Annotated in this window: 97 protein-coding genes, 1 tRNA gene, 1 pseudogene and 1 riboswitch (2 of these 100 cut by a window edge); of the genes and pseudogenes, 41 read left to right on the forward strand and 58 right to left on the reverse strand. The window is 52.4% G+C overall.

The window, feature by feature from the left end; translation table 11 throughout:
- From GJJ30_RS19830 to GJJ30_RS19845, 4 genes are all read right to left on the reverse strand, one after another.
- Nucleotides 1-20, reverse strand: the 5' portion of a protein-coding gene (locus tag GJJ30_RS19830; RefSeq protein ID WP_154176906.1) for a GlsB/YeaQ/YmgE family stress response membrane protein. 241 nt of this gene lie to the left of the window's left edge; only the first 20 of its 261 coding nucleotides appear in the window; the start codon lies at nucleotides 18-20; its stop codon lies off the left edge, out of view.
- A 185-nt stretch (nucleotides 21-205) separates the two neighbouring features.
- A complete protein-coding gene (locus GJJ30_RS19835) occupies nucleotides 206-958 on the reverse strand; it encodes a succinate dehydrogenase/fumarate reductase iron-sulfur subunit (protein WP_154176907.1) in 753 nt (250 codons plus the stop codon).
- Nucleotides 959-1,020: 62 nt separating this feature from the next.
- Nucleotides 1,021-2,958, reverse strand: coding sequence for a fumarate reductase/succinate dehydrogenase flavoprotein subunit (locus tag GJJ30_RS19840; RefSeq protein ID WP_310588344.1), 1,938 nt, complete (start codon nucleotides 2,956-2,958; stop codon nucleotides 1,021-1,023).
- A gap of 77 nt (nucleotides 2,959-3,035) precedes the next feature.
- On the reverse strand, nucleotides 3,036-3,770 hold the full coding sequence (locus GJJ30_RS19845) for a succinate dehydrogenase cytochrome b subunit (RefSeq protein ID WP_154176909.1): 735 nt from the start codon (nucleotides 3,768-3,770) through the stop codon (nucleotides 3,036-3,038).
- Nucleotides 3,771-3,995: 225 nt separating this feature from the next.
- Here GJJ30_RS19845 and GJJ30_RS19850 point away from each other — a divergent pair, with 225 nt between their 5' ends.
- The 3 genes from GJJ30_RS19850 (at nucleotide 3,996) to GJJ30_RS19860 (ending at nucleotide 5,641) form a co-directional block, all read left to right on the forward strand.
- A complete protein-coding gene (locus tag GJJ30_RS19850) occupies nucleotides 3,996-4,388 on the forward strand; it encodes a thiol-disulfide oxidoreductase DCC family protein (RefSeq protein ID WP_154176910.1) in 393 nt (130 codons plus the stop codon).
- Nucleotides 4,389-4,523: 135 nt separating this feature from the next.
- Complete coding sequence (gene fabD / locus GJJ30_RS19855) at nucleotides 4,524-5,438, forward strand: ACP S-malonyltransferase (protein ID WP_154176911.1); 915 nt, start codon at nucleotides 4,524-4,526, stop codon at nucleotides 5,436-5,438.
- A gap of 132 nt (nucleotides 5,439-5,570) precedes the next feature.
- Nucleotides 5,571-5,641: transfer RNA gene (locus GJJ30_RS19860), tRNA-Gln, on the forward strand.
- 119 nt (nucleotides 5,642-5,760) lie between these two features.
- Here GJJ30_RS19860 and GJJ30_RS19865 read toward each other — a convergent pair.
- From GJJ30_RS19865 to GJJ30_RS19900, 8 genes are all read right to left on the reverse strand, one after another.
- Nucleotides 5,761-6,744, reverse strand: a complete 984-nt coding sequence (locus tag GJJ30_RS19865; RefSeq protein WP_154176912.1) for a 3-hydroxyacyl-CoA dehydrogenase family protein — start codon at nucleotides 6,742-6,744, stop codon at nucleotides 5,761-5,763.
- A gap of 26 nt (nucleotides 6,745-6,770) precedes the next feature.
- Nucleotides 6,771-7,853, reverse strand: a complete 1,083-nt coding sequence (locus GJJ30_RS19870; RefSeq protein ID WP_154176913.1) for a Gfo/Idh/MocA family protein — start codon at nucleotides 7,851-7,853, stop codon at nucleotides 6,771-6,773.
- A gap of 264 nt (nucleotides 7,854-8,117) precedes the next feature.
- Nucleotides 8,118-8,918, reverse strand: coding sequence for a 3-keto-disaccharide hydrolase (locus tag GJJ30_RS19875; protein ID WP_154176914.1), 801 nt, complete (start codon nucleotides 8,916-8,918; stop codon nucleotides 8,118-8,120).
- A 180-nt stretch (nucleotides 8,919-9,098) separates the two neighbouring features.
- Nucleotides 9,099-12,254: a PVC-type heme-binding CxxCH protein gene (locus GJJ30_RS19880; RefSeq protein WP_154176915.1), complete on the reverse strand. Its 3,156-nt coding sequence runs from the start codon at nucleotides 12,252-12,254 to the stop codon at nucleotides 9,099-9,101.
- A gap of 50 nt (nucleotides 12,255-12,304) precedes the next feature.
- Entirely contained in the window at nucleotides 12,305-13,759 is a 1,455-nt protein-coding gene (locus GJJ30_RS19885; protein ID WP_154176916.1) for a RagB/SusD family nutrient uptake outer membrane protein, read from the reverse strand.
- A 7-nt stretch (nucleotides 13,760-13,766) separates the two neighbouring features.
- On the reverse strand, nucleotides 13,767-17,060 hold the full coding sequence (locus tag GJJ30_RS19890) for a SusC/RagA family TonB-linked outer membrane protein (protein ID WP_154176917.1): 3,294 nt from the start codon (nucleotides 17,058-17,060) through the stop codon (nucleotides 13,767-13,769).
- 98 nt (nucleotides 17,061-17,158) lie between these two features.
- A complete protein-coding gene (locus GJJ30_RS19895) occupies nucleotides 17,159-18,178 on the reverse strand; it encodes a FecR family protein (RefSeq protein ID WP_154176918.1) in 1,020 nt (339 codons plus the stop codon).
- 148 nt (nucleotides 18,179-18,326) lie between these two features.
- Nucleotides 18,327-18,890, reverse strand: a complete 564-nt coding sequence (locus tag GJJ30_RS19900; protein ID WP_154176919.1) for an RNA polymerase sigma-70 factor — start codon at nucleotides 18,888-18,890, stop codon at nucleotides 18,327-18,329.
- 150 nt (nucleotides 18,891-19,040) lie between these two features.
- Here GJJ30_RS19900 and GJJ30_RS19905 point away from each other — a divergent pair, with 150 nt between their 5' ends.
- The 3 genes from GJJ30_RS19905 to GJJ30_RS19915 all read left to right on the forward strand — a co-directional run bounded on the left by GJJ30_RS19905 (nucleotide 19,041) and on the right by GJJ30_RS19915 (nucleotide 23,017).
- A complete protein-coding gene (locus GJJ30_RS19905) occupies nucleotides 19,041-20,150 on the forward strand; it encodes an alpha/beta hydrolase (RefSeq protein ID WP_229313269.1) in 1,110 nt (369 codons plus the stop codon).
- A 28-nt stretch (nucleotides 20,151-20,178) separates the two neighbouring features.
- Nucleotides 20,179-21,669, forward strand: coding sequence for a leucyl aminopeptidase family protein (locus GJJ30_RS19910; RefSeq protein WP_154176921.1), 1,491 nt, complete (start codon nucleotides 20,179-20,181; stop codon nucleotides 21,667-21,669).
- A gap of 133 nt (nucleotides 21,670-21,802) precedes the next feature.
- The gene (locus GJJ30_RS19915) at nucleotides 21,803-23,017 is read left to right on the forward strand and encodes an ATP-grasp domain-containing protein (protein ID WP_154176922.1); all 1,215 of its coding nucleotides are present in this window, start codon (nucleotides 21,803-21,805) and stop codon (nucleotides 23,015-23,017) included.
- Here GJJ30_RS19915 and GJJ30_RS19920 read toward each other — a convergent pair.
- From GJJ30_RS19920 to gldB, 4 genes are read right to left on the reverse strand one after another with little or no spacing between them, the layout of a single operon-like run.
- Nucleotides 23,014-24,822, reverse strand: a complete 1,809-nt coding sequence (locus GJJ30_RS19920; RefSeq protein WP_154176923.1) for a MutS-related protein — start codon at nucleotides 24,820-24,822, stop codon at nucleotides 23,014-23,016. The two genes, GJJ30_RS19915 and GJJ30_RS19920, sit on opposite strands and share 4 nt — an antisense overlap.
- Nucleotides 24,822-25,253 (reverse strand): Fur family transcriptional regulator, encoded by a 432-nt coding sequence (locus tag GJJ30_RS19925; RefSeq protein WP_154176924.1) that lies wholly within the window; start codon nucleotides 25,251-25,253, stop codon nucleotides 24,822-24,824. Before GJJ30_RS19925 ends, GJJ30_RS19920 begins: the two co-directional genes overlap by 1 nt.
- A gap of 24 nt (nucleotides 25,254-25,277) precedes the next feature.
- Nucleotides 25,278-27,092, reverse strand: coding sequence for an ABC transporter ATP-binding protein (locus tag GJJ30_RS19930; protein ID WP_154176925.1), 1,815 nt, complete (start codon nucleotides 27,090-27,092; stop codon nucleotides 25,278-25,280).
- Nucleotides 27,093-27,137: 45 nt separating this feature from the next.
- The gene (gene gldB / locus GJJ30_RS19935; protein ID WP_154176926.1) at nucleotides 27,138-28,112 is read right to left on the reverse strand and encodes a gliding motility lipoprotein GldB; all 975 of its coding nucleotides are present in this window, start codon (nucleotides 28,110-28,112) and stop codon (nucleotides 27,138-27,140) included.
- 38 nt (nucleotides 28,113-28,150) lie between these two features.
- Here gldB and GJJ30_RS19940 point away from each other — a divergent pair, with 38 nt between their 5' ends.
- Entirely contained in the window at nucleotides 28,151-29,044 is an 894-nt protein-coding gene (locus GJJ30_RS19940) for an outer membrane beta-barrel protein (protein ID WP_154176927.1), read from the forward strand.
- Here GJJ30_RS19940 and GJJ30_RS19945 read toward each other — a convergent pair.
- The 5 genes from GJJ30_RS19945 to GJJ30_RS19965 all read right to left on the reverse strand — a co-directional run bounded on the left by GJJ30_RS19945 (nucleotide 29,041) and on the right by GJJ30_RS19965 (nucleotide 32,110).
- Nucleotides 29,041-29,718 (reverse strand): SCO family protein, encoded by a 678-nt coding sequence (locus GJJ30_RS19945; RefSeq protein ID WP_154176928.1) that lies wholly within the window; start codon nucleotides 29,716-29,718, stop codon nucleotides 29,041-29,043. The two genes, GJJ30_RS19940 and GJJ30_RS19945, sit on opposite strands and share 4 nt — an antisense overlap.
- Nucleotides 29,648-30,250: a toxin-antitoxin system YwqK family antitoxin gene (locus tag GJJ30_RS19950; protein WP_154176929.1), complete on the reverse strand. Its 603-nt coding sequence runs from the start codon at nucleotides 30,248-30,250 to the stop codon at nucleotides 29,648-29,650. Before GJJ30_RS19950 ends, GJJ30_RS19945 begins: the two co-directional genes overlap by 71 nt.
- The gene (locus tag GJJ30_RS19955; protein ID WP_154176930.1) at nucleotides 30,222-30,986 is read right to left on the reverse strand and encodes a YHYH protein; all 765 of its coding nucleotides are present in this window, start codon (nucleotides 30,984-30,986) and stop codon (nucleotides 30,222-30,224) included. The genes GJJ30_RS19950 and GJJ30_RS19955 overlap by 29 nt, the downstream gene beginning before the upstream one ends.
- 129 nt (nucleotides 30,987-31,115) lie before the next feature.
- Nucleotides 31,116-31,787 carry an ATP-binding cassette domain-containing protein gene (locus GJJ30_RS19960; protein ID WP_154176931.1) on the reverse strand — a complete coding sequence of 224 codons (672 nt, stop codon included), beginning with the start codon at nucleotides 31,785-31,787 and terminating at the stop codon, nucleotides 31,116-31,118.
- Complete coding sequence (locus GJJ30_RS19965; protein ID WP_154176932.1) at nucleotides 31,784-32,110, reverse strand: hypothetical protein; 327 nt, start codon at nucleotides 32,108-32,110, stop codon at nucleotides 31,784-31,786. Before GJJ30_RS19965 ends, GJJ30_RS19960 begins: the two co-directional genes overlap by 4 nt.
- A gap of 203 nt (nucleotides 32,111-32,313) precedes the next feature.
- Here GJJ30_RS19965 and GJJ30_RS19970 point away from each other — a divergent pair, with 203 nt between their 5' ends.
- The gene (locus GJJ30_RS19970) at nucleotides 32,314-33,777 is read left to right on the forward strand and encodes an energy transducer TonB (RefSeq protein ID WP_154176933.1); all 1,464 of its coding nucleotides are present in this window, start codon (nucleotides 32,314-32,316) and stop codon (nucleotides 33,775-33,777) included.
- A 117-nt stretch (nucleotides 33,778-33,894) separates the two neighbouring features.
- Complete coding sequence (locus GJJ30_RS19975) at nucleotides 33,895-35,340, forward strand: TonB family protein (RefSeq protein WP_154176934.1); 1,446 nt, start codon at nucleotides 33,895-33,897, stop codon at nucleotides 35,338-35,340.
- Between the two features lie 57 nt (nucleotides 35,341-35,397).
- Here the strand turns inward: GJJ30_RS19975 and serS are convergent, their stop codons facing one another.
- From serS to pdhA, 7 genes are all read right to left on the reverse strand, one after another.
- Nucleotides 35,398-36,669 (reverse strand): serine--tRNA ligase, encoded by a 1,272-nt coding sequence (serS, locus tag GJJ30_RS19980; protein WP_154176935.1) that lies wholly within the window; start codon nucleotides 36,667-36,669, stop codon nucleotides 35,398-35,400.
- A gap of 1 nt (nucleotide 36,670) precedes the next feature.
- On the reverse strand, nucleotides 36,671-37,060 hold the full coding sequence (locus GJJ30_RS19985; protein ID WP_154176936.1) for a HEPN domain-containing protein: 390 nt from the start codon (nucleotides 37,058-37,060) through the stop codon (nucleotides 36,671-36,673).
- Nucleotides 37,057-37,374: a nucleotidyltransferase domain-containing protein gene (locus GJJ30_RS19990; RefSeq protein WP_154176937.1), complete on the reverse strand. Its 318-nt coding sequence runs from the start codon at nucleotides 37,372-37,374 to the stop codon at nucleotides 37,057-37,059. Before GJJ30_RS19990 ends, GJJ30_RS19985 begins: the two co-directional genes overlap by 4 nt.
- 81 nt (nucleotides 37,375-37,455) lie before the next feature.
- Nucleotides 37,456-38,790 carry an aspartate kinase gene (locus GJJ30_RS19995; RefSeq protein WP_154176938.1) on the reverse strand — a complete coding sequence of 445 codons (1,335 nt, stop codon included), beginning with the start codon at nucleotides 38,788-38,790 and terminating at the stop codon, nucleotides 37,456-37,458.
- Between the two features lie 95 nt (nucleotides 38,791-38,885).
- Nucleotides 38,886-39,386 carry a 6,7-dimethyl-8-ribityllumazine synthase gene (gene ribH / locus GJJ30_RS20000; RefSeq protein WP_154176939.1) on the reverse strand — a complete coding sequence of 167 codons (501 nt, stop codon included), beginning with the start codon at nucleotides 39,384-39,386 and terminating at the stop codon, nucleotides 38,886-38,888.
- A gap of 188 nt (nucleotides 39,387-39,574) precedes the next feature.
- Entirely contained in the window at nucleotides 39,575-40,276 is a 702-nt protein-coding gene (locus GJJ30_RS20005; protein ID WP_154176940.1) for a tetratricopeptide repeat protein, read from the reverse strand.
- 186 nt (nucleotides 40,277-40,462) lie between these two features.
- Nucleotides 40,463-41,521, reverse strand: coding sequence for a pyruvate dehydrogenase (acetyl-transferring) E1 component subunit alpha (gene pdhA, locus GJJ30_RS20010; protein ID WP_154176941.1), 1,059 nt, complete (start codon nucleotides 41,519-41,521; stop codon nucleotides 40,463-40,465).
- 169 nt (nucleotides 41,522-41,690) lie between these two features.
- On the opposite strand from pdhA, the gene recF reads away from it, so the two are divergent.
- A complete protein-coding gene (recF, locus tag GJJ30_RS20015) occupies nucleotides 41,691-42,776 on the forward strand; it encodes a DNA replication/repair protein RecF (RefSeq protein WP_154176942.1) in 1,086 nt (361 codons plus the stop codon).
- 45 nt (nucleotides 42,777-42,821) lie between these two features.
- Here recF and GJJ30_RS20020 read toward each other — a convergent pair whose 3' ends face one another.
- Nucleotides 42,822-44,363, reverse strand: a complete 1,542-nt coding sequence (locus GJJ30_RS20020; RefSeq protein WP_154176943.1) for a YifB family Mg chelatase-like AAA ATPase — start codon at nucleotides 44,361-44,363, stop codon at nucleotides 42,822-42,824.
- Nucleotides 44,364-44,588: 225 nt separating this feature from the next.
- Here GJJ30_RS20020 and GJJ30_RS20025 point away from each other — a divergent pair, with 225 nt between their 5' ends.
- From GJJ30_RS20025 to GJJ30_RS20035, 3 genes are read left to right on the forward strand one after another with little or no spacing between them, the layout of a single operon-like run.
- Complete coding sequence (locus GJJ30_RS20025) at nucleotides 44,589-45,764, forward strand: galactokinase (protein ID WP_154176944.1); 1,176 nt, start codon at nucleotides 44,589-44,591, stop codon at nucleotides 45,762-45,764.
- A 58-nt stretch (nucleotides 45,765-45,822) separates the two neighbouring features.
- The gene (locus GJJ30_RS20030; RefSeq protein WP_154176945.1) at nucleotides 45,823-46,029 is read left to right on the forward strand and encodes a hypothetical protein; all 207 of its coding nucleotides are present in this window, start codon (nucleotides 45,823-45,825) and stop codon (nucleotides 46,027-46,029) included.
- Entirely contained in the window at nucleotides 46,026-46,478 is a 453-nt protein-coding gene (locus GJJ30_RS20035; protein ID WP_154176946.1) for a PIN domain-containing protein, read from the forward strand. Before GJJ30_RS20030 ends, GJJ30_RS20035 begins: the two co-directional genes overlap by 4 nt.
- A 42-nt stretch (nucleotides 46,479-46,520) precedes the next feature.
- Here GJJ30_RS20035 and GJJ30_RS20040 read toward each other — a convergent pair whose 3' ends face one another.
- Together GJJ30_RS20040 and GJJ30_RS20045 are read right to left on the reverse strand one after the other, a co-directional pair.
- Nucleotides 46,521-47,969, reverse strand: coding sequence for a Gfo/Idh/MocA family protein (locus tag GJJ30_RS20040; protein WP_154176947.1), 1,449 nt, complete (start codon nucleotides 47,967-47,969; stop codon nucleotides 46,521-46,523).
- Between the two features lie 213 nt (nucleotides 47,970-48,182).
- A complete protein-coding gene (locus tag GJJ30_RS20045) occupies nucleotides 48,183-49,691 on the reverse strand; it encodes a M20/M25/M40 family metallo-hydrolase (RefSeq protein WP_154176948.1) in 1,509 nt (502 codons plus the stop codon).
- A gap of 159 nt (nucleotides 49,692-49,850) precedes the next feature.
- Here GJJ30_RS20045 and GJJ30_RS20050 point away from each other — a divergent pair, with 159 nt between their 5' ends.
- Both GJJ30_RS20050 and GJJ30_RS20055 read left to right on the forward strand, forming a co-directional pair.
- Complete coding sequence (locus GJJ30_RS20050) at nucleotides 49,851-51,923, forward strand: S9 family peptidase (RefSeq protein WP_154176949.1); 2,073 nt, start codon at nucleotides 49,851-49,853, stop codon at nucleotides 51,921-51,923.
- A gap of 103 nt (nucleotides 51,924-52,026) precedes the next feature.
- Complete coding sequence (locus tag GJJ30_RS20055) at nucleotides 52,027-52,854, forward strand: M23 family metallopeptidase (protein WP_154176950.1); 828 nt, start codon at nucleotides 52,027-52,029, stop codon at nucleotides 52,852-52,854.
- A gap of 88 nt (nucleotides 52,855-52,942) precedes the next feature.
- Here the strand turns inward: GJJ30_RS20055 and GJJ30_RS20060 are convergent, their stop codons facing one another.
- On the reverse strand, nucleotides 52,943-54,973 hold the full coding sequence (locus GJJ30_RS20060) for a serine hydrolase (RefSeq protein WP_154176951.1): 2,031 nt from the start codon (nucleotides 54,971-54,973) through the stop codon (nucleotides 52,943-52,945).
- Nucleotides 54,974-55,187: 214 nt separating this feature from the next.
- Complete coding sequence (locus GJJ30_RS20065; RefSeq protein WP_154176952.1) at nucleotides 55,188-55,499, reverse strand: BrnT family toxin; 312 nt, start codon at nucleotides 55,497-55,499, stop codon at nucleotides 55,188-55,190.
- A gap of 145 nt (nucleotides 55,500-55,644) precedes the next feature.
- Between GJJ30_RS20065 and GJJ30_RS20070 the strand changes: the two genes are divergently transcribed.
- The gene (locus GJJ30_RS20070) at nucleotides 55,645-57,123 is read left to right on the forward strand and encodes a xylulokinase (protein ID WP_154176953.1); all 1,479 of its coding nucleotides are present in this window, start codon (nucleotides 55,645-55,647) and stop codon (nucleotides 57,121-57,123) included.
- 94 nt (nucleotides 57,124-57,217) lie between these two features.
- Here the strand turns inward: GJJ30_RS20070 and GJJ30_RS20075 are convergent, their stop codons facing one another.
- The 6 genes from GJJ30_RS20075 to lipB all read right to left on the reverse strand — a co-directional run bounded on the left by GJJ30_RS20075 (nucleotide 57,218) and on the right by lipB (nucleotide 62,675).
- On the reverse strand, nucleotides 57,218-57,787 hold the full coding sequence (locus tag GJJ30_RS20075) for an NADPH-dependent FMN reductase (protein WP_154176954.1): 570 nt from the start codon (nucleotides 57,785-57,787) through the stop codon (nucleotides 57,218-57,220).
- 32 nt (nucleotides 57,788-57,819) lie between these two features.
- Nucleotides 57,820-58,257 carry a nucleoside deaminase gene (locus GJJ30_RS20080; RefSeq protein WP_038119844.1) on the reverse strand — a complete coding sequence of 146 codons (438 nt, stop codon included), beginning with the start codon at nucleotides 58,255-58,257 and terminating at the stop codon, nucleotides 57,820-57,822.
- A 57-nt stretch (nucleotides 58,258-58,314) separates the two neighbouring features.
- Nucleotides 58,315-60,675 carry a ribonuclease R gene (gene rnr, locus GJJ30_RS20085; RefSeq protein WP_154176955.1) on the reverse strand — a complete coding sequence of 787 codons (2,361 nt, stop codon included), beginning with the start codon at nucleotides 60,673-60,675 and terminating at the stop codon, nucleotides 58,315-58,317.
- 88 nt (nucleotides 60,676-60,763) lie between these two features.
- A complete protein-coding gene (locus GJJ30_RS20090) occupies nucleotides 60,764-61,495 on the reverse strand; it encodes a ribonuclease H-like domain-containing protein (protein ID WP_154176956.1) in 732 nt (243 codons plus the stop codon).
- A gap of 30 nt (nucleotides 61,496-61,525) precedes the next feature.
- Nucleotides 61,526-61,939, reverse strand: a complete 414-nt coding sequence (locus GJJ30_RS20095; protein WP_154176957.1) for a hypothetical protein — start codon at nucleotides 61,937-61,939, stop codon at nucleotides 61,526-61,528.
- A 1-nt stretch (nucleotide 61,940) separates the two neighbouring features.
- Nucleotides 61,941-62,675, reverse strand: a complete 735-nt coding sequence (gene lipB, locus GJJ30_RS20100; protein ID WP_154176958.1) for a lipoyl(octanoyl) transferase LipB — start codon at nucleotides 62,673-62,675, stop codon at nucleotides 61,941-61,943.
- A gap of 92 nt (nucleotides 62,676-62,767) precedes the next feature.
- Between lipB and GJJ30_RS20105 the strand changes: the two genes are divergently transcribed.
- From GJJ30_RS20105 to GJJ30_RS32380, 4 genes are all read left to right on the forward strand, one after another.
- Nucleotides 62,768-63,121 carry a YraN family protein gene (locus GJJ30_RS20105; RefSeq protein ID WP_154176959.1) on the forward strand — a complete coding sequence of 118 codons (354 nt, stop codon included), beginning with the start codon at nucleotides 62,768-62,770 and terminating at the stop codon, nucleotides 63,119-63,121.
- Between the two features lie 66 nt (nucleotides 63,122-63,187).
- Entirely contained in the window at nucleotides 63,188-64,714 is a 1,527-nt protein-coding gene (locus tag GJJ30_RS20110) for a S41 family peptidase (protein ID WP_154176960.1), read from the forward strand.
- Between the two features lie 86 nt (nucleotides 64,715-64,800).
- Nucleotides 64,801-65,277 (forward strand): hypothetical protein, encoded by a 477-nt coding sequence (locus GJJ30_RS20115; RefSeq protein WP_154176961.1) that lies wholly within the window; start codon nucleotides 64,801-64,803, stop codon nucleotides 65,275-65,277.
- A gap of 59 nt (nucleotides 65,278-65,336) precedes the next feature.
- A complete protein-coding gene (locus tag GJJ30_RS32380; protein WP_229313271.1) occupies nucleotides 65,337-65,660 on the forward strand; it encodes a hypothetical protein in 324 nt (107 codons plus the stop codon).
- Between the two features lie 96 nt (nucleotides 65,661-65,756).
- Here GJJ30_RS32380 and atpC read toward each other — a convergent pair whose 3' ends face one another.
- Together atpC and atpD are read right to left on the reverse strand one after the other, a co-directional pair.
- Entirely contained in the window at nucleotides 65,757-66,005 is a 249-nt protein-coding gene (gene atpC, locus GJJ30_RS20125; RefSeq protein ID WP_154176962.1) for an ATP synthase F1 subunit epsilon, read from the reverse strand.
- Nucleotides 66,006-66,115: 110 nt separating this feature from the next.
- Nucleotides 66,116-67,639, reverse strand: a complete 1,524-nt coding sequence (gene atpD, locus GJJ30_RS20130; RefSeq protein ID WP_154176963.1) for a F0F1 ATP synthase subunit beta — start codon at nucleotides 67,637-67,639, stop codon at nucleotides 66,116-66,118.
- 399 nt (nucleotides 67,640-68,038) lie between these two features.
- On the opposite strand from atpD, the gene GJJ30_RS20135 reads away from it, so the two are divergent.
- From GJJ30_RS20135 to GJJ30_RS20160, 6 genes are all read left to right on the forward strand, one after another.
- Nucleotides 68,039-71,068 carry a hypothetical protein gene (locus GJJ30_RS20135; protein ID WP_154176964.1) on the forward strand — a complete coding sequence of 1,010 codons (3,030 nt, stop codon included), beginning with the start codon at nucleotides 68,039-68,041 and terminating at the stop codon, nucleotides 71,066-71,068.
- 41 nt (nucleotides 71,069-71,109) lie between these two features.
- Nucleotides 71,110-71,610 (forward strand): hypothetical protein, encoded by a 501-nt coding sequence (locus GJJ30_RS20140; RefSeq protein WP_154176965.1) that lies wholly within the window; start codon nucleotides 71,110-71,112, stop codon nucleotides 71,608-71,610.
- A gap of 47 nt (nucleotides 71,611-71,657) precedes the next feature.
- Complete coding sequence (locus GJJ30_RS20145) at nucleotides 71,658-72,392, forward strand: ABC transporter ATP-binding protein (RefSeq protein ID WP_154176966.1); 735 nt, start codon at nucleotides 71,658-71,660, stop codon at nucleotides 72,390-72,392.
- A 123-nt stretch (nucleotides 72,393-72,515) separates the two neighbouring features.
- On the forward strand, nucleotides 72,516-73,280 hold the full coding sequence (locus GJJ30_RS20150) for a carboxypeptidase-like regulatory domain-containing protein (RefSeq protein WP_154176967.1): 765 nt from the start codon (nucleotides 72,516-72,518) through the stop codon (nucleotides 73,278-73,280).
- A gap of 95 nt (nucleotides 73,281-73,375) precedes the next feature.
- On the forward strand, nucleotides 73,376-73,732 hold the full coding sequence (locus GJJ30_RS20155) for a DUF6152 family protein (RefSeq protein ID WP_154176968.1): 357 nt from the start codon (nucleotides 73,376-73,378) through the stop codon (nucleotides 73,730-73,732).
- A gap of 2 nt (nucleotides 73,733-73,734) precedes the next feature.
- Entirely contained in the window at nucleotides 73,735-74,217 is a 483-nt protein-coding gene (locus GJJ30_RS20160) for a DUF6644 family protein (protein ID WP_154176969.1), read from the forward strand.
- 146 nt (nucleotides 74,218-74,363) lie between these two features.
- Nucleotides 74,364-74,480, reverse strand: a riboswitch (SAM riboswitch).
- Nucleotides 74,481-74,672: 192 nt separating this feature from the next.
- On the opposite strand, the gene GJJ30_RS20165 is transcribed toward GJJ30_RS20160, so the two are convergent.
- Nucleotides 74,673-76,316, reverse strand: a complete 1,644-nt coding sequence (locus tag GJJ30_RS20165; RefSeq protein ID WP_170299237.1) for a CehA/McbA family metallohydrolase — start codon at nucleotides 76,314-76,316, stop codon at nucleotides 74,673-74,675.
- Between the two features lie 138 nt (nucleotides 76,317-76,454).
- Here GJJ30_RS20165 and GJJ30_RS20170 point away from each other — a divergent pair, with 138 nt between their 5' ends.
- Both GJJ30_RS20170 and GJJ30_RS20175 read left to right on the forward strand, forming a co-directional pair.
- Complete coding sequence (locus tag GJJ30_RS20170) at nucleotides 76,455-76,997, forward strand: hypothetical protein (RefSeq protein WP_154176970.1); 543 nt, start codon at nucleotides 76,455-76,457, stop codon at nucleotides 76,995-76,997.
- Nucleotides 76,994-77,815: a hypothetical protein gene (locus tag GJJ30_RS20175; RefSeq protein WP_154176971.1), complete on the forward strand. Its 822-nt coding sequence runs from the start codon at nucleotides 76,994-76,996 to the stop codon at nucleotides 77,813-77,815. Before GJJ30_RS20170 ends, GJJ30_RS20175 begins: the two co-directional genes overlap by 4 nt.
- Here GJJ30_RS20175 and GJJ30_RS20180 read toward each other — a convergent pair.
- The 5 genes from GJJ30_RS20180 to GJJ30_RS20200 form a co-directional block, all read right to left on the reverse strand.
- Nucleotides 77,808-80,174 (reverse strand): hypothetical protein, encoded by a 2,367-nt coding sequence (locus GJJ30_RS20180; RefSeq protein WP_154176972.1) that lies wholly within the window; start codon nucleotides 80,172-80,174, stop codon nucleotides 77,808-77,810. The genes GJJ30_RS20175 and GJJ30_RS20180 overlap by 8 nt on opposite strands.
- 128 nt (nucleotides 80,175-80,302) lie before the next feature.
- A complete protein-coding gene (locus GJJ30_RS20185; protein ID WP_154176973.1) occupies nucleotides 80,303-81,457 on the reverse strand; it encodes a DUF4249 domain-containing protein in 1,155 nt (384 codons plus the stop codon).
- Between the two features lie 27 nt (nucleotides 81,458-81,484).
- Nucleotides 81,485-82,627, reverse strand: a complete 1,143-nt coding sequence (locus GJJ30_RS20190; RefSeq protein ID WP_154176974.1) for a DUF4249 domain-containing protein — start codon at nucleotides 82,625-82,627, stop codon at nucleotides 81,485-81,487.
- A 5-nt stretch (nucleotides 82,628-82,632) separates the two neighbouring features.
- On the reverse strand, nucleotides 82,633-85,407 hold the full coding sequence (locus GJJ30_RS20195; protein ID WP_154176975.1) for a TonB-dependent receptor: 2,775 nt from the start codon (nucleotides 85,405-85,407) through the stop codon (nucleotides 82,633-82,635).
- A complete protein-coding gene (locus GJJ30_RS20200; protein WP_154176976.1) occupies nucleotides 85,404-86,141 on the reverse strand; it encodes a hypothetical protein in 738 nt (245 codons plus the stop codon). Before GJJ30_RS20200 ends, GJJ30_RS20195 begins: the two co-directional genes overlap by 4 nt.
- Before the next feature lie 136 nt (nucleotides 86,142-86,277).
- On the opposite strand from GJJ30_RS20200, the gene GJJ30_RS20205 reads away from it, so the two are divergent.
- The 6 genes from GJJ30_RS20205 to GJJ30_RS20230 all read left to right on the forward strand — a co-directional run bounded on the left by GJJ30_RS20205 (nucleotide 86,278) and on the right by GJJ30_RS20230 (nucleotide 91,888).
- The gene (locus tag GJJ30_RS20205) at nucleotides 86,278-87,177 is read left to right on the forward strand and encodes a PDDEXK family nuclease (RefSeq protein WP_154176977.1); all 900 of its coding nucleotides are present in this window, start codon (nucleotides 86,278-86,280) and stop codon (nucleotides 87,175-87,177) included.
- 111 nt (nucleotides 87,178-87,288) lie between these two features.
- Complete coding sequence (gene miaA, locus GJJ30_RS20210) at nucleotides 87,289-88,212, forward strand: tRNA (adenosine(37)-N6)-dimethylallyltransferase MiaA (protein ID WP_154176978.1); 924 nt, start codon at nucleotides 87,289-87,291, stop codon at nucleotides 88,210-88,212.
- A gap of 77 nt (nucleotides 88,213-88,289) precedes the next feature.
- Nucleotides 88,290-89,273, forward strand: coding sequence for a polyprenyl synthetase family protein (locus GJJ30_RS20215; protein WP_154176979.1), 984 nt, complete (start codon nucleotides 88,290-88,292; stop codon nucleotides 89,271-89,273).
- A 38-nt stretch (nucleotides 89,274-89,311) separates the two neighbouring features.
- Nucleotides 89,312-89,932, forward strand: a complete 621-nt coding sequence (locus GJJ30_RS20220) for a rhomboid family intramembrane serine protease (protein ID WP_154176980.1) — start codon at nucleotides 89,312-89,314, stop codon at nucleotides 89,930-89,932.
- 149 nt (nucleotides 89,933-90,081) lie between these two features.
- On the forward strand, nucleotides 90,082-90,993 hold the full coding sequence (locus tag GJJ30_RS20225) for a LytR/AlgR family response regulator transcription factor (RefSeq protein WP_154176981.1): 912 nt from the start codon (nucleotides 90,082-90,084) through the stop codon (nucleotides 90,991-90,993).
- A 151-nt stretch (nucleotides 90,994-91,144) separates the two neighbouring features.
- On the forward strand, nucleotides 91,145-91,888 hold the full coding sequence (locus GJJ30_RS20230; RefSeq protein ID WP_154176982.1) for a DUF2306 domain-containing protein: 744 nt from the start codon (nucleotides 91,145-91,147) through the stop codon (nucleotides 91,886-91,888).
- Here GJJ30_RS20230 and GJJ30_RS20235 read toward each other — a convergent pair.
- The 3 genes from GJJ30_RS20235 to GJJ30_RS20245 form a co-directional block, all read right to left on the reverse strand.
- Nucleotides 91,881-92,654 carry a tetratricopeptide repeat protein gene (locus tag GJJ30_RS20235; RefSeq protein WP_154176983.1) on the reverse strand — a complete coding sequence of 258 codons (774 nt, stop codon included), beginning with the start codon at nucleotides 92,652-92,654 and terminating at the stop codon, nucleotides 91,881-91,883. The genes GJJ30_RS20230 and GJJ30_RS20235 overlap by 8 nt on opposite strands.
- Nucleotides 92,655-92,724: 70 nt before the next feature.
- Nucleotides 92,725-94,122, reverse strand: a complete 1,398-nt coding sequence (locus GJJ30_RS20240) for a DEAD/DEAH box helicase (protein ID WP_310588345.1) — start codon at nucleotides 94,120-94,122, stop codon at nucleotides 92,725-92,727.
- Between the two features lie 115 nt (nucleotides 94,123-94,237).
- Nucleotides 94,238-95,116 carry a fructosamine kinase family protein gene (locus GJJ30_RS20245; protein WP_154176984.1) on the reverse strand — a complete coding sequence of 293 codons (879 nt, stop codon included), beginning with the start codon at nucleotides 95,114-95,116 and terminating at the stop codon, nucleotides 94,238-94,240.
- Between the two features lie 91 nt (nucleotides 95,117-95,207).
- Between GJJ30_RS20245 and GJJ30_RS20250 the strand changes: the two genes are divergently transcribed.
- From GJJ30_RS20250 to GJJ30_RS20260, 3 genes are all read left to right on the forward strand, one after another.
- Entirely contained in the window at nucleotides 95,208-96,404 is a 1,197-nt protein-coding gene (locus tag GJJ30_RS20250) for an anhydro-N-acetylmuramic acid kinase (RefSeq protein WP_154176985.1), read from the forward strand.
- Between the two features lie 93 nt (nucleotides 96,405-96,497).
- Nucleotides 96,498-97,694, forward strand: a complete 1,197-nt coding sequence (lhgD, locus tag GJJ30_RS20255) for an L-2-hydroxyglutarate dehydrogenase (protein ID WP_154176986.1) — start codon at nucleotides 96,498-96,500, stop codon at nucleotides 97,692-97,694.
- Between the two features lie 132 nt (nucleotides 97,695-97,826).
- The gene (locus GJJ30_RS20260; RefSeq protein ID WP_154176987.1) at nucleotides 97,827-98,666 is read left to right on the forward strand and encodes an OmpA/MotB family protein; all 840 of its coding nucleotides are present in this window, start codon (nucleotides 97,827-97,829) and stop codon (nucleotides 98,664-98,666) included.
- A 107-nt stretch (nucleotides 98,667-98,773) separates the two neighbouring features.
- On the opposite strand, the gene GJJ30_RS20265 is transcribed toward GJJ30_RS20260, so the two are convergent.
- Nucleotides 98,774-99,640: an aldose 1-epimerase family protein gene (locus tag GJJ30_RS20265; RefSeq protein ID WP_154176988.1), complete on the reverse strand. Its 867-nt coding sequence runs from the start codon at nucleotides 99,638-99,640 to the stop codon at nucleotides 98,774-98,776.
- Nucleotides 99,641-99,707: 67 nt separating this feature from the next.
- Between GJJ30_RS20265 and GJJ30_RS20270 the strand changes: the two are divergent.
- The 3 genes and pseudogenes from GJJ30_RS20270 to GJJ30_RS20280 all read left to right on the forward strand — a co-directional run.
- Nucleotides 99,708-100,964 (forward strand): annotated as a pseudogene (locus GJJ30_RS20270) (TCR/Tet family MFS transporter); the annotation flags it as partial.
- Nucleotides 100,965-100,968: 4 nt separating this feature from the next.
- Nucleotides 100,969-101,496 (forward strand): hypothetical protein, encoded by a 528-nt coding sequence (locus GJJ30_RS20275; RefSeq protein WP_154176990.1) that lies wholly within the window; start codon nucleotides 100,969-100,971, stop codon nucleotides 101,494-101,496.
- Between the two features lie 238 nt (nucleotides 101,497-101,734).
- Entirely contained in the window at nucleotides 101,735-102,427 is a 693-nt protein-coding gene (locus GJJ30_RS20280; RefSeq protein ID WP_154176991.1) for a class I SAM-dependent methyltransferase, read from the forward strand.
- Between the two features lie 116 nt (nucleotides 102,428-102,543).
- Here GJJ30_RS20280 and GJJ30_RS20285 read toward each other — a convergent pair whose 3' ends face one another.
- The 7 genes from GJJ30_RS20285 to GJJ30_RS20315 all read right to left on the reverse strand — a co-directional run bounded on the left by GJJ30_RS20285 (nucleotide 102,544) and on the right by GJJ30_RS20315 (nucleotide 112,537).
- On the reverse strand, nucleotides 102,544-103,830 hold the full coding sequence (locus GJJ30_RS20285) for a glycoside hydrolase family 99 protein (protein WP_154176992.1): 1,287 nt from the start codon (nucleotides 103,828-103,830) through the stop codon (nucleotides 102,544-102,546).
- Between the two features lie 93 nt (nucleotides 103,831-103,923).
- Nucleotides 103,924-106,164 carry a DUF7133 domain-containing protein gene (locus GJJ30_RS20290; RefSeq protein ID WP_154176993.1) on the reverse strand — a complete coding sequence of 747 codons (2,241 nt, stop codon included), beginning with the start codon at nucleotides 106,162-106,164 and terminating at the stop codon, nucleotides 103,924-103,926.
- 27 nt (nucleotides 106,165-106,191) lie between these two features.
- Complete coding sequence (locus GJJ30_RS20295) at nucleotides 106,192-108,666, reverse strand: glycoside hydrolase family 95 protein (RefSeq protein WP_154176994.1); 2,475 nt, start codon at nucleotides 108,664-108,666, stop codon at nucleotides 106,192-106,194.
- A gap of 110 nt (nucleotides 108,667-108,776) precedes the next feature.
- Nucleotides 108,777-109,211 (reverse strand): rRNA adenine methyltransferase, encoded by a 435-nt coding sequence (locus GJJ30_RS20300; protein WP_154176995.1) that lies wholly within the window; start codon nucleotides 109,209-109,211, stop codon nucleotides 108,777-108,779.
- An 82-nt stretch (nucleotides 109,212-109,293) separates the two neighbouring features.
- Nucleotides 109,294-109,494, reverse strand: coding sequence for a hypothetical protein (locus GJJ30_RS20305; RefSeq protein WP_205880588.1), 201 nt, complete (start codon nucleotides 109,492-109,494; stop codon nucleotides 109,294-109,296).
- A gap of 67 nt (nucleotides 109,495-109,561) precedes the next feature.
- On the reverse strand, nucleotides 109,562-109,729 hold the full coding sequence (locus GJJ30_RS20310; protein ID WP_154176996.1) for a hypothetical protein: 168 nt from the start codon (nucleotides 109,727-109,729) through the stop codon (nucleotides 109,562-109,564).
- 156 nt (nucleotides 109,730-109,885) lie between these two features.
- On the reverse strand, nucleotides 109,886-112,537 hold the full coding sequence (locus tag GJJ30_RS20315) for a Kelch repeat-containing protein (RefSeq protein ID WP_154176997.1): 2,652 nt from the start codon (nucleotides 112,535-112,537) through the stop codon (nucleotides 109,886-109,888).
- Nucleotides 112,538-112,783: 246 nt separating this feature from the next.
- On the opposite strand from GJJ30_RS20315, the gene GJJ30_RS20320 reads away from it, so the two are divergent.
- Nucleotides 112,784-115,343: the 5' portion of a SusC/RagA family TonB-linked outer membrane protein gene (locus tag GJJ30_RS20320; protein WP_170299238.1), read on the forward strand. It continues 716 nt past the right edge of the window; only the first 2,560 of its 3,276 coding nucleotides appear in the window; it begins with the start codon at nucleotides 112,784-112,786; its stop codon lies beyond the right edge, outside the window.

The raw sequence follows: 115,343 nt of genomic DNA on the forward strand, positions 1-115,343 counted from the left end.
ATGGTAACAAGAATTCCCATGACTTCCGAGATTTTTAAAATGGATAAAATGAACGCACTTTACGTCAATCGATTAGAATGATTGTTTTATCCAGACGCGGAATCCGCTTCGAAGTCACACTTGATGTTCTATTTTTCTAGAAATGGTAACAAAAAACGCCCGACCATGCTGGACGGGCGTTCTAAGAGTAAACCCGAGGGACTGTTTATGCGTTGTTCGATGCCAATTTTGCACCCAGGTATTCGCGGTTCAACCGGGCGATGTGATCCAGCGAAATGGATTTTGGACATTCCACTGAACAGGCGCCCGTGAACGAGCAGGCTCCGAAACCTTCGGCGTCCATCTGAGCCACCATGCGTTCGGCCCGTAGCTGGTGTTCGGCGTGACCTTGCGGCAAAACCGCCAGCTGAGAAATCTTGGCAGCCGTAAAAAGCATCGCTGACGCGTTTTTACAGGCGGCAACGCAGGCTCCACAACCGATACATTGGGCCGCATCCATCGCTTCATCCGCAATTTCGCGCGGAATCAGGATGTCGTTGGCATCCGGTGCCGAACCCGTGTTCACCGAAACATACCCACCGGCCTGAATAATCCGATCGAACGCTTCACGATCAACCACCAAATCCTTGATCACCGGAAAGGCCCGTGCCCGCCAGGGTTCCACCACGATGGTATCGCCATCGTTGAAACTCCGCATGTGCAGCTGGCAGGTGGTCGTACCGGTTTCCGGACCGTGGGGCCGGCCATTGATGTACATCGAGCACATGCCGCAGATTCCTTCGCGACAGTCGTGATCAAACGCCACCGGTTCTTCCCCTTTGTGGGATAATTCTTCGTTCAAAACGTCGAACATTTCCAGAAAAGACATATCCGGCGAAACATCCGACAGTTTATAATCCACCATTTTGCCTGGTGTTTGGCTATTTTTTTGTCTCCAGACTTTTAAGGCAATATTCATTTTGTATGACGTCTGAGCCTAAGGTTTAAACCGTTACTTGTTAAACCTTAAACGTTTAACCCTTATTTATAACTCCGCTGTGTCAGTTTAACGGTCTCAAACTTCAGCATTTCCTTGTGCAGCTTTTCGGGCTGATTCGGGCCTTTGTATTCCCAGGCCGCCACGTAGGTATAATGCTCGTCGTCGCGTTTGGCCTCACCGTCTTCGGTCGAATATTCCTCCCGGAAGTGGCCTCCACAGGATTCATTCCGGTTCAGTGCGTCGTCGACCATCAGTTCGCCCAGTTCGAGGAAGTCAGCCACGCGGGATGCCTGTTCCAGCGCCGGATTCAGTTCCATGTCGCTGCCGGTCAACCGCAGGTTGGTCCAGAATTCCTTGCGCAGGTCCTGAATCATCTTCTTGGCTTTCGCCAGTCCTTCCGCGTTCCGCGCCATTCCGCAATATTCCCACATGATGTGGCCCAACTGCCGGTGGAATTCTTCAGCGGTTTTGTCGCCTTTGATCGACAGCATGCGCGAAATCGTGTCATTCACGGTTTGCTCGGCATCTTTGAAAGCCGGGTGCGTCGTCGGGATTTTATCGGCCGGGCCGATCGTCGCCAGGTAGTCGCCCAGCGTATACGGAATGACGAAATAACCGTCGGCCAGCCCCTGCATCAGCGCCGAAGCACCCAGCCGGTTGGCTCCGTGATCGGAGAAGTTGGCTTCGCCCAGCGCATACAGACCCGGAACGTTCGTCATCAGGTTGTAATCGACCCACAAACCGCCCATCGTGTAGTGAACGGCGGGGTAAATTTTCATCGGCGTTTCGTACGGATCTTCGTCCACGATTTTCTCGTACATCTCAAAAAGGTTGCCGTATTTGGCTTCAATCACCTTTTTGCTGTCGCGTTTAATCGCATCGGCAAAGTCGAGGTAAACCGCCAGACCCGAGGCCGCAACGCCCCGGCCTTCGTCGCAGACGTTTTTCGCGTTTCGCGAAGCCACGTCGCGCGGCACCAGGTTCCCGAACGACGGATACCGGCGTTCCAGGAAATAATCGCGGTCTTCTTCCTTGATATCTTTCGCCTTGATTTCGCCTTTCTGGACTTTCTCGGCTATTTCTTTCGTTTTCGGTACCCAAACCCGGCCGTCGTTCCGCAGCGACTCCGACATCAGCGTCAGCTTCGACTGGTATTTTCCTTTGACCGGGATACAGGTCGGGTGGATTTGCGTGAAGCACGGATTGCCAAACAACGCCCCTTTTTTGTGGGCCCGCCAGGCCGCCGTTACGTTGGAACCCATCGCGTTGGTCGACAGGTAAAAAACGTTGCCGTAACCGCCCGTACACAGCAAAACCGCATGTCCCGAGTGGGATTCGATTTTACCGGTAACCAGGTTGCGGGTGATGATACCGCGCGCTTTCCCCCCTTCAATAACGAGGTCGAGCATTTCGGTGCGCGGGAACAATTTCACTTTCCCGTTGGCGACCTGACGGCTCAGCGCACTGTAAGCCCCCAGCAGCAACTGCTGACCGGTCTGGCCCCGCGCGTAGAACGTCCGCGATACCTGCGAACCACCGAAAGACCGGTTGGCCAGCGCTCCGCCGTATTCACGGGCAAACGGAACGCCCTGCGCCACGCACTGGTCGATGATGTTGACACTGACTTCGGCCAGCCGGTGAACGTTGCTTTCACGCGCCCGGTAGTCACCCCCTTTGATGGTGTCGTAGAACAGCCGGAAAACGCTGTCGCCGTCGTTCTGGTAATTTTTAGCCGCGTTGATACCGCCCTGAGCCGCAATACTGTGCGCCCGGCGCGGGCTGTCCTGAAAGCAGAACGCCTTGACGTTGTAGCCCAGTTCGCCCAATGCAGCCGCAGCCGACGCCCCGGCCAGACCGGTTCCGACAACGATAATCTCGTATTTCCGTTTGTTGGCCGGGTTGACCAGCTTCAGGTTAAATTTATGTTTCGCCCACTTTTCAGCTAAGGGGCCTTCCGGAGCCTTTGAGTCCAGCTTGATTCCGGTTTCTTGCTCTTCTAGTACGTCGATCATAGACAGATACGGTTCAATTCTACTTCAATAAAACCCTGTGCTGATTAAAAAAGAATGTGGTGCACTTTCAGGTAAATGAAAACCGGCATGGCGGCAAACAGGGCCGGAATGACGACTCCAAATCCGTAGGTACCCAAAAACTCGATAAGCGGAGAGTACTTTTTATGGCGCAGCCCCAATGTCTGGAAACCGCTTTGAAAACCGTGTACGAGGTGAAATGACAAGGCCACCATCGACACCACATACAGCACCACATACCAGAGGTACGAGAACGCAAAGGTCGTTACGGCATACAGGTTTTTGATCGGTTCGCCGTCGTACGTTACTTCCGGAATCGATCCCGCCGTGACCGTCTCACCGTTCAGAACGACCGGTCCGAAGTGCATCGTATACCAGAACGTCCGCATGTGAATGACGATGAAAATCAGAATGATAGTTCCCAGAATCCCCATGTTCCGCGACGTCCAGTGGCTGTTGGCTTCCGGTTTCTGGTAAGCATATTTAACGGGACGCGAAGCCTGATTGTGCCGTGTCAGCACCAGCGCCATCACGGCATGAACGATAATGGATGTGTACAGCAGGTAAGAAATGGTTTTAATGACCGGATTGTGCGTCATAAAGTAGCTGTACTCATTGAAGGACTGGCCCTCATCGCCTTTGAACAATTGCAGGTTCCCAACCAGGTGAACAATCAGGAACGAGCACAAAAACAGCCCCGTCAGCGACATGACAACTTTGCGACCGAGGGAGCTGGAAAGTGTTGTTGTTACCCAAGACATATAGCGAAATCAAAAAAAAATGTGTAGTAAACCGGCTTGAAAATTAACCGATTCGTAGAGGTCAAAACTACAGCACAAAGCAATTCGAACCAAAAAAACCCCGTTTTTTTACGCTTATTTGGAATCAATAAAAGGTTGCTAACTTCCTCTATTGGGTAACATATGAATCTCTAATTCTGTTCTCCCGTTATCGAATAAGAATAGGATTATTTTAAGCAACTCAGCATGGAGATTATTGCCTTTGATGGCGTCTGCAATTTATGCAATGGTGCCGTCAATTTCATTATTGACCACGACCCGAAAAACCGCTTCCGGTTTGTGGCCCTGCAATCCGAAACCGGTCGGGAGTTGCTAAACCGCTACCCGCCCGCGAATAGTCCCGTAGACAGTATCGTACTGATCCGAAACGGGCAGTCGCTCGTCAAGTCCGATGCCGCCCTGGCGATTGCCCGGCACCTGAGCGGAGCCTGGCCGGTTTTAACCGTTTTCAGAATCATCCCCCGGTTTTTGCGCGATGCGGCTTACGATCTGATTGCCCGAAACCGCTACCGGTTTTTCGGTAAACTGGATGCCTGCCGCCTGCCCACTCCGGAGTTAAAGGCGCGTTTTTTGGAATAATTACCGGAAGCCTGTTACTTTGTCTGAACTGGGATTACGCGGATTAAAGGATTAATTGGGATATAAAAGATTTCAGTAGGCAATCCTCTTAATCCTTTAATCCGCGTAATCCCAGTTCTAGACACTATTTAGACTATGAAAAAAGCCTATATTTTCCCCGGTCAGGGAGCGCAGTTTACCGGCATGGGACTGGGATTGTACCAGCAATCCGAAAAAGCGAAGTACCTGTTCGAGCAGGCCAATCACATTCTTGGCTTTGAAATCACGAAGGTGATGTTCGAAGGCACCGAGGAGGAGTTGAAACAGACGAATGTGACGCAACCCGCCATTTTTCTGCATTCTGTTATTCTGGCCCAAACCGTGGAGGACTTTGCGCCCGATCGGTTCGACGTTTCGATGGTGGCCGGGCATTCGCTGGGTGAATTTTCGGCCCTGGTAGCGGCTGGTGGTTTGTCGTTCGAAGACGGTTTGCGGCTGGTGGCACAGCGGGCCAGCGCTATGCAGAAAGCCTGTGAGCTCAATCCGTCGACGATGGCGGCCGTGTTGGGCCTCGACGATGCGACCATTGAGCGGATCTGTCTGGAAGTAGCCACCGAATCGAAATTTACCGAAGTGGTGATTCCGGCCAACTACAATTGCCCCGGTCAGGTGGTGATTTCCGGGTCGCTGGAGGGTGTCCGGCTGGCAGGTGAAAAACTGAAAGCGGCCGGTGCCAAACGGGTGCTGCCCCTGCAGGTGGGCGGAGCCTTTCACTCCCCCCTGATGGAACCGGCCCGCGAAGAACTGGCGCACGCCATCCAGACGACGCCGTTCAGCCAGCCGCGCTGCCCGATTTACCAGAACGTGAACGCCAAACCGGCCACCGATGTCGAAGTCATCAAAACAAATCTGATCGCCCAACTCACCGCTCCGGTTCGCTGGACCCAGTCTGTGGAAGTGATGGGCGCTGATGGCGCTACGGTTTTTGTCGAATGTGGACCGGGTAAAGTTCTTCAGGGACTCGTCAAAAAAATACTTCCAACCGCCGAAACGCAGGGCGTAATTAGTTAAGAGTTAGGAGTTAAAAGTGAAGAGTTAGCTAACGCGAGCTGAAAATTCATAACTCTTCACTCTTCACTCCTAACTTTTTTATTGGTCTACTTGCTTTTTTTAGTGCAGAAACGCTATCTTTGCACTCGCAATTGCCGGGTCGTCTAAGGGTAGGACGACAGATTTTGGTTCTGTTTGTGAGGGTTCGAATCCTTCCCCGGCAACTGACAAAAAATAAAAACCGCTAACTCGTTAAGAATTAGCGGTTTTATTATTTTTAAGCTGACCATTTGATCGAAGAAGAGCAGACCACACTTCTGATTCTCAGTGCATTGATTCCACCTTATTCTTGCTCTTTCAGCTTTTTCTTCACATAATCGGCCGGATATTGCAGGGCGATCTCGCGGATTTTGAAACTGAACTCTGTAAAAGTTTCCTCCCAAAGCCGGGCTTCTTCCGGCGTGTATTCGTAAAAACCGTGCGCGTTGGCTACTCCCCTGCCGCCACTTTTGACAATGTCATCAATCAGTTTGGGGACTTCCGTGCTGTTGTTGAGCGTCGGCAGCAGGTCTTTCATCACGGTATGATAAGCCGGAACGCCCGTTAGATCCATCCAGCGGAAAACGCCCACCAGCGTCATGAAATAGCCCGCGTTGTTGCGGCACGAACGGTCCACATCCTCCACCGTCGCGTAACCATTTTCGACCAGACTGATCGCTTCCCGGTACATGGCGTACATCAGGCGGTTGGTGATAAAACCGGCAATGTCTTTCCGGACCAGAATCGGTTCTTTCCGCCAAAAATGAGCCAGCTCGTACAGATACTCGCCCTGCGAAACCGCGCTGTCGTCTCCGCATATGATTTCCAGAAATCGGGTCGTGTGGGCAGGTTCGGCCCAGTGCAGGCCAAAAAACCGCTTCGGATGCTGCGTCAGTTTCTGCAACACGCTGATCGGAATGGCCGACGTATTGCTCGCCAGCAGCGCGTCGGGCGCAATCACCCGCTCCACTTTCTGGTACACCGACTCCTTGATCGCCCGGTTTTCGATGGTACACTCGATCACCAGCTGACAGGGTCGAAGTTCCTGATAATCCTCGGTAATGATCAGATTACTTAAATAATGATCCGGTTGCTGATCGATCAAACCGTGCTGCAGCGATCGTTCGAGGTGATCCTGAATCCGGGTCAGGGCGTGGATCAGATCGTCGGGAATCGGCGCGACGGCCACCACGGGATGCCCCGCAATCAGTAAACAGGTGGTAATGCTGCATCCCATCAGCCCAAGGCCAACGATGCCAACCGGAATTTCTTGCGGAATAAGGGTCATTCGTAAAATCTGGTTAACTCGTTCACTTACAGGACAACAACCTGGCCCGTCCGCACCGATTCGTCACAGGCAAAAGCAATCCGCAGGCTGTTGACGGCGTCATGCATGTGATCCGTCAGGTCAATATTTTCCCGAATCGATTTCAGGAAATACCGCTGCTCGCGGTTGCAAAGTTCCTGATGATCAGGCTCGTCTTCCAGATTAATCCAGGTATCGGGTTTGGCGAATTTCTCGTTGGCGTCCAGATCCGAATGATGCACCCGGATCGACTCGGTTTTGGTGTGCGCTTCGATGGACGACGACTTGCCTTCGCCCCCGGCCTCTTTGGCTACGATGGAAACGCTGCCTTTCGGACCGAAAACATCCTTGACAAAAAAGGCGGTTTCGCTGACCATCGGTCCCCATCCCGCTTCGTACCAACCCACCGACCCGTCGTCGAACCGAATCTGGAGCTGGCCGTAGTTGTAGTTATCGGCGGGGATTTCGTCCGTCAGCCGGGCACCTATGGCGTAAACCTGAACCGGTTTCGAACGCGTCATCTGGCACATCACGTCGATGTAATGCACTCCGCAATCCACGATTGGGCTGAGGCTTTTCATCAAATTCCGGTGCAGCGTCCACATGCTGGTGTCGCTCTGCTGGTTGAGGTTCATTCGCATCACGAGCGGTTTTCCCACCTCGTGTGAAAGCGCCACAAATTTCTCCCAGGACGGATGGTGCCGCAAAATATAGCCGACCACCAGCTTTTTCCCGGCTTTCACCGCAGCTGCCACCACGCGCTCAGCTCCCGCCACCGAGTCGGCGACCGGTTTTTCAATAAAAACATGGCACCCGGCCTCAAACGATTTCACCGCAAATTCCTCGTGCGTATCCGGATAGGTGGAGATACAAACGGCATCCGGTTGAGTGGTTGCCAGGGCCTTGTCGAAATCGCTGAACAGCGGATACCCGCCCCCTAGTTTTTCATTCAGCACTTCCTTGCTTTTGCCGGTGGAGACGATGCCGCAGATTTCAAAGCCTTCCAGGTTGTGGTAGGCCGTTGCGTGCGAGGAACCCATGTTTCCGCATCCCACCACCAGGACGCGTAACGGTTTTGACTGATCAGACATTACAAATTTCGGTTAATCGGTTTTTGGGTTTTATTGCCCCTAAAGGGAACTTTTGCATCTAACATAGGTCTGTCCAAATCCCCTTTAGGGCAGGACTGTTAAGTGCTCGAGTGGTTGTTATACAAAGTAACAATTTCCGGGTTGCCCCCAACCCCCTAAAGGGGGCTTAAATATCTGGATTTGAAAGCCCCCTTTAGGGGGTTGGGGGCAAATTTTAACAGCACTTAACAGCCCTACCCTTTAGGGGATTTAGGGTCAAATTTATTATTTCCGTAAAGGAACCAATTCTACTTTTCTAACAAACATCTCGGCTCCTTCTGATTGGATCTGGATGCGGCCTTTCGAGGGCTTTACCTGCGTCGCCTGATTGACCAGTACGCCGTTCACATAAATGGAAATCCGGTCCCCGTCGGCGACGCAAACCATCGTATTCCATTCGTAAAGCGGTTTTTCAACGTCTTTCGCGCCCCGAAATCCCTTGACATCTTTCCAGTCCGGATCGCGGTCAAACCAGTCGATACGGCCACTGTGGATGGTGACGGGCGTACCCGAAGGCGAAAAAACGCGCCCCCCGCCTTCTTTCTGGGGGGCAATGTTGGCCGTCAGGGCGTAATTGTCGCTGCCGTCGCCAACGACCAGAAAATCACCGGTTCCACCTTCGATGATCTGGCATTCGATGGAGCGCATCCAGATGCCGCGATACCCGCCATCCGGCCCGGTCGAGTGCAGGAGAACGCCGTTGTCGCGCGCCCGGTCGGCCCGGGGCGCATAGGTGTTGTCGCCCCATTTGAACTCCACAGTCAGCGTGTAATTCTCGTATTCCTCGTCGGTAATGATGCTGCCGTATTCCTCGCCCGAGACGTGAATCAGGCCGTTTTCTACCGTGAATACATTTTTTACGTCGTTCTCACGGCCCCGTTTTTCCACAAACCGGTACCACCCTTTCAGGTTTTTTCCGTTGAAAAGCCGGACGGTTTTTGGCCGTTTCGACTGCGCCGTGGTTTCGCCCGCCATCACGAACAGGCAAAGGATTGCAGCCAGAAATTTAAGATTTAATTTCCCCATTTGTAAGTGACTGTCTAAACTTTATAATTTCCCTTCTTTCGCGTTGCCCCCAACCCCCTAAAGGGGGCTTTAATCGGTGTGCTAAAGCCCCCTTTAGGGGGTTGGGGGCAACATAGAAAACATGATTTACTATTTTTGGACAATCTCTAAGCTATTTTTTGTCTCCGAAGCGGTTTTGGGTTATTTTTTCTGACTGGCCTGAATCATCCGGTCGATCCGGTACGGAAGGGCTTCGAGAAAAGCGATCAGGTGGGCCATTTCGGTTGGGTTGAGTTGCTGGTCCAGACCCGGCGGCATCATCGATAGGGTCTGCGGTTCAATGGCCGTGATCTCTGATCGGGCAATCCGTAAACCGGGTGCCGGACCGAGTTCAATCACCACTGATTCAGGCAGTTGTTCCTTGATGATACCCACGTACGAAGTGGTTTTGGTCACCACCCGCGAGGTTTCGTATTCCCGCGCAAAGCTGGCGCTCGGATACACAATGGCTTCCAGAATGTCGTGTTGCGAGCGGATTTCGCCAATATTGGTCAGGTCGGGGCCAAACCGCCCGCCTTCCGGTCCTACGGAGTGGCAGGTGTAGCAGGATGCTTTGCCGAAAAACAGCTTGCGCCCTTCGCCCACATCGCCCCCCTTCAGTTGCGTTTCCAGCTTTTGCAAATGCGCCAGCCGGTCGGCGTGGAGCGATTTCAGCTTGGCGAGCAGCGGTTCGGCCATCGTCTGCACCGAAGCGGGAAATGGTTTGAGCAGGTTTTGAAAATCCTGTTCCGGCAGGTTATCCAGTCGTCCCGAAACCGCTTTTAGGGCTGTCATGAGTTCCTGACCCACTTTTTCATCCTTATTCCCTTCAAAAGCACCCAGCAGGGGCGGCAGCAGAAAGGCGTCCGTCTGGCCGATCCGGGTGCGGGCAATGACCAGTAGCTGGTCGTTGGTCAGTTCGGCGCGGTTTAATAACCGCACGGCCTGTTGCCGCACCGGCGAATCAAATTCCGGACCGAGGTAATTCAGCAGCAGTTGAAACTCTTGTTCCGAAAGGGCGGGCGACGACGTGATCCGCGCGCTCAGGGCTTTCAGCCGGAAACCGACCGGCGTTTTTTCCGACTGCACAATCTGATCCAGTTTCTGATCGACGGCCTTGATGCGCCGGGATTCGATCAATCCCAAAAGCGGAGAAAGAACCGCATCGTCGGTCGTTTGGAACTGGTTTCCGATTTCGGTTACCCAGGCATCCGGAAGTTTTTTCAGCGTGCCTTTCGCCATCACATCCAGCAGCAAAACTTTCCGCGCCGATGTCGTCGTCGAACTGGCCAGCTGCGCAACGACGAAGTTCTGCAACGCCGGTTCCTTGATAAACGTCAGCATCAGATCCCGAACCGAGTTGGCGTCGGCATCCGAAAGCGCCGGATTTTTCAGGCTTTTTTCCAGAAAACCGATCACCACATCCGACCATTCGGGGTGATGGGAAGCGATCCAGATACCGGTTTTCTGGATTTCCGGTTCACGAGCGGTCAGGGCTGCAGCCAGGTGGGTTTTCAGGAGCGGTTTTCCGTCCATCTGGTCCAGCGCAATCAGGGCGGCAATTCGGGTTTTGGCTGAAGGACTTTCCAGCGCCTTGACCAGCAAATCCGTATTTTTCAACAGCATCAGCGAATAAATGAGGGCATGTCCAACAAACCGGTCGCCGTTGGTGGCGGCCGCACTCAGCAAAGCCGGTACGGCCTTTGGATCGCCGATCTGCCCCAGCGCCGTAGCCGCCTGACGGCGAACGGGCAGCGCATCTTTCTGCACCAACTGAATGAGTTTACTGACCGAACCGGCGTCTTTTTTCAAGCCCAGCGCACGTGTTGCCGCCACCCGAACCGTGCTGCTCTTGTCGTTCAGGGCATTCCGAACCCCGTTCCAGGCGGCTGGCGTATTGATGCGGGACAGCGCAAAAACCGCCGATGCCCGCATATTTTCATCTTTCAAAACCGGCAGGGCGTTGAGAATCGGACTCACGGCCGCATTTCCGCGTAAAATTAATTCCTCGATCGCGTTGTCCCGAACCGCCGGTCTTGCGTCGTTGAGGTGGCTTACCAGGGCCTGCGGAGTCTGTTTGGCCAGCGCCAGCTTTTTTCCCCAGGCATCGTTGGGCTTGTCAACTCCGGTTTTTCGGATGCGGTAAATGCCGCCCGCCACTTCCGGTTTGGCCACCCGCGACAGCGGACAACCTTCGATGAACCAACCGCCCGTCACGACCATGAGCATACTGCCGTCGGCATCCTGAACCACATCCGTCGGGTGCGAATCCGAACTGAACGACTTCAGAAAGACTTCATCGGTAGTTTTGTAGGAAGCTCCATCGGGCGAAACGACGTGCCGCATGATCCGCCCGGTATTGAATTCGGCATTGAACAGATTGCCCTGATAAGCACTGCCAAAACCGTTCCCCCGGTAGCGGACGATGCCCGAAGGCGCCACCCGGGGCATTTTGGTCATCACCGGCATCAGGTCGCCGGTCAGTTTCAGGCCGTCTTCGGCAATCACCGGATTCGGTTTGGGATACGTGCCGCCTTCCACCCAGTGCATGAGCGCATCCCGCTGCCCATCCTGCGGATCGACAAAGTACGTCATGGTGCCAATGGTTTCGCCCGAGGGCATGAAGGCAATTTCAATGGAATTATCAAAACCGCCCCCCGACATCGATTCCAGACCGGTTCCGTCCGGGCGACAACGCCAGATTCGGGCGCTTTTTCCCTTCAACGCCTGCCCTTCTTTAGTGGTAATCGAAAAACCCCGGCGGGCATCGGTAAGGTACAGCCAGCCGTCGGGCCCGAAAAACGGTCCGCCCAGCGTGGCTCCATTGGCGTGAAGCGTCCAGCCGGTCAGAATAGTTTCTTTTTTATCGGATACGCCATCATTATTGGTATCGGTGTATTTAACCAGATTGGGCGATTCGGCCACGTACAAACTGCCCTGGTAAAAGACGCCCCCTTTGGGAAACGGGATGTGATCGGCAAAAATCCGGCTTTTTTCAAACTGGCCGTCTTCGTCCAAATCTTCCAGCAGACGAATGTGGTACGAGGGTTCAGCCAGCATTTTTTCAGTTCCCATCACGTTGGGGCCGGTTGACTCAAAGACAAAAAGCCGCCCGGCACCGTCGAAGCTCGCAAACATCGGATACGACAGCAAGTCCGGCGCTACCGCCCGTTCAATGGTAAAGCCTTCCGGTACCTGAAAACCGAGTGTCTCGTGGGGTTTCTTTTCGGTCGATGCGGTCAGGCAGACCCCCGCGAGCAGAAAAAGTCCCCCCTGAATCAGTCGGTGTAACTTACTGGTAAAAAAAGACGTGAGCATACGTAAGGTGCTAAGGTGATTGGAAAAAGTGGTGTGGATAGGTTATTCGACTAGGGATTCTGGACCAGGTTCTTATTGATATTAACCTCTCGTTCAGGAATATAGAAAATTATCCGCGGACTTGTCGGCTCCACCCGGAAATGAAAATTGTCGGTGCCGTGTAAACCGGGATAGGCCCGAACCAGTGGCAGGTTGTTCCGATAGAGATCGCCCGGCCGGTGGCCTTCAAAAGCCAGTTCCATCCGGCGTTCTTCCAGCACCACATTGAATACACTGCCCCGGCCTTTTAGGTCATCGACCGTATAAAGTGCCTTCCCACTCAGTCCGGCGCGGGTCCGGATGGTGTTCACATCGTTGATCGCCAGTTGGTTCTGACCGGTTTTTGCGTAGGCTTCCGCCCGGTTGAGGTACATTTCCGCCAACCGCAGGTAAACCGGCGAACTCAGGTTGGCGATTCCCTCCTGCCAGTTGAATTTGTTCACGAAATACTGCGGTGAGGTGCCCCGGTATTGCAGTTTGCCGTTGATGTAATGGGGCGTAATGAACGCCAGGCGCGCATCTTCCGGGTGTTCGTTGAGCAATTCCCAAAACGTCTGCGATGCGTAGTATTCGCCCCAGCCGGTCGAGAGCGTAACGGGATCGTTGTAATACAGTGAACCGACCGAATTCTTGTCCTTGTTGTCCGCCAGCGTGTGCCGGAAGTTGAAAATTGTTTCGGGGTTGGTTTCGGGCACCAGCGTCGGCGATTTTTTGTAAACGTCAGTGGAGGCCAACTGATAGCGTTTGGAATCCATGACCTTGTTGGCGTACAAAATGGCATTGGCGTTGTCTTCCATGTACAGGTAAATGCGGGATAAAAGCGCTTCAGCCACCTCTTTGGAGGCAAAATTGGCGTTCTTCGGCTCCTTCATCAAAACCGCTGCCTGTAGTAAATCCTTGATTACCTGCGTATAAACCTCTTTGACTGTGTTGCGTTTAGGGTATTGTTCCACCTCGCCACCGAGCAGTACCGGCACACCGGGGCTTTCGCCTTTGTTCTGCGCATACGGCCGCCCGAACAGGCGAACCAGATTGAAGTGGGCCAGCGCCCTCAGGAAAAGATTTTCTCCTTTGAGCTGGTCCAGTGCCGCCGATTCGCCATCCCGGATTTTGTTAATAATCAGGTTCGTGCCATAAATCAGCTTGTAGGATTGCGCCCAGAAATCCCGGGTCGGATACATGGCCGGTATGTGCAGATACGAAGCCGCCAGCGACGCCTGATCGCCGTCGGCCCCGCTCTGCACGACGTTATCGCCCGGCCATTCGTTCAGGGTCAGGAAATGCCGGGTGTACGCTTCGGTCACCAGCATGGCGTAATTGCCGTAGGTCGCAATCTGAATATCGGCGGGCGTGGCCAGGGCCACTTCGTTTGACTTGCTGTCGTAAGGCTGCAAATCGTTTTCGCAGGCCGACAACCCGATCAGCAGGGCCACCAGCGTATTTCTGACGAGTAGGGTTGTTTTCATGATCCGGTTAGAAGCCTAAAGTGATACCGAATAACAGTTTCCGACTGATGGGGTATTTGATGCTGGAAATTCCGCCCGAAGCGCCCAGCACCACCTCCGGATCCATCCCTGAAAACTTGCTGAAGGTCAGCAGATTGTCGCCACTGATTACGAATTTTACCTGTTCCGCCCGGAGTTTTTTGGCGATCAGATCCGGCAGTTGGTATGACAGACTGACGTTCCGCAGCCGGATGTAACTGCCGTCTTCCAGAAAGCGGGACGATGGCTGGTTGGAATTTTTATTACCGCCAAAAACCGGTTTCGGATGCGTGGCCTGATCGCCCGGTTTTTCCCAGCGACTCCAGCCGTCGGCCAGCACCATGCTGTTGTAGGAATAATAGGCTCCGTCCGAATCGAACAACTGGCGGGAGGTGTGGTAAATCTGGTTGCCGCTGACAAAATTGAAGAACGCAAACAGGGTAAAGCCTTTGTAGCTCAGGGTATTGCTCAACCCGCCCGTAAAATCCGGCGAGGCCGATCCGAGGTTTTGCTGCGTGGCTTCACTGTACGAGTTGGTCGTGGTCCGGATCTGCTCACCGCTGGAACCCGTCGTGATTTTCTCCCAGAGCGGATCGCCGTTGGCGGGATCTACCCCCATCCATTTGCGCATGTTCCAGGTATACAGTTGCTGTCCTTCGCTGATGAGCAGATTGCCCTGCCGGATATCCTTGCCCTGATCGAGAATCAGCACTTTGCTGCGGTTGAAGGCGATGTTAAAACCGGTTTCCCAGCGGAACCGGCCAGCGAGGTTGACGCTGGTCAGGTTCAGTTCCAGCCCCCGGTTTCGGACAGAACCAACGTTGCGGGTCACCGTGTTAAAACCGCTCGTGAACGGTAATTCAACATTCAGCAGCAGGCCGTCCGTGGTTTTGTTGTAGACGTCCAGATTGAGCATCAGCCGTTTGAACAGGCCCACGTCCAGGCCAACGTTCAGGCTTTTGGCTTTTTCCCAGGTCAGGTCCTTGTTGTCCATCTGGAAGGGATACGCCCCCGAATTACCGGCATACTGGGTCGCAAAACTGTACAGCCCGAGCGACTGGTAATTGCCAATCTCGGCGTTGCCCGTCACCCCGTAACTGGCCCTGATTTTGAGCAGATCGACCAGGCTCGGCAGGCTCAGAAACCGCTCGTTACTCAAAATCCAGGAAGCGCCCAGCGTATAAAAATTGCCCGACCGGTTATTGGCCCCGAAGCGCGATGACGACTCGTTGATGTAGGAACCGACGGCAAAGTATTTGTTATCGTAGTTGTAGTCCAGTTGCACCAGCCCCTTGCTGAAGGAGTTCTCGTCGAGACTGCCGGTGGCCGCCAGAATCCGCGAAGCCGTATTCATGACGTGCAAACCGGGGGCGAACCCTTCGCCGGTAGTCGAATTGTTTTGCAGTTTATTCTTCTCGGCTTCGGCCACGGCCAGGGCACTGAGACCGTGCTTACCGAAATTCTTCTCGTACCGCAACCGGTTCGACGTAATCAGTGACAGGTTATCGATAAAACCGTTCGCGAGCCGCCCGAGCCCTTTTCCGGTTTTCGACCGAATGTCGTAGTACAATTCGCTGCGGGTGCTTCCGTAACTAACCCGGTTATAAGTTGAAAAGGTCAGATTCGGCAGAATGTGGTATTCCAGGTTCAGGTCGCCATCCAGCCCGACACCGTTGGATTGATTCAGGTTGTATTGCCAGCTATGCAGAAAGTTTTCCTGTTCGCGGCCGTACCAGCCGCCCTCGGTTCCCCGCTTCAGCGTTCCGTCCGCCAGATACGGATTATCCCACGGAATGTTATTATACACCCCATACAATGCGCTCGAACCGGACGGTCCGGCCGGATCAGATTCCTGCTGACTTAGTCGCCCGTTCAGCTTGAAGTTCAGCGAAAGCTTTTCGTTGATGTTGTGGGTCACGTTGGTCCGCAGGTTGTACCGCTTCAATCCGTTGTGCCGCAGTGTTCCTTCTTCGTTGTAATAATTCCCGGCCACGTAAAACCGGGTTTTCTCCGAACCACCCGACAGCGACAGCACGTAATTCTGCGTCAGCCCCGTCCGGAACGCCAGATCCCGCCAGTTTGTATTTTGCTGCGTCACGCTCACCGGAACTTCCTTGTCAAACCGGTCGGTGGGGTAAAAACTCTTCTCGTAATCGTATAACTGCTGCGAATCCATCACCCGGAATTTGCCGGAGGTTGCGTGATTAAAACCGGTCGTGGCCGAAAAATCGACGCGCGTTTTGCCGCTTTTTCCCGATTTGGTAGTGATGATGATCACGCCGTTGGCCGCCCGCGATCCGTACAAACCGGTGGCAGCCGCATCTTTCAGGATGGTGATGGACTCCACGTCATTCGGATTGGCGTTTCCGCCGATGATGCCGTCCACGACGTACAACGGCCCCGAACCGGCAGTAATGGAACTCGATCCGCGCACGACAATGGTGGGCGTCGCATTCGGATCGCCGGAGGAATTAGAGACTATGATGCCCGGCGCTTTTCCCTGCAACAGACTCGTGGTGTTGTTCGACGTCACATCGTTGAGCTGCTTGCCGGTTACGACAGCGACCGAACTCGACAACTGCGAAAGCTGCTTGGACGAATACCCAACCACGACAACCTCGCTCAAGGCTTTTGTTTCTTCGACCAGTTGGACATCGATCCGGTTTCGTCCTTCCACCGGAATCTCCTGCCGGGAAAAACCGATGTACGAGAAAACCAGAGTTCCGGTGGCGTCGGGCAGCGAAATGGTGTAGCGTCCATCTTTGTCGGTGGTTGTTCCGATGGACGTTCCTTTCAGAATGACGTTGACGCCCGGCAATCCCCCGCTCTGCTTGGCGTCGGTAACGGTTCCGGTGATCGTCACCACGTCGCGGGCGGGATTTCGGAGCTGGTAAATTACTTGACTGGCTCCCGGACCAGATTCGGCTCCTCCGGCCGGTTCCGAAATAATGTAAAAATTATCCCGCAGCTTTTTGTAGGTCAACCCGAAAGGCGGCAGCAGATTGTCGAGCGTGCGCTCCAGTGAGTTGAATTTTCGGATTTTCTGGACGATCTTCTTGTCCAGCAATTGCGCATCGAACAGAAAAGAAACCTTGAACTGTTTCTCCAGGTCCAGAATTTTACTCTCCAGCGTCTGGATCGAAACCGGGCGGTTTCGCTCGGCCGCTCCCTTGGCCCCCAACCGCTCTCCCGAACGACCCAAAGCAAAATTCTGGGCGTGAATTTCGGCCGCCATCAGGAACAGAAGTCCGATTAAGCAAAGATGCGTAGTGATTCGTTTCATACGTGTACGGCTAAATGGTTGTATTTAGTGGGCATAGTAGTCACGTTTAGCTGCCGATGAGAGCCGGTTTTAAAAAGCAGAAGATGTATGAGAAGTACCTAAAGCGTCTTGTCTGTCAAATAAATGTTCTGATCTTGCTTGCGTACGGTCAGCCGACAGGTTTCCGCAATGCCTTCCAGCAGCATATCCACATTATCCGTCGGAATCGAACCGGAAATCCGCCGGTTCAGCAATTCAGGCTGCCCCACGTTGACCGACAGCCCGTAGGTTTCGTTGAGCATGGTGACAATGTCCTGCAGGGAAGTATTCTTGAAAATCAATTTGTGCTCGGTCCAGGCGGAATACAGCGTCGGATCGACCTGTTTCCGGGTATAGTGCACCGGAATCTTAGCAAATTCGACCAGGTCGCCAGGTTTCAGCAGCAGCGTATCCTTACCTTTCGCCTGTTCCAGGTTGCACTGCACCCGCCCCTCATTCAGCACCACCCGCGTTCCTAATTTCCGTTTGGAAACCGTAAACTGCGTTCCCAGCACTTCCACGCTGAAATCGTCGGCCGTCCGGACCTTAAACCGGCGGTTGTCGTGGGTGTGAACCACCCGGAAATACCCTTCACCCCGCAGGCTCACCTCCCGGGTCTGCCCTTCGGCCCAGGCTTTCGGGTACGAAATCTCGGAGTTCCCGTTCAGCATCACCATCGACCCGTCCGGCAACTTGATTTCGCGCGTCTGACCGTACGGCGTTGTCAGCGTAATCCGTTCAATACCGCTCCCGGACGAGGATGACGACGGACGGTACTGGTAAATAATGGCCGTTGCAATCAGCAAACCAATGAAAACAGCGGCCATTCGATACACGCGGGATTGCCAGAACCGGCCGGTTTGCGCGGGTGTGTGCAACGGAACAACGGTCTGATCTTCTTCCCGCTGCGCAATCCGGGATTCGATGCCGGCCAGCAGCCGATCTTCCAGAAATTGCCGGGTGTTGCTGCTCAGCTCTTCCGTGAAATTGGCCTGGGTTTCAAGCTCCTGATACCAGTGCTCCAGCTCCGCCCGTTCGGAGGCCGTGCTGGTCTGGGTTTTGTTGCGCTCCAGCAAATACTGTAACCGTTGCTTATCCATTGCGATCCCTCGAATCAGTCATCGTTTCGCTTTCTGACTGTATAGTCGCGCAAGTCGCAGGATACCGCCAAAAAATCAGAAAAATATTTGAAATATTTTTTAATGACCTAGAGATCAAAAGATTGACTGAAACACGGCTGCGTTCCTATCAATTATCAAACAGATAGAAAGCGACCGCGATTACGTAGTCTTTCAGGTAGATGCGCAGGAGTTGCAGGGCTTTACTCATCTGCTTTTCGACGGTATCGATGGGTAAATTCAGGAGCGTGGAAATTTCCCGGTAGGTGAGATTCTGGTGGCGACTTAACTGATAAACCGTCCGGTATTTTTCGGGAAGTTGTTCGAGACTGTTCCTGTAAGCAGCCGCCAGTTCTTCGTAATAGAGCTGATCTTCAACCGGATTCGACGGTTCAGGCGGCCGGTTTGTTACATAATTGAGGTGATTTCGCTGCACAAACTGCGTACGGAGGTGGCTAAAAATCTGGTTGCGCAGGGCGGTGAATAAATACGACTCCAGCGACGACGTGATCACCAGCGATTCGCGCCGGGCCCAGAGTTGGGCAAAGAGCTCCTGAACAATTTCTTCCGTTTCTTCCCGCGACTGCAATCGTTTATACGCACTGTCGAACAACCTGCGCCAGTAGGTCCGGTACAGTTGCTCAAAAGCTTGCCGTTCTCCTTGCTGTAGCCGGACGATCAACGGCTCTTCCATAGCGAAAGTCGGGTGAGGTAGTATTACTCCTTGTGGATAATAAGCAACAATCTTACACTATTTCTTCCACGTAATCAAGTACATAGGTCGACAAGTCTTTTTCCTTTCTAAATAACATCCTGAAACATTTCTTTCCCGGAGCACATTCGTATGCCTACATACTATCTTTACAAAAAGATCATTACTGGCATGCCAACCCTCCGTCTGGAACTCACCACACCACCGACCGACGACAACCGCCCCGTGTTTGTCTCCGGCAATTTTTGCCAGTGGTTCCCGGATGTGGAGCGGTTTCGGATGCGGCTGATAAGACCTGGGAAATACGAACTTGAGCTTCCGTCCGATCTGACGGCCCGGGCTCCGCTGGAATACAAATACACGCGCGGCAGCTGGGATTCGGTCGAGCTGGATCAAAGCGGAGAAGCTGTGCCCAACCGGATTTCCCGGCGCCAGACCGGGACGCGCCGGGATGTTGTGCCCCATTGGCGATGGTACGGTTTGCCGTTTAACCCGGCTTTTCTGCCCAAAGTCAGTCTGGTCAGCGACGCGTTTGAAATGCCGCAACTCAACCGAAACCGCCGGATTCGGGTGTTACTGCCGTATGATTACGACGCTTCCGACACGCGTTACCCGGTTTTGTACCTGAACGATGGACAAAATCTGTTTGGCGAAGGCTCGGCATTTGGGAACTGGACGATCGACCAGAAACTGGCGGTTCTGGCGCACCGGCATCACCGCAAACTGATCATTGTCGCCGTCGATCACGGTGAAAGTGAACGCATTGCCGAGTTTCTGCCCTACAACACGCGGCTGGCCGACGGCCAGGGTCGGCCGTTCCTCGATTTTATCGTCCACACCTTGAAACCGCACATCGACGCTCAGTATCGAACGCTGCCGGAGCGTTCGCACACCGGCATGGGCGGTAGTTCGATGGGCGGTTTAATCAGCGTGTATGCCGGTTTGCTTCACCCCGCGACCTTCGGTCGCCTGATGATTTTCTCGCCTTCGTTGTGGGCTGCTCCCAAAGTGTATTCCGACGCCCTGCGGTTTTCCTATCACGAGCCCACAAAAGTGTATTTGTACGGCGGGAAACAGGAATCGAAATACATGGTTCCGGCCATTCAGCGGTTGCAGGAATCGCTGCTGCGGAAGGGCCACAAACAACCCCAGATCCACCTTTCCGTCGATCCGAGAGGCAAACACAACGAAAACCGCTGGGGTCGGGAATTTCCGCAGGCCGTGGAATGGTTGTTTTTTTGATCGCTATTTTGCGCTACCTTGTTTCCTTATGCAAATCCGACTGACTCCCCATCAACCGCTGTCGGCCCCAACGGTCGTTATTCCGGTTGAAAAAACTGATGATGTAACCGAAACGCTGAACAGACTCGCCAACCGGTTTTCCATTCCATCGTCCGTTCTGGAACACGATTTCAAAGCCGATTTCAAAGAAGTTCTGCCGCTTTACCAGGCCGACGGCCGGAAAATTTACCTGCTGGGTTTGGGTAAAGAGCCGACGGCGATGGTCTGGCTGCGGGCGTTTCGGGAGTTTTTTTTCCGGCAAAAAGAGCGGTTGACCGCAACCGTCGGCCTTGACCTGAGCGGTTTTTCCGCTCATGTTATTGAAAGCGTGGTGCTTGGCATTCGCTGGGGCGGTTACGATTTGAAACTGCACGTTACGGACAAACCCAAAACCGCCGATTTTTATACCGAAGAAGGTTTACTGGAGATATACACTCCTGATAATCAGCAAAAAGCCGCCGAAGAAGTTTTGGCCCGCGCCGAAGCCATCGCGGCCACGCATCGCCAGATTCTGGATTTGATGAATTCGCCGTCCAATTACAAAATACCGCAGGTTTTGGCCGACTGGGCGGTGGCTTCCGGGCAGCAATACGGGTATTCGGTAACGGTTTTTGACAAAGCAGAAATCGAACGACAGGGGCTTCTGGCCTTGCTGAGTGTCAACAAAGGCAGCGAACATCCGCCGGTTTTCATCATCGCCGAATACAAACCCGACAACCTGCCGGACGCTAAAAAAGTGGGGCTGGTCGGCAAAGGCGTTACGTTCGATACGGGCGGTATTTCCATCAAACCGTCGACCGGTATGCACCTGATGAAGAGCGACATGGGCGGGGCGGCAGCGGTTTTGGGAACGATGGAAGTGGCCGCCAAACTTCAGTTGCCGGTGCACCTGATCGGGATTATTCCCTCGACGGAAAACATGGTCGATGGAGCCGCCACCAAACCTGGCGACGTCATCGGGTCATACCTCGGCAAAACCATCGAAGTGATCGACACCGATGCGGAAGGGCGCATCATTCTGGCCGACGGTTTGGGTTACATGGTGCGGAATTTTCAACCCGATGTCCTGATCGACCTGGCGACCCTGACCGGAAGCGTAATCGGCACGCTGGGCTACCATGCCGCCGGTTTGTTCAGCAACAACGACGAGCTGACCAGCCAGTTGCTCAAATCCGCCACCGAAACCGGCGAACGCTTGTGGCCGTTGCCGCTCTGGGATGTTTACAAGGAAGACATTCAATCGGATGTGGCCGATCTGAAAAATTTCAGCGGAAAACCGATGGCCGGAGCGATCAGTGCCGCTAAATTTCTGGAAGTATTCACGGAGTCGCACCCCGCCTGGGCGCACCTGGACATTGCCGGAATGGCATTTACGGACACCGAATTCGGAACGCAAAAGAACGCGACCGGTTTTGGAATCCGGTTACTGATTGATTTTTTAAGAAGTGAATTTAGGGTTGAAAAGGGCGCTGATGGCTAAACATGGTTTTAATGTTGGATGGTTAAGAATGGTTGAATGATTTTCCGCTAACCGTTTTTTAACCATTTAGCCATTTAACCATACTAACAATCCAGCCATTTCAACCATTTAACTATCAGAACCATCAACATCCATGAGCCAGCCATTATCATTTCTCTGTATCTCAACGTATTTCAAAGGCGAAGCTTTCCTGCGTACCTGCAAGGAAGCCGGAAACACCGTGTATTTGCTGACGTACGAGAAACTGGCTGATCATCCGTGGCCCCGGGAAGCCGTTGACGAGTTTTTTTACCTGCCGTCGCAGGACAATTCGTCGCAGAATCTGGATCGGATGATCAATGGGTTGGCGCACACAATGCGGTCGCGGAAGATCGATCGGGTGGTGGCGATGGATGATTTTGACGTGGAAAAGGCCGCACTGGTGCGCGAAACGTTCCGGATTCCGGGTATGGGCCAAACCACGGCCCGGTTTTTCCGGGATAAACTGGCAATGCGGATGCGGGCGTCGGCGGAAGGCATTCGGGTTCCGGCCTTCAGCAGTCTGTTTCACGACGAAACGATTACGGAATTTCTGCGGAACACCGAAGCGCCCTGGCTTATCAAACCACGTTCAGAAGCTTCGGCGACCGGTATCAAAAAAGTGCATTCGCTGGACGAAGCCTGGCAGGTGATTCATTCGCTGGGCGACAACCGGCATCAGTTTCTGATCGAGCAGTTCAAACCGGGGCGGGTTTTTCACGTCGATTCGCTGTCGCAGGATGGTAAAACGATTTTCACCCGCGCCAGCCAATACCTGGCCACGCCGATGGAAGTGGCCCACGGCGGGGGTGTTTTCCGGACGGCGATTTTACCGTTCGATTCCGACGAAGCCAGAAAATTGTACCAGTTGAACGATGCGGTTTTGAGCGCATTCCGGATGCAATACAGCGCGTCGCACTCTGAATACATCCGGGGTGATCACGATGGCGAGTATTATTTTCTGGAAACTTCGTCGCGTGTGGGAGGTGCCAACATTGCGGAACTGGTGGAAGTGTCGTCGGGCATCAGCCTGTGGGCCGAGTGGGCGAAGCTCGAAACCGCCATGGCACGCAACGAACCGTATCAATTGCCGGAGGTGCAAAACCACTATGCCGGTTTGATTATTTCGCTGGCTCGCCAGCAGTGGCCCAACACCGACGGTTTTACGGATGAGGAAATCGTTTGGCGCATGAAGAAGGAACACCACGTCGGTTTCATTGTCAAATCGCCGGACCGCGAGCGCGTTTTGCAACTTCTCGACCAATATATGGCCCGGATTTACCAGGAATACCACGCATCCGCGCCGGTTCCGGATAAGCCGACGAATTAATTCTCCTGAAACTTATGCATCTGAATCCCAATGGATTCCATTAACTGGCTGGCGTTGAAGCTGCGGCAAACACCGGTTCGCAACTGGTAGTCGAAATGCAGCTTGCCGTCGATCACGTCAGAGTTGAAGCTGTAATTGTGGACAAACGGGTGCGTAGCCGCCAGGTCGCCCAGCTCCACGTCGTGGGTGGATACAAAACCGGAAGCTGAGGTTTCGTGTAATTGCAGAATCAACGCCCGCGCGCCCCGGTGCCGGTCGGCGGAGTTGGTACCTTTCAGAATTTCGTCGAGAAAATACAAAACCGGCCAGTTTGTCGATTGCCGCGTCCGGTCGATGAGCGCTTTCAGGCGTTTCAGTTCGGCATAAAACGACGAGGTGTTTTCCTCCAGTGAATCCTGCGTCCGCATGCTCGTGAAGACCTGAACCGGCGAACAGAGCAGTTTTTCGGCCGCCACCACCGAACCGGCCAGCGCCAGCACCACATTCGTCCCGATGGTCCGCAGAAACGTGCTTTTCCCGGACATATTCGAACCGGTAATCAAAATCGTCTGGCCGTTTCCGTTAATTTCCAGCGAATTTGCGACGCCTTTGTTCGCCATCAGCATCGGGTGCCGGGCCTGTTGGGCATCGAGCTGCATGGTGTCGTCGGTAAACTCCGGAACCGCGTATTCGGGATGGGCGTACGCTAAACCGGCCAGACTAGTCAAGGCTTCGGCTTCAGCCAGGGCGTCGAGCCAGTCGTTCAGGTGCGGGCCGTACGTTTTTTTCCAACGGTCGAGCGCCTGTAAATAATGAATGTCCCAAAGCGTAAAAATCCCGATCAGGAGAAAAAAATACGGATTTCGACGGAAATTCAGGTTTTCGACCAAACCGCTCAGTTTCCCGATGGCATCCGAGGCCGAGCGCGAATGGAGACTCGTAATTTCCTGTAAACGATGCAGAATAGCCGAAGTAAACCGCGGATTTTCAAGGTGTTTCAGCAGATCACGGTAGGTTTTCAGCGTCTGCGACATGGCGAACGTTTGCTCACTCACGTTCTTGGCCCGTTCGGAAATTTGGCCTAACAGCAGCACGTGAAACAGCAGCGAGATCGTTACGGCCCAACCGGGCAGCGTTCCGGCGAACCAGAACACCACCAGTGTTAAGGTGATGGCGGGAAACAGCCAGCGAATGATCGTAAAATAACCCGGCAACGGATCGGCGGGTTTGGTTGCCCAGGTTTTCAGCTCGTCGGGAGCTTCGCCAACGGTTGGGTTCAGGTACGCCAGAGCCGCCAGTTCCTGCCGCCAGTCGAGCAGCGGTTTTAGTTCGGCCACGGCATCCTGCCGGAGCACCACCTCGCTGATGGGCACGGGCGAGAGCAGGTAATTTGCCAGTTTTCGGCTTCCTTCGTAGGTATATGTCCGGTTCAGGAGCCGAAAAAGGGAATGATTGCCAAAAATGTCGAGGTCACCGGCGTAGGGATGGCCGGGATCGGCAAACTCCAGACCGGTTTCGGGACGCAGGAATTTACGTTCCAGCCGGGCGGTTTCGTCGCGATTGATGAACGCCAGCCAGCGGGCGCGATCCCGTCGGCGCTGAACGGCCTGGTGGCGTTTCAGCAAGACCAGAAAACCGGCAATGCCGAGCAAACCGACACCAATAGCCAGACCGGTTTGCCCCCGATCGATCAGAAAATAAAGCAGAAAAGCGGCACCGACAAACCAGGCAACCCGAATGATTGCCAGCCGGTTATAACCAGCCCGGGCCTTTAATTCTTCCTGCAGAAATTGCGTTTCGCGTTCGGCGAAAATGGAATGGGGCATTAGCGCGCGATATTTTTATTACAAAGCGAACACACGCCCTGAATCAATAAATTGGTTTCTTTACGGCTATAGCCAGAGGGTAAATTCACGGCCGGAATCAGCGTATTTTCCAGACAGGTCGTCTGGCCGCAGGTTTCGCACTTGAAATGAACGTGATCGTGGTGGTGGTGATCGTGGGCGCAGGCTTCGCGGCAGAGTGCATATTTCAAACCGCCTTCGTCGTCCAGCACTTTGTGCAGAATACCTTTGTCGACAAACGTTTTCAATGTCCGGTAAATCGTCACCCGGTCGAAGTCGTCTTTCAGGCTTTCTTCAATGTCGTGGTGCGCCAGCGCGTAATTGGCGGTAAAAAACGTATCCAAAACCTCCTCCCGACAACTGGTGTGTCGCAGGTGAAAGTCATCCAAAGTCTGTTTAATGGCCGTGTTCATGGAATGAAAAGCCGGGGTGGCTCATTAACTATCCGTCGTTTCAAACTGTAATTTAACCAGATTTGCGTACAAACCGTCTTCGAGCATGCTTAATTCTTCATGCGTACCGGTTTCGCTGATCTGGCCTTCGCGAATCACGTAAATCGTGTCTACCTTCCGAATCGTGGCCAGCCGGTGCGCAATGATAATCGTCGTGCGGTTTTGCATCAGTTCGTCCAGCGCTTCCTGCACGAGCCGCTCCGACTCCGCGTCGAGCGAACTGGTGGCTTCGTCCAGCACCAGAATGGCCGGATTTTTTAGAATGGCGCGGGCAATGGCGATCCGCTGCCGCTGACCACCCGACAGCTTAACGCCCCGCTCGCCCACAACCGTCTGGAATTTCTCCGGAAACGATTCGATAAAGTCCAGCGCGTTGGCTTTCCGGGCCGCATCCATCACTTCATCGGCGGTTGCTCCCGGTTTTCCGTATTGAATATTTTCAAAAATCGTACCGCCAAACAGAATCACTTCCTGCGGCACAACGGCAATGTTCTGACGCAAATACCGAATGTCGATGTCCTGAATCGGTCGGCCATCGACGGTAATCAAACCGCTACTTGTGGTATAATACCGCAGCAGCAACTGCACAATCGTCGATTTCCCGGCTCCGCTCTGGCCCACCAGCGCAATTTTGTGCCCTGCCGGAACCTGCAACGAAATGCCTTTCAACACGTTCACATCGGGCCGCGAGGGATACGAAAAATGAATGTTGCTGAATTTGATATCGCCGTGTAACGGAACCGCCAGCGCGATTTGTTCGGTCGCCGGAAGGTCCACTTCGGAGGGTTCCTCCAGAATATCCAGAATCCGTTCCGAAGCGCCGATGGTCCGCTGAATCTGGGCGTACAGATCGCCCAAACCACCGACCGCTCCGCCGATGTACATCGTGTAAATCACAAACGTGACCAGCTGCGCAAACGTCAGTTCGCCCGCCAGCATCAGTTGCGCCCCGTACCAGACCACGCCGACAATTCCGCCAAACAACGCAAAAACGATGAATGACACAAAACTACCCCGGAAATTGGCCACCCGAAGCGAGTTCTGAACCACTTTATCGAGCGCCGTCGAATACCGCCGGACCTCGTACGGTTCATTCGTAAAGGCTTTGACGACGCTCACCGACTGTAGGGTTTCTTCGACCACGACGTTGGCCTGCGCCAGTTCGTCCTGGGCTTTTTTCGACAGTTTCCGAATGTATCTTCCGAAAAAAATAGCCGCGATGATCACGACCGGAATCGTGGCCAGCATAAAACCGGTCAGCTTCAACGAGGTGAACGAAATCAGGGCCACACCGGCCAGCAGGGTGATGATCTGGCGGAGAAATTCGGCGATTGTTGTCGATAAAACGTCCTGCAACTGCGTTACGTCCGACGAAATGCGGCTGGTGAGTTCACCCACGCGCCGTTGTTCGAAGAAATGGATCGGCAGCGTGATGATTTTCTGGTAAACCGCCCGCCGGACATCCGCCATCGACCGCTCGCTGACCTGCGCGAACAGGTACACCCGCGCAAACGAAAATACCGACTGAATCACCAGCAATCCGAACAAAAGCAGCGTTACCTGGTTCAGCGAACCGGCGGCCATCTTGCTCTCAACCACTTTCAGGATATCGCCCAGCAGTTTCGGAAACACCATCGTGGTAGCCGACGACAGCAGCAAAAACACCAGTCCCGTAATGAAATACCCCCGGTACGGTTTGATAAACCGGAATAACCGCAGCGATTTCTGCAACGCATCCCGCGTCAGTTTTATTTTTTTATCTTCCTCGTTCCCATCGGAACCCCAACCTCGCTTTGCCATTTTTAATGTTTCTGACAGGGTCGGCTAACCGCCCATTTTATTGTATTAGTTATCGTCTTTTAATCCCTTGTACCCGGATTTTTCGAAAATATCCCGGGCATTGCTATTGTCCATCAGGGCTTTAATGCCCGGATCTTTTTCATCGTAATATTTCCCGACAATCCGCCAGCCCAGCCAGCGGCCAATGGCGCCGGGGCTTTTGTTGCTGATTTCGGCGGTGAAAGGCCGCTCGGACATATACCGGTTTTTAATCGCCGGATTTACTTCAAAAAGCAGTTTGGCGTCGATGAAATAGGCCCAGATGTCGGATTGAACGTTGTTCGTTTGCGTCAGTTGCTGATCCGTATAGCCAATAATCAGGCTGTCGGGTGTTTCGGGCAGCATCTCTTTCGTGAAAACGTAGCCTTTTCCGTAATAAATCATATCGGCCAGCAGCGTCTGGTCCTGCTGATTGGTTTTGTTAAACCGGTCGGACAGGGCGAAGACAATGGTGGGCACGATGAACTCTTTCTGATACCGGCGCAAAATGTAGGCCGGTAGCCCCCGGGGGCGGTATTTGGCCTTCGGTCCCGCGAAATAATCCAATCCGATCACGACCAGCGTGTCGCTGATGACCAGGTCCGGGCCCATAAAACCGGAGATCATGGTAGCTACCTTCGGCGGTTTGAAATCCGGGAAATTTTCGTGAATCCGGTTGAACGATTCCGACAGCAAACCCTGAATGTCGCCGAGGGTTCCAAACTCCGCATTTACCTGCTTGTACAATACGTCAAGCTCCTTATCGTTAACTCGTTTGAGTAATTCGCTCACCAGAGCCGTGTCTTTGCCGAAGGTGGTTGTGCCGAAGTAGACCTGAGCAATGTCCTTGTGTTTGTCCAGCCACTGACTGACGTCGGCCGGTTTTCGCGACGCAAAAAGCTCCTGCTCGGGCTGTTCGACGGTTACCAGTTCCTCGGTTTTGGAACACGCGTTGAAAATGAGTATACTTACTAACGAAAAAATAACCGGCGAAATCTTCATCCTTGCTAGTGGGCGTTCTCTTGGAAACATACAAATTTATGAAAAAGTTGGGTTCATACCGGCGTTTGGGGCAGATGATTGCAGGAACGGCTCTGCTTTTGGGATTGGTCTGGAACGCTCGTGCGCAGGGCCGCGTGACGGTGCAGGAACCCAACAAAACGAATCGGACATCGGACGACGACGGCTGGGGTCAGCCAGCTCCCCGGAAAAATAACCGCCGGAATGACAACCAGCCGCGCCCGAACCGGGAGACGGAGCGGGTTTTTCGCCGGATTCAGGGCGACGAAATCGATTACGCGCCCCCGCAAAAGCTGATTGAAATGAGTTTTCGGGTGGCGCCGTCCGTGACGTTCAACACCGCCGAGGGGTTCAATTCGTACGCCGGTTTTCGGACCAATGGCGCGGCCATGCGGATGAGCATCGGGCCGAGCATCGATTATTTCTTTTTTAAAGACCGCTATTCGCTCAGTTCCGGGCTTTGGTACACGATTCAGCGGTCGGGCTACCGGATTCCCGGACAATTCGGGCAAACCGTGTGGGACCCCGGCGCCAAAATTCAGCAATCTTCTTACAATTTGCAGCTTTTACAACTGCCGGTCGCGGTCAAGATGTACGCCAACAACCTGTTTCCAAATACCCGGTTTTACATCCAGACTGGCGGGCTGATCAACATCAAACTGGCCGAAAAACCGCTCGATTCGGCCCATAATGCCTTGTTTCAATTCGCGGAAGATGGCGGTAATTACAGTCGGCAATACAGCCGCGCCAGCCTGAGCCTGTTACTGGGAACGGGCATTCAATACCGCCTGAACCAGAGTCAGGCGTTGATCATGGGGATTAGTTATCAACGCGGGTTGACGGATGTGGCGCGGGCCCGGGATCTGGTTTCGAAAAACCATATCGTTTCGCTCGATCTGGGGCTGAAATTCTAGCGGTTTTGTTCCTGCAATAAAATATCGATGTCGTGGATAATGCGGTCGGCTTCGACGGCCAGCGTACCGTTGTACAATCCGCGAATATGCCCCCGCTGATCGACCAGAATCAGGTTTTCGGTGTGTAAAAACTGCGCGGAATCCTTCAGAAAACCCTGCTCTTTTTCAATGAAATAACTCAGTCGGGCAATGGCGTTGATCGACTTCCGTTTACCGGTTAACAAATGCCACTGCTGCCCGTCAATGCCCTTCCGATCGGCGTATTTCTTCAAAACGCTGACGCTGTCGCGCTCGGGCGTTACACTGTGTGACAGGAATTTCACCGCCGGATTACCACGGTATTGGTTGTAAACAAGCCGAACGGTTTCCATCATTTTCGGACAAACGGAGGGACAGGCCGTAAAGAAAAAGTTGGTCAGATACACCGAATTTTCGACATCTTCCTGCGTAAACGCATTGCCAAACTGGTCGGTAAACCGGAAAGGCAAAACCGTATGCAGGGTATCGATCCGGTTTTGATCCTGCGTCCAGATGGGTGTAAAATCCGGCGTGTGGTAGTACGGAACCGCATCCGGTTTTGAGCAGCCCGCCAGCAACAGCCAGCTACTCAGCAGCAACCCGAACCGAATCGTTTTGCCAAACCGATCGGCAGTTTTTCCGGCCAATGTTTCCATAATTCCGTCCGTTTCGGGCTTCGTAATTCGCGATGATCGCGCCGTCGGTATCCCAGATCTGCTGTAGACCCTGCTCGTAGCCCGCCCGGTACTGCATGTGTTTGAAACGTCGCCCGTTGGCATGCCATTCTTTTTGAATCCCGTTAAATAAATCCCGCTCAAACAGGTATTCAAACCGCTTTTTACCATTTTTCCAGTAACCGACGTGTCGGCCTTCTTTTTCCCCATTGTTAAAAAGTCGCACCTCCTGTAACCGCCCCTTGAAGTACCAGACTTTCTGAATGCCATGTTCCCGTCCGTTCCGGTATTGGTACAGAAAAACCGTATCGGCGTGGTCGTTCAGCCGAAACAGGCTGCCGGTAAACGGTTTTTCATCCCGGTAACAGCGCCCGTTTTTCTGCGAAACCGCTACCGAATCGATGTTCAGCGGAAGCCGGTTCCGGGCGAATTCTCCCGTGCAGGAAACCAGTTGGACAACGACAAAAACCAGCAGCGCGAGCGGGCTATCTGGTGTACGTGCCCGGCGTTCCATAATAGCCACTGCCGTTGATGTAAGGATCGGCGGCTGTAATGTGATAATGGTAAATTCCGGACGGGAAATCCGCCGTTGCGTGGCTGTGGCCGTGGTATTTGTCCAGATCAGTGACCAGCTTGCCATTTTCAACCGGGCCGTAAACCGGAAAACCATCGAGCAGAAAACCGAGCAGGGCTTCTTTGCCTTTGTTGGTGGTCAGGAACGTCGGTTCGGCGTGGTAATGATAATCGCCCGCCGGAGCAGGGTGGCCATTGTATTGATCAAAACTGTTCACCTCGTCCGTCAACGGAGCCTGCATGGCAGCATATTGGTTGAAGAAAGGAACGCCGTTCAGCGAAACGCCAATGGGGCCGCCCGCCGTCGCCGATTTAGTGGTTGCCTCTTTGGGCGCAACCGGTATTCGAAACGTGTAGGAATAAGACGCAATTCTGTTCGGATTCTGCTTCCAGGCGGCATTGGCTCCGTTATACGCTTCGTATTTCGTGCTGGCCCATTCCGTATTCTGAAAATAAGGGCTTTTGTGATCGGGAATGCCCGTTGTTTTGATCAGGACGTAATCCCCGGATCGCGTAATGCTGCTTGCTCCGTAGATTTTCTTGTATACAGCCGGAACCTCCGTGACTTCCGTTGCCGACTCCGGATCGTCGTCATTCTTCATACAGGAAACGGTCAGTGCGGTTCCGGCCAGTAGGGTACATGCCGTCAGAAAGAGCGACAGAACAGTCTTATTCATGCCTCAGTTAGCTTTTGATTTTTCTTTTAGACGCAGAGAATCGGCAAAAGCACATTTTACGGCAAAAAAACTTCCAAACTGGAAAAATCAAGGCGAGAGCGAAGAGGTAATTATTTATATATCAACTGATTAGTAATTCAAATACCCCATATCTTTTAAATCCTGCTCCGGCGAAGCCAGCCGAATCGTTCGCCCGCCGGGATGGAGATAATAAACGGAATCGCTGAGGTCGAGCACCGTGCGGTAGAGGTGATCGGACAAAAGAATGCCTTTCCGCCGGGATTCCTGCCGGATGGTTTCCTGTAGCAGCTCCACCTGAACCGGCATCAGGTGTGAAAACGGCTCATCCAGCAGGACAAAAGCCGAATCGGATTTCAGGATCAGCAAAATTTCGACCAGCCGCCTTTCTCCGCCCGACAATTTCCCGATCCGCTGGTTTTTCAGTTTATCAATCAGGGCATACTCCTGCGCAATTTCGTCCCGGTTTACGCCGTACCAGTCAAAAACCGCCTGAATCGTCAGGGACGGCGGAACGAATGGGTGCTGGGGCAAATACCGAATCAAACCGGGTTGCTGATACGGTTTTTCGACGAATTGTCCATTCATCCGGACCGATTGCCATTCGGTTGGCATCAGGCCCATGATGCTTTTCAGCAGGCAGGATTTACCACTGCCGTTGCGGCCCAGCAAACCGGTAATCCGGCCGGTTTCCAGCTTGATATAAACGCTCTGGAGAATTTTCTGGTTGCCAAATTGCAGCCAGATGCCGTCAGCTTCCAGGGTAGAGGGTTCGCAATTCATAAAAGCAACAGCAACTGGTAGGTGCTAAACGCCAGCAGGAAACCAATGAGTAAGTCGATGAGAAAAGCCCCGCCAAAGAGGACTCTTTCAGACAGGCCCAGGTTGTGATAAAACCAGAATTGCGCTTTGTAGATTTTCCGGATTAAATACCAGATGCCGGCTGCGGAAAGCAGTTTAAACCACAAAAAAATGACGATAAAGAGGTGGAAATATGCCGTAAGCTGCAGAAAAAAAGCCCAGATTATGCCCACCGTCAGCGCGTTGCTGAATGGCCAGAAGGTTCGGTAAAAAAGCAGAATTGCCCGTAATTTAAGATTGGCCATAGGTGGCTGATTTTGGGCAAAATAGCGGTATTCGGTGGGAAATGGGAAGCCTTAACAAAGTTTAACACTATCGAAAAACCGCTCAGACAATTTACGTGCAAACCGACGGAAGCCACAACTTCAAATCCGTATGTTGCGGGATGCTGAAACCGCTTATGACTCATTTTTTGTAAATTTCGGCGCTGAAATTTTTGCATCCACCCATGAAACCTTGCTTTTACATCCTGTTTTGGCTGTTTATAGCGCTATCCACCCAGGCCCAGACCATTTATAAAGAATACGAAGTGGACTCCGTTGCGCGACCGATCGGCGGCTTGCCGATGCTGGAGAAATTCATCAACGTCAACCGGCGAATGCCCTATGCAGCCGAAGTAAACCGCACCAATGGGGTAGTTATTTTAACGACGATAGTTGAACCCAACGGGACGATTTCGGACGTCAGGACGCTCCGCAGCCTCCGCCCGGACTGCGACCGGGAAGCCATTCGGGTTCTCAGTCTGTTCAACGCCTGGAAACCGGCCCTGAAAAATGGTCAGCCGGTTCGGCAGCAACTGACGTATACAGTCCGGTTTACTCCCAATGGCTGGGATTGTCAACCGGATCGGCTGATCCGGTATTTCAACGCGAAAGGTGATTTAACAACGGACGCCAGCAAAGCCCGCTATTCGCTGAATGTGCCGGTCGACTCGCTCGGTTATCCCAACGCCGACCCGGTCATTTACCAGAAGGCCGGAAAAAAATGGAAAGAATTTGAGCGGTTGCAACTCAAAAAGGAAGCCTTCATTCACTACAATAACGACGATCCGGCCCTGCCCGATTCGGTCGATGCTTACCGGCTGAAAATTGTGGATGGAAAAGGCGCCAGTCAGGACATTCATTATTCATTCCTGACGGACGGAACGCTGCTTGCGACGGAGCCCTACAGCGATGGAAGACACGTCCAGTCGTCGGTTTATTATTACCGGAACGGTATGGTGAAGCGCATTGAAGAAAATACCGTGGCCCGTACGTTTCAACAATGGAATTGGTATCCCAGTGGCTCGCTCCGCCACGTTTCCCGGCATAATCTGGCTGCAGAACTCTCTGATGACGAGATAATTAGCCAATGGGATTCGGCTGGTGCGCCCACGGTGATCGATGGAACCGGTATTGCGACCAAAGTTTCCCGGATGGACGGCCAGGTGTTTCTGGAAAGCGGCCCCCTGAAAGCCGCTCTGAAAACCGGGGAGTGGACCGGGCGGTTTAAAAGCGGTGCATTGGTTTACCGGGAAACCTACGAAAACAGCAAGTTTATTTCCGGTAAACACTACGAAGCAAACGGTGATCTCATCACGTACCATGAACCGAATACGCCCGCGGAATTCGAGGGTGGTATGACCGGATTGGGCAAGTTTCTGGCAACGAATCTACGATATCCCGCCGAGGCTGCCCAGGCAGGGATTGAGGGCAGGGTGACTGTGAGCTTTGTGGTTGATACCGAAGGCAATGTGGATGACCTGAAGGTTTTGAAAGAGATTGGCTACGGAACCAGCGAAGAAGCGATGCGGGTACTAAAAGCCACCAGCGGCAAATGGAAACCCGCCATTCAGCAGGGGCGCAAGGTAAAAGTTAGATATGTTATTCCCATTTTTTTCGCGGGCAAAAGAATACTTGTTCTCGTAAACTGAAGTATTACACTGGTTTATTCATTCTATGGTAAGCTATAATTAACAAAATGCTGGCGCAAACAAGTAATAGTATTACTATTTATTATAAATTTAATACTAAAATTCCCTATCCATACCATGAAGCATTTCATTTTTATACTCTCACTTCTCCTGTTGACACAGTTTACAAACGCCCAAACCGTTTACAAGGAATTTGAAGTTGATTCCGTTGCGAAACCGCACGGCGGTTTGCCATTGCTGGAGAAGTTTATCGATGTTAACCGGCGAATGCCCTACGCAGCCGATGTAGCCCGCGTCAAAGGCGCGGTTATTTTGTCGACAGTTATTGAACCGAACGGCACGGTTTCAGACATCACGGTTTTGCGCAGCCTCCGGCCGGATTGCGATCGCGAAGCGATTCGGTTGCTACGCTCGTTTAAAGCCTGGAAACCGGCCCTAAAAGCCGGCCAACCGGTTCGGCAGAATTTAACCTACACCATCCGGTTTACGCCTTCGGCCGCCCAAAGTGAACCCGGCGCGATCACCATGTATTATGACAGAGATGGCCGCGCGGTTGCCGACGAAGCACAGGCCCGGTTCAAGCTCATGACTCCTGTCGATACGCTGGGATTGCCCAACGGAAATCCGGTCATTTCGGAACGGAAAGGAAATAAATGGCAGAAAACCGTGGAAAATAGGTTTGAACGAATACCGTATAACCGCGCCAACGAAGACGATCCCTCCCTGCCGGATTCGATCCCGGCAATCCGTCTGGCGATCAAAGACCCGCAGTATAAATTTTTGAATGGAACGATTTATTCGCTGTATTCGAACGGGGCGGTTATGGCCCGGGAACCGTACGACGATGGTAAGCCAATCGGGCGATCGGTTTATTATTACCGCAATGGCGTGGTCAAATTGATCAGTGAAATCCGGCCGGATGGAAAAACGGAAGAATGGGCATGGCATCCAAACGGGCAGTTACAGCATGTTTTGATGAGAAAATTGGTGGCGATGTCACCTGAGGAAATTGAATTGTTCAGCCAGTGGGATTCAACCGGTAAGCAGTTGGTGCAGAATGGGCAGGGAACCGCCCGGTTTTTGTCCAGACAGGAAGGCAAATGGGTAACGGAAACCGGCCAGATTAACGAACAACGAAAAGAAGGGCTCTGGCTAGGCCGATTTGACGATGGCAAACTGGCTTTCCGGGAATCGTACCAGAACGGCAAATGTGAATCCGGAGTTGCTTATTACGAGTCGGACTCCCTAACGTACACCAATCCGAACCAAAACCCTGAATTTCAGGGCGGTTTAAATGGCTTGGGAAAGTTCCTTTCAACCAACATCAGTTATCCACCGGATGCTGCCAGAGCCGGAATCCGGGGTAGAGTTTTTGTCAGTTTTGTCGTTTGTCAGGATGGCTCACTCTGCGACTACGAAGTGCTGCGGGGTGTTCACCCGAGTGTCGATAACGAGGCCCTGCGGGTCGTGAAAGCATCGAACGGGAAATGGAAACCGGGTGCCATCCGGGGGAAGCAAGTGCGGGTTAAATACAACCTGCCGATCAATTTTCAAATGGAATAGCGCGGGTTTGAAACGGCTCGCAGCTTCTGGTTTGTAAAGCTGCGAGCCGTTTCGTTATTAGTTAATGGTATCAAAACCGCAATACGGCACCAGCACTTTAGGAATCCGGATGCCTTCGGTCGTCTGGTTATTCTCCAGAATGGATGCCAGAATCCGGGGCAGCGCCAGCGCCGAACCGTTCAGGGTATGCAGCAGTTGGGTTTTTCCTTCCACGCGTGACCGGAGTTTCAGCCGGTTGGCCTGAAAGGTTTCAAAATTAGACACGGAGCTCACTTCCAGCCAGCGCTGCTGAGCCGCCGACCACACTTCCATGTCGTAGGTCAGCGCCGACGCAAAACCCATATCGCCCCCGCAAAGCCGCAACACGCGATACGGCAGTTCCAGTTTCTGCAACAGCGATTGCACGTACTGGCTCATTTCCTCCAGGGCCTGGTACGATTCTTCCGGTTTGCGGATTTGCACAATCTCCACTTTATCAAACTGGTGCAACCGATTCAGACCGCGAACGTGCGCACCCCAGGAACCGGCTTCGCGCCGGAAGCAGGGCGTGTGGCCCACGTTCTTAACCGGCAATTGATCGTCCGGCAAAATGACGTCGCGGTACAAATTGGTGATCGGAACTTCGGCCGTCGGAATCAGGTAGAGTTTGTCTTCCGTAGCGTAATACATCTGGCCTTCTTTGTCCGGTAATTGACCCGTTCCAAAACCGGAATCCTCGTTGATCAGAATCGGTGGCTGAATCTCGAAATAACCGGCTTTCAGGGCTTCGTCGAGAAAGAAATTGATCATCGCCCGCTGAATCCGTGCGCCTTTTCCCCGGTAAACCGGAAAACCGGCACCGGTAATTTTATTGCCCAGATCGAAGTCAATAATGCCGTATTTCTTGATCAGCTCCCAGTGTGGCAAGGCGTTTTCGGGCAAAACCGGGATTTCGCCGTGTTGCAAAACCACTTCGTTTTCCTCGGGCGTCCGGCCTTCGGGCACGCTGCTGTGGGGCAGATTCGGCAGGGTTACCAGCACTTCCTGCAATTGCTGCTCGGCGGTTTTCAGGCTTTCTTCCAGTTCTTTCGAGCGCGTTTTCAACTCGGCGGTTTCGGCTTTGGCCGCATCCGCTTCGGCTTTTTGACCGGCTTTCATCAGGGCTCCGATTTCTTTGGCCTTGGCATTGGAGCGAGCCAGCACATCATCGAGTTCTTTTTGGACATCCCGCCGTTGCTGATCAAGCGCCAGTACCTGCTCGACGGCGGTTTCGGCGTTGGCAAACCGTTTCTTTTTCAGGCCCGCCAGCGTGGTTTCTTTGTTATCGCGGATAAAAGGAAGTAAAAGCATGTTATTCAGGTAATAACTGCCGGACGGCAGCAATGAACTGTTCGGTTTGTTCTAAAAGAGGTAAGATTTCTTCTTCTGTAAAATAGACAAAGTCATCATAATCACCTTCTTGTCTGGCTTTAAATAACCTGCTATAAAATTTGCTTGAATCAGTAGATAGCTTGCCGGTTTTAAAAAAATGCAGATCAAGCATGTGCTTGGCACCAGAATGCGATTTTAGCCCAATATCTTCCTGCGCCATTAAAGCGGTTACAATCTGAAATGCTGCATAATATAATCGGTTTGCCGCACCGCTCCAGCCACCACCCGCAATCAATAATTTTGCCTCCTCCAGAGTTTTAGCGGATTTGGCTATGCGGTATTTGATTATATCCTGCTTATGCCATTTCATAGCTTTTTACCGTCTTCCAGAATGTTTTGATACAAGTCTGTCACCTCATAATTAGGCCATTCTTCTTTAGAACGAATAATCGAACTTATAACTCGTTCTGCTTCTAATTCTAGCTCATTGAGTTGATCTGAAAACGTAAACTTTAATTCCCACGTTACTTTTTTAGTAGTAAGCACCAAAAAATCCCAATCCGAATCCTTTCGATGATCACCCCGCGCCCGGGAACCAAACAAGTACACATCAGCCTGTGGATCAATGGAATGAACGGATTCCTTGACCTTTTGCAAAAATGCTTTGTTGGTTAATCGGGCCATACCAAAATGGGTAAATCGCAAAGGTAATCAGACCTGTCAGGTTTTAAAAACCTGACAGGTCTTGAGTGTCCTGGCATATTTTTATGCTTCTCCCAGGTTAAACAAACCTTCGTTCAACGCGTTCAGCGCTTCGGCTTTGTAACGTCCGTGCATCAGCAGCGAGATGTTATGCTCGGTGCCGCCGTACGAAATCATTCGGATCGGGATGCCTTCCAGCGCTTTCAGCACCTGCAGGGCGATACCGGCGTGATCGGCGCTGAAATTACCCACGATGCAGACAATCGTCTGGTCGTAGTCCGGTTCTTCCAGATCGCAGAACGTCCGCAGTTCGGCCATCAACTCGGGCAGATTATCGGTTTTGTCGATCGTTACGGAAACCGATACTTCCGAAGTTGCAATCAGATCAACCGGCGTTTTGTATTTCTCGAACACCTCAAAGATCCGGCGCAGAAAACCGTAGGCATTCAGCATCCGCAGCGAATGGATGTACAAGGCCGTAATGCCATCTTTGGCGGCCACGGCTTTGAACACCTGATCGGAGGTTTTGCTGGCAATCAACGTCCCTTCCGCATTCGGGTCCATCGTATTTTTCAACCGCACCGGAACACCGAACATCTTCGCCGGAGTGATTGTGGACGGGTGCAGGATTTTGGCCCCGAAATACGCCAATTCAGCCGCTTCTTCAAACGTCAGTGCCCGAATCGGGAAGGTTTTTTTAACAATCCGCGGATCGTTGTTGTGCATGCCGTCAATGTCGGTCCAGATCTGGATTTCGTCAGCCCGAATCGCTCCGCCGATCAGCGAAGCCGTGTAATCGGAACCGCCCCGTTTCAGGTTATCGACTTCTCCACGCGGATTCCGGCAGATAAATCCTTGGGTTACAATGAGTTTCCTATCCCCATGCGCCCGCAGCAATTCCCGCAATTTGCGCTCCGTAAAGTCCAGCTCGGGTTCGCCGTCGGCGTCGATCCGCATGAATTCCAGCGCGGGCAGCAAAACCGAATCCTGATCGCTTTCTTCCAGATACGCCTGAAACAGCTGCGTACTCAGCAATTCGCCTTCGGCCACCAGCTCCTTATCCTGTTTCAGCGTAAACGGCCGGATGCGCGTCAGCGAACGAATAAACGAAAACTCGTTTTCGATGATTTTCTGACCCTTCGTTAAGCCTTCCGACGTCTTGTACAACTCGCGAACGAACGAATCGTAGTGTGCTTTCAGGTGCTCAATTTTTTCGGCCGCTTCATCGGGCTGATCCGCTTTCAGGGATTCGGCGATGGACAACAGCGCGTTGGTGGTACCGGACAAAGCCGACAGAACGATGATTTTTTGCTGATCATCGGAAGTAATCAGGTTGCGGATCGAATGCATTCGTTCGGGCTTGCCAACGGACGTTCCGCCAAATTTCCAGACTTGCATCTTTGATTAAATTGTTGAATTGTCGAATGGCTGGATGGCTAAATGGTTAAAAACCGCTACGGCAATTTTTAACCATCTAACTTTTAGCCATTTAATCATTTGAAACTATAAACTTGTTGCTGTAAGCCTAACATTTTGATGGCGGTTATGGCGGCTTCGTCGCCTTTGTTGCCGTGAATTCCGCCCGCCCGGTCGATGGCCTGTTGCTGATTATTCGGCGTCAAGACACCGAAAATGACCGGTTTTCCGGTTTGCAGTCCGACGTTCGTCAGGCCCTGCGCAACGGCGTGGTTGATGTAATCGTTGTGCTTGGTTTCGCCCTGAATGACACAACCCAGCGCAATTACCGCGTCGATTTCGTCGCGCTGGGCAAACCAACTGGCTCCCAGGCTGAGTTCGAAACTGCCCGGAACGTTGCCCCGCACGATGTTTTCGGTTAGGGCTCCGTATTGCAGCAAGGTCTGGTAAGCTCCTTCGAACAGAGCTTCGGTTACTTCGGCATTCCATTCAGCCACTACAATGGCGAATCGCCGGTGGCGGATGTCGGGAAGATTATCAGTGGAAAAAACACTCAGATTTTTTAATTCACTTGCCATGGACTATGATTACGCTGATTGATAGTGATACTGATGATGGATTATGAATTAAGATGGATTTTGGAGTAACGACAGAGATCAAAAATAGAAATCATACTTACCATTTTTAATCACCGTAATCATAGTCCAAAAAGAAAGGACAAAACCGGTCGGCTTTGTCCTTTCGCAATGGGTTGTTTCAACGCTGCTTACGACTCACCGACAGTGCTTTCCAGCACGGATTTATACTTCTTGGCGTTGGCCGCTTCCGAAGAGGTTGGGTATTTGTCGATGATCGAATTATACGTATCGATGGCGTCCTGATTCTGCTTGCTTTGCTCATAGGCAACCGCCAGTTTCATCAGATAGCCAGGTGTAAATTGGGCATTGGGCTTATAATCAGCCGCTTTTTTATAATAATCAATGGCGTCGCTATACGATTTCTTTTCCATGTACGCATCCCCGATCAGGGCATACGCACGCGCCTGTACCAGCAGATCCGACGAACTGAATTTTTTCAACCGTTCAATGGCGTCGTCGTATTTACCTTGTGCCAGCAAAGCATATCCAGCCCGAAAATTAGAGATATTACCGGCAGGTGTTGCACTGTTTTCGTCTGCAATGGTGAGTAAGCCTTCGTTAGCCCCATTGCCGTTCAACGCTTTTTTCAATGAGTCAGCTTCCCACTCGTAGACCGATGGGAACATGGCCGTTTGGGCCTCCTGATCCTGACTATCAACCCAGTACCGATAACCAATAAATCCGGCAACGATCAGAACAACCGCGCCCAGCAGACCCAGAACCAGTTTCTGATTTTTCTCAAAAAACAACTCCGCCTTCCCTAACGAACCCGCCAACGCAGTGGGATCTTCCAGAAACTCCAGTTTGGAGTTTGTTTGTGTCTTACTCATTTATTATTATCCAAAATTTCGGACTGCAAATTTAGTAAATCTCTGGATAATAGAAAGAAGAAAGAGAAAGTTTTGATACCAACGCCCAGATAATCGGCATGAAAAAGGGAAGATATCGAAAAGAAAACAAGCTGTCAGCTCTTTTCTTCCCTTCCTTCTTCCCTCTTTTGCCGGTGCGGTTCTGACTTATTCCAAAATAAACGGATAGTCTTTCTGCATGTAAACGTCTTTGAAGGCCTCTTCCGGAGCCGGATAAGGCGATTCTTCGGCAAACTTCACCGACTCATCCACGATGCCTTTGATTTTCTGATCAATGGCCGCCAGATCGTCTTCGGTCGCCAGTTTCTCTTTCAGAATGGTCGCCCGGACGTTCTCGATCGGGTCACGTTGCTTGTATTGCTCCAGCTCGTCTTTCGTGCGGTATTTCTGCGGATCGGACATCGAGTGACCCCGATACCGGTACGTCCGGAATTCCAGGAACGTAGGTCCCTCGCCTTTGCGGGCGCGCTCGGCGGCCCGACTAACGGCTTCGTGAACGGCTTCCACATCCATCGCATCGACGGGTTCCGACGGCATGTCGTAGGCTTCGCCCAGGGTGTAGAGGTCGGTTACGTTGGAGGTACGCGCCACGGAGGTTCCCATGGCATAACCGTTGTTTTCAACCACGAAAATAACCGGCAGTTTCCACGTCATGGCGATGTTGAGCGTTTCGTGGAACGAACCCTGCCGAACCGCACCATCACCCATGAAGGTAATGCAGAGATTCGTGGTCTTGTTGTATTTCTCGGCGAAAGCAATCCCCGCTCCCATCGGAATCTGGCCGCCCACGATTCCGTGGCCACCCATGAAGTTAACCGACTTATCAAAAATGTGCATCGAACCGCCTTTGCCTTTCGACGAACCGGTTTGTTTGCCGAATAATTCAGCCATGATAGCGTTCGGATCGGAGCCCAGTGCCAGCGGAATACCGTGGTCGCGGTAGGCCGTAATCCATTTATCATCTTTGGTCAGAGCGGAGTATGACCCTGACGAGCAGGCTTCCTGCCCGATGTAGAGGTGACAAAAACCCCGGATTTTCTGCTGTCCGTAGAGCTGACCGGCTTTTTCTTCAAATTTACGTTGCAACATCATCGACTCGTACCAATACAGGTAGCGTTCTTTGGGATGTTTGGTTTTTGCAGCGGCTGGCGATGCGTCGCCCGGCGAACCGTCGCCCGGCTTAGATTTTTCCTTTACACTTGCCATATAGTTCGTTGGGCGTAAAAAAAGGATAACCGAATAAAACGGAAATCGTTGTGCGATATAGATAAGCGGTCATTACGTAACAAACGACCTGTATCTTTGTTGCTTAAACACGCGGCTGTTACCACCACGATGCCGCGAAAATACGCAATTCCTGCTAACAACCATACCGATGTATTTGGAAAAACTCAACCTGACCAACTTCAAAAATTACGAGGAAGGGAGTTTTACATTTAGCGAACAGATTAATTGCATCGTTGGACCGAACGGGAGCGGCAAAACCAATCTGCTGGACGCGGTTTATTTTTTGTCGCTGAGCAAAAGTGCCTTCCACAACCAGGATGCGTTGAGTATTCACCACCAAAGCGATTTCTTTATTATTGACGGTATTTTCCGAACCGGTGACAAATCCACCCAGATCACGTGCAGCCTGCAGCGCGGCCAGCGGAAAGTGTTGTTGTCAGACAAAAAACCGTACGAGCGAATTAGCGAACACATCGGGCGGTTTCCGGTCGTGATGCTGGCACCGAACGATACCGATCTGGTCCGGGAACACAGTGAGGAACGGCGGCACTTTTTCGACGGCGTTCTGTCGCAACTGGATTCGGATTACCTGCGCGATTATTTGTTCTACCAGCAGATTCTGAAACAGCGCAACGGCACTCTGAAACTGTTTGCCGAACGGAATTACCTGGACGAAGAACTGCTGGAAACGTACAACGAACCGTTGCTTCAACTGGCCGGGCGCATTTACCAACGCCGGAAGCGGTTTGTCAGCGAATTTTTGCCCATCGTTCAAAAACATTACGCCTACCTGAGCGACGCCCGCGAAGCCGTCGATATTATTTATGAATCGGAAGTGGGCAACGAGGAATTTCCGAAAGATTTCCGGCGAAACCGCCAGCGGGACATTCAGTTGCAACGTACCAACAAAGGCGTTCACAAGGATGATTATGTTTTTGAAGCCAATGGCGTTGCGCTGAAAAAATTCGGTTCGCAGGGGCAGCAGAAGACGTTCGTGATTGCCCTGAAACTGGCGCAGTTCGAGCAGTTGCAGGCCGAAAAAGGCGTCAAACCGATGCTTTTGCTGGACGATATTTTCGACAAACTCGACGACCGCCGGATCGATAAGCTCATCACCCTAATGGAACACCACACCTTCGGCCAGATTTTCATCACCGACGCCCGCCCCGACCGCACCAAAGACCTACTCACTGCCGTGAAAGCCGACGTCGCCTATTTCCGAACGGAAGGGTGATTTAAGTCCAAATCCCAAAATATTATGATTTTGTGGGATTTTGGTTCACCCCGCCCAATTTTCCCGGTCCAGACTCCGGTATTGAATAGCTTCGGCCAGGTGTTCGATTTCGATGTGTTCAGCGCCCGCCAGATCGGCAATCGTTCGTGAAACTTTCAGAATCCGGTCGTAGGCGCGGGCCGACAAACCCAGTCTTTCCATCGCGGTTTTCAGCAGCGTCAGCCCTTCCGTGCTGATGACGCAGATTTCTTTCACCATCTGCGACGGCATCATCGCGTTGGAATAAATGCCGGTTTGCTCCCGAAACCGCTTCGTCTGGATTTCCCGCGCCCGAATCACCCGCTCCCGAATGGTTTCACTGCCTTCGGACGGCCGGTTGGCGGTCATCTGGTCGAACGAAACCGGGGTGACTTCCACGTGCAGGTCGATGCGGTCGAGCAGCGGACCGCTGATTTTATTCAAATACCGCTGCACCACGCCCGGTCCGCAAACGCATTCTTTTTCGGGGTGATTGTAATACCCGCAGGGACACGGATTCATACTGGCGATCAGCATAAAATTGGCCGGAAACTCTACGGCCCACTTCGCCCGCGAGATGCTCACTTTCCGTTCTTCGAGCGGCTGCCGCATCACTTCCAAAGCCGTGCGTTTAAACTCCGGCAGTTCGTCCAGAAACAACACGCCGTTGTGCGACAACGAAATTTCGCCGGGTTGCGGAAAACTGCCCCCACCCACCAGAGCCGCATCGCTGATCGTGTGGTGCGGTGACCGGAAGGGCCGGGTCGCAATCAAAGTAGCCCGACTCCCGAGTTTTCCGGCAACGGAGTGAATCTTGGTGGTTTCCAGCGCTTCGTGCAGCGTCAGAGGTGGCAAAATACTCGGCAGGCGTTTCGCCAGCATGGTTTTTCCGGCACCCGGCGGCCCGATCATGATGACGTTATGCCCACCGGCAGCGGCAATTTCCATTGCCCGTTTGATGTTTTCCTGGCCCTGAACATGGGCAAAATCGGCCGCGTACGCGTTTTGAGTATTCGTAAACAGTTCCCGCGTATCCGTAACCAGCGGTTCAATTGCTTTTTTCCCTTCGAAAAACTCCACGGCATCCATCATGGTTTCAACCCCAATCACATCGAGATTATTGACGATGGCGGCTTCCGGGGCGTTTTCGGCGGGCAGGACAAAGCCTTTAAAACCGCGTTTGCGTGCTTCAATCGCAATCGGCAAAACGCCTTTGATCGGCCGCAGTTTGCCGTCGAGCGACAGTTCACCCATGATCACGTAGTCTTCCAAGCTGCGTTCCAGCGTAATTTGTTCCGACGCCTGAAGCACGCAGAGCCCGATCGGCAAATCGTACGACGAGCCTTCTTTGCGAATGTCGGCCGGAGCCAGATTGACCACGACTTTTTGCCGGGGCATCCGGTAGCCGAAGTATTTCAGGGATGACTCAACGCGTTGTTCGCTTTCCTTGACGGCACTGTCGGGCAACCCAACCAGGAAAAAGTGCAGCCCCTGTGCCACCGTGACTTCAATCGTAATGATGGTTGCGCCCACACCGTGAACGGCGCTTCCGAAGGTTTTCGCCAGCATGAAAAGCAGGTTTCGGTTCTGATTACTCCTCTGTTAGACGCACAACCGGTCGAAAGGACACAGGAAAACCGGGACTTTCTTTTCGATTTTGCGGACCGATTCCCAACTAATTTTCGTCAGAATCGACAGATTTACCGCCCGCTTGTTTGTAAACTCTGAAAAGGCAGCAAAATTTGGAGCAAAATTGATATCTCTGTTTTATTAAGATCTCTTAACGCCGGTACTATGATTGCGCAGCAACCTTACGTCCACCAGATCGAGGCTGTTTTTTGGAAGGAATTTAACCGGCAACCCGAATTGCTGGTGCGTGGGCCGGGGCGCATCAATTTGCTGGGCGAACATACGGATTACAACGGTGGGCTGGTGTTACCGGCCAGCATCGATAAAGAGATCATTTTTGCTCTCGGCAAACGCTCCGACCAAACCGGGCGGATTGTGGCCGAAAACCTGAATCAATCATTTTCATTTTCACTCCGCGAGATCACGCCATCTCCGCAAGGCTGGCCGAATTATTTGATGGGCGTCGTCGATCAGTTGCAGAAAGCCGGTTATTTCCCGGGCGGTTTTGAGCTGGTTTTCGGCGGAAATATTCCATCCGGCGCGGGTTTGTCATCGTCGGCGGCTCTGGAATGCGGACTCGCTTTCGGCCTGAATCAATTATACAATTTAGGGCTATCGACCATCGACATGGTGAAGCTGAGCCAGCGCGCCGAAAACCAGTTTGTCGGCGTCAATTGTGGCATCATGGACCAGTTTGCCTCCATGTTCGGGCGCGACCAGGCCGTGATCCAACTGGATTGCAAGTCTCTGCACCATGAATATTTTCCGTTTCAGGCGAAGGATTACGTGCTGATTTTGTGCGATACGGGCGTCAAGCACTCCCTCAACGACAGCGAATACAATACCCGGCGACAGGAATGCGAAACAGGTGTTTCGATCCTGCAGCAATATAATCCCGAAATCCGGTTGCTGCGCGACGCCACAACGGCCCTGGTGGATGCCCACCGCGATGAAATGCCGGGGAAAGTTTACCAGCGTTGCCGGTATGTTACCGAAGAAATCCAGCGCGTTCGGGTAGCGTGTCAGTATTTGCTGGAAAACGATCTGACGGCTTTTGGCCAGAAAATGTACGAAACCCACGCCGGTTTGCAGCACGATTACGAAGTAAGCTGCGAAGAACTGGATTTTCTGGTTGATCAAACCCGGGCGGACGATGCGGTTCTGGGCGCCCGGATGATGGGGGGCGGTTTTGGCGGCTGTACCATCAATATTGTCAAACGCGAGGCTGCCGATGCTTTTGTGGCCCGAATGAGTGCGGTTTATCAGGAAAAATTCGGCATCGAGCTGAAATGTTACCCGGTCCGGATTACGAATGGGACGTCGGTTTTGGGAAAAGAGTGAAAAGTGTCTAGGTGGCGCATCTCCGTTCAAAATGTTATCTTTGTAAAAAGCGAAAACGATGGTTATTGAGCGTCAAAATAACGAAATCATTATCCGGCTCAACAGTTCTCTGATTGATATTGAGGATGTTCAGAAATTTGTCAGCTATTTTAAATTTCTGGAATCCAATGCCGGAAATCAGGGAACGGAAGAACAGGCCGCCGAACTGGCGCGTGAAGTTGACCAAAAGTGGTGGAAAGAAAACAAACACCGTTTCCTTCCATGATTGTTATCGTTGATGCGAATATTTTATTTAGTGCCCTTATTTCGGCCAATGGCAAAATAGCACGACTGCTTACCGATCCCACTCTTTCTATCCGGCGTGTAAGCTGCCATTACGCGGTGGTGGAGCTTTTCAAACACCAGCCTAAAATTGTTAAATACGCTAAAAAACCGCTGGAAGAAGTGATTGATGACCTTTCCACGCTCATCAATAATCTGAAATTATACAATGAAACCTTGATTGAGTTGCAACATTGGCAAGAAGCCGCACGCCTTACGGCAAATGTGGATCATTTCGATGTCAGCTATGTTGCGCTGACCCTACAAACCGACGGCTGGTTGTGGACCGGCGATAAAAAACTAACTACACATTTGCAGGCAATGGGTTTTAATCGGGTCATCAATACGGAAGAATTGTATCAAATACTGAATCAGCCTGAGAAAGAAAGCTGATTTTTCTCTCAGGCTGATTCGTACTAAAAACCGCTCCACTATTTACACCGCCAGGCTCCAGCCTTCGCGGTATTCCCGCTTCACGTACTGATTAGCCAGGTCGTAATTGGTGACCTTCATATTGGCGGCATCCCACAACAGTTTTTTCCGTCCGTTGTAGCGATCGGTCGATTTTTTGGCGGTCGGATTGTCGCGCAGCATCCAGCTTCGCAGGGCCAGATTTCCGATCAGAATACTTTCGGCAAACGGTGCCGCATATTCAAACGGCGAGCTCGTCACGCCTTTGCCGTAGCCGGCAATGCAGGCATCGACCCACTGCAGATAGTGATCTTCGTTCGGTACGCGGGCAATCGTTTCCGGAATATTGATCGATTCATTGGCTTTCAGCGGCAGCAAACGCGGATTCGCGCCGTAGCAGTCGGCCATCAGTTTTCCTTTCGAACCGATGAACAACACCCCGCCGTCGGAGTTTCCGAAGGCTTCGCCCGGCTGCAGTTCTTCCGGCAGTTCGGGCAAAATGCCACCGTCGTACCAGCTTAATTTGATGTCACCCTTGTTGTCTTTCCGGGGATAATTCAGGTGAATCGATGAGGAGAAGGGCGTCCAGTCGGGGTTGTTGTCCTGCTCGCGGAGCGTGAATGTCCAGGTTCCGGCCACGCTGCATTCGACTGAATTGGGGTAATCGAGCGGCAAAATCCGGAAAACCGGGTCCAGAATGTGGCAGGCCATATCGCCCAGTGCACCCGTACCATACGGCCACCAACCGCGCCAGTTCCAGGGCAGATACGCCTGATTATAAGGCACTTTCTTGGCCGGTCCGAGCCACAGGTCAAAGTCCAGTTCTTTCGGAATGTCGTAGGATTGGTCGGTTGGAACGGCCTGCGGCCAAACCGGACGATTGGTCCAGGCCAGCACTTTATGCACGTCGCCGATTGTGCCCGCGTCGTAAATTTCCTTCATCCGGCGAACACCGTTCCCCGAGCCGCCCTGGTTGCCCATTTGGGTAATAACCTTGTATTTTTTAGCCGCCTGCCCCAAAATCCGGGATTCGTAGATGTCGTGCGTCAGCGGTTTTTGCGTATAAACGTGCTTGCCGAGCTGCATCGCAGCCAGGGTGGCCACGGCGTGCGTATTGTCGGGCGTTGAAATGGAGCAGGCGTCGATCGTCTTGCGTTCTTTGGCCAGCATTTCCCGAAAATCCTTGTAATACGTCGCTTTCGGAAAGCGGTTTCGGGATTCAACCGCCTGACGATCATCCACATCGCACAGCGCCACAATGTTTACATTCGGACTTTTCGAAAACGCGGCCAGGTCACTTTTTCCTTTGCCGCCGACGCCAATTCCGGCAATGTTGAGCTTATCGCTCGGGGCAACAAACCCTTTTCCCAGCACGTGCCGGGGAACGATCATAAACGAAGTGGCCGCCAGTGTCGATGTTTTGAGGAAATCCCGGCGGCTGGAATTCTCCGTAGGTACGTGGTTGTCTTCCATGAAAAAGAGGTTTAGAAAAAGGGTATTTAAGCCCAACGTAAGTTTTAATGAGCTAAGGCTGAAATCAATACGAAAAAAGGCGCCAATTGGGCTAGTTCAACGGCAAAATTCTTGTCAGATTTTTGATCACGACGTCGAAATACAGGCGCAAAAAATAAGCCCCGTTAAACCGGCTGCGGTCAACGGGGCTTATTTCAGTTTATTAGCGTTAAATTACTCCTTCCAGCGCCATTCATTGGCGATTTGCAGCGAGGTCCGCAGGCCCTGGGCGATCAGAAAATCGCGGGTTTTCGTGTCGTCCATCCGCTGCGTCGGAATCGCGTCGGCATTCGCGAGCGCGTAGAGCAGCATCGCCGAGTAGCGAACGGTATTTTTCAGCTGGTCCTTATTCACCAGATTCATCCGGTCGCAATTGGCGTGGTAACAATCCAGTACGTTCCGGTCCAGATGTCCGCTCATGCCAACCACCGGTACCCCTTCCATCATAAACGGCTGATGATCACTGTGTAAACCGGCCTGATTTGATAAGGTGTTCTGGAAAGCCGGTTCGATTTGCTTGATTTTGTCGCCAACTTCGGTCAGAAACGGCATCATTTCGTTGCGGCCAAACGCGTTAAAACCGCTGGGATCGTTGGTCATGTCCAGATTCAGCATATAGCGGACCTGATCCAGCTGACCGGTTTTCTTCAAATCTTCAACCAGGCTCCGCGAACCGAGCAAACCCTGCTCCTCACCCATGAACATGACAAACTCGATCGTGCGTTTCGGCTTGATTTTCAACGCCTTGAAGGTTCGGGCAATGTCCAGAATCGAGAACGAACCGATGCCGTTGTCGATCGCACCCGTCGCCAGATCCCAGGAATCGAGGTGGCCGCCGACGATGATTTTTTCGTCGGGAAACTGCGAGCCTTTCAGTGTTGCCACCACGTTCCGCGCCTTGATTTTCTTGCTCACGTTGGTCATGTCGATCACCGCGTGCAGGTTTTTTTCGTCGTGCATCCACTGGCGAATTTCCTGCCCGCTTTCCAGCGAAATACAAACCGACGGAATCGATATGAGCTTTCCGGTTACGGAAGCCGTTCCGGTCAGCAGCACATTGCCCGGCACCAGATTGACCATAATGACGCCGATTGCGCCGTGCTGAATCGCCAGAGCGGTTTTTTCGGAGCGGTGGAGATTCCGGGCGCCCTTCGTCGGAGCGGCCAGGCCGATGTTGACGAGGGCAACCTTCCCTTTCAGCCGTTCTTTCGCAGCTGCAAAATCGCCTTCCAGGCCGTTGCCCAAGTCGACAATCTCGCCCTGAATGTGGGCTTCGACGGGCGAATGCGCCAGGGCTACGACCTGCACATCCCGGAAATTATCACTTTTGTAGGGCACCACCGCCAGCGTAACGGTATCGCGCATCCACGATTCGACTTCAAAAGGCGCGTATTGGGTGTCCGAATACCCGTAGTCTTTCAGCAGATTGTGGGTGTATTCTTCGGCCTTGCTGCCGTTGGGGCTGCCCGTCAGCCGGTGGCCGATTCGCTGCGTGGCATCGGTGAGGGTTTCATACACCCGGCTGTTTTTCAGGACTTCCTGATTGATTTTCGCAAATACTTTTTCAAGCGACGGACGGGCCGGTTCGCCGTCGATCCGGTCGCCCGGTTTTTTCAGGGTGTAGGCACTTAGCAAATAAATACCGCCCGAAAGCAGCAGATAAACGTAGACTTTTTTTCGCATAGTGAGGATTGCAATACAACTCCCAAAATAACTAAAAACCGGCTGAATGCCATTTGTAAATCCCTAAAAATCTTTAAGTTTCTTTGCCAAACCAAAACTCCTCAACGAATCCTGAAAAAAAGGTGTTTATTGGGTTTATTATTCGTTCCATTCCTTTTTATGACAAACGCGCAGACGACACCGGTTTTACCCAAAGCGGCCATCAAACCGACCGAACTGACCACTCACGGCCATACCCGCATCGATAATTATTACTGGCTCAACGAACGGGAAAACCCCGAAGTTTTGGATTACCTGAAAGCCGAAAACGACTATCTGGAGGAAATTCTGGCTCCCGTCAAAGACTTTCGGGTGAAACTGTTCGAGGAAATGAAAGGCCGGATCAAGCAGCAGGATGAATCGGTGCCGTATAAAGAAGGCAATTATTATTACTATACCCGGTTTATGGAAGGGGGCGAATACCCGGTTTATTGCCGGAAACCCGGTTCGCTGGATGCCGAAGAGGAAATCGTGCTGGACGTCAACGAAATGGCCAAACCGTATTCGTATTACAACGTCGGCGGTCTGGAAGTAGCTGATAATGAGGAACTGGTGGCTTATGGCGAAGATACCGTCAGTCGGCGGATGTACACGCTGCGGATCAAAAACCTGAAAACCGGGGAGATTTATCCCGACGCGATTCCGGATACCGAAGGCGAAAGTTACGCCTGGGCCGCTGACAATCAGACGCTTTTCTACATTCGGAAAGATCCGCAGACGCTGCTGGGCTATCAGGTATATCGCCATACGCTCGGCACCGATCCGGCCGAAGACGTGCTGATGTACGAGGAAACCGACAACCAGTATTACATGGGCCTGGGGCGCATGAAGTCGAAGAAATACATCGCCGTGGTGTCGGATCACAACGGTGTGGCGACGGAATACCGACTGCTGGAAGCGGCCAATCCAACCGGCGAGTTTGCGGTTTTTCTGCCCCGCGAAAAAGGGCACGAGTACGACGTTCAGCACCTGGAAACCAGTTTTTACGTCCGCACGAACTGGAAAGCCGACAATTTCCGGCTGATGGAGGTGAAGGAAAACAAAACCAACGACCGCTCGGCCTGGAAAGAAGTCATTCCGCACCGGCCCAACGTGTATTTGCAGCAACTGGACGCGTTCAAAAACCACCTGGTGCTGGGCGAACGGAAGGACGGGCTGATTCATCTGCGGGTTCTGGATCAGAAAAATAAGCAGGAACACTACCTTGATTTCGGCGAACCGGCCTACGTCGCCGGGATTGGCTACAACCCGGATTTCAACACCAATATCCTGCGCTTCGGTTATTCGTCGCTGACCACGCCCGGTTCGACCTTTGACTATAATATGGATACGCGGGAAAAAACGCTGATGAAGCAGCAGGCCGTTCTGGGCGGTTTCGACCCGACGAACTACACCTCGGAGCGGTTTTTTGTCAAGTCGCGCGACGGCGCGAAGGTGCCGGTTTCGGTAGTGTACCGGAAGGATACGAAGAAAGACGGTTCGGCTCCGCTCCTGCAATATTCCTACGGTTCGTACGGCTATTCGACCGAACCCGGTTTTAGCTCCACGCGCCTGAGCCTGCTCGACCGTGGTTTTCTGTTTGCCATCGCCCACATTCGCGGGGGTCAGGAAATGGGCCGGAAGTGGTACGACAACGGTAAAATGCTGAAGAAGAAAAACACCTTCAACGATTTTGTGGACGTTTCGGACTACCTGATTCAGCACAACTACACCAGCGCGGACCGGCTGTTTGCGATGGGCGGCAGCGCGGGCGGTTTGCTCATGGGTGCGGTGGTAAACCAGAAACCGGAGCTGTACCGGGGCGTGGTGGCTTCCGTGCCGTTTGTCGATGTCGTGACGACGATGCTGGACGAAAGCATTCCGCTGACGACTGGTGAGTTTGAGGAATGGGGCAATCCGAAGATCAAGAAATATTACGATTACATGCTTTCGTATTCGCCCTACGATAACGTCAAGGAAAAAGCCTACCCCAACATGCTGGTGATGACCGGTTTGCACGACTCGCAGGTGCAATACTGGGAACCGGCCAAGTGGGTTGCCAAACTCCGCGCGCTGAAAACCGATACCAACCAGTTGCTGTTGCAAACCAACCTGGAAGCCGGTCACGGCGGGGCATCGGGGCGGTTTGAGGCCCTGAAGGAAATTGCGCTGGAATACGCCTTCATGCTGAATCTGGTCGGGATTCGGGAGTAACAAAATCCGTTCCTAAATAAAGTCCCCGCTTGCTGTGACAATCGGGGACTTTTTACTTCCAAAGGGTAATGCCCCGGCACACATCTCCGGTGCGCATCCCTTCATGAAATTTGCTAAACTCCTGATTCTTGTTTTTTTCGTCGGTGTGTCCAGCGGTTATGGGCAAAATACACCCGCGCCGGTTAAACAGGGCGGTGTTCTCCGGTGGACCGACAACTGCGTTCGTTGCGCAATGGGCAATCACCGCTGGCGGGCCGTAGACGGCACCTGCTATTTCCCCATCGATTTGATCGAAAAAACGGGTTACCACCGCGTCTATCGCTGGACGAAAACCGGTCGGCGGAAAACCCGGACGATTCTGGTGGCGAAAGGCGAATTCAAGAACGAAGATTTCAAGGATTTTGAGAAAAAGGAATACGTGAACGTTTCGGCGGCTAACCAGCGACGCCAGCGCCGGGAACAGGCCCAGATCTGGCCGTTGTTTACGCGTCCGGAAACCAAACCGCTCTTTACGCTGCCATTGGGTAAACCCGCCAATCCGCTTCCGGCTACGGAAGGTAATTTTGGTGCCTACCGAACGTTCGACGGCAGTCCCCGAAACCGCCACACCGGAACCGATTACCCGATTGGAACCGGCCAGCCGGTTTTGAGCATGGCTGACGGCAAAGTGGTGCTGACGGCCAATCACTTTTTTGGCGGAAATTCCGTCTTTGTCGATCACGGCAACGGTCTCGTCACGATGTATCTGCACCTGAGCGGTTTTGCCGTTAAAAAGGGAGATCGCGTGAAAAAAGGCCAGAAAATCGGCGAGGTGGGCGAAACGGGTCGGGCAACGGGACCGCATCTGCACCTCGGTGTGCGCTGGCACAACGCCCGCATCGACCCGGCTGTTCTGCTGGAAGATCCGGCTAAATTGCCCGCACTTGATTGATGAGCCGGGAAAACCGCATGGTCGCGCAAAAACCGTGCGGTTTTTTATTTTTTGCCGGTTTTGCTCTCTTTGGCAACGGCGACCGGTTTTATTTTTTGTAAAATAACTCCCCGATCTTTTGCAGATCAAACGCAACACCATCCTGCGAATTGGCTAAAAAGGCAATTACGAGCTGATCGTCGGGGTAAATCAATAAATACGAACTACTGCTGAACGAGTCACCGGCGTGGTACCAGATCCGGTGGCCGTTCTTATCTTTCCCGACATACCAGCCCAAACCGTATCCGGTTTCCTGGCCGTCCGTCGTCCGTTGTGATGTAAACAGAATATCCCGGTATTTTGGAGGAATCGTATTTCCGTACAACAACGCATTACCCAGTTTGACCAGATCCTGGGTCGTTGAAAGAAGGCCGCCCCCGGCGTATTTGTAACTCCAGTCGCCCAATTCATTTTCCTGCCCGGTTGCATCATAAAATTTACTGCGGTTGGTCTTCGCATGACGGATATCATCACCGGAAGTATGATGCAAACCCAGCGGTTTCCAAACGTTTTTGGCCATGTAGTCCAGGTAGTTGTTGCCACTGACGCTTTCGATGACGGCACCGATCAGATTCCAGCCAAAGGTCGAATATCCGAATGTTGATCCGGGTTTGAACAACAGCGTATCATTTTCGAAAACCCGCAGGGCTTGTATTGCATTCTCAAAATGTTCCGTTCGGACAAAATCATTCCAATCCATCTCGTTGTAATCCCTGAATCCGGCCAGATGACCGGCCAACTGCCGGGTGGTAACCGGGTATTTTTTCACCGGAAAAGCCGGAACGTAGGTTTGAATGGGTGCATCCAGATCCAGTTTTCCCTCCGAAACCAGTTGAATCAAGGCGAGCGAGGTAAGGGATTTCGACACGCTGTTGATCCGGAAAAGCGTGGAGTCGGTTACGGCAATTTGGTTTTTCACATCGGCAAACCCCAGCGCGGCCGACCAGATCGGTTTATTCGCCACGCTGACGCTAATCTGCATCCCGTTCAGGCCCGTATCGTCCATAAAATCCCGGCAAAGCTGCTCGGCTACACATTCTGGCTGATTACCCTGACACGGTTTTTCAGAAACGGGCGGTGCCGTTGGGTTAAGCTGGTTACTCACCGTAACTGTCGCGGCTACAATGCCGCGAACCTTTTTCCATTCGCCAAAACTGGTTTCTTGGACATAACTCGTAAACTGATCGGCAGCAGCCGACGAATTAACGATGCCAATAAACGTTCCGGGCAAATCAATACCGCCCCGCAGCAACTGGCGAACTTCCTTTTTCCCTTCAAATTCAACGGTATCGATTTTTAGTCTTTCAGGATGTTCCTGAATGTACTTCCGGTATCCGTCCGCGATGTCGGTCCGGTCCTGTAAATCCACAATCTGCTCAAACGTAACAAAGAACGGTTTTGAAACCGGATAGTTTAGCGCCGACAGATCAAACGCCAGCCAGCCGTTTTTCATCGTCGATTCCATCACAATGCTTTGCTGAAGGAGGTCTTCGCCGGGCTGGCCGGTCAGCGGATCGACATTGTTTAACCGGATTCGGAATCGGAACGACTTCAGGTTATTTCTGAAAATACGAAGGTTCACTTTTTCGAGAAAAACCGGAAACGTAAACCCTTTCTTCCAATCCGATTCGTTGGGCTTGATCAACAGCGCGATGGATCGCCCGGCATAGGTTGTATCGGTTTCGAGCACACTACCCCGAAAGCTGCGGTTTCCCAACTCAAACGTCTGATTCCGTTCCTTTTTTCCGGTTATCGTAATGGTATTTAACGTTTTAGTCCGTTCCGAAAGAAAAATAGTAACCGGTTTTTCGCCTTGAAAAAACCGCACGGGTACCGCTTTTTTCCCAAAGCCGAGCGCCGAAAAACGGATGGTACCTGCCAGAAGTTTCTGCGGAATCCGGATCGAAAAACTACCGTCTGGATTGGACAATGTGCCGACATTCGAATGGAGAATTCCGATGTTGGCGTACGGAACCGGCTGTTGGGTCGTCCGGTTTAAAACCGTGCCGTTGATGATCTGCTGCCCAAAACCGGCCGTCGATAAATTAAAAAGAAGGATGATCTGGACAATTTTCTTCATGTAGTAGAGCTTCCTATCGTGAAACTGCCATTCACGACATTTATTGCTCAGCAATGATCCCTCTTTTCAAACTTCCAATTTGCCCTGCAATTACTTTGTTGGTAGGGTTTGCTCGCTTTCTTTAGCGAGAATGTCCCGTAAAGTCATAAATTCCCCTTCATGCGAAACCAGTCGTTCTCCCGATTTTTTTAGCTGTTGAAGGGTATGCGCATTTTTAATGACCGCTTTCTTTTTTTCTGACTGCTTCATCGTATTTCGATCGTTCTTTCCGGCTGGCAGTCCGGCAACTGATTGGTCTAATTTCGTCGTTTCTGATAACAAAAACAACATATTTTACGGTATTTAGGCTGCTCATTCCCAGCCCGTGATATTGTTGTTCACCAAATCGATCTATCCGATCAGGGATGGCTATAAAGTTTTTGTCGTAAAATACACTTTCAACTTCCTCAATCGTATTGTTACGATCTGGGTAATCGTCAACAATATGCTTCACGTTACCAGTATCCCATTGAAAGTTAAATTCCATTTTGCCAGAGAGAAGGCTGCTGTTAAACAACTTCATATATGACGAAAACGAGTCTGGCAAGTAACAGCCCACGGCACATTCGTTTGCCTAACTTCTCCGCGCTGCGTACTTTGCACCTCGTTTTATCACTGAACCTTGCGCTGTAATGTATCTTCTTGGATTTGATGTCGGCAGTTCGTCCGTAAAAGCCTGTTTGCTTGAAGTTGAAACCGGTGCGGTGGTGGCCTCCGCGTTTTTTCCCGAATCGGAAATGCCGATCGACGCACCCTTGCCGGGATTTGCCGAACAAAATCCCGATGCGTGGTGGAAAAACGCGTGTCTGGCGTCGAAAACCGTGTTATCAAAAACCGGCGTAAAACCGGAAGACGTCAAAGCCATCGGTATTTCCTACCAGATGCACGGCCTGGTCGTCGTTGATAAAGGGTTGAATGTGCTGCGTCCGTCGATTATCTGGTGCGACAGCCGGGCGGTTTCCTACGGCGAAAAAGCGTTCGAAACCGTTGGCCGGACCAAAAGTCTTCAGCATCTGCTCAACTCGCCGGGCAACTTTACGGCCGCCAAACTGGCGTGGGTGAAGGAAAATGAACCGGCGGTTTATGACAAAATTCACAAATTCATGCTGCCGGGCGATTACCTGGCCGCCCGCATGACCGGCGAAATCGTCACCACACCCTCCGGCTTGTCGGAAGGGATTCTCTGGGATTTTCAGGGCGAAAAACCGGCGGATTTTCTCCTCGATTATTTCGGCTTCGATCCGTCGCTCGTCGCCAATCTGAAACCGACGTTCTCCGTTCAGGGCGAACTGACTTCCCAGGCTGCCAGCGAGTTGGGGCTGGCCGCTGGAACCCCCGTTACGTACCGCGCGGGCGATCAGCCGAACAACGCGTTCTCGCTCAACGTACTGGAACCCAACGAGATTGCCGCCACCGCCGGAACGTCGGGCGTGGTCTACGGCGTCAGCGATCAGGCCAAATACGATCCACAATCCCGCGTCAATACGTTTCTACACGTCAGCCATACGCCCGAAGCTCCGCGTTACGGCGTGTTGCTCTGCATCAACGGAACCGGTATTTTGAACAGCTGGCTGCGGAATCAGTTGCTGCGCGGCACGGTCAGTTACCCCGAAATGAACGAACTGGCGAGTCACGCGCCGGTCGGAGCCGACGGGTTGCTGTGTTTGCCGTTCGGCAACGGAGCCGAGCGTGTCCTCGAAAACCGCGACCCGGGCGCTTCATTTCACGGTTTGCAACTCACCCGCCACGGATTGCCGCACTGGATTCGGGCGGCTCAGGAAGGCATCGTTTTTGCGTTTTACTACGGTATTCAGGTCATGGAGCAAGTCGGCGTTGGCCTGAAAACCATCCGCGCGGGCGAAGCCAATATGTTCCTCAGTCCGCTTTTCCGCGATACGCTGGCCAACCTGACCGGGGCCGAAATCCAGCTTTTCAATACCGACGGCGCGCAGGGAGCCGCCCGTGGAGCCGGTTTGGGACTGGGAATTTACAAAAACCGCCAGGAAGCCTTCACCGGTCTAAAAGTAACCCGGACCATTGAACCGGATATGCGGGCACAGGAAGCCTACCGGGAAGCGTACGAAAAATGGCAGAGCGTTCTGAAAAGCTAATGCTGAACTGATTTCGGAGAACATTTTATAAAACCGCAACGGCTTGACAGTTCCTTGGTGGGCTGTCAAGCCGTTGCGGTTTTAGCTATTTCGATTATTTATTTTCCCGAATCACCAGCATTCCTTTCGTCCAGCGAACCAGCTCGTTCAGCATGGTTTGGGCGGATCGTTGACTGGTTTCATTCGGCTGAAACTCGGATTCGTCGTTGATAAACTGATCGAAAAACGGAACATTCACGGCTTCGAAGAGCGGAACAATTTTCAGCGCGATCAGATCGCTTTTCAGTTGCACACTCGCCCGGGTTCCGGCCGAAATCCCGCCGTAACTGACAATTCCGGCAGCTTTGTAGGCCCATTCCTGCAGAAGATATTCCAGCGCGTTTTTCAGCGGAGCCGGATATCCGTGATCGTATTCGGCCGTTACGAAAATAAACGCATCGGCTTCGTCAATTTTGGCACTCCATTTTTTCGTGTGCTCGTGTTCGTACTGCTTCAGGCGCGGGTGGGCGGGCTCGTCCATGAGCGGCAGCTTGATTTCGGCCAGATCCAGCACTTCGACGTTAAATTCGCCGTGATTTCGGGCGATTTCCGCAATCCAGGCGGTGACCAGCGGCCCTTTGCGACTGGGCCGGACGGTCGAGTTAATAATTTTCAGGTTGTACATACGATTGGTTAAATTGAATTCGCTGAATGCGCTTACAATTCTCCAATGTCTTCGTTCCAAACCTCCGGTTTTTGAGCGATAAATTGGTTCATCATGTCGACGCACTCCGGCAAATCGAGGTCAATGACTTCGACGCCGTGTTGTTCCATGAACTCCCGCGCTCCGGCAAAGGTTCGCGACTCGCCCACAATTACCTTCGGAATTTTGAATTGCACAATCGTTCCGGCGCACATGTAACACGGCATGAGTGTCGAATAAATAACCGTGTTGCGGAACGAACCGACGCGCCCGGCGTTGTTGAGGCAATCCATTTCGCCGTGCAGAATCGGGTTGTTTTCCTGCACCCGCTTGTTGTGGCCCGAAGCCACCAGTTCGCCATTTTTGACCAGCGCCGAGCCGATGGGAATACCGCCCTCCGACAGGCTTTTCCGAGCCTGCCGAATGGCTTCCTGCATGAATTCGTCGTTCATTGTAAAACCGGTTTTATATGAATTTGCCCACAGTCTAGACCGTGGGCTGGTGCAAAATCAACGCCGTTTTCGATCTTTTTTCGCTTTTACGGCTTTTTCCTGCCTGCCGGACGAGCGACGTTGCGCCCGGCTGTCGCCTTCGTTGTTTTCCCGGCGCGTCAGGCGGTTTTTGAGGGATAATTTTGCCGCACCTTTATCCTCGACCAGCCACAAATCCAGACTCCGGCGGGCTAGATTGGCTTCTTTCACGCGCACCGTCACGGCGTCGCCAAAGGCAAAAACCCGCTTGTTCCGTTTGCCGATCAGGCGGTAATTGTCTTTATCGAATTCGTAGAAATCGTCGCCCAAATCGGTCATCCGCACCAGTCCTTCCGCGCTGGTTTCGGTGATTTCGACAAACAGACCAAAATCCGTGACGCCCGTAATGATGCCTTTGAATTCCTGATCCTGATCCATGCGGTTCATGAATTCGACCTGCTTGTACTTGATCGACGCTCGTTCGGCTTCCACGGCCACGCGCTCGCGGTCGGACGAATGCTTGCATTTGGCTTCGTATTCCTCTTTGTCGACCGATTTGCCGCCGTCCAGGTAATGCTGCAACAATCGGTGAGCCATCATGTCGGGGTAGCGACGGATTGGCGACGTAAAGTGCGAATAGCGCCGGAACGACAGGCCAAAGTGGCCGATGTCTTCGGTACTGTACCGCGCCTTGGCCATCGTCCGAATGGCGAGTTGCTGCAACGCATTCTGTTCGGGCTGCCCTTCCAGGCTTTCCATCATCGTGTTGAACGACTTCGACAGTTGCCGTTCGTCATCGACTTTGAGTTTGTAACCAAACCGCCCGGCAAACGTCGCAAAGGTTTTCAGTTTCTCGAAATCCGGCGAATCGTGCACCCGGTACACCATCACGTTCGGGTGGTCTCCGCGCGACAGACCGTGGACAAATTCGGCGACCCGCTTGTTGGCGAGCAGCATAAATTCCTCGATCAGTTTGTGCGCATCTTTCCGGATTTTCGGGTATACCGACAACGGAACGCCGTTTTCGTCGAGTTTAAATTTCACCTCAACGGTTTCAAAGTTGATGGCGCCGTTCCGAAAGCGCTCGTCGCGAAACTTGAAAGCCAGCTCGTTCAACAACCGCAATTCTTCCAGGTAATCGCCCTGGCCGCGATCGACAATGTCCTGGGCTTCCTCGTAGGCAAACCGGCGGTCGGAATGAATCACCGTCCGGCCAAACCATTCTTTTTTGATTTTAGCATCGGGCGTTAGTTCAAAAACCGCCGAAAACGTCAGCTTATCCTCGTTCGGACGCAGCGAACACAGGTTATTCGACAGTTTTTCGGGCAGCATAGGCACCACGCGATCCACCAGATAAACCGAGGTTCCGCGCTTGAACGCTTCGTCTTCCAGGGGCGTGCCGGGCTTGATGTAGTGGGTGACGTCGGCGATGTGCACTCCGATTTCGTAATTACCATTATCCAAATGCCTGATTGACAGCGCATCATCGAAATCTTTGGCGTCGTCGGGGTCAATCGTGAAGGTTGTCACACTGCGCATGTCGCGCCGTTTGCTGATTTCGGCCTCCGGTATTTTTTCCGAAATGGCTTCCGACTGCTGTTCGACGGCATCCGGGAAATGGACCGGCAACCCGAATTCGGCCAGAATAGCGTGCATTTCAGTATTGTTCTGCCCGGCCTGCCCCAAAACCGTCGTTACTTCGCCCTCGGGCCGGTGACGACCGTCGGGGAAGCGCGTGAGCTTCACAATGACCTTGTCGCCATCCTTGGCAGCACCCAATTTGTCTTTTGGAATATAAATCTCTTCGTAAATCTTCTTGCTGTCGGGAATCACCTGCCCGTAATTCGGCCAGGTCGAAATCCGGCCGACGATCTCCGAACGGCCGCGTTCGACAATCCCAACAACTTTGCCTTCAATCCGGCGGCTGCGGTTTTGCGACCCGCGCGAAGAACCGCCGTAATTCGACGATCCACTCAGCCGGGCCACTTTCACTTTATCGCCGTCGATGGCTCCGTTCAGGTCTTCGGTGCTGACGTAAACGTCCGTATCCCGATCTCCGTTGCCGACAAAGGCAAACCGGGGATTCACGTGATCGACGGTTCCTTCAATCGTGCGATCGTTTTCGTTAAACTGGTAGGTTCCGTCGGGGTGGCGGGTCAGTTGGCCTTCGTCGGCCAGTTCGCCCAGCAGGCCGTGGGTAAGCAGTTTCGTTTTCCGGTCGGTGACGTCAAAATTCTCCAGTACGTCGGTTTGTGAAAAGGATTCCTTGCTGTTTATTTCAAAAAAAGCCGCAATGTCGTTCTTCATTTCATCCAGAAATGAGTCGGCGGACGAAACCGCGCGGTTCTGCGGGCTTCTGCGGCTGTGTTGTTCTCGTGGTTTATTTCGGTTATTTCTCATGTGTTTTTTTAGACAAAAGAGACAAGACATGAGATTCGGGACAATGACCGCAAGTCTGTTGTCTTTATTCTATTGTCTATCTTCTAATTCACTCCAATCGCGTGATGTGCTGGTCTTTCACCAGCGGGGCGCCCAGGAGTCGCAGATACACCTGCACCAGCGTCACGATGGACGAGCGGGCGTATTCGCGCACTTTGGCCAGGCCCTGTTTCTGGTAATACACTAAACTGGTTTGGTCGCCTGTCAGTTCGAGCGGCTGGGTGGGCAGGTTCAAAACCGCAGCCAGCAAATCGAGCGGAACGTAATGGCGGCTATCGCCGAACCGCCACATTTCCAGAACATCCTGGTGCGGAATGTCCCACGGTTTGCGTCCCGACAGCCGGAGCGTGGCCGGGAGTTGGTGTTCGTGAACCAGCATTCGGCGGCACAGGTACGGATAGTCAAATTCCTTGCCATTGTGGGCGCAGAGAATCAACTCATTGGTCGGGTATTTTTCAATCAGGCTGATAAACTCGCCGAGCAGGGCCTCTTCGTTGTCATTGGCCAGCGTTTTTACTTTCAGGAAAACATTCTCTTCGTCGTCCCAGTACAAACCTCCGATGCCAATGCAGACGATTTTGCCGTATTCGGCGTAGTAGGAAGCCCGGTTATCGTACCATTTGGCGACCGACCAGTTCTCTTCGTTCTGAAAATAGCTGGTTTTCTGTCCCCACTGCTGCCGTATTCGCTCGTCCAGCTCGTTATAGGATGGCGCTCCGGCAACGGTTTTAATGTCGATAAACAACAGATTTTTAAGGCGTTTTTTCCAGGATACGGGCATGGTAATGGCAAAAATGGAGGATGGCAACGATTAGGTGTGCAGGATTCCTTCCAGCCCCAGTTCATGGATCTGAATCAGGTTCTGTTCGGTAATGCTGTCCGGCACGAAGATAAACTTTTTGTCAAAAATCTGGTCGCCAATGTAGTAGCTAACCCAATATTGGTTGTTGAGATGAAACACATCGGGCATGATGGTTTCAACGGCTACGTGCTCATTGGGCTGCAATTCCGGGAAGTAATGCCGCAGCGTGGACGTTGTCTGTTGCTGCTGCTGGGTTTCATCCCGAAAACCGTATCCCTTCGAGGTCACGAACACGTTGCGAATCGCCACCTCATTTTGATTAATCAGATAAACCTGCCAATCGTACTGATTCAGTTCAGTCGGTTTTCGCACAATCACGACCTGGATTCCTTCTACCGGTAAAAACGAAATATCTCTCTTCATTCTAACTAATTAACTCCATTTCAAACAATTCGGCCAGGTGCCGACTGACGCGTTCGGTCACTTCCTCCATCGACACTTCCCGGCCCAGTTCAACCTGCATCGACGTCACGGCTTTGTCCGCAATGCCGCAGGGCACGATGTGATTAAAGTAACTCAAATCCGTGTTCACATTCAAGGCAAAACCGTGCATCGTTACCCAACGGCTCGCTTTCACGCCCATCGCACAGATTTTTCGGGGACTACCATTCGGGCGGTTTTCCGACGTTTCGTAATCCAGCCAGACGCCCGTTAAGCCGTCGATCCGGCCCGCATCCAGCCCGTAATCGGCCAGTGTTCGAATGACGGCTTCTTCCAGCAGCCGCATGTAGCGGTGAATGTCCGTGAAGAAATTATCCAGATCCAGAATCGGGTACCCCACCAGTTGGCCCGGTCCGTGGTAGGTGATGTCGCCCCCCCGGTTTATTTTGTAATACGTCGCCCCGATAGTTTCCAGAAAGCCGTCGTTGGCAAGCAGATGACTTTCTTTTCCGCTCTTCCCCAGCGTATACACGTGCGGATGCTGACAGAATAAAACGTAATTGGGCGTCAGGCTCTGCTGGTTGGAAGGCTGATTTCGGTTGGCAATTTTGGTCGCGATAACGTCGGCCAGCAAGTGCTCCTGGTAATCCCAACCCGACTGATAATCAATGAGTCCCAGGTTTTGTACCCGTACCTGTTTATTACAAATGCTGTTCATTCTAGCGTATTCCTTGACGAAAAAACACCAAAACCGCCTGTTTTCGTTCGTATCCATTCGGGCGGTTTTTCGTCTAATAGGAAAAACGACCAATGGCACAGCACAATGAGACCGGCAAACGGGGCGAAGACGAAGCCGTTCGCTACCTCCAGCAGAAGGGATACCAGATTCTGGAACGCAATTACCGGCACCAGCACGCCGAAATTGATCTAATCGCCCAAAAAGGCAAACTCCTGATTTTTGCGGAAGTAAAAACCCGAACCAGCACCCGGTTTGGCAATCCGGAAGAGTTTGTCACCTACACCAAAGCCCGGCTGGTCATGAAAGCCGCCGAACACTACATTTTCACCAAAGACTGGAACCACGATGTCCGTTTCGACATTGTAGCCGTTACGGTTTTGCCGGACGAGGTGACTATCAAGCACATCGAAGATGCGTTTTACTAATTTTGTTTCCCATAAAAAAAAGGGTAGTTTCGGGAACGGATTTTACTGATTAGTCAGAAATGTAGTATGCGGTTCCTGGTGTGGCTGATGGCATTGACTATCAGCACGGTTTATTGTTTTCCGGCCCATCCGAAAAGCGCGCCCTACCGCCCCCGGATATACACGGTCGAACAGTTGCGGAGCGACTTTGCGGTGCTTCGGAAGACGCTGGAAGAGCGCCATCCGAGTTTGTACCGCTATGTCTCGCGCGAGGAAATGAACCGCCAGTTCGACGCGGTTTCCCGGCAGCTTTACCGCCCGATGACCGAAAGTGAGTTCCGCGAATTGCTCCGCCCGCTGATTGTCCAGATTCGCTGCGGTCATACCGACGTGCAGGAATCGCTTTATTCCAGCCGTTCTGGAAAAAAACCGCAGCCGGAATGGTTACCGTTCGATATCATTCTGCAAAACGACCGGATGTTTATCGGCCGAAACCGCAGCACCGATTCGTCGCTGATCTGTGGCACGGAGGTGCTCAAACTGGGTAAGCATCCCGTTAAGGAGATTATTCAGGCTGCCCGCGACCGCTGGCCGTCAGACGGTTATAACCAAACATTCAAAAATTATTTTCTGGAATTATACCACCTGGAAGAAACCTACTGGCGGCATTTCGATGGCCATTCGCCCTGGACATTGACCGTGCGCGACACAACTTCGACCGAGCGCATCACCACCGTTCGTCGGCGGCCGGTCAGTTCCGGTGATATTCCTACAACCCCAATGCCCGAGACGGCGAAGCGGAGCCGAAAAAGCCGCCACAAAACCGAAACGTCCTTTTACGATGAAGATGCGAAACTGCAACTCATGCGTTCGCTGCATTTCCTGAACGGCGATTCGACGGCGGCCATGCTGATCATCAACGGTTTTGCTTACGACCACTACGAATCCTACCACCGCGAAGTTTTTGAAACCCTCGAAAAGCTGAAAGTGCAGGATCTGGTGATCGACTTGCGGCAAAATACCGGCGGCAATGCCGAAATCGGCTCGGATTTGATGTCGTATCTGATGAAATCCGATTTCCGCCAGGTCGACCGGGCCGAAAGCCGCGTTCGCCGACCTAATTCCTGCGCGTATTTCGATCGGAAAGAAAAGCGGCTTTTGCGGCAGAATTTCCGGTTTATGAAATCGGAAGGTGGTCGTTATCAGTTTGGTAAATCCAATGTTGGCTGGAATAAACCGGCATCCGACCACCGGTTTAGCGGAAAAGTCTACATTCTGACCAGCGGCCGGACGTTCTCGGCAGCTTCCATTTTTACGGCCAGTCTGAAAGCTCAGCGCCCCGTTACGGTCATTGGTCAGGAAACCGGCGGGGGCGAAGCGGGCTGCAACGGTGGCATTATTCAAACCCTGACGTTGCCCGAAACCCGGCTGCGGGTGCGGTTTCCGGTTTTCTGGATTGCCACCGCCAGCCGGAACCCCGACCAGGGCCGGGGCGTCATGCCCGATTATCCGGTTGATTATTCCGTTACTGACCGGATCAAACAACGCGACCGCGATCTGGAAAAAGCCCTGGAACTGATTCAGGACGGCAAGCGGAAAGTGACGGTGCGGTGAGTTATGATCAAATTTGTGTAGATTTCCTTACAAAAACCTATAATTAAAAAATCAAACCTTATGGCATTAAAATAAAGAACATCTAAATGGAAGACTTACCATACAAAGAAATATTACTTCTTTTATTAGGCACATTAAGTACCTATTTATTATGGCGTGTTCAATATCAGAAAGATAGATTGAAATCTATTGAAAGCCAATTGTCTGATAAAAAATACAAGATGTATTCAGAAGTTATTTACATATTTTTTGATATTACGCTTGGTTCAAAAACAGAAACACAAATTTCTCAAGATGAGTTAGTTAAAAGGATTATTGGCATAAAGAAAGATATGTATTTATATGCTCCAGATTTGATATTCAAAAAAATCACAGAGTGGCTATTAAATTTGACCACTTATGATAATCCTACAAAGCACTTCAATGATTATTATGAGTTGATTAAATTAATTCGTAAAGATATGGGCAATAAAAAGACGAAAATAACGCGTGACGAATTCATGCTTTTTTATATGCAAAATAGAGAGGAATACGAAAAATTTAAGGCTCAAAATAATTGGTAAGCCATTGAATAAACGAATTTGATGAGCAAGTAACTGATCTTGAAACCGATTTAGAAAAATTGGTTTATACAATAAAAACGCTACACACAACCATCCCCACGCAATATCCGGACTTCTGGAATGAAGAGTGGCTTAAGCGTGCGATTAACGAACTGGACACCCGCAGGATGACACCTGAAGAACGGGCTTATTTTGCCAGGGTAACAGCCGCCAATGCGGAGGCAGTGAAAGCGGAAAACAAGAGAATTGAAGAAGTGAAAGAATCTATTGTCATCAACCTGCTCCAACAAACAGATTTCGAGATGACTAAAGTTTCTACCATTGCCGGAGTTTCAATTGAATTCGTCGAAAAAGTCAAGTCTAAAATTTCTCCTGGCAAGTAATTTCGGGCCGATACATCTGCCAATGTTTGAGGATAGTAATAAAAAAGGACAAGCCTTTACGGACCTGCCCTCTTCGTATAAAGCTAATGACCGGTTTTAAGCCGCAATAACCGCTTCGGCCAACACCAGCACGTTGTTATTCAATACTTCCACAACGCCACCATCGACGGTAAACGTCTGCGTGCCGGTTCCGGTCGCAATGGTAACCGGACCTTTCGCCAGCGTACTGACAATGGGTGCGTGGTCGTTCAAAACCTGAAACTGGCCTTCGGTGCCCGGAAATGTAACCGCCGTTGCTTCGCCGGTAAAGACCTTCTTATCGGGTGTAATGATTTCCAGATGCATTTTTCTTTTATATAAGATGAAAGATAATAGACGTGAGACAAAAGACAACTAGCACTGTATGAATGCGTAAGAGGTCTCTTGTCTCACATCTCTTTTCTTCTAATCTGCCATTATTTGCCTGCTTCCTTCATCAAACGCTCGCCTTTGGCGGCTGCGTCGTCGATGGTTCCAACGAGGTTGAAAGCGGCTTCGGGCAGGTGATCCCATTTGCCGTCGATGATTTCGTTGAAGCCCCGGATGGTTTCTTCGATCGGAACCAGAACTCCTTTCAAACCAGTGAACTGCTCGGCCACGAAGAACGGCTGCGACAGGAAGCGTTGTACCCGGCGAGCCCGGTTTACGGTTTGCTTATCTTCTTCCGAAAGTTCTTCCATACCGAGGATGGCGATGATATCCTGCAATTCTTTGTAGCGTTGCAGAATCTCTTTCACGCGCTGAGCGGTATTGTAGTGCTCGTCGCCCAGGATTTCGGCGGTCAGAATCCGGGAAGTTGAATCCAGCGGATCCACGGCCGGATAGATACCTAACTCGGAAATTTTCCGGCTCAATACCGTCGTAGCATCCAAGTGGGCAAAGGTCGTGGCCGGGGCCGGGTCAGTCAAGTCATCGGCCGGTACGTAAACCGCTTGTACCGAGGTAATTGAACCACGTTTAGTCGACGTAATCCGCTCCTGCATCGTTCCCATTTCGGTCGCCAGCGTGGGCTGATACCCTACCGCCGAAGGCATCCGCCCCAAAAGAGCCGATACTTCCGAACCGGCCTGCGTAAACCGGAAAATGTTATCGATAAAGAACAGAATGTCGCGGCCTTGTCCGGTTCCGTCGCCATCGCGGAAGTGTTCCGCAATGGTAAGACCCGACAGAGCGACGCGGGCGCGGGCTCCGGGAGGCTCGTTCATCTGTCCGAAAATGAAGGTCGCCTGGCTTTCTTTCAACTCTTCCGAGTTTACTTTCGACAAATCCCAGCCGCCTTCTTCCATCGAGTGTTTGAACTCGTCACCGTATTTGATAATACCGGCTTCGATCATTTCGCGCAGGAGGTCATTCCCTTCACGGGTCCGCTCGCCCACCCCGGCAAATACCGACAAACCGGCGTATGCTTTGGCAATGTTGTTGATCAATTCCTGAATCAATACGGTTTTTCCAACTCCCGCACCTCCGAACAGACCGATCTTACCCCCTTTGGCGTACGGTTCGAGCAGGTCGATTACCTTGATCCCGGTGAAAAGAACTTCAGTCGACGTCGCGAGATCTTCGAACTTCGGTGCGTTCCGGTGAATCGGCAAACCGCCGGTGCTCTCCGGTTGGGGAATTCCGTCGATGGCATTACCCACCACGTTGAACAACCGTCCGCGAATTCCGTCGCCCGTCGGCATGGTAATCTGAGTACCTAAGTGAACAACGGTCATCCCGCGTTCCAGCCCTTCGGTCGCGTCCATCGAAATCGTCCGGACACGGTCTTCGCCGAGGTGCTGCTGGGTCTCTAGTATAACTTTTTGGCCATTGGCTTTCGTGACTTCCAGAGCATCCAGAATCGACGGTAGCCGCGACCCTTCGCCCTCAAAACTCACGTCAACAACCGGGCCGATCACTTGCGTGATTTTACCCGTATTCGTTGCTGTTGCAGTTGTCATGCTATGAAGTTGAAATATTTAATAGGAAAAGCGTATTAAATGCGACCGCAAAATTAGATGATAATTTGCTTAAACCCAAGTTGACTTTTAATCTATTTTTAAGATTTTGAAGACGAAATCGTTTTTGTTCCAGTTAGTTCGCTGAGAATAGGCTCCGTTGCCGCGTTTGCACAAAACAAAGATTTCGGGGGCAAACCGGTTTATTCGTATGCAGACAGTATAATCGGCTGTTGTTCTGACCGATAGTGCCGATCTTTGCCCGCATCAAACCGGCTATTTACAAAATAATTGGAATGAGCGGATAGAAATTATCCACAGGCACTAACAAACCGGTTGCAGCGTTGCTATTGGTAGTTTAACCGACACAAATCAACCCGCTGCCGGTTTATTTTTTAACGTATGCTTTTTTTCTGGAAAAACTGGAATACCGCCCATCGAACAACGTATTGGACGGGTTTAGTGCTTTTTTGTGCGGCCATTATCGGCCTGATCTGGACCTGGGTGCAGGGCCTGCAGAACGTCGTTCGCTGGGATGTGCTGAGCGACCTGACGGAACTCCCGGCTTCGATCGGTACCTTTACCGACGGACTTTTCGATTATTCCGTTTCGGGCAAATCGTACATCGTTACGGAACAGTTTGCGGCTTCCGTCATGCAGGTCAATGTGCTGGCGGCCCGGCTGGTAACGCTGGGTATCTGCGTAGGGCTGGCCTTTATTCTGGCCGCCGTTACGCGTCTGTCGCGCTGGTCGTACCTGATCGTAATGGCGGTTTTGATCGTGCTCGTGGCCACGTTCCGGCTGGAAGTGTTGCAGCTACCCGGTTTTTTGGGAACGGCTTTCGGCGGTCGTTTGCCGTTTGTGGTGGTCATTCTTGCTTTTGGTTTGGCCAGTTACTATTTCCACGCTTTTCGGTCGGAAGTCGAATTGCCCGCTCGTCTCACCGTTTTCGCGGCCATGACGCTGCTGGGCTGGCTGCTGGTCGATCGGCTGGCCGGGCAACCGCTGCCCGCGCTGGCGTTTGTCGGTTATTCGCTGCCGGGTTTGCTGGTGGTTTCGCTGGGCTTTATTTTCTGGATTTCACCCGAAATCATCGCGGCACTGGTGTACGTCACCTCGGTAGCCCGGACTAACCGCAGCGACGGATCGGGGCGTCCGCTGGGCCTGAACAATTTTCTGATTATCGGCTCGCTTTATCTGGTGAACCTAGCGTTGATCTGGCTGACCAATACCAAAGTAATTGCCTGGAATCCGGTGGTAATCAGTCCCTTTATTCTGTTTCTGATTTCGTTGCTTTTGGGCATTTGGGGATTTCGGCAGCAGCTGCGCCAGAACGAAACTGCGCTTTCGTTTCGCGATGCCGGGGCGTATTTGTATCTGGGGCTGGCGCTGATTACCCTCATGACCATCGCGTATGCCTTTGCGTCGGCCAATGACCCGCTCGTCGAAGCGCTGGAGGACGTGATTGTCTATACCCATCTGGCCGCCGGTCTGGCGTTCGTGGCCTACGTCATTTTTAACTTTTTACCGCTGTATCGGCAAGGGCTACCGGTTTACAAGGTCCTCTATAAACCAACGCGGTTTTCGGTTTTACAAGCTCGTCTGGTAACGGCCATTATAACCGTTGTGATCGTGGCGTTCGAAAATTTCTTCCCGCTCAGTCAGGCGGCTGCCGGTTATTTCAACAGCGTCGGTGATTTTCACGCCGGAACGGGCGAAATCCGGGTGGCCGAACAATATTATACCCTGGCTCTGAACAGCGAGTTTCAGAATCATAAATCCAATTACGCACTGGCTTCGCTGGCCTTGTCGCAGGACGATAAGGTTACGGCGGTTCATTTCTTTCAACAGGCGTTGTTGAAGCAACCGTCGCCCCAGGCGTATGCCGGATTATCGGCGGTTTTGTTGCAGGACAATCTGCTGTTCGAAGCGATTAAAATGCTGCAGCGCGGCATCCGTGCCTTTCCGAAAAACGGCGAATTGCAGAATAACCTGGGCTATCTCTACGCCAGGACCAGCGTGGCCGACTCGGCCTATTATTACCTGGCCGCAGCCGCCGGTAATACCGCCCGGGAAGAGATTCCGCAGACAAACCTGCTGGCTTTCTGGGCGCGCAATCCGCGGCTGATTTCGCTCGATTCCCTGGCACGCGCGACGGAAAACCGCTCCTATGAATCGTACGAAGCCAACCGCTCGGCGCTGGCATTTTTCCGAAATCCCGCCGACAGCGCCCGGATTCAGCGTCCAGCCTGGCTCGATGCGCCACTCACCGACGAGGGCCTGAACGTATCCCGGTTTGCGCAGTTGTATAATTATTCCGTCCAGAACCGCACGAAAGACACGACCTTGCTGAACGTTCTGAATCGATTGGGGCAGAATCTGGCCAATCAGGATTTTACGGACGATTTGCTGTTTGCGCGGGCCGCCTGCCAATATTATACGGGTAACAAACGCACGGCTTTTGAACTGACCGACCAGATTGCCCGCGACAACCAGCGGACCGGGGCTTTTTACAATTTCATTACCGGCCTCTGGATGATGGAACAGGGCCTGAACCGCAAAGCCGCCGACATTCTAAGCAAGAATGCCGATACGCTTTCCATTTATTATCAGGCACTGGCACTGACCAAATCCGGCGATCCGCTCATTGCCCGATCGCTTTGGGAAACCGCCGGACAGAACGATCCCGGTGTGCAAACACTGACCGAGGTTTTGTACGAAAAAAGACAACCGGCAACCGATCTCGAAAAAGCTTTTGTGCTGCTGTATAATCCGCTGCTCGATCAGACCGAACCGCAGCGGGTTTTGTACCGTTCGATGCGGGACGATAATCTGAAAACCATTGTTGCCTCCGCTTTTGTTAGCCGGTATCTGGGTTTCAGTCAGCCGGTTATTGCCGAGAACTGGTACGAGCAAATCCCGCAGGAAGCCCGGCTGAATCCTTACGCCGGTTCGGCGATGACGATCGCGTACCTGCGTTTGCGCAATGCGAAAGGGCAATACGACCAAACCATCACCGACGCCCGGCAGCCCGTGGTAGCGGCTTTTCAGGCCGAAAAAGATTTTGTTCTGGCTCAGGCTTACCAGGCCAAACGCCAAACCGCCCCGGCCCGACGCGCTTACGAAGCGGCTCTGGAGCGGGCGCCGTTCAACGCCGAAATGGTGGCGGCTGCAGCCGGTTTTGAACAGCAGAACGGCCAGGCCGAAAAGGCCTACAACCGGGTTCTGGAAGCCCTGCCGCTGAACGAACGCAACCCGGATTTGCTGAAAATATACGCCTTGCTTTGCCTCGATCTGAGCCTGACCGACTACGCCGAAGAGAGCCTGGCCCGGCTGCGGTCGGCTACCTCGCCCGCCGATTATCAGGCATTTATGGCCCGCTATCAGGCCAAACGTGCGTTGATTAAAAAACAGCGGGAGGCATTTCAATAAAATCCGTAAGTTTAAGAGGTGGTTTCTCCCCGCTATCGTGTATGGAAAAGCAGCTTCACTGGGTTAAGGAAGCGTTCAGTCGCAGTATCGTTATCATGGACGGTGAAAAGGTGGTTGGTGGCATGCACCGCGACCTGCTGGTTCGGGATGTCGACGCGCACCTGAACGGGGTTCACATTTTTTTCGATGTCGCCGGTTTTCTGGTCCATTCGGTCAATATTCACGACAAAGACGCCGGGGATAAAATCATCGGCCGGATTGAATTTGAAGGGTTCAACGGCGCGGTTGTCCGGCTGGAAACCGGAGAAAAGTACACCTGGCAGCGGGAAAATTTTATGATGCACGAATGGAGCATCGTGGCCGGTAATGCAGAATCAAAAACCGGTCACGAAATCATCCATTACGATCGCACCCGCCTGTTTCTGGCTGACGAAGGAACCATTGAACTCGTCTCCGCGCTGCCGAACGCTGAAATGCTGATCCTGACGGGTTTGTTCGTCCGAAACTATTTTCTGCGTCGACGCAAAATTGCCGCTACGTAGCCACCTTTGTCATGCGGTTTTTCGTATGATGCTGTTCCCAACTGATCATGAGCAAAAATATTATTGAAACCAACGAAATCTCGAAGCGGTACGTAATGGGCAGCGAAGTAATCGAAGCGCTGAAATCGGTAACCATTACCATTAAAAAAGGAGAATATGTTGCCTTCATGGGGCCGTCGGGTTCGGGAAAATCGACGCTGATGAACATCGTTGGCTGTCTGGATACGCCGACTTCCGGCACCTACATCCTGAACGGACTGGATGTCAGTAATATGAGCGAAAACGCGTTGGCCGAAGTTCGGAATAAAGAAATCGGGTTTGTGTTTCAGACCTTTAACCTGCTGCCCCGCCAGACGTCGCTGGAAAATGTGGCCCTGCCGCTGATTTACGCGGGTTTTAACAAAGCCGACCGGACCGAAAAGGCCATGCAGGCGCTCAAAAACGTCGGATTGGAACACCGGGCGGGCCACCGGCCGAACGAGCTTTCGGGTGGGCAGCGCCAGCGCGTGGCCGTGGCGCGGGCGCTGGTGAACGATCCGAGTATTCTGCTGGCGGATGAACCCACGGGTAACCTCGACAGCAAGACGTCGTACGAAATCATGGATTTGTTCGATCAGATTCACAGCAAAGGCAATACGGTGATCATGGTAACGCACGAAGAAGACATTGCCGAATACGCCCACCGCATTGTCCGGCTGCGCGATGGCCTGATCGAAACCGACCTGATCAACACCAATATCCGCAAGGCCAAAGCGTTCATTCAGACTACTGAGGAGTTGTAAAGGAGCGGTTTTATTCGTTTCAGCTGACCGCTGGAAACCCTAAAAAATGTTAAAACCGGGTGGGCTACCCTAAAAACGGTTAGCTTGCGTTCGGATGATCGTACAGACGGGTTTTCGGAGGATATGAAAAAAGCACTACTTTTTGGTTTGGTTTTGATATTGGCAACGGCCGCTGGCTACGCTCAGAGCATCCGGAGCGGTTCGGTAGTCGATAAAAGCACGCAAAAACCGGTCGTTTCGGCTACGATACAGAATGCCACGCTCCGGCGGGCGACTATGAGTACGGAATCCGGCCACTTTCGAATTACAGCCTCCCCGACTGACACGCTACTGATTTCGTGTATTGGTTATAAAACCGTTCAGGTAATCGTTCCGGCCGAGGAGCAGGAACTGTTGGTAGAGCTGGTTCAGGAGGTAAAACTGCTGAATGAAGTCGTGATCAAAGGCTGGACCGAAAGCCGTTTCAAGCAGGAATTCATGAAACTGGATATTGCCGAAAAACCGGTCATCGAGATCAAAACCGCCCCGGAACTGGTGGGTGTATCCCTCGGTAACGTCGGACGAATGGGATATGATTACACGACTTTGGCGCCCAAAATGACGCTAAAAGGGCCGATTTCCGCGCTCTACGGCAAATTCAGCAAAGAAGCCAAAAATGAGAAGAAACTGCAGCAATTCAACCAGGCTGAACAGAATAAAAAACGCTATCAGGCGCGCCTTGACCCGGTCTGGATTGCGCGGATTACAGACCTGAAAGAAGATCGGCTGACGGCCTTCATGCAGTTTTGCAAACTACCCGAAAAATTCGTGCTGGAAGCCAATGAATACGACCTGATCGTGGCGATTCGCGGCTGCCTGAAGGATTTTCTGGTGCAGGAAAAAGGCTAACGTACCCACGGACCGGGGCGTCAACAAATTGCCTTTTTATTGGTTGTTGGTTTAGTTACATTTGAATAACCCGCAATTTCTAAACCTCATCAGCCATGAACTTACTGAAAACCACGTCATTTGCGCTGCTTATTTTTTTGGGGACGGCTTTTGCGCCCCTGCACCACGGCTGGGGTGACTACGACCAGACCAAAGTACTGGATTACACCGGAACCATCGAAGAGTCGAAGTTTGAAAATCCGCATGTGCTGGCCAAAGTAAAAGACAAAAACAAGACCTGGCTGGTGTATCTCGCGCCCGTTAGCCGAATGCAGGAACGGGGCGTAACGCCGGATATGCTGAAAAAAGGCAGCTCACTGCGCATTGTGGGGTATCCGCACAAAACCGCCAAAAACGAAATGCGGGCGGAACGTCTATTCATCGGCGACAAAAAATACGAGATGCGGAAATGAGGATGAGCGTTCCCGTCGAGTGGCTGCAGTGGATTGAAAACACCGCTCTGGCCGTTGCCATCCGCCAGTCGACGTGGCTTTACCCCGGTCTCGAAATCGTCCACATCGTCGGCATTGTCCTTCTCGTCGGCGGAGCGTTTCTGTTTGATTTTCGCCTGCTGGGCTTTTCCCGAAAAATACCGGTTACGGAGTTGGCAACGCATGTTTTGCCCTGGTCAAGGCGCGGTTTGGCGCTCGTTGTTCCGTCCGGTTTACTGCTTTTTACGACCAATGCCGAGTCGCTCGGCAACGATCCGATGTTCGGCTTGAAGCTATTCCTGATTCTGGTCGCGGGAATTAACGTGGCTATTTTTCACCGAATCACGTTCCGGTCACGAGCGGGCTGGCAGTCGGGTGCAACGCCAACTGCCGCCAAGGCCACGGCCATTTGCTCGCTGCTGCTCTGGCTGGCCACCATCGCCTGTGGGCGTTTGCTGGCGTATTAAATCGAAAACCGACTAAAAACGAAAAGCCAACGATCTAATCGCTGGCTTTTCGCACGTGGAAGGTGGATTACCGGATCGGACAAAGATGCCAGTCCTGATCGGGGTCACAACGTTGCTTTGACGTCTGATTGCTCATGATGGTTGTTAATTTATAGTTCCTAATTGATTTAGGCAGGTTAGCACTTATTCCACCGAATCGTCGGACCGTCTGGAAAGTTGCTAAGGGTTCGTTGAGCCTGTCTCTCCCCCTTTCTGTATAAACCATCACACCGGCAACCGGGAATTACTTTTGCAAGTAATCAAGATGATGATGCAAATGTAAAAGGCGGTTTTCTGTTTTCCAAACTAAATCTATATTATTTGTAGAATAATAACTCCAAAAACCCTCAAACTTCTAATAATCAACTTTTTATAAATGTTCTTTGCATTAACGCCACCATCTCACCTTTCTTGTCTCATCTCTTACTTCTCTCCCCAAACCGCTTCTTCAATCCCTCAATCACCTCCCGTGTTTCAGCAATCCGGGTTTTGAGGCCCTTTTTATAGTGCCACAACTGCAACTCCGGGTTTGAGCTTTCTTTTTCCAGTTCCTGTTCAATTTCCCGCAAATAACTTTCGCTCAGCTTCAGGTAGCGATCGGCGGTTTCGGGATTGTGAAAACCGCCCCCGTCGACAGTTACGTAAATCGGCGTGGTGTGCGCGGCTTGCTGCGGACCGGCAAAGCACCGGGCTGCCAGCCAGATGCCCCGCGTCAAGGTATCCAGATCCAGCTTCAGCGTCAACTGCCTGGCCGACTGTCCCAGCTGATTTTTCTTGACGCTGGCCAGCACTTTTCCGTGACCAACCAGTTCGATGCGATCCAGCGGTACCTGTTTCGAGTGACCAAAAGCCGTTGCCGAAATCACGAGTTTCGTCTGCTTTTTCACGTCTAACCGATCGCCGGGTCGGGCGTTGTTCACGCGGAAGTCGAGCATGGGGCCGCTGGTCGCTACGGTATGCCCCGCTTTTAAGCCTTCCTTCCACGACTGATTGGTGAGCGGTTTTTCGGTAAACACGTAAAACCGGGCGTTACCGATCCGCGCCGAATGTTCCGGCGAACCGTGCTCGTGATCCTGCCCACACCACGGAAAATCAGAACCCGCCGTGGCCGTGACCGGAAAGCCCAGATCCAGCAAATGGTAATAGTGATCGGTGCGCAACGGGTTGGCATCCACGCAATACTGCAAAATTTCCAGCACATCGACTTTACCCCGCAGCCCGTCGAGCGTCAGGCCCCGGTAACCGTGAAAGGTTTCGGCGTGGTGTGCGTAACCGGCGACGCCACCCAGTTCGTGGAGTTTATCAAAAACCGTATCGTAATGGTAATATTCCTTCGAAAACCGCACCTTGTCGGAAGCGCCGTAGCCCAGCGCATGACCGAGTTCGGGCGTTCGCGGATCTTCCTGTCCGGAAACGAGCAGGTAATTGTCCCGGCGGAAAACCCCTTTTTCGCCGTACGCATACTGCGGATAATAGGTTTCCCAGAAATCGCCCATACGCAGCAGCACGCCCACCCGAACATCTTCGGCCTGTAACCAGCTCATCAACAGCGGATCTTCGCGCGGGGAACGCCGGATGTGAATGTGCCCGTCAGTCGAATACCATCCCCGGGCGGCCATATCGATCCAGCGCGCCAGACGAAACGTTTTCTGCTGGGTCTGACCGGACCGAACGACCAGCGGGTGCTGTTGCTCAACGAACTCCGGTCCTTTCGAAAGCGACAACTGGTAATTACCCGGCGGCAAGGTCAACCGAAACCGTCCATCGACGTAAAACGAACTATCGGGCTGAAAATCAAACCCGTCGGCGTGGTCCCACAATCCGTACATGACGCCAATGGCTTCCGTCGGTAGCCGTTTAACTACCCGGCCCTGCTTCGTCAGCCGCACCCGAACCGGGGTGAGTTTGAGACTGGTTGCCGTCGTTATTTGGATAACAATCTGGCCGGGTTTAACGGATTGGGCCTGTCCCGAAAAAACCGCCAGCAGACCCAGGCAAAAACCGGTGAGCGCTGACAGCCAACGTCGGTGATTCCGACAAAAAACCGGTAGATTATTCATTTCTTTAAACGGACGAACCAGTGATCATTTTCTGACCTAAAACTCAGTATTTTTCCGTAAAAACTCCGCTTTCTCAATTTCTTTTGCGTACTTACAAGTCCTCTTTTTCTCAAATTTCAGTCGTAATCAGGAATCGGAATGTCAGTTGTACCAGCGATTCGAAGCAAATACGGTTTTTACCGAAAACTGTTGCGGGAACATAAATACGTTCTCCGGGATACGGTGGATGTGGTTAAAACCGGCGGACATTCGGCCTTTCTGGAGGGAAAAGTTGCGGTTTCGCACAGCGATCTGGACGCGGAAATTACGCTCTCGGTTCGGGTGAAAAGCAACGATCACGATTTTTTCCGGTTCGAACTGCAGTGCGCCGAACTGAGCGAGGAGCCGTTTTTTCAATTCCGGAGCGATGGCTGCACGCACCGAAACGCCGACGAATCCATTCCACTGGCCGAGCAACGCGTGACCACTCCGCACTTCAGTCAATACAATCAGCAGGGTGCCAACGTTACGTTTAAAATGGGCGCGCCGGAAGACGACATAAACCGCAGTATGCTGTATTTTTGTCAGGAAGCGAGGCTGAACCTGCGCGACGACGAAATACCGCTCATCCGCATTCTGCCCAACGCACTGCCGCTGCACATAACCCAAAAAGACCCTAATTCAACGGTTTTGTTTTTGTGATGGTATTCGAGGAGATTTATAACGATATCAAAAACGCATTCGGCCAGCTCTGGACGTTTAAGGAGCGGGGTAAGTCGCTGGAAATCATTACGCCTTACACGACGACGACGCAGAAATTCATTTCCGTTTTTCTGTCCTACAAAGACGACGAATACATCGTTTCCGACGGTGGCTGGATCGACAACGGTTTTTACGAAAATTCGTATAACCTGGAAGACGATGTATACCGAAAAATCGCGCACCACTACTTCAACGCGTTCGGTATCAAGGAAATAAAGGGGCCGAGCCAGAAGGCGTATTTCTACAAAAAAACCATTACTCCCATTGCGGTTCCGTCGCTGGTTTTCGACGTTTCCAATTTTATTGCGGCTATGGTGAGCATGTCCGAAATCGAGTTTGTCGAGCCCGAGGAGCGCGAAACCAAAGAGCAGTTCCGGCGGTCGGCGAACGAGTATTTGCAGGCGGTTTTCCCGAAAGAAAAAATGGAATTGGGCGCTTACCTCGACGATAAAAAGCAAATCCGGATGCACGCCGTCATCAAACAGTCGTCGTCAAAACTGATCCTGATCAATTACATCACCGGCAGCAATCCGTATTTTTTCAACAACAGCATTACCAAAACCAACTTTCTGTTCGAACTGGCGGAGAAGTCGGTGGTGGGGCGGTTTGTGAAAAAGAAAATTTCGCTGATCGACAACACGGCGGCCGGCTACGTTCCGACCCGAATTGCGACCTTCATCAATCACCTGCTGGAAAATACCGGCTCCGAAAAAATCGACTGGTCGGAGCGCGAAAAGCTGAATGAGCTGATTACTTAATCACTTTCGTCACCTCAAACGAGCCCTGTTTGCCCCCGGCGCGGCCGTCGGCTGTGATGCCGTTGATGACAAAGCGGTAAGTTCCGTCCTCATCCGACGTATAAAATTCCAGTTGGGCTTTGCCCTGCGCGTTCAGCTTCACGGACGGCACCCAATGCAGCAGATTGCGCAGATCCGGTAACCGGCTTCCCGATTTTTGGGGCGTGTCGTAACGCGGAACGTAAAAATCGCGCGGAACCTGCAGGCCTTCGTAGTCGGCCAGCAACGCTTTCGCATCGGGGCGATAGCCCGCCAGATCGCCCTTGTAAGTCGTAAAACTGATGAGTCCGTCAAAAACCAACGGCCCAACGATGTAGCGCCGGGTCATGACTTCCAGCTTCTGGACTTTTCGGGGGTCAATTTCCATCACCCGATCCATACTGAAAATCGGGACGCCATCGAGCAAGACCATCGGGCTGCTGTCGAAAAACAACTTGTGGGGCACATCCAGCACGCTGATCATGTAACCATCCCGGCGTTTGCGGGCCATAACGCCCGGCACATATTCGCGAAAAATCTCTTCCATCACCGGAAACCGGGTGAAATCGTCGAGCATGTATTTTTCGTTGGCAATGCCGTAAAACGGAATGCTATCGACTTTGGGCGGCTGATAACGGCTCAGGTTTCCGCGGTAATAGGCGTTCTGGGCCTGCATCGAAATACTGCGGTTCAGCAACGGATCTTTCAGTGCGGGCAAAAAATCGAAAACCGGGGGTCTCGGCGATGAAAACCGCTCAAAAAACGGGTTTTGCAATTCCATTCGGAAAATGCTGTCTTTCGGGTTGATCTGCCCGACGAGGTCTTTGGGGCCGTAAAAATCCTTCGTTTCAAAGTGAATCCGCCCTTCTGAATCCGAGCGCGAACCGTACAGCAAAATGTGTTTTCCCGGCACCGACAGATACGAACTGATGCCTCTTCCGGGCATTCCCGTGCCGGAATGAACGATTTTCCCGCGAATAAAATGCCCGTTTACTTCGGGTAAATACTCTTCCTGCGGCTGATTGGGCTGCTGCACCGTCTCCCAGCGAAACCGGCGCCAGCCCTGCGTCAGCATCAGGTTGTCGGTGGCTTCGGCAACTTCCGGCCCGCTGGCCGAAAAATAATACTCCGGCGATTCGACCGCGCCCCGCAAATCGGACGTCAGCAGCAGATAAGTCTGAATATCACCGGATTCGGCCGGTTGCAGCGAATCCAGCCGGTAAACCGCCACGGAAAGATCGGCCAGTGCGGCTTTGCCGGTTTCGTCCTGCGCCGTCAGGTCAACCACGGCTTTTTCGCGGGTCGATAAGACGCCACTCGTGAGTTTGGCATCGATGGCGAGTCGGCGCTCCGGTCGCTTGAAATACAACCGTTCGCAAACCGGCTTCCGGCTGGCGTCGAAAACCGTCAGGTGCGAAATGCCTTCGCCCAGCGTTTTTTTGTCGATTACGAACGAAGCCGTGTTGTCGCGGAATGATTGCTGGTCGGCCTGAATGGCCGCCAGCCGCGTGTGTGCCAGCAAATAAACCGTGGCTGCGTTGGTGTTTGAGTTGACCGTGATCCGCAGTTGTCCGTTGCTGCTTTCCGCAAGCTGCATCGTATAGCCCTGCTCCTGAATGGCCGGGAAGGGTCTCGTAATTGTTTTTCCGTTCGCATCGGTCAAAACCGCCCGGTATTGCCTGCCTTCGGCGGGCGTAAATTCAAAACGCCCCATGCCGAACTTCAGCGGCTTGAAGCGAACCACCGTGTCGTTGGTCTGATCGACAACTGCGCCCCGTACATCGACGCCTTTGCCGCGACTCCCAACGGTTTTGAACGCCACCGTGCTGGTCAGTTTCCGAACGAGGTTTCCGCCTTCGGGAAAAAACTGAATGTCGGTCGCCAGCGAGTCTTTCAGCGGGGGTAGCTCCAGTTTGCGAAACGTGTTGACAATCGTGACCGTTTTTTCAAAAAAATAATCGGGACTGAAATTTTTCATCCAGTTCGTATAGGCCCGAACCAGGTAATTTCCTGACGCTAACGTGGTTGGAATGAATAAAGAACCGTCTCCGGCGCCGTCGGCCATCGCCACTTTCGTTTGCAAAACCGGGCGGTTTTCTTTGTCGAGCACTTCCAGGTACGTGACCTTGCTCAGCGACAGCGGTTTATGAAACGAGCCATCGACGTAATTGATCTTGAACCACATCAGCTCCCCGGCGACGTAGAACGTTCGGTCGATGTGGAGAAACAGTTTTTCCTGCAACGCCCGGTTTCGGTACGCTTCGAGTTGCTTCTGTGGATCAACCTGCGCCCAAACCGGTAGCGAACAGAATTGGATTAACAGGAGAAAAACCGCATACAATTTACGGCTAGCCGCTCCTAAATTCCCTAAAGGGGACTTGGACTCAGCAACATCCGGATGCCAAAAGTCCCCCTTAGGAGATTCAGTGGTGGCAGATGTAAGTAGTAAACTCATAGTCTTTTGAACAATTACCAAAAACTCGGTTTGACATTGGTGCCGACAACCCGGCAATCGACGCAGGCCGACGACGCCATCCGGTAGCCGTGGACATTGCCGATCGAATTCAAAACCGCATCGATCGGAATAAAACCGGCCTCTCCCATCGCGATGGCCGACACTTCGGTGGGTGGGGGCATCAGCAGGTACGTATCGGCGTCACAGGCTTCGTATCCGTTCGGAATCCGCCAGGGCGGCAATTCCGACGCATCGATAAAAACACGCTTCTCGTCCATCGAATGACTACTCAAATAACCCACTACCGGCTCAGTCGGATCGGTGACACTGTGAATATTTCCCGTGACCTGATACGGCTGCGGATCGAACAGCGACCCCAGCATTTCGGTGTTTCTCTTCAGATTCTGCCAGTAATCGAACGCTTCCGCCGTTAACGCATATTGCTTGACCAGGATGCTGTACCGAACTTTCAGCCGGTTGGACGCCGAACCCGAAACAAAGGTCAGCGGAAACCGCGAAATGACATCTTCCGTCAATTTGTTCGACGTAGCGACCGCAACACTGCTCGATTTTTCGGTCCGCCAGCAATGGTTAATATTATCCTCCCGATACAAAAACTGGGTTTTCTGGTATTTAAACTGCGAATAATAAGCGGAATAATATTCCCAGGTTTCCTCAAATTCCCAGCGGTAATACCGGGTGCTGTTGGTCTCGTCGTGCGTACTGACGTAAAACTGTACGCCATCTTCCAGGGCTTTCCAGCTTACCTCATCGATTTTCGGCGTTCGTTTAATCGTCACAAAATCCGACCGGTAACTGCGTCCGGCGGCTGTCCGAATCGTCAGCCGGTAGTTCTGCCCAATCTGCAAATTGCCGTTGTCCAGCGTATAACTCCCATCGCCTTTGTCGACAAAGGTTTGGCCATTGCCTTTTTCATCTTCGACCTGAACGATGGCCCGGGTTTCGATTGGCGGCTTTTTACTTTCCGTCAGGTTTTGCGTGCGCGACAACCGAATCGTGCTGGTTCCCAGGCCGTTCAGAAAACCGTCGACCACCAGAAATTTGTTAGGCGCCGAAATCTCCGGCGGACGATACGGATCGACGCAGCTCCCGGCCAGGAACATGACGACCAGCACAATACGAATCAATCTCTTTCCAGCGCCAACCATATTCGAATCAGAATCACGCCGACAATCTTACCAGAAACTCGGCCTCACGTTGCTGCCCGCTGTCCGGCAATCGACACAATACGGCGAACTCATCCGATAGCCGATGATGGCCCCAAAGGGCGAAAAAACCTCGTCGATGGGAATGGCGCCCGCTTCGGCCTGCTGAGCCGCCGACTGCTTCTCCCGCGTCGGAAATAGAGGAGCAGTATCGGGCAGGCAGGACTCATACATACTCGGAACATTCCATTCGTTCGGCAGTTCGGAGCCGTTGACAAAAATCCGTTTCTCTTCCACGGAATAACCGCTCAGATAACCGACGACGGATTCGTTCGGATCGGTCACGCCGTGAATATTGCCGATGACCTGAAACGGCTGCGGATCGAAAATGGACCCCAGACTTTCGGTATTTTTCTTCAGATTCTGCCAGTACTCGAACGACTCGGCGGTTTGGGCATACTGCTTTACCAGCAGGCTATAGCGGTATTTGAGTCGGTTGGAAGCGGTGTTGGACACAAACAATAACGGCGCTTTATTGACTACATCCTGTGTCAGTTGCGTTGTCGATCCCACAAAAATACCGCTCGATTTGGCGGAACCCCAGCAGTGGTTGATGTCGTCTAGCCGGGTAACAAACGCTTTTTTGACGTAGTCGACGCGGGAATAAAAGGCGGAATAAAACTCCCAGGTTTCTTCGTATTCCCAACGGTAATATTTGGTGCTGTTCGTTTCGTCGTGGGTGCTGACGTAAAACTGGAGGCCCTCATTCTGAAAAACTTTCCAGCTTACCTCGTCAATTTTGGGCGTCTTTTTGATGACGACGTAATCGGACTGGTAATTGCGGCCAGCGGCCGTTTTGATGGTCACCCGGTATTTCTGGCCGAACTGCAAATTGCCGTTATCCAGCGTATAACTTCCGTCGCCCTTGTCGACAAAGGTCTGGCTCCCTCCTTTTTCGCCTTCAACTTTAACCGTGGCCTTGGTTTCGACGGTCGGTTTCTTGCCATCCGACAGGTTTTGCGTGCGCGACAAGCGAATGGTGCTGGTGCCCGCGCCGTTCAAAAAACCGTCGACGACCAGGTAGGTGTTAGGGGCCGAAATCGCGGGGGGGCGGTAGGGATCGACGCAACTCCCGATGATCAGCGAAACCAGTATAACGAGGTATTTCTTCATCACGCTCAAAATTTGAAATTGTAGGTAACCGTCGGGATCGCCTGCCCAAAAATGGACAGTTTGTAACCCCGAACAATACCGCCAACTGAGTTAAAATACACCGAATAAGCATTCCGGCGGCCCGTCAGGTTATAAGCCGCCACCGTCCAGGAACTGTGCGCCAGCTTCTTGACTTTGTGATTGCCCTCGATGTTGAGCGATAGATCGGTGCGGTAATAATCCGGAATGCGGTACTGGTTTCGTTCGGAATAATACACCCGCTGCGAACCGGCCAACTCGTATTTCGCCAGCGGCAGCGTAATGGGCCGCCCTGTGCTGTACGTAAAGTTGAGCGAAATACTAAACCGGCGGTTGATGCGGTAATTGCCGACCCAGGTCACGTCGTGGGGTTTATCGAAATTGCTCGGGTAATAGTCGCCCTTGTTGATGACTTCCTGCGGAACGCTCCTGTCGACGCGCAAAAACGTGCGGGAATACGTGTAACTCAGCCAGCCGTTAAACCGCCCGGTGAGTTTTTTGATCAGAAATTCAACCCCGTAGGCAATGCCGTTGGCCCGAACGACCTCCGTTTCGGGGTGGTGATTCATGATCAGGACGGCTCCACTCCGGAAATCCAGCACGTTTTCCATCGTTTTGTAATACGCTTCGACCGAGGTTTCAATCGTGTTATTCCGCAGATTTTTGTACAACCCGAGCGAAAACTGATCGCCGATCTGCGGCAGGATATTCGGGTCGCTCAGCTTCCAGATGGCCGTCGGTGCAATGGCCGTGGTGTTCGAGAGCATGTGCAGATACTGCCGCATCCGGTTGAAACTGACCTTGATCGATGCGTCGGGCGTGAAGGCGTAACGCGCCGAAATGCGGTATTCGGGGCCGTGATAGGTCTGAATGTTTTTTCCGGCTCCGTACGAAAGCGTATCCTGAATGTTGGCTTCCGTCCGGGGAGAACCGTTCGGGTACACGTACACATCCTTCGGGCCGAGGTAATTGAACAGGGAATAGCGCAACCCAAAGCTGATCGAAAACCTGGGCGAAATATCAAACCGGTCGCCGATGTAAAGCGCACTTTCCAGCGCCTTTTCGTTCGAAACCTGATCCGGTCGAACCAGCGACGCCGTGCCGAGCGGTTCGAATGTTCCCGGATGCAGTTTGTAAAGGCTTGTGCTGACGCCAAAATCAATTGTGTGTTTGGCCGTCGGATAGTAGTTGAAATCGGTTTTAAACGTCGACTGATCGACCTGAAACTTCAGCTTATAGGCGTTGACCGGGTTTTCTTCGCTCGAAACCGAATAGCCGTAGCGGCTCGTGGTGGCCGTAAAAACGCTGTAGAGTTTCGTATTGAAGATGTGCTTCCACTTCAGGGTCGCATTCAGGTTGTTGTAGTCGTAAAGCGTATCGCTGTTGAGCTTGAACGCATCCTGGCTGTAATAACCGGTCAGGTAAAGGGTATTTTTTTCGTTGAATTCATGGGTAATGTGCGCGTTCAGATCGTAGAAATTCGCCCGGCTGTTTTTGAACGATTTGTTATTCAGGCTTTTCAGCAACCAATCCGAGTATGTCGAGCGAGCGCCAATCAGAAACGACGATTTCTCCTTGATAATCGGCCCTTCGAGCGTCAAACGGCCCGTCAGAACGCCAATCCCGCCCGAGCCTTCCAGTTTTTTCTTGTTGCCATCGCGCGTGGTCACTTCCAGCACCGACGACAGCCGCCCGCCATACCGCGACGGAATACCGCTTTTATACAGCTCGACACTCTTGATCATGTCGGGGTTGAAGGCCGAAAAGAAACCGAACAAGTGCGACGGATTGTAAATCGTGGCGTCGTTGTATAAAATCAGGTTCTGGTCGGTCGAGCCGCCCCGCACGTTCAGCCCCACGCTGCTTTCCCCCACCGACTTCACGCCCGGCAGCGTCAGCACCACTTTCAGCAGATCGGCTTCGCCAAAGGCCGTGGGCACCTGTTTCAGCGTCCGGATGTCGAGCCGTTCCAGCCCCATCTGCAAACCCGACACGTTGACGTCCTTCTCGGCTTCGATCAGCACTTCCTTCAGAGCAATCACGTCGTCTTCCATCTCAATTTCCAGCTTGCCGTCCGAATACAGCATCACCTGCCGCTTCGTATCCTTCATGCCGATGCTGCGCACCTTGAGTTCGTGCCGACCGCGCGGCAGCGTAATCGAATAATAACCAAATTGATCGGTTACAACGCCAATGCGCGGTTTTTCGATGTAAACCGCCACGCCGATCACCGGCTCACCCGACGCGGCATTGCGGATGTGACCCGCCAGATTGGCGTTGCCGGGGCGGATCGGGTTGGTCGGGCGTCCGATGTTGAACAGCCGGGTTTCGAGCGTAATCCGCCGTTTTTCTTTTTCCGCCAGGTAATCAACAATCGAGGTGTCGGGCTCGGTTGATGTGCTGCCTCCCCGGTCAAAAAAACCGATCGGTAAATCCGTCCGAATGGCGCGTTCGGGCGTAATGAAAACCTGTTTCTTGGCGTCGATGGCGTAAAACAGACTCGTACCTTCGAGCACCTGCCGCAAAACCGCCGGTAGCAACTGGTTGGTATTCTGATAATTGACCCGGATGCTGTCGACGTCGCGGAGGTTGTAAAAAAACCGGTAGCTGCTCTGGTTTTCGACCTCGCGCACAAACTCCACGAACGACACGTTGGTAAACGGCCCGCGGATCGGTTTTTCGGCGGTTTGCTGCGCGAAAGTGGTGGTCAGCGAAACCACAAAACAGGACAGAAGGAAGAAGGTGCGGTAGCAATTCGTCATAACGATCGGGTAGCTTCGTCGTACTGTTGGGCAAGTTTGACAATCGCCTGTTCCCGGTTCTGTCTAAACTTGATGCGGTTTTCGCGGAGGTATTTTCGGAGCGCTTTCTTCTGATCGGCAAACAGGTTCAACACCGATCGTTTGGATTTAACCGAATAAAAAAGGCCGTTTTTCTCAATGTAATAGAAGTTATCCGACAGATACTCTTCCTTGACGGCATTTTGCACCAGCTCGGTTTTGATGGTTTTGATCCGCCGGGCCAGCACTGTCGACCGGCCGTCGTAGAGCTGGTCGTAAAAACCGGTACGCAGCCCGACGTTGTGGGCCGTGTCGCGCACGATGCGAACGAAGGTGTGATTGGGAATCGAAAACCGGCTGATTTTGATGCTTTGTAACTGCATGCGGTATACGCTGTCGATGTGCGGCACCACCACCACATCGTCGACCAGATCGTAGAGCAACCGAATGTTTTCGTACGTAACGCCGTCGTACGTCACGGTTCCGACCCGCCAGAGCGAATCGACGTACGGGTAGCCTTTGATGCTTGGCAGGTGCCCGACGTATTCCGCGCCGTTGTACAAACGCGCCTGGTCGGCGGTGGATCGGACGTAGCGGGCGTGGGCGTAGTTAACCGCCTGTTCCCGGAATGCACTATCTGCTGAAGCCTTTTGTCCGAAAACCGCGCTTCCCGGAAAAATGGCTATCAGGATAACCAGTACAACAATACGATTCATCAGGTAAGGGTGAACAGTCTGGACGTTTAGGTTGTATTTAAACCAGATTAACTTAGCAAGTATACTATTTTTTCGGATTTTTCCCGTTAATTCCGGGCTCACTTTAGTCCTATAGACAACTTTTCGCGCCAATCCGTTGGAAACCCAACCGTCTAAATTTCCCGCTGATTTTCAGGAGCTTCTTTCCGGTGAACTTGCGCTTGAGCCATTTGTAACCACCGAAAAGACGCCGTTTCGGCTGTTGCGCGTGGCAGACACCCCCATTATTCTTCACTGTATTGATTTTGAGACCTATGAAACCATTCGGCAGCGGGCGGATCTGCCGGTTTTTTTTCAGCAACTCACCGACCGGTTTTTGGCGAAAAGCCTGCAACTGATTCACCTCTGGGAGGATGTCTGGCGAAGTGAACCGGTCATTGTCCGGTCGCGGCTCCGGGCTATGGTGGGGCTTTCCGAGCGGATTCCGGCCCGGTTGACGCAGGTTCGTCGCATTGACAAACCCACGGCGGGGCGGTTTTTGCAGGAAAATCATTTACAGGTCGTGACGCACTCGAAATACAAATACGGTTTGTTTCTACCCGCCCGGTATTTTCGGGTTTTACCGAGCGGTTTTGCCATCGAACCCGCCAATGCAACGGAGCTTTTGGTAGCCGTGGCTACGTTCAGTTATCCGCGTCAGGTGATTCGCGACGGTAGTTCGTACCGCTCGGTGGAACTGGTAAGGTTTGCCAACCGGCTGAATGTCACGGTGGTGGGCGGATTGGACAAACTCCTGAAAGCCTTCACGACCGACGCCCGGCCCGACGACATCATGACCTACGCCGACCGCGACTGGTCGAACGGACGGAGTTACGAAAAATTGGGCTTTACGCGGCTGGAAGAAACCGCTCCCAACCGGTTCTGGGTTCGGCCGGACGAGTGGATTCGCCACTATCCCAGCCGCCTGCCCGCCGGTTTAACGGAAAACGAAATGCCCGCCAAAGGTTATATTCCGGTTTATAATTCGGGGAGTGTTAAGTTTGTGAAACTGTCTTGAACTGGGATTACGCAGATTAAAGGATTAAGAGGATAAAAAAATTAAAAAGATTTCGGCAGCCATCCTAGTTAATCGTTTAATCTGCGTAATCCCAGTTCAAGAAACTATCTTATGCCAAAAACCGTCGTCATTCTGGGGCCGACTGCGAGCGGCAAAACGCGGCTGGCCGTGCAGGTGGCGCAGCGGCTCCATGGCGAAATCATCAGCGTGGATTCCCGGCAGGTATACCGCGACATGGACATCGGTACCGGAAAAGACCTGGACGAATACCGTGTTGGTAATCAATCCATTCCGTATCATTTGATCAATATTGTCGATGCGGGAGCAGAATACAATCTCTATCAGTTTCAGCAGGATTTCAATACCGTTTACCACCAGATTCTGGAGCGCGGCCGGACTCCCATCCTTTGCGGAGGAACCGGTTTGTATCTCGAAGCCGTGCTGAAAGGACACCAATTTACCGCCATCCCGGTCAATGACGACCTGCGTGCGGAGCTGCAAAAGCACCCCGATGACGAACTCCACGACCGGTTTCGACAAATACCGTCCGCTTACACGGTTTTGGCCGATACCTCCACCCGCAAGCGGCTGATTCGCGCGATTGAAATTGCAACTTATCTGACCGAAAACCCCAGCGTCGAGCTTCCCGGCCCGGTTTCGCTCCCCGATGCGGTTATTTTCGGGATTGATTTACCCGTTGAGATACGTCGTCAGCGGATCACCGAGCGGTTGCAGCAGCGGCTTCAGAACGGCATGATCGAGGAAGTGCAGCGGTTATTGGAAAGCGGTATTCCGGCGGAAAAGCTGATTTTTTACGGCCTGGAATACAAATTCATTACCCAATACCTGAATGGCAACCTGGATTATCCGACTATGACTGCTCGGCTGGAAACCGCCATTCACCAGTTTGCCAAGCGCCAGATGACGTTTTTTCGCAAGATGGAGCGCGACGGTTTCGTCATTCACTGGCTCGACGGTCAGCAACCACTTACTCACTTAGTCGACCTCACCATCAATGAGTTGCAGGCACTTTAACACTGGAAAACCCGGCTCTTAACTCTTAACTCTTAACTCCTAATTCGAATCCCGTCAGTTTTCCGTATTTTTGGGGCATGACCCAAACAACAAACCCGCTTGTTTTTCTGGAAGCGCTTCATCAGGAGATTCAACAAACCGATTACGGCCAGCAACCCGCCGAATTATACGATCCCATCAGTTACATCATGAACCTGGGCGGTAAGCGAATGCGGCCGCTGCTCACCCTCATGGCGGCCTACCTCTTCGGTGACAACTGGCAGAAGGCGCTCAAACCCGCCGTTGCGGTGGAGGTTTTCCATAATTTTACGCTCATGCACGACGACATCATGGATCAGGCGCCCCTGCGCCGGGGCCAGCCGACGGTGCACGAAAAATGGAACCACAACATCGCAATTCTGTCGGGCGACGTCATGCTCGTGAATGCCTACGAACTGCTGCTGGATGTGGAAACCCCGTACCTGAAAAAAGTGCTGTCCCGTTTCAACCGCACAGCCGCCGAAGTCTGCGAAGGTCAGCAACTCGATATGAATTTTGAAACCCGCTGGGACGTCACGGAAGCGGAATACATCGAGATGATCAAGCTGAAAACCTCGGTTTTACTCGGTTTTGCGCTCGAAATGGGAGCAATCATTGCCGGTGCCGACGATGAAAACAGCCAGTTACTCCGCGAAGGCGGCATTGACATCGGCCTGGGTTTTCAGCTGAAAGACGATCTGCTGGATGTTTACGGCGATCCGGCGAAATTCGGGAAACAGGTGGGTGGAGATATTATTGCCAACAAAAAAACGTTTTTATTGATCGAAGCCCTGCAACAGGCCAGTGGTCCGTTGAAAGACGAACTGATCGGCTGGCTGCGGGCAACGGATTTCGACAAGCAGGAAAAAGTCCGGGCCGTAACCGGTATTTACGACCAGTTGGGCATCCGGCAATTGACCGAAAACCGCATTAATGATTATTTCACCCGGGGTTTTGCCAACTTCCAGCAGGTGGTTGCCGACCCGGCCCGCAAGGCGCTGTTGCTGGATTTTACCGAGCAGCTCATTGAACGGGAAAGCTGACCAGATCCACACGCACCCACCTAACCGACCCGAACTGTATGAGTGTTACGCTTGCTATTATCGTCATAACCGTACTTGTTAGCTTATATGCCTGGCGCAACGAATCGTTCTTGCTAAGCACCATTCTGAATCCGCAAAAAGTGCTCCGGCGCGGGCAGTGGTACCGGCTGCTAACCTCCGGTTTTATCCACGCCGACATGAGTCACCTGCTCTTCAATATGTTCACGCTCTATTTTTTCGGAACACTGCTCGAGCGGGTTTTCAGCATCCTTTTCGGCGGATCAGGACCAATTTATTTGTTGATTTTTTACCTGGTTGCGATTGTGGTTTCCGATATTCCCACGCTGATCCGGCAGCGCAATAATTCGAACTACAACTCATTGGGAGCCTCGGGGGGCGTGTCGGCACTGCTGTTCGGTGCCATCATGTTTCAGCCGACCGAAAAAATTTACCTCATGGCCGTCATTGGCATACCCGGTTTTATTTTTGGAGCGCTTTACATGGCGTATTCCTTCTACGAATCCCGGCGTGGACGCGGCCACATCAATCACGACGCCCACTTATACGGGGCCGCTTTCGGAATCATTGTCGTTATTCTTCTGTACCCACCCGTCGTTTCGACTTTTGTCCAGGAAATTGCAAACTGGAGGTTGTTTTGAGAATTGACGGCTGACCATCGACGATTGACCATCGACGGTTGGCGATTGACATTGATGATGGGGAAGAAAAGAGAGAATATGGCTAATGGGATTTACTTTTGTCAGCTTTCCATCGTCAATGGTCAATCGTCAATCGTCACTTTTACCCCATGCCGCAACTACTAAACCAACCCTACCCTTGTGAAGAACCGGCGCGTCGGCGGTGGGCAAAGGCGTTCTGGATTGGCGTATTTGTGGGGCTTTTTCTGCTGGTTTTTCAACCGTTTGACCTGAACCGGTGGCAGACGCCTTATAAAAATGCCAAAATCCTGGGTTTCGGGCTGATTTCATTTGCCGTAACCGCCGGTCTCAGTCAGCTTCTGCCGGTTTTGTTCCCGAACCGATTTACCAACGAACGCTGGACCGTTGGGCGCGAAATTCTCTGGGTAACCACGCACATTACGCTCATTGCCGTCGTCAACTATCTCTACCTCAACTGGTTGATCGGAAAACCCTTTCACGGCATCGGACTGCTCGGGATGATGGTCGTCACCTTTCTGATTGGCGTTTTCCCGGTAGGGGGCTCCGTTGTGGTCAATTACATCATCAAACTCAAAAAGTACAGCCAGGCGGCCCGGGAAATACCGATTCATGAACACCCGGCGCAAAACCGCATCGACGAACCAGAGCCTTGTGTCATCACGATAACCGCCGAGAACGAAAAAGACAGCCTGACTTTCGTAGCCAACGACCTGCTCTATATCGAATCCAGCGACAATTATTCGACGGTGGTGTATTTGAAAAACAACGAACCGGTGAAAACACTGCTTCGGAGCAGCCTGAGCCGACTGGAAAATCAACTTGACCCGGATTCTTCTACCAAATCGATTGTCCGCAATCCGATTGTCCGCAATTCGATTGCCCGGTGCCACCGGTCGTACATCGTCAATCTGGAAAAAGTGGAGAAGGTGACGGGCAACGCACAGGGCTACAAACTACATCTGCACAACGGTCAGTTTCAGCTGCCGGTGGCCCGGAAATACAATGACACGCTGGTGGCCCAGCTGAAAGCGTTGTCCTGAGGGTTGTCAAACATCCCAACTCCTTTGCCAAACGTCCCGGATGTTCCCAAACTCCCCAAAGGGTTGCTACACAACCCTTTAATTTGACCGGTTTTCCGACTTCACGTAGGTTTGTTCCAACGAATTGAACACAACCAAACGCTTTCGGGTCATGAATATCCTGCTCAAAATCATGTTGATTGGCCACATATCGGCCGGTTTTCTCGCCTTGCTGGTCGGGATTGTTCCGATGGTTTCCAAAAAGGGAAGTCGGCTGCACAAACTGACCGGTTTGGTATTTTACTGGTGTATGGCCGTCGTCTGCCTTACCGCCGTTTACCTGGTTTTCTTCAAACCCAGTTCGCTGTTTTTGCTGTTTATTGCCATTCTGAGCTTTTATTTCTGCTTTTCGGGTCGGCGCATTCTAAGGATGAAAAAAGCACAGACTCAGTTTACCTTGACGGATCAACTAGCCGCTTATCTGGCGGTGGGTGCTTCGCTGGTGATGTTTGGGCTGGGCGTTCGGGCGGTTTTCGGGTGGTTTACAACCGGAAGCATTTCCATTTTCGGGATGCTATACTTCTTCTTCGCCGGTATTCTGTTCGCTAACGCCCGGTACGACGTTAGCCTGATCCGGCACCCGGAAAAAGCGCGCTACGGTAAAATGGAGTGGTTTTTCGGGCATATCACCCGGATGTGCGGTTCCTACATCGCGACGCTGACGGCTTTCGCGACGGTCAACACCCGGTATTTACCGGATCATCATTTCCTGGTCGATATTGCCGCCTGGACACTGCCGGGCATTATCGGCGGCATGTTGATCGGACGCACGATCCGGTATTACCTGGCGAAATATAAGCTGGATAAAGTAAAACCGAAGGACTTACGTACCCATGGATCGGCGGGAGTTATTTAAAAAAGCCTTTGGGGTCGGGCATTTTCTCGCGGAGTTCCTGCAGGTAGACGAAGTCGACCGAAGCCAGGTCCAGCGTGCGGCCTTTGTGCAGATTCTCCCAGGCGGCCGCATAATCGCCCTTGGCATAATGCGCCCACGACAACCGCATGAACGTGTTGGCGTTCGTTTCATCGTACTTCAACGCTTTGTTGAGCACGGCAATGGCGTCTTCGAGCAGTTCGTTATCTTTGTTTTCCTTGTATTGCTTGAGTTCGACCGTTGCCAGATCGGTCATCAGAACGGCGTTCGAATCCGCTACTTCCAGCCCTTTTTTCAGGAGCCGAATGGCCTCGGGCGTTTTTCCCTGCTGGTAGCTGATGACGCCAAGTCCCCAGTACGTATCAGAGTTTTTGTCGTTCAGGAGCCAGGCCAGATTGAAGCGGTAGGTCGCCGTATCCAGCTGGCCTTCCGTCAGGTATTCCCAGGCGCGGGTCGAGAAGAACTGACTGGCTTCGGTACGATTGGCAAAACTCTGGTCACATTCGTTCAAAAACCGTACTTCCCAGGCAATATGTTCCGTAGTTTTTGCCTTTTCTCCAAACAAAGGCGTCACCATCGGGTTTATAGCAGCATGGTTGGTTTCTTTCGAAACCTCAACAACGGTATCATTTTTACCGGCTTCGATCTTCCGGGCCGAACTTACCAGTGATCCGGTCTGCGCAGCAACACCCAATGGAAGGCAAAGCAGCAGGCCGAAAAACCGTATTCCTTTTGTCCGATTATTCATGAGACGTTCAACGTACTAACCCCTATAGAACGTAGGGGCATCTAATTTAGTACAAAAAAATGAAAAACGGTTACGTCTTCCGGCGACGGGAAGAACCGGTTTGAGGTTTGCTACTTCGCCCGGTCGGGCTTTTGGGCGATTTTCCGCGGGTCGGGGCGTTGCGGGAAGGGGCGGATGAACTGCGGGCAGTTGCCGGTTTTACCCGGCCTTTGGCGGGTACTCCTTTCTTTTCGTGAAAAGCGCCTTTGAAGGTGGGATCCGCTTTTTTGCGTTGATCGTCAATCTCTTTCAGAAAACTCTGCTGCTCTTCAAACGGCGTTTCGGTAATCGGAACCGCTTCCGGAATGGGTTCGCGCGGAATCTGCATCCGGATGATTTTCTCGATCTGCCGGATGTGGTATTCCTCCGGCATCGTCACAAACGTAATGGCTTCGCCGGTGTGGTTGGCGCGCCCCGTGCGGCCAATCCGGTGGACGTAATCTTCGTAAATCAGCGGCACATCGAAGTTGATCACGTGGCTGACCTGGTTGACGTCGATGCCCCGCGCGGTTACGTCGGTGGTCACCAGCACGCGAATATTCCCTTCCTTGAAGGCTTCCATCGCATTGATCCGCGTATTCTGGCCTTTATTGGCGTGCAGAACCCGGATTCGGTCGTCGGCAATGACTTTGCGGGCTAAAAATTTATAGATGTTGTTGGCGGTTTCCTTGGATCGAGCAAAGACAATGACCCGGTGGGCATCTTCGAAACTCATCAGATGCGCCAGCAGGTCGATTTTGGTTCGGAAATTGGGAACGGCGTATATTTTTTGCGTCACCATATCCGCCGTCGACGCCTGGGGCGTTACCTCCACCCGCATCGGAAACTCCAGAAATTCGTAGGAAAGCTCTTCGACTTTGGGCGGAAAGGTGGCAGAAAACAGCATATTCTGCCGTTTGACGGGAATCACTTCCAGAATCTTCCGAATCTGGGGCATGAAACCCATGTCCATGATTTTGTCCGCTTCGTCCATGATCATGGTATTCAGCAGCTTCACCACGATTTCGCCCCGCGAATACAAGTCCGAAAACCGTCCCGGCGTGGCTACCACAATATCAACCCCCTTCTGAATGGTTTCAATCTGCGTTTTGGGGCCAATTCCGCCATAAATTGCCACGTGCCGGATGTCGGTGTACTTCGCCAGCTCCGTGATCGCCTTGTCGATCTGCATTGCCAGTTCGCGCGTCGGGGCCAGAATCAACGCCCGGGGGTGCTGCCCCTGCGCGTACTTGATTTTCATGAGCAGCGGCAGCAGATAAGCCGCCGTTTTGCCGGTACCGGTCTGCGCAATGCCCAACACGTCATGTCCCGCCATCGCCAGCGGAATCGCCTGCTGCTGAATGGGCGTCGGCTGCGTATACCCAGCCTCTTCGATGGCGTTCAGTAGCTGCCGGTTGAGCTTAAAATCTTCGAAAGAGTTCACTATGATTCTGATGATTTAAAATGATGACGATGATTCTGATGAAATGATTTGGGTGACGTTTCAGAAAAATCATCAGCGTCACTGAATCACCGTCATCATTTTAAATCACACTCATCATCGTCTAGAAACGATTCAACACCCGTTCAATGCCACTCAAATAACCGGTTCCGAACAGGTTCAGGTGCACCAGCAGCGGATACAGATTGTAAATCGGGACCCGTTCCTGAAAACCGTCTTCCATCGGGAACGCTTCATCGTAGGCATCGTAAAACCGCTCGTCAAAACCGCCGAAGAGCGTGGTGAACGCCAGCTCGGCTTCGCGCAAGCCGTAATAAACCGCCGGGTCGATGAGCGTGGCATCGCCCTGTTCGTTTACCATGACATTTCCCGACCACAAATCGCCGTGCAGCAACGCCGGGCGTTCAACCGGCAATAAATCGGGCAGCCGCAGGTATAATTTTTGAAATTTATCGTACAGCGTTTTGGAAATAAGTCCTTTGTAATACGCCATACCGGCCAGCGGCTGGAGTCGTTGCTCGATGTAAAAAGTGATCCCGTTGTCTGTTAATGTGTTGCTTTGCGGCAGCGAACCAATGTAATTATCAAAGCTCAGGCCGTATTTCGATTGGGTGTGTGAGTGTAATAACGCCAGCGACTGCCCGAATGATTCCCAGTAGGTGGGTTTTGCCACCACCGGATCGATGTATTCCAGCACCAGGTAGGTTTTATCGCGGTATTTTCCGTAGCCAATCACTTCAGGAATGTAAACCGCTTCGGTGGAACGGAGCAAATCCAGTCCACGGGCTTCCCACTCGAACATATCGATGCTCTCGTCGGGGTTCCATTTCACAAAAAACAGCCCTTCCGACGAAAAAACCTGCGCAGCCGTGCTGACGTTCCCTCCCATCAAAAACCGGGCTTCCAACACTTCGACCGACCGGCCCAGGGTTTGGAAAAGGAGCCCTTCAAAAAAATCAAACTGTTCTTCTCCCAGCCACATCACGCAATCCTGTTTTCTGTTGTCGTGGTTTATTGTTTCGATTTACAGTTTCCAGTTGGTACTTTTGCCCTCCTCATCCCGCTCCCCTGCTATGAATACCCAGATACAACATTTGTATGAACTGGCCCAGCGCCCGGAACGCCGGATTATCGGACTGATGTCGGGTACGTCGATGGATGGTCTGGATGTGGCGCTCTGTCGGATTAAAGACAGCGGTCCGCAAACCGACGTTGCGTTGACCCATTTCGAGACTATTCCGTATACCGACGACCTGAAGGCGGAAATACGGAAAGTTTTTGCCAAAAAAGAAATCGATTTTCAACATTTATGCCTGCTTAACGCGTGGATTGGCCAGTTACACGGCCAAATGGTGGCCGATTGCCTCCGTCGCTGGAACCTGACAGCCGCCGACGTCGACCTCGTGGCCAGCCACGGCCAGACGGTTTTTCACGCACCCAAGAGTCAGCACCGGCTCGCTAACTTTCCGAACGCGACGCTCCAAATCGGTGATGGCGACCACGTTGCGGTGACCACAGGCATCATTACGCTCAGCGATTTTCGCCAGAAACACATCGCTAAAGGGGGCGAAGGCGCTCCGCTGGCGGTTTATGGCGACTATTTTATCTTTTCGAAAAAAGGCGAAAACCGCCTGATGCTCAACATGGGCGGCATTGCGAATTTTACGTATCTGCCGGGAAATCTGAATGCTGAGGAAGTTTTTACGACCGATACCGGTCCCGGCAACACGCTCATCGATGCCTTTACGCGGCAACTTTTCAATCAGCCGTACGACGCCAATGGGCAGATTGCCGCACGCGGCACTGTCAATCCGGACTTGTTACGGGCGCTGAAAGAAAATTCGTTTTTTACGGCTCCCTTTCCCAAAACCACCGGCCCGGAAGTTTTTAACCCGGATTATGTGGAGCAGGCCCGGCAGCGCAGCCAGACCGACGACCTGACACCCGAAGATCTGCTGGCAACCCTGACCCGGTTCAGCGCCGAAACCATCGTGGAAGCGATTCAGAAAGTGATCAAACCGGGCGAGGATTACACGATTTACCGCAGCGGGGGCGGCATGCACAACCCGGTTTTGACGGGCGCCATTCAGGAACTGCTCCCCGGTTTTCGCTTCGCCAATACCGATGATCTGGGCATTTCGGGCGACGCTAAAGAAGCCATATTATTTGCCGTTCTGGCCAACGAAGCCGTTGCGGGCGGGCACACCTCGTTCGGAAACCGGCAGGGCGTTCCGACAGTTTCGATGGGCAAAATATCTTTTCCGAATTAAATACCCGTAAATCCCCTGAAGAGGACTTGGACGCCAAAACATCCGGATTCAAAAAGTCCCCTTCAGGGGATTTAGGGGCTAAAAATAGATAACATGACTGATATCATCATCATCGGGGGCGGCATCGTGGGGCTGGCGACGGCCCTGCAAATCAAGCGGCAGCGCCCCGGCCTTTCGGTAACCGTTCTGGAAAAAGAAAACCGGCTGGCGGCCCACCAGACCGGCCACAACAGTGGCGTTATTCATTCGGGATTGTATTATAAACCGGGTAGTCTGAAAGCTACCAACTGCATTCGGGGCTACTGGATGCTGCTGGAATTCTGCGAGAAAGAGAACGTTCCCTACGAGCTTTGCGGCAAAATTGTGGTGGCTACCAAACCGGCCGAAATACCGCAGCTCAACAACCTCTACGAACGCGGGCAGCAGAACGGGCTGGAAGGGTTGAAAAAACTGACGCAGGCCGAAATGCACGAAATCGAACCGCACGTCCGGGGTGTTGAGGGCATGTGGGTGCCGCAAACGGGCATCATCGACTACGTACAGGTGTGCGAGAAATACGCCGAAAAGTTCCGGGAACTGGGTGGAGAAATCCGGCTGGGCGAGAAAGTGACGCAGATTACGCCCGGAAATACGCTCTCGGTAGTGCTGACCGATAAGGCCACCTACGAAACCAAACTGGTCATTAACTGCGCCGGATTGTATTCCGACAAAATTGCCCAACTGACGCAACGCGAGCCCATCAATCTGCGGATTATTCCGTTTCGGGGGGAGTATTTCAAAATCCGGCCCGAAAAACAGTATCTGGTTCGGAACCTGATTTATCCCGTGCCGGACCCCAATTTCCCGTTTCTGGGCGTTCATTTTACGCGGATGGTGCACGGCGGGATCGAAGCCGGGCCGAACGCGGTGCTGGCGTTTCAGCGGGAAGGCTACCGGAAGTCGGACATTAATTTGAAAGAAATGTACGAAACCCTGAGCTGGTCCGGTTTTCAGAAAGTGGCCGCTAAATACTGGGAAACCGGTTTGGGCGAAATGTACCGGTCGTTTTCCAAAACCGCCTTTACCAAGGCGTTGCAGGAACTGATTCCGGAAATTCAGGAAGACGATTTGGTGGAAGGCGGTTCGGGCGTTCGCGCGCAGGCCTGCGACCGTACGGGCGGATTACTCGACGACTTTGCCATTCTGGAAACCGAGCGATCGATCAACGTCTGCAACGCCCCTTCGCCGGCGGCAACTTCGTCGTTATCAATCGGTCTGACGGTATCGGAAAAAGCGTTGAGCCGGTTTTAAAGACCGAATAATTAGAAAAACCTTAAAAATAGAAATAATGTAAAAATCCACTTGTTACCATGATCATTTGCTTCGTAACTTGCAGAGCTTTAGCATTAACCCTAAATAATTTTATTATCCCTAACAAAAAATATGAAAAATTTCCTGTTTGCCATTGCCCTCTTAACCGTAATTACCTCCTGTAAAAGCAAAAAGCGATTAGCTGAATTGCAAACCGTTCATGACAAAGTAAAACTGGAATTGGAAGACTGCTCTAAAAAGACGGCCAGTCTGCAAAGTAGCCTCGGCACCAAAGACGCCGAACTGCTTACTAAAAACGGTCAGATTACCGATTTACAGAGTCAACTGGATTACCTGAAAAAAACCAACACGAACCTCCTGGATCGGATGGCCGATCTGTCGATTGTCAGCAAAGCCGGTGCCGAAAGCATCCGTCGTTCGCTGGAAACGCTCTCGAACGTGTCCTCTTCGGCACAACGCCGGGATTCGATCAACTTGTTGTTGGTTAAAAACCTGAAACGGTCACTTTCTGACATCAACGACAGCGATGTGCAGGTGGAAGTGAAGAAAGGCGTTGTCTATGTTTCAATTTCCGACAAACTGCTGTTTCCCTCGGCGAGCTACGTCGTAAACAAACAGGCAGAGACGGTTCTGGGCAAAGTAGCGCAGGTGATCAACGATCATAATAATCTGGATGTGCTGGTGGAAGGCCACACGGACGTGTACCCGATCTCGACGCAATTCCTGAAAGACAACTGGGATTTGAGCGTTATGCGGGCAACTTCAGTGGTTCGGACGCTGCAATCGCAGTTTGGCGTTGCTCCGGCCCGTTTGACCGCCGGTGGCCGTTCTGAATACATTCCGAAAGCCGATAACACCACGGAAGCGGGTCGTCAGACCAACCGCCGTACCGAAATCGTGCTGTTGCCGAAACTGGATGAGTTCTTCAACCTGTTGACGGAGAAAAAATAATTTACTTTACCCCTAAATCCCGAAGCGTCGGCCCGGCCTAAAGGGGACTTGGACGCTTCGGGATTTAGGGGCAGTGGCCGAAGATCATCAGACCTTCGGCCACTTTTTTATACCCCAATCGTAAAACCGGTTTCGAAAAAACCGTTCGGTTCCGCGTGCTGAATGGCTTCTTTTTCCTCGAACGGCACCGGCGTACCTTCGCTATCGGCGCAGCCCAGCCAGGGTTCGATGCAGACAAACGAAACCCCCGGTTTATTCCACAGGCCGAAATACGGGAACGCCGGAAAACTGACCGTTACGGCATGATCATGGTTCCGGCTCCGGATCGTCACGCTCCGCGACTCCGGATTTTTGAACACCAGCGCATCGTCTTTAAACAAATCGTTGACTAACGGAAGTTGTCGGTCGACGGTCAAAACCGGCTGGGTTTCGCCCGTAAAGTAGCCTTTGGGCGACAGCATATGGCGTTCCAGCGGTTCTTCCTTCTGAAATTCCAGGTAATAATCCTCGAATTGTTCATTCGGCAGAAACGGCACGGCAAAAGCCGGGTGGGCGCCCACCGAAAAATACATCCGCTTATTTTCCGGATTGATCACCCGGTAAATGATCGTCAGTACCTGATTTTCAATCCGGTATTCGATCTGAAACTCAAACTCGTAGGGATAAACTGCCCGCGTTTGGTCGTTGGCTTGCAGCGCAAAAACCGCCTTCGTTGGCGTGGCTTCCACCACCGTAAATTCGGAATGGCGGGCAAAACCGTGCCGCTCCATCGGGTACGGTTTTCCGTCGACGATGATCTGATTGTCGAGGCAACCGCCGACCACCGGAAATAAATTCGGTGCGTGCCAGGGCCAAACCGCCGGATCGGCCTGCCAGAGGTGTTCGATCCCCGTCTGTTTGTTATAGAGTGAAGTGAGTTCGGCGCCTTTCGGGCGAATGCCAACTTTGATGAAATCGTTTTCGAGTATGGTCATGTTTGCAAATGGTTTCAGCAACTTCGCGACAAAAATGGGCAGAAAGCCGTAACTTTGGGCAAATTTTTACCGCATGGCTCCACAACGCAACCGGGCGCTGACGTTCATCTTCATTACCATTCTCATCGACTGCACGGGTATTGGGGTTATCGCCCCGATCGTTCCCCGACTGATTGAAGAACTGACCGGCGGAAATCTCAGCGAAGCGTCGCAATACGGCGGCTGGCTCACGTTTTCCTACGCCATCATGCAATTTGTCTTTGCACCCATTCTGGGCGGTTTGAGCGACCGGTTCGGTCGGCGACCGGTACTGCTCATTTCACTTTTCGGCCTGGGCGCCGATTACGTGTTCTGTGCGTTTGCGCCCACCATCGCCTGGTTGTTTGTCGCGCGGTTTGTTGCCGGAGTTTGCGGAGCCAGTTTCACCACCGCGGCCGCGTACATTGCCGACGTTAGTCCGCCGGAGAAACGGGCGCAGAATTTCGGGCTGGTCGGGGCCGCTTTTGGGCTGGGCTTCATTGTTGGGCCCATTATTGGCGGTATTTTCAGCCAGTACGGTAGCCGCGTTCCGTTCATGATTTCCGCCGGACTTTCGCTACTGAATTTCATCTACGGTTATTTTATCCTTCCGGAATCGCTGTCGCCGGACCATCGCCGGGCGTTCGACTGGAAACGGGCCAATCCGGTGGGGTCGCTGAAACGGCTGAAACGCTATCCGGCCATTGTCGGGCTGGTCAGCACGATGGTGTTGCTCTACATTGCCGGTCAGGCGCCCCAATCGGTCTGGACGTATTACGTCATAGAAAAATTCCACTGGAACGAAGCCTGGGTCGGGTATTCGCTCGGTTTCATCGGCCTGACGGTCGCTATTGTCCAGGGCGGTTTGATTCGGGTGGCCATTCCGAAACTGGGTCAGAAACGGGCGGTTTTTACGGGGCTGACCTGCTCCATCATCGGTTTTACGCTGTTTGCGTTTGCCAGCCAGGGCTGGATGATGTTTGCGTTCATGATTCCGTACGCGCTGGGCGGTTTGGCCGGTCCCGCCGTGCAGGGCATTATTTCGACGCACGTTCCGCCTAATGAACAGGGCGAATTGCAGGGCGCGCTGACGAGTCTGGCGAGCATGACGTCCATCGTTGGCCCCTTGTTAATGACCAACTTGTTTGCGTATTTTACGAAACCCGAAGCGCCGGTGTATTTTCCGGGCGCGCCCTTTCTGATGGGCGCAGTGTTGACGCTGCTTGGCGTCATTTTAATCGCAAAGGCCTTGGGAACAGATCATTCGATGGTACCCAAAACGGAAGAATCGACTTCCGGCCTTTAGTTTTATGCATTACCGTACGGTTTACGACATCGCGGCCAGAGGCTACGAGGAATGGCTTATGGCCTACATTGCGGCCGGACTCGCCATTGCAACGCTGGTGGTTTTTCTATTCTTTCATTCCTGGAAACACCGGAAAATCCTGCTGACGGTTTTCTGCGTCTTCACCGCCGTGGCGGTTCTCCTGCCCTATTGGGATTATACCCGGCTGAAAAAGAAGCTGGAATCCGACGACTGCCTGAAAACCGAGGGCATAGTAACCGGCTATTGGGAGAAAAAATGGCGCGACAAGGATGCCAGTCAAAAGTGGCAAAATTATCACTACGAAGGATTTACGGTCGATACGGTTAAATTTGGCTACTACATTACCGGCGGGGGCAGTGCCGCCGGTTTTCAAAACAACGACGCCGTTCGGGTGCCGATCCGCGATGGCATGCGGATGCGCGTGCATTATTACGACGAACCCATCATTACCGACGGAACCGTCGAAAACCGGATTTTAAAGATTGAAGTGGTGGAAGGAAGCAGTAACTAATAAATGGTAAATGTAAAATGATGAATGCTAAATGTAAAAGTGCCGGATTGGAAAACACTTTTATATTTAGCATTCATCATTTATTCATAATCTGTTCTTCCCGGTATACGTAAAAGTACCTGTTTTTAAGAAACCGTAAATTTCCTCTACCAAACCGCGGTTCAATCTGCCAACTTTGTAGCGTCGAAAGACACAGCAACAACAACTACTGAACAACAAGAACAACAACAAGTACTACATGGAAAAGCAAGCCTGGGCCGAATCGTGGGAAGAGACGAACAGCCGCTTTCACCGCCAGGACGTTCATCCGTACGTGCTGAAACACCTGACGCCGTTTGCGTTAATGGAAAAATCGATTTTCGTGCCGCTCTGCGGCCGGTCGCTGGATCTGGTGTATTTCAGTCAATTTGCGGAACGCGTTGTGGGCGTGGAAAAGGTCGAAGGCGTTATCCTGCAATTCTTTGCGGAAAACCAGCTTGCGTATGAAAAAGTCGGGGAGCGGTATATCTCGAACAATCTGACCATTTTTTGCAAAGATCTGTTCGCACTAACGCCCGATGAAGCCGGTGAGATTGACCTCGTATATGACCGGGCTTCGTTGGCTGCGTTACCGCTTCCCATGCGGGTCGGGTACCTGCAAAAAATGGAAGAGCTGACCTCTCCCGGAACGGAGTATTTTCTGAACACGCTGGAATATGCGCCGGAAATGAACGCGGCACCTTACAGCATCGCTCCGGAAGAGGTTTACGGGTATTTTCCGAATTACGTCATTAAGCACGTCGAAAGGCCCGAAGTTCCTTACCACCACCTGATGCGGAAATTTAACCTGCATTACCTGCGCGAACACGGTTTTCTGATGCGCAAACTGCACAACGCGTCGTATGCGTCGCTGGTGGAAGCCGCCAGCCAGAGTTTCTACGCGTTTTCGTAATAGTATACGCGCATTATGCCCCTAAATCCCGAAGCGTCGGCCCGGCCTAAAGGGGACTTTTTGATTCGGATTTTTGCTGCGTCCAAGTCCCCTTCAGGGGATTTAGGGGTTATATCCTACTTTTTCCGGACCGGTTTTTGGGCTGAATAGCCCTTTTTGCCGTGGAACCAGTGGGTGGCCTGGCCCGTCAGCCAGAGATAATAGTCGGAATCCAGCCCGGTTTCGATGCCCACAAATTTGCCCTCGCCGTTCAACGGTAATTCATTTTCCCGCTTCGTCTTGAAAATGGCCGTTCCTTCGTCCACTTCGTCGAACATCGCCACGTACAGACTTTGTGCCCCGGCCTGTTGGGCTCCTGCGACCTGTTGCCACAGGAAATCGCCTTTCAAACGCGGAATCTGGTTGTAGACATTCGGACTGTTTTTCAGATTTCCCCAACTGAATCCCGGAAAAACCAGCGGCACGTAATCGACTTGATTAGTTTTGCACCACTCGATATCGTCCGCCAGCGTGTTTCCCGAAACCGTTGCGTACGAGTTGGGATTGTACCGTCCGACGGCCCAGGGCATGATGATGTCGGCACTTTTGATGAGCGGATGCAGCAGTTCCGACGGTTCGGTATCCTTCGTCATCGTTCGCCAGTAATACGGCACGCCCAGCAAAACCGCCGTTTTCTTCGTCGGCCCTTTCACTTTCTCCATCAGTCCCTGAATATCGGCCACGGTATACCGGCGGTTGTCGTTAAACCCGACTCCCCAGATCGCCAGCAGCGGTTTTCCGTTGTGCCGGAGATAGGTCGGATTTTCCTTGTTGTTGAACAGGGCAAAAAGCTGTTGCAACTCATTCCAGTCGTTCGCCAGCAAATCCATATCCGCCGAGGTCGAACCGCTCAGATCGTACATGATGGAGATGGCCCGTTTGTGCTTTTTAGCCGCTTTCAGCGCGTTAGCCAGCACTTTGTTGAAATGCCGCTTCCCTTTTTCGGATTTGATTTCGGACAAAAACCGCTGCATAAACACCCCGTCGATGCCGTAGTCTTTCATCCATTTGAAATGCAGATCGACGCTGGTTTCGTCGTACGGGCTATACACCGATGCGGTTTCGCCATTGGCGTATTTGAAGGCCGTCGGGTAAGTGGTCGGGTAGTCATTTACATCGGGCCAGAAGTCGATCGACGCAAAACCGGGTTCGAACTTTCCGCGTTTCTGGTAATGGTGCCAGCCCCGGTCGGACGCGTCGCCCTGAGCGGCAAACCAGCCCTGGTATCCGGCCATAACCAGCCCCTTGTAGCTGGTGTAGAGACAGCCGGTTTCGTCGTAGTTGACTTCAGTAGTCTGACTTTTAACGTCAAAACCGGAAAGTAAGGCCAATAAAATCCCGGCCAGGAAAATGAGCTTTTTCATGGAATTTAGGTAAAATCGTATGTGTCAGATTTAATTTGTCAGCTTCTGCGGGTTAGAAAATGATCCGGTAAGGTTCTGGAAAAATGAGCGGTTTTATTTCTGATCCGGTTTTATCAGTTCGTCCAGCGTCCAGGCTTTGGTGCGTCCGGCGGTTTGCTCCCGAACGGCTTTGACATCGGCGGGTCGTACGCCAACGCCCTGATTGGAGCCAAATTCGTAGCGGATGTAACTCAGCACCGAAGCCAGCCACTCGTCGTCGTTGGCGCCCATCGCGGGCATTACGTCCGGGTACGTTTGGCCGTCGATCGGGCCGGACAGACCGTGCAGCAAAATGCGGATCGCGATGTCTTTGTTGCGGTTCCGAACGCGTTTCGAATCCACCAGCGGAGGGGCGGCTTTGCTTTCCAGTCCTTTGCCATCCGGCCCGTGGCAGGTCGTACACAGCGACTTATAAATCGTCGAACCGTTCAGCACCAGCTTCCGATCCACTTCGTCCAGACTGCCCAGCCGCCGTCCAAACTTCTTAACGTCTTCGTTTTTGTCCAGACTTCGCTGCGCGCGGGCCACCATTTCATTGCCGGGCGCCAGCGTAATGATTTCCTGCGCCAACACCTTCGCTTTTGGATCAGGACTATACGAAAGTGAAAGAACCAATTGCGTGCGGACGTCGAAACTCGGATCGGTTTTCAAATCACCCAGCCGCGCCAGCAGAGTCGCGTCGTTTTGTTTCAGATACGGTTCACTGAGCCGAACGGCGGTTCGGCGGGCTTGGGCGTCTTCGTCCGTCAGGACTTTCAAAATCACGGTTTTATCCAACGCGTTCAGCCCTTCCAGCGTCCACAAGGCGTGAATACGGCCCAGCGCCGAAGCCGGTTTTTGGCCCGTTGCAATGGCCTTCAGGGTTGGAACAACGGTTTGGTCGTTGCGGACGATCAGTTCTTTCTGGGCGTTATCGCGCCACCAGCCGTTCGCATGATCCAGATAGGCGACCAGTTTGGCGCTGGTTTCGTCAAGCATCTGCGGTTTTGGGCCGGGTTTCAGTCCGTCGTGAACCAGTCGGTAAATCCGGCCGTGCTGGATGTTTTTGTCCAGCCCCAGGCGCGTAATCTGGGGCCGCAGGTAGCTATCCGGCCGCGTCCAGTTGCCTTCCTGAATGATACCCCGGTGCATGTCGACCAGATACAGACAACCGTCCGGACCGGTATACATGTTGACGACCCGGAAATTCATGTCGGTCGACGCGATGAATTCTTCTTTCTGGTAGGCATTTTCGAGCGTCGTTTTACCGGCCACATTGCCGACTTTTGCCCGGCGGATCAGTCTCCCAACGGGTTCAGCAATCAGCAAATCGCCTGACAGATCTGACGGCAGCCGGTCGCCCCGAAAAACCACCTGCCCGCAACTGGCCGTGAAATGATTCAGGGTGGTATCGGCGGGCCGGATGCGCTGCACACCACCCTGCACATCCGGCGTTTTGATGATTGGCCAGACGGCGTTGAATTCCTGGCTGTACTGATCGCTGAATTCCATCCGCCCGTAAATGGGATTGATCTGGAAACCCAGGGCTGGAACTTCGCCCCCCGCCGACGAGAAATACAGCCGTCCGTAATTGTCGTGCGTCAACCCCCACTGACCACCGGAGCCGCTGGGAATCGAATCGGCTTTCAAAACGCCCCCCGTATACCGAAACCGCACCGGATCGACGGTGACGTAAATCCAGTTGTCGAGGTTCCAGTCCAGACCGCTGCGCTGGTGTTCCAGGTTGCCGGGGGCCTTTTTGCCCGGATTAAAAACCGGTTTTTTCTGATCAGCCACGCCGTCGCCGTTCGTGTCCTTGTAGCTGTAAATGTCGTAGGTATCGGTTTCGTTGACCAGCAACTCGTGCCCGACGCACAGCAACATGCGGGGTAACAGCAGTTTATCGATAAAAACGGAGCTTTTGTCCATTTTTCCATCGTTGTTGGTATCCTCCAGCAGCATCACCCGGCTCGTCGGATCATGTTCGTGGGAGCCGTCCACATCCTGCATGTAGGTATTCATTTCCACCACGTACATGCGGGCGTTTCCATCCCAGGCCACCGCCACCGGTTCATGAATCATCGGTTCGCTAGCCACCAGTTCAAGGTGATAGCCTTTCGGCAGCCGGAACGATTTCAGACTTTGTTCGGGCGTTAAATGAGCCGGAGACGGATTCTCGGTAAACGCCGGAACGGTTTGTTCGGATTGGCTCGTAGCGGTTTGGGCGGAATTCGGGGCATTTTGCCGGGCGACCTGACAGGTAACGGCCAGCAGCGACGCGGCCAGCACACTGCTGAGCCAGATTGTTTTTTTCATGGGTTTAGAAGGCAAATGTCATGGCGACTACAACGTCAATAGATAGCTTTTTCCGCTTTGCGTCGGGAAATCATACACGAAGGTTTCCTTCAGCGGCAGCGGGTTGAGTGTGGCCTGGGATGAAATCAAGGGTTTGGCGGTTTCTTCGGGCTGATAAAACGGATTCGGATTGGTACCCTGAGCGGTTTTCAACGCTACTCCGTTCGCTTTCAGCATGTTCGGAACCCGAATCCGGCAGTTGCCGCCCTGGTTGGATTTGATGGTCAGCTTCGCAATTTTGCCGTCTTTCCATTCCATCGACACCAATTCAAAACCGCCCCGCGCCCGCAAACCGCTGACTTTGCCGTCCTTCCAGACGTCGGGCAGGGCGGGCAGCAGGTGAACGGTTCCGTCGTGGCTTTGCAGCAGCATTTCGGCCACACCCGCCGTACAGCCAAAATTGCCGTCGATCTGGAACGGCGGATGCGCGTCGAACAGGTTGGTATACGTTCCGCCACCGCCTTTTTTGCCGGGTGCATTGACGGGCGAAAGCTGGTCGGTGATGAGTTTGTAGGCCCGGTTTCCGTCGAGCAGCCGCGCCCACCAGTTGACTTTCCAGCCCATCGACCAACCCGTCGAAACGTCGCCCCGGTGTTCAAGCGAGGTGCGGGCCGCGCTGAACAGCTCGGGCGTGCGGTAAGCCGACAGTTGCCCAGCTGGGTACAAACCGTACAGGTGCGAAATGTGGCGGTGTTGGTCTTTCGGGTTGTCGAGGTCTTCCAGCCATTCCTGCAACTGCCCGAACTGGCCGACCTGCATCGGTGCCAGCCGGGCGCGTTTTTCCTTCAGAATTTTGACAAAATCCGCATCCGTATTCAGGGCTTCGGCCGACCGGAGGGCTGCCGTGAAAATGTCGAAAACCAGTTGATTGTCCATCGTATGTCCCGCACCGATCGTGACGTTCGGGCGGCTGGTGGGCGCGTTTTCGGGCGACATACTGGGGCAAACCACCAGCCAATGGTGCGTTGGTTCTTCCACCAGAAAATCGACAAAGAACTGAGCGGCCCCTTTGATGGCCGGATAGACCGATTTCAGGTACGTTTTGTCGCCGGAATACCGGTATTTTTCCCAGGCATGCTGGCTGAGCCAGGCCCCGCTCATCGGCCACATGGCATAGAAAACCGGATCGACCAGCCCGGTAATCCGCCACAAATCGGTGTTGTGGTGGGCCACCCAGCCCCCCGCGCCGTACATAGTTCTGGCGGTTTCCTGACCGGTTTGCGATAAATCCTTGACCATCTGAATCAGCGGCTCGTGCAGTTCAGTCAGGTTCGTGACCTCCGCGGGCCAGTAATTCATTTCGGTGTTGATGTTAATCGTATACTTACTGTCCCAGGGCGGACTCATTTGCTGATTCCAGATGCCCTGCAAGGTCGCAGGCTGCCCCCCTACGCCGTTACGCCCGGGTTGTGAGCAGGAAATCAGCAAATAACGCCCAAACTGGAAATACAGCGAAACCAGTTGCGGATCGTTGCCGGAGGCAAACTGCCGGATTCGCTCGTCGGTGGGCAATTTGGCCGCATCGGTTGTACCCAGATCCAGTTTTACCCGATCAAAGTATTTTTGGTAAGCGGCCACGTGATCCTGCAAAACGGTTTTGAACGGGCGCGCCATCACCCGGTTTAACGGTTCTTCGGCTTTGGCTTGCGGATTGGCGGTCAGGGTTTTGTAATCCACAAAATTGGTCCCGATCGACACGTAGAGCGTCGCGGCATTCGCACCCGTTACCACCACCGACGTATCGTTGCGACTGAGCTGCCCCCCTTCCGGCAAAACCCGGACGTGGGCATTGAACCGCACCTGCCCTTTGACGCCTTCGTGGTCGCTGGTGATGCCGCTTAAAATCAGTTTGTTCGTCTCCTCGGTCTGGCGCTCGGTTTTCTGCGGACTGTTCAGAAAAGTCGTGAAGGTCAGTTTGCCCGGCTGGCTGGCCGTCAGTCGAACGGCGATGACCTGATCGGGTACGGAAGCGATCACCTGCCGGGTATATTTGACACCCGCAACCGTATAAGATGTGGTGGTAACGGCCCGCTCCAGATCCAGTTCGCGGTAATAGTCGGTGAAGGAGTCGTGACCGGCAAACGCCAGATTCAGGTTGCCGACGGGCTGGAACATCATGCCCTGCGCCTTTTTAGACTCAACTTTTTCGGCCGCCAGTTTCTGAGCTTCAGCATGTTTCCCTTCAAAAATCAGTTTCCGGATGGTCGGCAAAACCGCCAGCGCATCGGGATTGTCGTTGCGGTTTGGCCCGCCCGACCAGACCGAAGATTCGTTCAGTTTGATTATTTCCTGTTCCGGATTTCCGTAAACCATCGCGCCCAACCGCCCGTTGCCGACGGGCAGGGCATCCGTCCAGATTTTGCCCGCGGGTTTGTTGTACCAAAGTTTTAGGGAAGCCGGTTGCTGTGCGTGGCCGATCAGGGTAAAAACGGACAGAAACAGGCTAACTAATAGAGTTTTCATAGGGTTCATTAACCAAAATTTAGGAGTAGCTCGCGGGCGGTTTTTGTTTCGGAACACCTTTTCGCAAAACCGGTCAGGTACCGGCAATAAAAGGAACGGACTGTGTTTACCTACCCCCTTTGCGGCTCATCTTTCACTCTTTCCAGACCATTTCGGATGCCCGATCGGATCATTTCTCCGTAACCGTCGTTCGGTAAATAGCCGACAAAAGACTGTGCCAGTTGATAATGTTTCCGCGCCCGATCAAAATCCCGCAGATCCTCGTAGCCTTTTCCGCTGTTCAGGTAAAGAGACGGATAAGCAGCCCGGATGTCTTCCTGATTGTCGAGCAAGGCAAATTGGAGCGCGGTTTCGTCCCATTTTAACTTGTCGTTGACGCTCGGTTGCTGGCGGGCGACGTAATGGGCGGCAACAAACTTTTCAAAATGCGTGGTGGCTTCCGCCCAGGCTTGCTGAAAGAATGGACGCGCTTTTTCGGGCTCTCCTTCGTAGTTCATTCCCTGTGCGCAGAGTTGCACGATTTTGTTATTGGTATCGAAAGGCATTGGATAAACGCGTTTAGAATATACTCTCTTAACCAGTTCAAAAATAGTCGATTAGTTGAAGCCAAAACCCAAACCGGATTGATTATTTGCCATTTCGGACCGGTTTATTCCAGAAAATAAACGTCCCGCGATCGGTTGACGAAACGATGTCGATGGCACCGTCTTTGTTCAGATCGACGGCCAGCACGTCCGAACCCGCACCGGAGCGGTTGTGAATCAGTTCGGGAACAAACTCCGATCCGCCGGGCGCTTTCGGGCTCCGAACCATCCGGTACCAGTACAAAACCGGTTATCCCAGCGACGCGATTCACCTTTTGGGTTGAGGTACACCGTTGCGCGGGGCGGCCCGGTCAGAACTTGGACTGATCGAGCCGCCCGCCGTATTCGGGCCAGTTTTGGGACGATTCTGCATCTGCTGGCTGGCGGTTTTTTTGAGCCAGCCGGTTACAACCCAGACTAATCAGCAGCATGAGAAATACGTTCCGGCTCAACGGTTTGATCAGCCCAGAAATAGTCATGAAAAAAGGTTTAGGAATAGTTTTGACAAATCCGGTATTTTTCTGGATTTATCGGACACAAATTACGCGCGGTCCTCTTAAGAAAATCTTAATAAATGCTTAACGGAAGGGAAAACCGGGCGGGATTTACGCAAAAATCAGCCAGGAATTTCGGATTCAGTCGATAATGGCCGAGAATGGCTGCTCGTATTCTTCGCCGTAGATGGCTTTGTAGTCGCGGGTAAATTTCTCGAACGTATTCTTGGCCAGCGTGTGTTTTCCCATGAGCGACAGTGCCTTGCATTTCAAAATAATGGCGTCTTCGTTGACGGGGTCGTAATAAAAAATGAAGTTGGTGAGCTCGATCAGGAATTCCGGATCTTCGCTAATATCCAGTTTTTCAGCGTATTGCAGAAACGTATTGATAATTTTATTGGAACTGTCGGCCTTGAAATCGTCCAGCCAGTAGTATTCGGTATTCAGTAAAAAAGAACCTCGCTTGGTGATTTCGCCCAGCTCGAAAATGGTCTGTCTTGTCAGGGCGGCTTTGTGGTGGATAATCGCCATATAACGCTCGTAATCGACGTAAAGCTGGCTAAAGTCGAACTCCATTTTCCAATAACCGGACTCTTTGGAGAGCGAACAAAAACCGACTTTGTCCAGAATATTACGCAGTTTGGCGATGTTAACCGAGCGGTTATTGCTCGCATCCCGCCCGGATTTGTCGGGCCAGAGAATTTCGTTGAGTTTTTCGGACGGAACCCCGCGCTGCTTGTCGATGCTGTTGAGCGCCAGCAGCAGAAAAAGCTCTTTCAGCAAGGGCGTAAACGACTTGGTAATGTCGCAGCCGTCGTGGTCGATCACCTGAAAATTACCAAAAAAGAAGATGCTCGCTCTGGGCGTCGGTTCGGTCCCGGAAACGCTGTTGACCGGAAGTTTTTCCGCTGTTGGAAGTGGTTCCGGTTCCAGAAGTCGACCGGCCACTTCGGCTTTCTGCCGGGCTGAAGTCCGGCGTTTTTTCCGGAAATACAGAAAAAAAAGTACGCCCGCGCCAAAAACCGCCAGCCCGAATAAACCGTATTGAACGGACGATTGCTGCTCCGGAACGGCACGCGTTTCCAACGCATTCGGCGGAAACGAAATTGAATACAACTTGACATCCGTGGTGTTGTTCGGTTCATTGCGATACAGCACCACCGCAATCAGTTTCTGGCTAACCGGGCAATAATACAGGTCCGAATACGAGTGAATGTCGTGAAACTGGTACGGAATGGAATGCCCTACCAGCTCATACGTTGGTTCCGACAACGAACCACGAATCAGTTGGAGCTGCGATTTAAACTGTTGATTAGGAAATATAAGTCCGTAAAAAACCTTCGCTTTCGGATCGATAACGAGCGAATTGGCAAATGCAAAATCCGTTTTCGGAACGTTTAATTCGTAGATTTTCCGGAACGTATTGTCCTTCATCCGGTATTCCAGAAGGTCATAATTGCTCTTGGGATTGAGCATTTGTTCGCCCGTCAAACTGCCATAACCGCCGATCAGATAAGCAGTGTCAGCGGAGGAATTTGTACCCAAAGCGGCAAGATAACGGGGCGTATACACGTTACCAGTTATCGGAACGGTTTCCCACTGTTTCGTCGCAAACCGGTACCGGTGAATGCGGTTTTTGTACGTCAACTGACCGTAGCCACCCAGGATATAAAGCGACGAGTCAGCTCCGATAAACTGGTTAGCATGCCAGAATTCCGTTACTTTAACGTGGCTGGGTGTAATCGTTTCGGTAGCCCAGCCGCGCAAAACCGGGTCATAGACCGAAACCGCTTTCTGGTCCACAAAATAGTCGTACAGGCGGGCGGTATACGGATTGTAAATGGCCTGACTGCCCAGAAAGAAGCTCTGGGGCGGGTTTTTGTGCAATTGCACTGAGCCCTGCCGCTTTCGAACGGCGTATTGATAGAGCGCATTCGAACCAATCACGTACACGGTTTCGGATTTCGGATCAAATGCAACGCTCGTCCGGCCTTTCAGCGACAACTGATCCGTTAGTTTCCATTCGTTGTGCAGCGATTTGATCCAGACCGGATTTTTAACGGAGGCAACCCGGCCGGAAATCTCATCTTTGGCCGTCGTTCCCCCGACTTCGTTCAGCGGCCAGTGGTAAACCGGTTCGTCGTTTTCAGACAGAATTATATCTTTTAGATTCATCGGCGGAACATCTTTCGATTTGAACCGGTTAAATTCGTTTCCGCCAAAAAATAGTTTAAAACAACCCCGTTCTTTAAAATGGATTTTATCCGTGATCACCAGCCTGTCATTGACATAAACGTGCATCGCCTGGCTCTTCAGATCCAGTTGCAGTTTAAAACGGTTCCAGTGGTGGTATAAATGCGCCGAGTCGATTTTAATCACGGATTGCGAAAACCGCTCGCCAATAATCATTTTAAAATTCAGCGATTTCTGGTCGTAAAGCAGATCGAGGTTCTGCGCATCGTCCTGAATCATCCGGAAAATGTAGCCAAAATACGTTTTGTAGCTGCTTGCCAGCGACACATCGAACGACAGCTCGATATTCCCATCGAGACACAACGGTTTTTCGGGAGCCAGATCCAGCGAAGTCCGGTTGTCCTGCATTTCTTCCTGCCCCACAAACCGCAAACCGTAGGACTGAGCCCAAAGCGAAACCGTCGCCGACAGCAGGGCGATTAGGGTAAAAAAGAAGGAACGTCGTAAAAAGCTGGATAGTGATTGGTTAAAGCCCTCCATTATTCTGGTTTTCCCGCCCGTCAGTCGGTATTGGTTGACTATTTGAGCGTCGCCTTTCATTGTACGGCTTACATTTTTCGGGACGAATGGCGTCTACAATGCCCCTAAGTTATCCAATATTCGCCTTCTGTCAAAGCCGGTGGGTTGTTTCCGCAGTGCCGGAATGGACTGAATTAAATTAGAAAAAAACCATAATAAAATTGATAAAACACAGACAGAAGCCCTCTGAATTAAGCATTTATTAAGATTTTTTTAAGCCCTGACGGCGTTCTTCGCCCCATGTTTTATCCAATAAAATCAGGGTTTATGCAAAAATTTTTATCGCATTTAAGGACCGTGCGCGTGCCATTTGCGCACCTCGCAAGGGTGTTCCTGCTGAGCGGATTGTCGGCAGCGCTGCCCGCACAGGCTCAGGAACTGCTGGCCCGCCGGGCGGAGCTGCCTGCGGTTTCGTCGGCCAGTCCGTCCCGGCTGCCAAACGCCGTGTCCGCTGGTAAAATACAGGATCGCACGATTACGGGGAAAGTTTCCGACGAAAAAGGAGCGGTTTTGCCGGGGGTGAACATCGTCATCAAGGGCACCACGCGCGGGACAACCACCAACGAGAAAGGCGCTTATTCGCTCAGCATTCCGAACGGACCTACCACGCTGGTGTATTCGTTTGTCGGCTACATTTCCTACGAAGTCAGTGTCGACAACCGCAGTGTGCTCGACGTAACGCTGAAAGAAGATGCGCAGGCGCTGGGCGAGGTCGTGGTGGTGGGCTACGGTACGCAACGCAAGGTGAACGTGACGGGTGCCATTGCAACCGTGGCCAGTAAAGAATTGGTCATCAACGCAAACAACGATGTTACCAACACACTGACCGGCCGGGCACCGGGCGTTCGCGTCGTTCAGTTGTCGAGCCAGCCCGGTAAATACGATTCCCAGATCGACATTCGCGGGTTTAGTTACACCGATCCGAACGACATCAACGGCAACCAGACCGGTGGTCCTCTGATCATCGTGGATGGCGTGCAGCGCGATAAGGCCGGTTTTGACCGACTGGACCCGAACGAGATTGAAAGCGTATCAATTCTGAAAGACGCAACGGCGGCCATATACGGCGTCAAAGCAGCCAATGGCGTCGTGCTGGTGACGACCAAGAAAGGCAGCCAGGGCAAGGTGCAGGTCAATTATACGACGCACGTCGGGCAACAGATTATAACCCGTTACCCGGCTTTGTCGAATGCATTTCAATACGCTACCCTGTACAATGAACAGCAGGTAAACAACAACATCAGCAACCGCGGTGAATTGACGCCACCCAAGTATTCGGCCGCACAACTGGCGGATTTTCAGAGCGGTAAGGCCACAAGTACGGATTTTTTGAAGGCGGTTTTGCGGGATCGGGCGTCACAGCAGCAGCACAACCTGACCATTAACGGCGGAACGGACAAACTGCGGTATTTTGCTTCTGCCGGTTTTTTTGGGGAAGGCGGTTTGTTCAACTCCGACATTTTGATGGGGAAAAAATACAACTTGCGGCTCAACGTCGACGCCGAACTGACCAAGGGTCTGACGATGGGCGCGAACATTGCGTTGATCAACTCCATCAGCCGGGAGCCGAGCCAGGCCATGTGGGCGTTGCTGAAAAACACCTGGCAGTGGGACCCCACCGAACCGCTTTATTCCAACAACGACCCGGCTTATCTGCGGCAACCGCTCAGTGCGCTGAGTCACCCAATTGCCGATTTTTCGGAAGCCTACAGTGGTTATAATCGGAACGACGAAAAATTCCTGACGTCCACTTTTCAGTTGGGATACGTGGTGCCGTTTGTGAAAGGGCTGAGCGTCAAGGCGCAGTACGCGTACGACATCAACTACAATTTCCGGAAGCAGTTCACCAAAAAATACAATCAGTACGAATACCTGTTCGACGCGGCCACGCAGACGTATTACCAGAAACCGTATCTGCACCTGGCTCCTTCCCGTATCAGCGAGGCATTTGGGCAGGGAAAACGGAACGATTTGCAGCTATCGTTCAATTACCAGAATAGCTTCGGAAAACACAATGTTGGCGCTCTGGGCCTGTATGAGCAGATCGACCGGGTGAACAACAGCAACAATGCCTCCACGCAGTTTATCATCGATGCCGTTGACCAGCTCGCGGCCGGGAGCCGGAAAACCGATGCCATTGGCTCCGGCTACAGTTCAAGCGCCAACATGAGCTACGTGGGCCGCGTCAATTACGATTACGCCGGGAAGTATCTGGTGGAGGCCGGTTTTCGCTACGACGGTTCGTCGAGCTTTCCGAAAAACAGTCGCTGGGGCTTTTTCCCGTATTTCTCGGCGGGCTGGCGGCTTTCCGAGGAAGTCTTTGTTCGGAACAACCTGCCGTTCATTTCCAATCTGAAACTGCGCGGTTCCTACGGCGTGCTGGGCGACGACGGTATTGCAGGCGCGTCGTTCCAGTTCCTGACCGGTTATACCTACCCCAGCAGTGGCTATCAGTTTGGAACGAACTTCGTGGGTGGTCTGGGTTTCAAAAACTCGGCGAATCCGAACATTACCTGGTACACCTCGACAACCACCAATTTCGGGCTGGAAGGATCGCTCTGGAACAACCTGCTCACGTTCGAAGCCGATGTGTTCCGCCGGGATCGCGACGGTTTGCTGGGCGACCGGATTTCGACCATTCCGGCGACATACGGTGTCAACCTGCCGCAAGTTAATCTGAATCAGGACCGTACGCAGGGCTTTGAACTCGTTCTGGGCCACCGCAACAAATTTCGGGATATCAATTACTCGATTTCGGCCAACATGAGCTACGCCCGGACGCAATACCGTTACCGCGAAGAAACGCCCGCGAACAGCGACTATGATT

This window comes from Larkinella terrae, from assembly GCF_009668025.1.
In the GTDB taxonomy this organism is placed as follows: Bacteria; Bacteroidota; Bacteroidia; order Cytophagales; family Spirosomataceae; genus Larkinella; species Larkinella terrae.

Bases quoted from the DNA above. Each gene is read 5' to 3' on its own strand.
- GJJ30_RS20260 (WP_154176987.1), top strand. From the start codon at position 97,827: ATGAAAAATTTCCTGTTTGCCATTGCCCTCTTAACCGTAATTACCTCC.
- GJJ30_RS20150 (WP_154176967.1), top strand. From the start codon at position 72,516: ATGAAAAAAGCACTACTTTTTGGTTTGGTTTTGATATTGGCAACGGCC.
- GJJ30_RS20300 (WP_154176995.1), bottom strand. From the start codon at position 109,211: ATGCCTTTCGATACCAATAACAAAATCGTGCAACTCTGCGCACAGGGA.
- pdhA (WP_154176941.1), bottom strand. From the start codon at position 41,521: ATGGCAAGTGTAAAGGAAAAATCTAAGCCGGGCGACGGTTCGCCGGGC.
- GJJ30_RS20170 (WP_154176970.1), top strand. From the start codon at position 76,455: ATGTCAGTTGTACCAGCGATTCGAAGCAAATACGGTTTTTACCGAAAA.
- GJJ30_RS20155 (WP_154176968.1), top strand. From the start codon at position 73,376: ATGAACTTACTGAAAACCACGTCATTTGCGCTGCTTATTTTTTTGGGG.
- GJJ30_RS20225 (WP_154176981.1), top strand. From the start codon at position 90,082: ATGCCGCAACTACTAAACCAACCCTACCCTTGTGAAGAACCGGCGCGT.
- GJJ30_RS20080 (WP_038119844.1), bottom strand. From the start codon at position 58,257: ATGAACGACGAATTCATGCAGGAAGCCATTCGGCAGGCTCGGAAAAGC.
- ribH (WP_154176939.1), bottom strand. From the start codon at position 39,386: ATGGCAAGTGAATTAAAAAATCTGAGTGTTTTTTCCACTGATAATCTT.
- lhgD (WP_154176986.1), top strand. From the start codon at position 96,498: ATGACTGATATCATCATCATCGGGGGCGGCATCGTGGGGCTGGCGACG.
- atpD (WP_154176963.1), bottom strand. From the start codon at position 67,639: ATGACAACTGCAACAGCAACGAATACGGGTAAAATCACGCAAGTGATC.
- GJJ30_RS20190 (WP_154176974.1), bottom strand. From the start codon at position 82,627: ATGAAGAAATACCTCGTTATACTGGTTTCGCTGATCATCGGGAGTTGC.
- GJJ30_RS20235 (WP_154176983.1), bottom strand. From the start codon at position 92,654: ATGAATAATCGGACAAAAGGAATACGGTTTTTCGGCCTGCTGCTTTGC.
- GJJ30_RS20075 (WP_154176954.1), bottom strand. From the start codon at position 57,787: ATGTACAACCTGAAAATTATTAACTCGACCGTCCGGCCCAGTCGCAAA.
- GJJ30_RS19890 (WP_154176917.1), bottom strand. From the start codon at position 17,060: ATGAAACGAATCACTACGCATCTTTGCTTAATCGGACTTCTGTTCCTG.
- GJJ30_RS20105 (WP_154176959.1), top strand. From the start codon at position 62,768: ATGGCACAGCACAATGAGACCGGCAAACGGGGCGAAGACGAAGCCGTT.
- GJJ30_RS20095 (WP_154176957.1), bottom strand. From the start codon at position 61,939: ATGAAGAGAGATATTTCGTTTTTACCGGTAGAAGGAATCCAGGTCGTG.
- GJJ30_RS19990 (WP_154176937.1), bottom strand. From the start codon at position 37,374: ATGGCCCGATTAACCAACAAAGCATTTTTGCAAAAGGTCAAGGAATCC.
- GJJ30_RS20140 (WP_154176965.1), top strand. From the start codon at position 71,110: ATGGAAAAGCAGCTTCACTGGGTTAAGGAAGCGTTCAGTCGCAGTATC.
- fabD (WP_154176911.1), top strand. From the start codon at position 4,524: ATGAAAAAAGCCTATATTTTCCCCGGTCAGGGAGCGCAGTTTACCGGC.
- GJJ30_RS19910 (WP_154176921.1), top strand. From the start codon at position 20,179: ATGCAAATCCGACTGACTCCCCATCAACCGCTGTCGGCCCCAACGGTC.
- GJJ30_RS20195 (WP_154176975.1), bottom strand. From the start codon at position 85,407: ATGACGAATTGCTACCGCACCTTCTTCCTTCTGTCCTGTTTTGTGGTT.
- GJJ30_RS19880 (WP_154176915.1), bottom strand. From the start codon at position 12,254: ATGCTCACGTCTTTTTTTACCAGTAAGTTACACCGACTGATTCAGGGG.
- GJJ30_RS20135 (WP_154176964.1), top strand. From the start codon at position 68,039: ATGCTTTTTTTCTGGAAAAACTGGAATACCGCCCATCGAACAACGTAT.
- GJJ30_RS19885 (WP_154176916.1), bottom strand. From the start codon at position 13,759: ATGAAAACAACCCTACTCGTCAGAAATACGCTGGTGGCCCTGCTGATC.
- GJJ30_RS19920 (WP_154176923.1), bottom strand. From the start codon at position 24,822: ATGCCCCATTCCATTTTCGCCGAACGCGAAACGCAATTTCTGCAGGAA.
- GJJ30_RS19940 (WP_154176927.1), top strand. From the start codon at position 28,151: ATGAAAAAGTTGGGTTCATACCGGCGTTTGGGGCAGATGATTGCAGGA.
- GJJ30_RS20060 (WP_154176951.1), bottom strand. From the start codon at position 54,973: ATGAAGAAAATTGTCCAGATCATCCTTCTTTTTAATTTATCGACGGCC.
- GJJ30_RS20005 (WP_154176940.1), bottom strand. From the start codon at position 40,276: ATGAGTAAGACACAAACAAACTCCAAACTGGAGTTTCTGGAAGATCCC.
- GJJ30_RS20215 (WP_154176979.1), top strand. From the start codon at position 88,290: ATGACCCAAACAACAAACCCGCTTGTTTTTCTGGAAGCGCTTCATCAG.
- GJJ30_RS19875 (WP_154176914.1), bottom strand. From the start codon at position 8,918: ATGGGGAAATTAAATCTTAAATTTCTGGCTGCAATCCTTTGCCTGTTC.
- GJJ30_RS19970 (WP_154176933.1), top strand. From the start codon at position 32,314: ATGAAACCTTGCTTTTACATCCTGTTTTGGCTGTTTATAGCGCTATCC.
- GJJ30_RS19995 (WP_154176938.1), bottom strand. From the start codon at position 38,790: ATGCAAGTCTGGAAATTTGGCGGAACGTCCGTTGGCAAGCCCGAACGA.
- miaA (WP_154176978.1), top strand. From the start codon at position 87,289: ATGCCAAAAACCGTCGTCATTCTGGGGCCGACTGCGAGCGGCAAAACG.
- GJJ30_RS20310 (WP_154176996.1), bottom strand. From the start codon at position 109,729: ATGACTATTTCTGGGCTGATCAAACCGTTGAGCCGGAACGTATTTCTC.
- GJJ30_RS19960 (WP_154176931.1), bottom strand. From the start codon at position 31,787: ATGAATTGCGAACCCTCTACCCTGGAAGCTGACGGCATCTGGCTGCAA.
- GJJ30_RS20275 (WP_154176990.1), top strand. From the start codon at position 100,969: ATGCATTACCGTACGGTTTACGACATCGCGGCCAGAGGCTACGAGGAA.
- GJJ30_RS20025 (WP_154176944.1), top strand. From the start codon at position 44,589: ATGATTGCGCAGCAACCTTACGTCCACCAGATCGAGGCTGTTTTTTGG.
- GJJ30_RS19850 (WP_154176910.1), top strand. From the start codon at position 3,996: ATGGAGATTATTGCCTTTGATGGCGTCTGCAATTTATGCAATGGTGCC.
- GJJ30_RS20250 (WP_154176985.1), top strand. From the start codon at position 95,208: ATGAATACCCAGATACAACATTTGTATGAACTGGCCCAGCGCCCGGAA.
- GJJ30_RS20030 (WP_154176945.1), top strand. From the start codon at position 45,823: ATGGTTATTGAGCGTCAAAATAACGAAATCATTATCCGGCTCAACAGT.
- GJJ30_RS20245 (WP_154176984.1), bottom strand. From the start codon at position 95,116: ATGTGGCTGGGAGAAGAACAGTTTGATTTTTTTGAAGGGCTCCTTTTC.
- GJJ30_RS20200 (WP_154176976.1), bottom strand. From the start codon at position 86,141: ATGAATCGTATTGTTGTACTGGTTATCCTGATAGCCATTTTTCCGGGA.
- GJJ30_RS20050 (WP_154176949.1), top strand. From the start codon at position 49,851: ATGACAAACGCGCAGACGACACCGGTTTTACCCAAAGCGGCCATCAAA.
- serS (WP_154176935.1), bottom strand. From the start codon at position 36,669: ATGCTTTTACTTCCTTTTATCCGCGATAACAAAGAAACCACGCTGGCG.
- GJJ30_RS20230 (WP_154176982.1), top strand. From the start codon at position 91,145: ATGAATATCCTGCTCAAAATCATGTTGATTGGCCACATATCGGCCGGT.
- GJJ30_RS20065 (WP_154176952.1), bottom strand. From the start codon at position 55,499: ATGGAATTTAACTTTCAATGGGATACTGGTAACGTGAAGCATATTGTT.
- GJJ30_RS20090 (WP_154176956.1), bottom strand. From the start codon at position 61,495: ATGCCCGTATCCTGGAAAAAACGCCTTAAAAATCTGTTGTTTATCGAC.
- GJJ30_RS19975 (WP_154176934.1), top strand. From the start codon at position 33,895: ATGAAGCATTTCATTTTTATACTCTCACTTCTCCTGTTGACACAGTTT.
- recF (WP_154176942.1), top strand. From the start codon at position 41,691: ATGTATTTGGAAAAACTCAACCTGACCAACTTCAAAAATTACGAGGAA.
- GJJ30_RS20315 (WP_154176997.1), bottom strand. From the start codon at position 112,537: ATGAAAGGCGACGCTCAAATAGTCAACCAATACCGACTGACGGGCGGG.
- GJJ30_RS20020 (WP_154176943.1), bottom strand. From the start codon at position 44,363: ATGCTGGCGAAAACCTTCGGAAGCGCCGTTCACGGTGTGGGCGCAACC.
- GJJ30_RS19930 (WP_154176925.1), bottom strand. From the start codon at position 27,092: ATGGCAAAGCGAGGTTGGGGTTCCGATGGGAACGAGGAAGATAAAAAA.
- GJJ30_RS19965 (WP_154176932.1), bottom strand. From the start codon at position 32,110: ATGGCCAATCTTAAATTACGGGCAATTCTGCTTTTTTACCGAACCTTC.
- rnr (WP_154176955.1), bottom strand. From the start codon at position 60,675: ATGAGAAATAACCGAAATAAACCACGAGAACAACACAGCCGCAGAAGC.
- gldB (WP_154176926.1), bottom strand. From the start codon at position 28,112: ATGAAGATTTCGCCGGTTATTTTTTCGTTAGTAAGTATACTCATTTTC.
- GJJ30_RS20295 (WP_154176994.1), bottom strand. From the start codon at position 108,666: ATGAAAACTCTATTAGTTAGCCTGTTTCTGTCCGTTTTTACCCTGATC.
- GJJ30_RS19950 (WP_154176929.1), bottom strand. From the start codon at position 30,250: ATGGAACGCCGGGCACGTACACCAGATAGCCCGCTCGCGCTGCTGGTT.
- GJJ30_RS19870 (WP_154176913.1), bottom strand. From the start codon at position 7,853: ATGTCTGATCAGTCAAAACCGTTACGCGTCCTGGTGGTGGGATGCGGA.
- GJJ30_RS19865 (WP_154176912.1), bottom strand. From the start codon at position 6,744: ATGACCCTTATTCCGCAAGAAATTCCGGTTGGCATCGTTGGCCTTGGG.
- GJJ30_RS20115 (WP_154176961.1), top strand. From the start codon at position 64,801: ATGGAAGACTTACCATACAAAGAAATATTACTTCTTTTATTAGGCACA.
- GJJ30_RS19985 (WP_154176936.1), bottom strand. From the start codon at position 37,060: ATGAAATGGCATAAGCAGGATATAATCAAATACCGCATAGCCAAATCC.
- GJJ30_RS20045 (WP_154176948.1), bottom strand. From the start codon at position 49,691: ATGCGAAAAAAAGTCTACGTTTATCTGCTGCTTTCGGGCGGTATTTAT.
- GJJ30_RS20145 (WP_154176966.1), top strand. From the start codon at position 71,658: ATGAGCAAAAATATTATTGAAACCAACGAAATCTCGAAGCGGTACGTA.
- GJJ30_RS20110 (WP_154176960.1), top strand. From the start codon at position 63,188: ATGCGGTTCCTGGTGTGGCTGATGGCATTGACTATCAGCACGGTTTAT.
- GJJ30_RS20285 (WP_154176992.1), bottom strand. From the start codon at position 103,830: ATGAAAAAGCTCATTTTCCTGGCCGGGATTTTATTGGCCTTACTTTCC.
- GJJ30_RS20265 (WP_154176988.1), bottom strand. From the start codon at position 99,640: ATGACCATACTCGAAAACGATTTCATCAAAGTTGGCATTCGCCCGAAA.
- GJJ30_RS20040 (WP_154176947.1), bottom strand. From the start codon at position 47,969: ATGGAAGACAACCACGTACCTACGGAGAATTCCAGCCGCCGGGATTTC.
- GJJ30_RS19925 (WP_154176924.1), bottom strand. From the start codon at position 25,253: ATGAACACGGCCATTAAACAGACTTTGGATGACTTTCACCTGCGACAC.
- GJJ30_RS20290 (WP_154176993.1), bottom strand. From the start codon at position 106,164: ATGAAAAAAACAATCTGGCTCAGCAGTGTGCTGGCCGCGTCGCTGCTG.
- lipB (WP_154176958.1), bottom strand. From the start codon at position 62,675: ATGAACAGCATTTGTAATAAACAGGTACGGGTACAAAACCTGGGACTC.
- GJJ30_RS20160 (WP_154176969.1), top strand. From the start codon at position 73,735: ATGAGCGTTCCCGTCGAGTGGCTGCAGTGGATTGAAAACACCGCTCTG.
- GJJ30_RS19900 (WP_154176919.1), bottom strand. From the start codon at position 18,890: ATGGAAGAGCCGTTGATCGTCCGGCTACAGCAAGGAGAACGGCAAGCT.
- GJJ30_RS20280 (WP_154176991.1), top strand. From the start codon at position 101,735: ATGGAAAAGCAAGCCTGGGCCGAATCGTGGGAAGAGACGAACAGCCGC.
- GJJ30_RS19945 (WP_154176928.1), bottom strand. From the start codon at position 29,718: ATGGAAACATTGGCCGGAAAAACTGCCGATCGGTTTGGCAAAACGATT.
- GJJ30_RS20070 (WP_154176953.1), top strand. From the start codon at position 55,645: ATGTATCTTCTTGGATTTGATGTCGGCAGTTCGTCCGTAAAAGCCTGT.
- GJJ30_RS19905 (WP_229313269.1), top strand. From the start codon at position 19,041: ATGCCTACATACTATCTTTACAAAAAGATCATTACTGGCATGCCAACC.
- GJJ30_RS20185 (WP_154176973.1), bottom strand. From the start codon at position 81,457: ATGGTTGGCGCTGGAAAGAGATTGATTCGTATTGTGCTGGTCGTCATG.
- GJJ30_RS20055 (WP_154176950.1), top strand. From the start codon at position 52,027: ATGAAATTTGCTAAACTCCTGATTCTTGTTTTTTTCGTCGGTGTGTCC.
- GJJ30_RS20165 (WP_170299237.1), bottom strand. From the start codon at position 76,316: ATGAATAATCTACCGGTTTTTTGTCGGAATCACCGACGTTGGCTGTCA.
- GJJ30_RS20035 (WP_154176946.1), top strand. From the start codon at position 46,026: ATGATTGTTATCGTTGATGCGAATATTTTATTTAGTGCCCTTATTTCG.
- GJJ30_RS19915 (WP_154176922.1), top strand. From the start codon at position 21,803: ATGAGCCAGCCATTATCATTTCTCTGTATCTCAACGTATTTCAAAGGC.
- GJJ30_RS19895 (WP_154176918.1), bottom strand. From the start codon at position 18,178: ATGGATAAGCAACGGTTACAGTATTTGCTGGAGCGCAACAAAACCCAG.
- GJJ30_RS19955 (WP_154176930.1), bottom strand. From the start codon at position 30,986: ATGAATAAGACTGTTCTGTCGCTCTTTCTGACGGCATGTACCCTACTG.
- GJJ30_RS19845 (WP_154176909.1), bottom strand. From the start codon at position 3,770: ATGTCTTGGGTAACAACAACACTTTCCAGCTCCCTCGGTCGCAAAGTT.
- atpC (WP_154176962.1), bottom strand. From the start codon at position 66,005: ATGCATCTGGAAATCATTACACCCGATAAGAAGGTCTTTACCGGCGAA.
- GJJ30_RS19835 (WP_154176907.1), bottom strand. From the start codon at position 958: ATGAATATTGCCTTAAAAGTCTGGAGACAAAAAAATAGCCAAACACCA.
- GJJ30_RS20220 (WP_154176980.1), top strand. From the start codon at position 89,312: ATGAGTGTTACGCTTGCTATTATCGTCATAACCGTACTTGTTAGCTTA.